The following is a 115,343-nucleotide window of genomic DNA, read 5'->3' as shown; positions in this document are numbered from 1 at the left end:
AGTGGGGAGATTAATTTTGTGTGCAGCGCGCATGACATCCAACCATTCCTGACCCCCACATTTACCTTTAGAAATCAATCGACGGACACGATCATTTAATATTTCAGCACCGGCACCAGGTAACGAGTCTAGTCCCGCTTCTTTGAGAACAGTAAGTACATCAAGATGGCTCATGCCTTCTAACTTGGCAACATGCGCAATTTCCGGTGGACCTAGCGAATGCAGTTTAAGAGCAGGATACAAATCTTTTAATTGTTTGAATAGCGAAGCATAGAATTCGATACCTAAATCCGGATGATGACCTCCCTGTAATAAAAGTTGATCACCTCCGTATTTAAATGTCTCTTCAATTTTTTGCTTGTATGTCTCTATATCTGTAATATAACTTTCTTCATGCCCCGGACGTCTGAAAAAATTACAGAATTTGCAGTTGGCAATACATACATTCGTTGTATTTACATTCCGGTCTATCTGCCAGGTTACTTTACCGTGCGGAACCTGAACTTTACGAAGCTCATTGGCCACATAAGTTAGATCTGCGGTAGCCGCATGATGATATAAATAAATACCTTCTTCTTTTGATAAAAAATCAAAATTCAAGGCGCGTTCCAATAAAGAATTTACATCCATTAGAACAAAGATACACAGTTTTTTTGTTAAATTTTAACTCTCGAATGCAAGAGTGTCGGGGAAGTAGCTAGATAAAAATCATTAAGAGGCAGGAAATGATGACCATACCCGTAATAATAATACGGAACTCTTTTTCAGGTAATAATTTTACGAGTTTTATCCCCAGTACTCCTCCTAATATAATAAATGGAAGTGCCATAAAATTCAATAATACACTTGCCCAGCTTACATTTTGCCACACAAAGACCTGTAAGGGAATTTTGATATAATTTAAGATCATAATAAACCATGCACCAGTGGCTACTAAAGCATATTTATTTAAGTTCTTCGTTAATAGATAAACGGATAGTGCGGGGCCTGCAGCATTACCGATCATAGTCGAAAACCCCAAGATAAAACCGAAAAGTGGTGAATACCAATTTCCATTGGTGATGGTAAGCTGTTTCGTCTTGCCAAGCTTCTCCATCCAAAACATAATCCCTATCCCCAAAATAATGCAGGCCCCCATTATTATTTTAAAAGATGTGTCGTCGATATACTTACCAATAATCAGAGCCGCAGTTAACCCGACCAACGCCATCGGCAGTAGTTTAAGGACTTCAGACCATACCAGTTGCTTGCGGTAGTAGATCACACCCATCAAGTCTGCAAAAGCAAGTAATATAAGTACAATACCGGTCGAGTATTTTGCACCGAAAAGTATGGCAAATAGAGGCAATGCTAATGAACCTATATTTTGAATCCCCGTTTTAGACATACCTATCAATAGCGCACATGTAAGATACAGTACCCAACTCGATGTATCTGGTAATAGAGCTAATGCTTCTTCAAACATTATTTCGTTAATAGGGCTAAGATTTTTGAAGCATTTATTTCAGTATAATCATGAATGTAAAGATCGCAGGGAGGAAGTTGTTCCTTTGTATGTGAGCTTAATACGCCAACAACTTTCATATTTGCATTAATTGCCGCGGATACTCCCGAAAACGAATCTTCAAAAATGACACAACGACTTGGGTCTATACCTAAATTTTGGGCGGATGTTAAATATACTTCAGGATCAGGTTTGTGCTTAGTGACATTTTCACTGGCTAATAATGATTCCATTTTCGGACGGATACCCAACCCATCGATAACAAGATCCATGTTGGCTCTCGGAGCGGAGGTGGCTACACCGGTTTTAAAACCACTATTTTTCAAATCATCTAAAAAGGCTACATAATTTGGAATAGATTTTATCTCTGATTTATATATTTCCCTAAATAGTCCCTCTTTTTCGTTTTCCAGTTGCAAAAGTTCTTCTCCGGCAATTGGTTTTTTGAAAAAATGGCTCATAATATATGAATTATGTTTTCCATACATATGATGCTCAAACTCTACATCACTATAAGGAATCTTGTACTTGTCAAAGAAGACTTCAAAGGCTTTAGCATGGTACGGATTCGTATGTGCGATTACGCCGTCCATATCAAAGATTACCGCATAGTTATTCATAACGCAAACTTAGAGATATTTGCTTTTATACGCAATTATAATCGCAAGGAATATAACCGCAAATTATTAGCAGATAAAATCTAGCCAAAACTATTTAGTATAGGGTTTGTTGTTTAAATAACTAGATTTTATATGTTATGAGCGAATTAAATTATATTGGAAGAGAAGGAATAGACAAATTGAAAGAGCTTGCCGAAGGTATAGATTTTTGTATGTTTTGTAGTGGTTTGTCTTTAAGACCTATTCATGCGACACCCATGAGTGTGCAGGAGGTAGAGGATAATGGGGATATTTGGTTTTTGGGCAGTAAATCAAGTGATAAATATACGGACATATTACAAGATGGGAATGTCCAACTGTTTTTTTCTAAAAACAGTGATTTCACATATTTAAGCGTATATGGTACAGGCTCTTTTTCAGAAGACCAAGCACGGATTGATAAATACTGGAATAAAATGGTAGAAGGCTGGTTTGAAAAGGGCCGGGAAGATCCGGATATCGTATTGATTAAAATTATGCCGCACGATATCCGCTATTGGGAAACAAAAGATAATAAAATAGTTTCGATGGCTAAAGTACTCTGGACTTCGGTAACCGGAGATAAAACAGATGCCGGAAGAGAAGGAAATATTGAAATCTAATGCATGGGGAGGTTACTTACTGTCGACGAGAATGGCCTCTATTGTAAGCAGGGCGATTTTTATATTGACCCTTGGAAACCCGTAAAAACTGCATTAATAAGCCATGGGCATAGTGATCATATGCGCTGGGGAATGCAACATTATATTTGTCATCATCATACTTTACCTATTTTAAAGCTGCGATTGGGGACTGAAAATTCTAGTCAGGGAGTGGCATATGGCGAGGTCTTCGAAATAAATGGTGTTAAAATATCGTTTCACCCGGCCGGCCATATTATTGGTTCAGCTCAGATACGTTTGGAATTTCAGGATGAAGTTTGGCTTTTTACCGGCGATTACAAGATAGCAAAAGACGGTGTAAGCACACCTTATGAGCTCGTGAAATGTGATCATTTTATAACAGAGAGTACATTTGGTCTTCCTATTTATCATTTCCCACCGCCCGAGTTGATTTATCAGGATATCAATTCATGGTGGCGACAGAATGCCGACGAAGGGTATAATACGGTGCTATTAGCTTATTCGCTAGGGAAGTCCCAAAATATTCTCGCACATATTGATCCCTCAATTGGTGAAGTATATCTGCACGGAGCGGTAGCAAATACCAATAATGCACTTGCCGAAATAGGTTATCACTTTCCAGGAAAGTATATTAGCCCCGATATCGATCGGTCAGCATTGCGATCTGCTTTAATAGTCGCCCCACCATCCGCCAGTGACACACCCTGGCTAAGGAAACTTAAGCCATACCGTATCGCGATGTGCAGCGGTTGGATGCAGCTTCGGGGAGCGCGTAGAAGAAAAGGTGTCGACAGAGGTTTTGCACTGTCCGACCACTGCGACTGGGATCAATTGAACCAAGCTATTCGGCAAACGGGCGCTAAACATGTATACGTAACACATGGCTATGAAAGCATTTTTTCAAAATGGGTAACGAATCATTTTGGAATTCCTGCCTCTATACTTAAGACGGTTTATAACGACGAGGAGGAGGAATCTGAGCTATGAGAAAATTTGTTGAGCTAATTGAGGCAATCGACAGCACGACCAAGACTAATCAGAAGGTTGATGCCATATTGCGCTATTTGCAGATAGCGGGTGAGGAGGACAAAGTTTTTGCAATAGCCATTTTAACCGGAAATAAACCTAGGAGACCGATTAAAACTACAGATCTTAGAGTCTGGGCTTCTGAAATGTCTGATACTCCTTTATGGCTGTTAGAAGAATGCTATTATGTAGTGGGTGATTTAGCGGAAACCATAACCCTCACCATCCCGCCATCCATGCCCCAAAAGGATTTCTCCTTAAAAGGTGTTTTCGAAGATATTATTATTTTACGGACAGATCAACCAGCTGTACAAAAATTAAAGGTTTTATCGTATTGGTCAGCATTAAGCGGTAGTTCCCTTTTTGTTTTTAATAAATTCTTGACTGGCAATTTTAGGGTTGGCGTCTCTAAAAAATTAGTTGTCAAAGCTATAGCTAAGTATCTGAATTATGACGAAGCTGTTATAGAACATCGGTTAATGGGAAAATGGAATCCATTTGAGGAGACCATGGGTACTTTATTTGCAGAGGAACATCTCGAAGGGAAGCATTTTTTGCCCTATCCGTTCTATTTGGCCTATGCGTTGGAGGGCAACCCCCGGGAGTTAGGGGATTTAACGGATTGGATATTGGAAGCAAAGCTGGATGGTATCCGCGGACAGCTGATCGTGCGTGAAGATGAAATATTTGTATGGAGTAGAGGAGAGGATCTTATGAACGAAAAGTTTGTCGAATTTCTCCCTCTAAAGGATATCTTGCCAAACGGTACCGTATTAGATGGAGAGATAATTCCTTGGAAAAATGATCGTCCGTTAGATTTTCAGCTGATGCAGACGCGTATTGGAAGGAAGAATCTTTCTAAGAAGATATTGGAAGACATACCGTTGGTAATGATCTGCTATGATGTATTGGAATGGCAGGGCAATGATATACGCGATTGGCCATTAGCAAAGAGACGACAGTTACTGATGGAAATATTAGCTACGTATCCGGTAAACGGTGTCCTTTTGCTATCCGAAGAAAAGATTTTTAATAATTGGGAAGAAGCAGAGTTATATCGAAATCAAGCGCGGCAATACTTTTCCGAAGGGCTCATGATTAAAAATAGAAATAGTCCTTACGAAGTCGGGAGAAAGCGTGGCAAATGGTGGAAATGGAAAACGGATGCAATGACAATAGATGGTGTGCTCATTTATGCACAGTCGGGACACGGCAGGCGGGCTAATTTGTTTACAGATTACACCTTCGCTGTATGGGACAATGGCGCGTTGGTACCCTTTACAAAAGCGTATTCCGGACTTACTGACAAAGAGCTTATTACAATAGATAATTGGATTAAACGGAATACAATAGACAAGTTCGGCCCTGTCAGATCCGTGAAACCTGAACTCGTTTTTGAACTGGCCTTTGAGGGTATTAACCTCAGCAGCAGGCATAAATCCGGGGTCGCTTTGCGGTTTCCCAGGATTGTACGGTGGCGTAGGGACAAGCCCGCATTAGAAGCAAATACAAAGGAAGATTTATTACATCTGATAAATGCTAAACATGAATCAACTCGCTGATGTTTGGTTTTTCAATCAAGGATGGAAACCACATGCCTTTCAAAAAGAAGCTTGGAAAGTTATATCTAAGGGAAATTCTGGTTTGCTAAATGCACCTACGGGGTTTGGTAAAACCTTTGGAATCTGGTTTGGTATATTAGACCATTATTACAATCATCCCCAGTTCCAGAAAAAAAAGACGAGAAAGAAACAATTGCATGCTCTTTGGATCACTCCCTTGCGTGCTCTGTCGAAAGAAATTTATAAGGCTACCACACAGGTAAGCACGGATTTAGAACTGGATTACAAAATTGAATTGCGCACAGGAGATACGTCTAGTACTGATCGTCAGAAACAGCGTAAAAATCCTCCTCAGGCCCTTATAACAACACCCGAAAGCGTTCATCTGTTGTTGGCTTCTAAAGGGGCAACGGATTATTTTAGGCAACTTGAGTTTATTGTTGTGGATGAGTGGCATGAATTGTTGGGTAGTAAACGGGGGGTATTAATAGAATTAGCACTTAGTCGATTGAAAGCGATTAATCCAATGCTGAAGATATGGGGGATTTCAGCGACAATTGGAAACCTTCCGGAAGCACGGGAGATACTACTGGGGCATCATCATCGTGGTGTGATGGTTAAAGCCAAATTGAAGAAGAAGATACAGATTGAAACTATCCTTCCGGATAGTTTAGAAAAATTTCCTTGGGCGGGTCATCTTGGTGTACGTCTTTTGGATAAAGTCGTAGATATTATCCGGAAATATCATTCCACGTTGATTTTCACCAATACGCGATCGCAAGCAGAAATCTGGTACCAGCAGATCATTACGTTCTATCCTGAATTTGCGGGATTGCTTGCTATACATCACGGCTCTTTATCCGATGAAATCCGTCTGTGGGTAGAAGATGCTTTGCATGAAGGAAAACTCAAGGCTGTCGTTTGTACGAGCAGTCTGGATTTAGGGGTTGATTTTAGACCGGTAGATTGTGTGATTCAAATCGGATCCCCAAAGGGTGTTGCGAGGTTTCTGCAACGCGCGGGGCGATCTGGTCACCGCCCGCACGAAACTTCCTATATTTATTACCTTCCGACGAATTCTTTAGAAATTATAGAAGGAGATTCCCTAAAATATGCAGTTAAAGAAAATATTATCGAGCAGCGAATTCCTTATATCCGATCTTTCGATGTGCTCGTACAATATTTGATGACGCTCGCTGTAGGTGATGGATTTGATGCTGTACAGTTATTTTCTGAAGTAAAAGGTACACACTGCTATTCATCTATTTCTCGAGAAGAGTTTGATAAATGTATGGCCTTATTGTTGTATGGAGGTGCCGCACTCACAGCCTATGATGATTTTCATCGCCTAGAGCTAGTTGATGGACTTTATAAAGTGACGTCCCGTAAATTAGCATTAAGGCATCGTCTTAGCATTGGTGCTATCGTATCTGACATCATGATGCGTGTTAAGTTTATGTCCGGAAAATACTTGGGTTCTATTGAAGAGTCCTTTATTTCCAAATTAAATAGCGGAGATGTATTCTGGTTTTCGGGGCGACAGCTGGAATTGATACAAGTACGTGCTAATGACGCTATAGTCAAACCCTCGGAAAAGAAAAAAGGTGTCATCCCTTCTTGGATGGGAGGGCGTTTTGCTATCTCTCCTGATTTAGGAACAGCTATTCGTCACAGTTTTTCAAATATACACAAAGATAAGGTCTCTAGTCCTGAGATCGAATTCCTCCGCCCTTTATTCGCTGAACAATCAAATCGTTCTATACTTCCGAAAGAAGGTGAACTGCTCGTGGAATACATACAGACTAAATACGGATTTCATCTTTTCTTGTATCCTTTTGATGGAAAATTAGTACATGAAGGCATGGCTCAGGTAATTGCCTATCGATTAGGGAAAATAAAACCGGCAACCTTTAGTATTGCGACCAATGAGTACGGGATAGAGTTGTTGACAGACACGGAATACGAAATAGACGTCCCGTTTTTAATGAACTTATTGACGCCGCATAATTTGCATGCCGATATTTCCTCGGGAATTAATGTGCAGGAGATGGCGCGTCGGCGATTTAGAGATATAGCAGGTATAGCCGGCTTGGTGTTTCAGGGCTATCCGGGCAAGCAGATGAAAAGTAAGCACCTCCAGGCTAATTCGGGATTATTCTTTTCCGTATTTGAAGATTATGATCCGAATAATTTACTTTTGCGGGAAGCCTATGACGAAGTTTTTGACTTCCAATTGGAAGAAGGACGAATGCAGCAGGCATTCGAGCGTATTGAAGATCATCACATCGTGCTTGCAAAACCGTTAAAACTGACGCCTTTTTCTTTTCCTATATTCTCGGAATCATTCCGTGAACGGTATAGCAACGAAGATTGGCAAAGTCGATTGGAAAAATTAAAAGGACAATTATTAGATGGCTAAAAAGCTGACATTAAATAACCTCGAAATATTCTTACTGCCCCAAAAGGCAGTTTATATACCGCATTACGCAATGCTCATTGTGTCAGACTGGCATCTCGGCAAATTAACGCACTTCCGGAAAGAAGGACTTTTTGTTCCTCCACCACAAATACGACATGAACTCGATATGCTGGGTGAATTGATGCAGGAGGTGCCCACTAAAAAGGTTGTGTTTCTGGGCGACCTTTTTCACTCCGATTGGAATGCAGACTGGACTGAATTAATTAGTTATCTGAGTAATTTTCCGCATATAGATTTTGTGCTGACGAAAGGTAATCACGATATATTACCAGATGACATATGGCAAAAATCAACTGTAATCCGACAAAAAGATAAGCTAATACTAGCCGAAGGTCTTGTTTTGTCGCATGAACCAGTAGCTGATCTACCCGAGCACATGTTTAACTTGGTCGGACACATCCATCCTGGATGTGTGATAGAAACAAAAGGACGACAAAGTTTTAGGTTACCCTGTTTTTACCTGAAAAATAAGCAACTCACACTTCCTGCCTTCGGAAAGTATACCGGCTTGCGCATTATTTCCAAAGAGGTCGATACACAGATTTTTGCCATTGTAAACGATGCGGTCATTGAAGCTTAACGGGATAAGGGATTTCAGTAAAGCAAATTTGAAAAATAGTGAAGTTATTGAAAAAAAGAAAAAGCTCATCAGACAGATGAGCTTTTGTACCTAGGGCGGGAATCGAACCCGCACTCCCTTAACGGGAACAGGATTTTAAGTCCTGCGTGTCTACCAGTTCCACCACCTAGGCAACTGAGCGAAAGACGAGATTCGAACTCGCGACCCCAACCTTGGCAAGGTTGTGCTCTACCAACTGAGCTACTTTCGCTTGACGTGGTGCAAATATAGAGCTTTCGGCTAAATCTCCAAAATAAAAAAGGTGTTTTTTCTAAATTATTTCTCCCTCGGTTTGTTACATCTAGAAATGTACAATGGAAGAGAGTGGGACTGAAAGGTTAGGAAAAAGCCAAAATTGCTCAGGAGACATGTTCCTTAAACAATCTTGGCTTTCAATTGCAACTTTATTTTGATTTTAAGGTGTTTACTTCCTGTTGTAGTGCCTCAATCTGCGCTTGTTGCTCTTTTAGGGCTGCAACCAATAAAGGGATAAGGTCGTTTGAATTTACCTCTTCATATCTAGCAACCTTTGAGGTGTTTTTTCCTGTACTGTAAAATTGCGAAGACTCCTGCACTAGATCTGGAAATACACCTTCCACATTGCTTGCCAAGAAACCATATTGATTGCCAGCAGGTAAGTTTAGTTTTTTATATTTATCTGTATTGTAAACGAATGTAATCGGTTCAAGGGCTTTTATGCGTTCCGTTGAATTGGAAATTTTATCAACATTAATTTTTAATTCCTGCTCATTTAATTGTTGTGCGTTTACTATTGAGCATGTTCCAAAGGCCAATGCCAATACCGAAGTTAAATTTGCTATAGAGATTCTCATTTTAAAAAAATTATTTGTTATATGTATATTATTAGATTAAACAATATGAAATAACCTACTTCCAAGCATTATGCTCGAAATCCGGTGTTATTTTTGGATATTATTATTTCGTGATGGAACATGATATTTGCGTAACTGCACATGTTCATAGATATTTCACGATGATAATAAAGAAATATTAGGAAATGTTCGGAGGCGGGCAATGAAGCCTGATAGGGATGTGCTTTACTTTCGTGTCGCCGGGATGATAATAAAGGGCGCCAAGGAAATTGTTTTCTACAGGAGTAAGGATGGTCGTGATAACATACTCATCATCTATCTGTCGCTCACTGTCCGTATCTTCAGCAGATGGAGTATTTGTATTTTCAGCATGTTCGGTATCGTAAAAGCTCTGATCGGACACAACATACACGCATGTTGACGCAGTTAGGAAAAATCCTAATGCCATTAGTATGTATGTTAGCTTTTTTATACTCATTTTCTATCTATAATACTGAGTTTGTCTGTCTCATTAACATAGTGTTTATCCCACTTTATTTAATAAGAACTAACTGTCTGCAAATATAAGAAATTAAGACATTAAAGTTGTAAATATAGTGAAATAAATCTTGTTGAAGTATCTTTGTTACAACAGGTTAACTGTTGATAGGTGATGTGATAAAGTAGTTGTAAAAATGATGTTTTTTCGAAAATTTATGCGCTATTTTCCATGAATTTTATCATTTGAATTATGGAATTCGTGAATAGGTAGCTTTTATTTAATTTGGCTCGGTGAATTTAGGTGTCTTTATGTATTTTCTGAAAAATAATGTCGTTTTCATAGCCTTTGGTGGCGAGATAATTGTATAGTTTGGTTTTCAGTTTTAGATTATATGGTTTTTTTTCGCCTTTTGTTTTTAAATCTATTAGGTGACTGATTTTTCGGTCGTATTCTTCGCTATCTATAGTGCTAATTGCACTTTTAATTAATTTTTCTGGTATCTTTTTTAGTTTAAGATATTGCCTGATTTTTACTTTTCCCCAGCTATTTATTCTAAATTTTCCAGATGCGTATGCCTTAGCAAACCGTTCTTCATTTAAAAAATTTTCGGAAATAAGTTCAGAAATGATGTTTTCTACGTCATCGAAGTGTAACCCCCATTCATACAATTTATCCCTTACTTCCTGTTGTGCCCGTTCTTGATACGCGCAATAATTTTCAGCTTTTAATTTAGCCTGATGAGGAGTGTAGATTTTTTTAGTATAACGAGAGTCATCCATAAGTACAAACTTAGATAAATTTGCCCAATGAAATTTTAATTAAGCTGAATAAAAATACAAATTATTCATCAATATCCGTTTTAAATGGCATGAATGAGCGCTACGCAGTTTATCGATCTCTCCTCTACCACTGAATGCTTAATTTAAAGAGGAAATGTTCAAAAAATAGCTAACTTATTAAAAATAATGATGAAATTCGTAGCAATATTTCACTATGTACACAATAGCTTCTGTATTACAAATTCTTTCATCTGGACACTATTTTCTTTCTGATAGCAGTCAGGCGATAAGTGAATTGGTCTATGACAGCCGAAAGATTCGTGATGTAAAGGAGAGCGTATTTTTTGCTATTAAAAGTAGCAGAGATGGTCATCAGTTTATTCCCGATGCGTATGAAAAAGGTATTAGAAGTTTCGTGATCTCCGATTCGGATTTTTCGATTTTACCTTATCCCGACGCTAATTTTATTTGGGTAGATGATACACTCAAAGCACTCCAGACTTTAGCCGCATTTCACCGGAAGCAATTTACCATTCCGGTCATAGGTATCACCGGAAGTAATGGTAAAACTATTGTCAAAGAATGGTTGCACCAGTTGTTGTCATCTGAGTACAATGTATATCAAAGTCCAAAGAGTTATAATTCGCAACTGGGAGTTGCACTTTCGGTTTGGAATCTTCAAACAGATCATACGTTAGCTATTATTGAAGCGGGTATCAGCCGACCAGGTGAAATGGAAGCCTTGCAGCAAATGATAGATCCCTCTATTGGTGTATTGACTAATCTCGGTACAGCACATATGGAAGGTTTTATTTCCAAGAACGATAAATTAATTGAGAAATGGCAGCTTTTTAAGAATGCTGCACAGATCTTGTTTTCTTCTAGCTATGTGCCGGATGCAAAAAGTATTCAGAATAGATTTACTTGGGGAACAAAAGAAGCTGATGATTTCCTGATTCTAAATATTTCAACCGAGCATGGCGAATCAAAGGTGACTGCGCGGTATCGGCAAGAGCATATTGATTTCGTAATCCCTTTTCAAGATAGGGCTTCCATTGAGAATGCGATTACCTGTATTATAGTCATGATACAGTTGGGATATGATTTCTCTGTAATTCAAGAACGCATAAGGGGATTAAGACCATTGGAAATGCGCCTGCAATTAAAGAAAGGGAAGAATAATTGCAGCATTATCGACGATAGCTATTCCAATGATTTGGCATCCTTACAGATCGCATTGGATTTTTTAAATCAGCAAAATCAGCACACACAAAAATCGTTGATATTAAGCGGTTTTGTAGACGCAAAGTCTACAGATAAAATAATGGATAAACTGATTCGTCTGTTGAATAATCAGTTATTAAAACGAGTTGTTCTGATTGGTAGTTCTTTATTTGACATTATGTCAGCGATAAATTCAGAGGTGCTATGCTACGAATCTACAGCGGAATTGATAGCTGATCTGCCCCGAATTAATTTTAGTAATGAGGCTATTCTGATTAAGGGTGCGCGTAAGTTTCATTTAGAAGAGGTAAGTCAACAATTAGTCGAAAAATCCCATGATACGGTCATGGAGATCAATCTGAAAGCCATTGAAAGCAACCTTATACAATATCGCTCCTTATTGCGGAAAGACGTAAAATTAATGGCCATGGTCAAAGCATTTTCTTACGGAAGCGGAAGTTTTGAGGTGGCGAATGTTTTACAATTTAATAAGCTGGATTACTTGACCGTAGCTTTTGTTGATGAGGGTGTGGAGTTAAGAAAGGCGGGGGTGACCCTACCTATAATGGTGTTAAGTCCGCATGAAGGTACGTTTGATGATGTCTTGTCTTATCGATTAGAGCCAGAGATATATTCTAAACGGATGTTAAATGCTTTTCTTCAGTTTATAACGGATCGTCAGATTAAAGGTTATCCAATACATATCAAGCTGGATACCGGTATGCACCGGTTAGGGTTCATGGCGAATGAATTAGATAATGCACTTATCACACTTCTAAAGAGACCACAAATTAAAGTGGCATCGGTTTTTTCGCATTTGGTTGCTTCAGCCGATACTGCTCAAAAGGAATTTACAGCACAGCAGATTCAGGAGTTTAAAATGTTAGCGGGTAAATTGGAGTTTAGTTTGGGCTATCCGTTTTTGAAACATATTTGTAATACAACAGGTATCGTAAATTGGCCGGATGCACAAATGGATATGGTACGATTGGGAATAGGACTTTATGGTATTGATCTATCGGATAATGGGCTGCATTTAGAACTAGTCAGTGTACTAAAAACCACTATTTCGCAGATAAAACAACTAAATGCAGCGGAAACCGTTGGTTATGACAGAAAAGGTGTCCTAAAACGTGATAGCCGTATTGCAACCGTCAAAATAGGATACGCTGATGGGTATGACCGTCGTTTAGGGAATGGGTTAGGTAAAATGATGATAGCCGGACAAATCGTGCCTACAATAGGCAACGTTTGTATGGATATGTGCATGCTGGATATAACTGATATCACAGCAAATGAAGGAGATGAGGTGATCGTTTTCCCCGATTTGATACAAGCATCCAAAGATATTGGGACCATACCTTATGAACTGTTAGTAGGGATTTCCTCACGGGTGAAAAGAGTTTATTTTTACGAATAATTATATGATAAAGAAAATTTTTCAGAAACTGCTGTATTATTTAATTAAAGGAACGTTGGTTGTGGTTCCCTTAGCTGGAGCTGTATTCCTCATCATTTGGATAGTAGCATCTATAGACAATACGTTGAATATTACGCAACATTTTTTAGAGGATGAGGAAGGTCACCCGTTAAATATTCCGGGGATTGGCATTTTGACTGTCATTATACTATTAATTATTGTCGGAATCATATTTACCAATCTAGTTACTGATCCCATTAGAAATTGGCTTAACCGTACCATAAAGCGTATACCGTTATTTAACACGCTATATTCTTCAATTAAGGATTTTACAGAAGCTTTTGTGGGCGATGCTAAGAAATTTAACGAACCGGTGTTGGTAGAAGTAAATGAAACGGGAATGAAGAAAATTGGTTTTCTTACACAGCGGGATCTCAGCAAATTAGGGTTAAAGGACGAAGTCGTTGTTTATTTTCCATATTCCTATTCGTTTGCTGGACAAGTTGTTGTGGTAAAAAACGAACGTGTACACAAATTGGATATGAATGCGACGGACGCCATGAAATTAGTGGTTTCTGGGGGGGTGAGTGGTATCTAAATCAATAGATATGTCAAGTTTTATTGATCGTATATTCGGAACTAAAATAGAAGTCGATTTGGCTAATGCCAGATTTCAAGGCGCGTTGTCATTTGAAAGAAGTCAATTGGAGAAGTGCCTATTGAACGAATATTTGAAAAAAGATCTGCTAGTTCATTCCAGTTCTTTTATTCAGTTTTTACAAACAAATTTGACTCGGGAAGAAGATCAGTTGATACCGTTGTCTGAAGAATTGGCTTGTCTTAACGAATATATTGAATTGTATAAAGCAATCAGGGAAGACAATTTTCATATTCACTATGAATTACCAATAGAAATCGCTCCATTGCAAATCTATCCTTTTATGCTGTTTCCAATAATTCAAAATGCTATTCAAAATGGATATAATAGTATGGAAAACTATCCAATTAAGATTCGTGTCCGCATCACTCATGCAAAAGTGCACATGGAAGTAAGTAATCGGGTTAATCATCATATTGTGAATCAAGGAGATAATTCTTTTGTGGAGTTTTATAAGCAACGTTTAATCCTTCACTACCCAGAAGGTCATGAATTGATGATAAATAGTAATAGCAATACGTTTAAAGCGACCGTCACTATTCATCTCAATAGTTGAGATTTTAACCCAATATAAAAATGAAATATAATTGTAATTATTTCGCTATTACTGTGATTTAAAAGCACCATTTTTTATATTTCCTCTGTAAATTAATTTTTAAAGGAAGAGGAGAGAATGAAAAACCGCTTATCGCTCATACACGCGATTAAAACGGATACTGATGAAAATTTTGCTTTTATTTTCAATGCAATTAGAATTGCAAATAAAGGCAAAATTTTTTAAGTTTATATTATTAAAGCAAATAAATATCCAGTAAAAATTAAGGGTGTTATGATAGGTACATTGATAGAAAAGGAAGAAATCGGTAAATATAAAATTATTCCTGCAGATGTAAATCGAGCCGTGGAATTGAATCAAAAACTTAGTAGTGCACAACGGTTAGGTAATGAGTTTAAATCAAAAGTCTCCATCATATTTCAAACAGAGGACGGCCCTAAACGTGTCGATACGACAGTGTGGTCATTGACAGACGACTATATTCAAATTAAAAGTGGTGTTTTGATACCTTTGAATGCCCTAATCTCAGTAGAATTCTAAAAAGGCCAAAATTTAAATTTTGGCCTTTTTAAATTAAAAATAGAACAGAATTTATTCACTATTTAGTAGATTCGCGGACTTTCTAATAAATCGGTGACACAACCTAATATTTCAAATTCACTGTTTCCGTCTTCCAACATCGAAAAGGTAAGATAGGCCGCATAGATTTCCCCGCTAAATACAACATGTTTGTCTGCCACTATGGTATCTATAATCTCGTCTCGCACATCGATACCAATATGCACTAATTCGTTGTGAAGATTTGTCGAGATGCTTTCATGGCATTCTCCGGAAGCAAATCCTACGATAATATGAAGAATAAGCTTGTCTAGTGTATCTGGATCCAATTTAGTAGCATAGAGCTCAAAGTCAAAACGTTGTTTGGCACTGTTAACGATTTTGTCCCAGATTAGGTATTCTGTTTTCGTCTGCATAACAAGAAGGTTTATAAAACTGACTTAGGTAAATATAATGAAATGTTTTCTGAAAAATAAGTTTTTGATCAAAAATTATATAAGCTTTTTAATTTAAATAACATGACCTCTTTGAAAAACTATTTAGTGAGCATGGCGTTATAACCATAGCTGTTCAGCAAAATTGTTAATACTTTAAAATGATGATAAAGATAGTACAGCTGAAATGACAAGACTATTATAATAGCGGATCCAAAAACAAAACAAACGTTCATAACTTAAAATCAGGAGGAAAGAATGATGACTAATAATATAGCAAAAGATCCAGAGGACGACTTTTTAGACGATGAAAACATCCCAAACGATGATGACGCGTTGGAAGCAGATGACCTGAGTTTTGACGAAGAAAAAGGAAGCTACGAGCTGGATGTGGACGACGATGATCCGGATTGGGATCACCCAGCGGATTATGCTACGATTTCAAAAGGTGCGGAAGAGGATTCCTCTGAATATGATAACTCTAATCCTTTAGTAGGAAATGAATATGCGGAATTGGATGAGCTAAAAGAACAGAATCTAAATCGTTCCAATATGCATATCACTTCTGAAGAAAGTCTGAAAGTTTCTAAACGTGATGAAGAGTTATCTCAAACGGAGGAAGACTCTCGGGATGATCTCGATGAAGAAGGTTATCGAAAATAATAAGGCGAGAAATTTCTCGTTTTTTTGTTGAAAGTGTTTATTTTATTGCCAATCTTTGTTTTTAAAGGCATCAATAAGTTATCAAGAACTTACACGGCACTTTCAAGCCTGTCGATGATATGCGAAGGTGTCATATTTGGTGTTGCAATAAGTCAGAAGACACAAATTAAGTGATTAAATTTATGCAAATATCATTAAAAGGGAAAAAAGCTTTAGTAGGTGGAAGTTCGTCTGGTTTGGGTAAGGCTATTGCATTGCAACTGGCGCAATGTGGGGCTGAAGTTACATTGATGTCGAGATCGGCTGAAAAGTTGAAAGCGACCTTGACCGAGTTAGACAGGACTCAGGGTCAAAATCACGGATACATCGTAACTAATTTTAATGATTATGCCGATCATAAAAATACGCTGACCGAATTTTTTAGAACACACAGTATTGATGTGCTAATAAATAACACAAATGGTCCGCAGGCCGGGACACTTTCGTCAAAACAAGAAGAGGACTATCAGCAGGCGTTTGAATTGCTGTTTCAAAATGCTGTTTTTACAACAAATCTAGCTTTGCCCCATATGAAAGCACAGGGTTTTGGCCGAATTATTACTATTTCATCCATGACAGTAAAAGAACCGCAGGATGGTTTGGTACTATCTAACACCATGCGGACGGCTTTGGTTAGTTGGAGTAAATCGTTGTCCAATGCGGTGGCGGCAGACGGTATTACCGTCAATTCTGTTCTTACCGGATATTTCGACACCGATAGATTGAATAGCCTTATGCAAGCGCAGGCAGATAAAGAAGGAATTGCACTGGATGAGATTAAACAAAAAAGAATGGAGTCCGTACCGATGAATAGGTTAGGGGATCCAAAAGAATACGGGTATCTCGTAGCTTTCCTCGCCTCAGCTTATGCCTCTTTTTTAACAGGAGCTTCCATTCCATTGGACGGCGGTATTGCTAAAACACTATTCTAACAGCATTACGGGACCTAAAAAACAGCTTTATCGACAGGTTACGACTCTGATTTATTCCTTTTCACCATCAGGTAACTCAACCACAGTATTAATAACCATATTGGAATAAGTTCGACGGATATCTTAAGTCCGGTGAACCACATCATCACCAAAACACCAACTAAAAACACCAAACAAACCACGTTACTGATCGGATAGAACAGCGAAGGGAATTTCGTTTTAACACCCTCTTTTATTTTCTGTTTTTTGAAATAGATATGCGTTAAAGATATCATTATCCAATTGATTACCAGAGAAGATACAACTAACGACATTAAAATCTCTAGCGCTTTTTCGGGAATGATCTTATTAATAACAATACATACCGCCACTAAGATTGCTGAAACAATTATGGCAGCTATAGGCGAATGATTTTTATTCAATTTTTTCAAAAACCGGGGTGCGTTTCCTTGTTCTGCTAAGCCATACAACATTCGCGAATTACTATATACACAGCTGTTATAGACGGATAGCGCTGCGGTAAGTACGATTACATTCAGTACATTGGCAATGATCGTGGTAAAGTAATACGTCTTATCGAAAAGCTTAAATTCAAAGCTATTTAGTGCATTAAATACTTCCACAAATGGACTGGTGTCAGCCGTAATAGCGCGCCATGGCATCAAAGAAAAGAGGATAAATAAAGCGCCTACATAAAATATCAAAATACGAACCAACACCTGATTCGTTGCCCTCGGGATATTCTTTTCCGGGTTTTCAGCTTCGGCGGCGGTGATCCCGACTAATTCTAGTCCCCCAAAAGAGAACATAATCATGACCAGTGCCGCGAGCAGCCCCTGATAGCTGCCATCTTGGGCGTTGGTAAGCCAACCTTTTGGGAAAAATCCGCCATCATTATACAGGTTTTCTACAGTTGCTCGTTCTCCTGCAGATCCACTGATCAATAAGTACGACCCAAATAGAATCATAGCAATTATCGCTGCGACCTTTATGATAGAAAACCAAAATTCAGTTTCGCCGTATACTTTTACGGAGGCTAGATTAATCGAATTGATGACAATAAAAAAGAAGGTACTGGATACCCACAATGGTATTTCTGGCCACCAAAATTGTACATATACGCCAATGGCAGTCAACTCGGCCATACTGACCAATATATACAGAACCCAATAATTCCAGCCCGATGAAAACCCGCCAAAAGCCCCCATGTATTTATTGGCGAAATAGCTAAAGCTACCCGAAACGGGTTCTTCTACGACCATTTCCCCCAACTGGCGCATGATAAAAAACGCGATAATTCCAGCAATAGTATAACCTAATATAACCGAAGGACCTGCCAATACGGCCGCCTTTCCTATTCCCAAAAAGAGGCCCGTTCCAATGGCGCCTCCTAATGCGATGAGCTGTATATGTCGGTTGCTTAATCCTCTTTTGAGTTGTTTATTCTCGTCCTTTTCTACCACCTTATCGTTAATTTTTGTTTGTTTTATTATGAATGGAGATCGTTCCTACGCCCAGTAATTCATCCCAGTATGTTCCTATACGTCTATTATATACCAATACTAGGTAATCATTTCCGGTGGCGTAGAAACTATTTGTAAACGCGTTGGTGATGATCTTACCTTCTGGAGTTTCGAGTACATATTCATAATCGTATAACCCTTGTTTTAGCTTCAGCGCAACCTCCCAATTTTTCGACGTCGGGTTATAGGTTAGTCTATTGTGTTCATTTCGTTGAAAGTTATTGAAACCACCTACAAGGTAAATATTTCCCGTTATCTTCTGATTCGTCTGTAGTGAAAAATGGACATCTGCATAGTCGGATTGGATCTCCGGATTTTCAAAATCCAGATTACGTATGTAAAACTTTCCATTTTCATCATAGGTGTCAGCGTAGCTGGCATCCCGTAAATCCTCGTCGGCTAATACATTGATCGAGATGAGACTGTCATTTTGAATCTGTTGGACTCGATTAGAACCCAATCGAAAACTGCGTAAATCAACGAATCGAAATTCATTATTCCCCGGAAAGTCTAAGGTTTCGCTGTTGTTATATTTGATCTCATTATTTCCAATAAACATAGGTTTGGTTAAAACCATTTTGTTGTCCTCACGTTGGTTTTGAAATACATGCACCTGTAGATCGCGCTCCGGATTGGGAATGGTTAATGACGGTGTTTTGAGGGATACATCGATCTTTTGATTAGTCATTCTTTTGGATACCTGTACTGAAGGAAGGATGTGAGTCCCTACTTGAATCAATGGACGCACGACGTAGAAGCGTCTCGTTACGACCAGTCGCGTTTTGTAAGCATCTTCATATACCTTTAATAAGTAATTTCCTGCAATTTTAGGTTTTATATATTCATTCGGAAAAGCTACTTTATAATGTGTATAGGCTTGGAATGTTCCCTGCGATTGGGAAAAATTATCAAGGCGATCCTCGTTATATCCCTCCGCGTAATCTAATGGTGACACGCGGCTTGGTTCCCAGTTAGCGTTACAATGTTCAATACCGTAATAATAACTTCTTACATCCGCCCGGAGATCATCGAAAGAGAGCAACAGCTGATCCTGACTACCCAACGTATATATCGGTAGTTGATTTTCTTTTCCTCTCGGAAAGAGCTGTACGGAATTTATAGCTTCTAAATAGCTCTTATTATCATAAACAATTTCTTGCTGTGGCGATCGTTCAAAGCCTTCGCGTATCTTTTTTTTTCGTTGTGCCTCGACTGTAGATAAGGCGAAGCAGAATAACGTTAGTAAGATAAAAGCCTGTTTGTTCATACATTTATTTCTGCCAAGCCTTTACTTCATGTTTACAATTCTGTCCACTACGTAAACGGTATTCCCTCTCCAAGGGAGTACGCCATGGTATTCTTTATAATGTAGATCGAAAAATTTACCACTATTTAATTCTAGTTGCTGAAAGATCGAATCGTCATCTACCGAAAATACAAATTCGTTGCTGGTAATTCCTCCCGTCTTTCCGCTTCCGAAACCTTCCTGGATCAATTTACCTTCATAGGTTTTAAATAAGTTTCCTTTTTTAACGGCATAATTTAAATATCCGGATTTTACGCCTTCACCGAATACAAAATAATATTTATAATAAACGAAAGCCCCTAAACCAAGGAAAATGATCAACAAAAGCCAACTTATCACTTTTTTTACACCTGAGGATTTTCTCTCTGTACTATTGATTTCAGCCATAACAAATCTATTTACAGGAATAAAGATAATAGAATGTTTGGTTATTAAGAATTTTAATTTATCCGTTGTAACTCGTCCTGAATATCTTTTTGTGTCGTTTCTCCGATAGGTACTAAAGGCAGACGTACATAATCGCCACCTATTCCTATTTGCTTCAAGATATATTTCACACCACAGGGATTACCTTCCGCAAAGCATAAATCCGTGATTTTAAGTAATTCACTGTGAATCGTGCGGGCCTGAGTAAAATTTCCTTCTGCGCACAGCCTTGCCAAAGTACTTACTTTTTTAGGAAGCGCATTTCCTACTACAGAGATAATTCCGACAGCACCCAGTGCCATCATCGGAAGAGTTGCAGGATCATCCCCTGAAATCAATAAGAAGTCTTCTGGTTTGTCACGCAGTATCTCCGAGAATTGCGCATAATTACCTGAAGCTTCTTTAGTCGCCACTATGTTTCTAAAATCGGTTGCCAGACGTACTGTCGTGGCTGCGCTCATATTACTGCCTGTACGCCCCGGCACGTTGTACAGTATCACTGGCAATGCTGAAGCTTCGGCAATGGCCTTATAATGCTGGTAAATCCCCTCTTGAGTTGGTTTATTATAGTAAGGCGATACCGATAGGATTGCACAGTATCCTTGAATACTAAATTCCTGAACTTGTTTCACTATTTCCACGGTATTATTGCCCCCAATTCCCGCCACTAACGGTATTCTTCCATTTACTGTTGTTGCTGTAAACGCCCAAACTTGCTTTCGTTCTTCAGCCGTCAATGTGGCAGTTTCGCCGGTTGTGCCTAATGATACTAAGTAGTTCATTCCTTCCGCAATTTGAAACTCTATTAGCTTTCCTAACGTTTCAAAATCAATCGTTCCATCTGCATTAAATGGTGTAACCAATGCCACCCCTGCGCCGTGAAGCTCGTTCATGTTGAATAAATTGTATTATATAATTGTTTAATTTTGATTAATCATTTTTAACAGATCCTGATCTGAAATAATAGGAACTTTAAGTTTCTCTGCTTTGACCAGTTTAGATGGTCCCATTTTATCTCCGGCGACCAGATAATTCAATTTGGCAGAAATACTGCTCAGCATCTTACCGCCGTGGGATTCGATCAATGCCCCTAATTCTTCTCTCGAAAAATCGGCAAACACACCAGATATCAAAAATGTTTTGCCAGACAGGCTCTCACCAGCTAGCAAGAGTTCTTTTTCCTCTATCGCGAAATTTAAGCCATATTGAGCCAATTTGTCGAGTTCGGCGAGATGAGCTTCTTGGTGTAAATACTCATAGACACTTTCTGCAATCCGGATTCCGGCATCCTGGACATTTGCAATATCTTCGATACTGGCATTCTTTAGGTGTTCAAGCGATTTAAAATGTAGCGCCAGTTTTTTGGCAACGGTTTCCCCCACATGCCGGATTCCTAACGCAAACAAGACTTTTTCAAAAGGTTTTTCCTTCGATTTTTCCAATCCGGCAATCATATTCTCGATGGATTTTTGACCGAACCTTTCGAGATTGACTAATTCATCCTGTCGGGTAGCTAGTGAATACAGATCAGATATGCGTCGAATTAGACCCAATCGATAAAAAGCGTCAATGGTTTCTTTGCCCAATCCCTGAATGTCCATCATTTTGCGTCCGATGAAATGTTGCATTTTACCGACGATCTGCGGACGGCAACCATCTTCATTCGGACAATAATGCACGGCTTCGCCATCGTGACGGATTAATGTTGTGCCACATTCGGGACATGTCGCAGGGTATAAGATCGTCTTCGCACTTGCTGGTCTTTTCTCGGGATTGGCGGCTATGATTTTTGGGATGATTTCTCCTCCTTTTTCTACGAAGACCGTATCTCCCGTATGTAAGTCCAGTCGCGTTATTTCATTTGCATTGTGAAGTGTAGCACGCTTTACTGTAGTACCCGCTAATAAAACAGGTTGCAAATTGGCTACCGGTGTCACCGCTCCGGTACGACCTATCTGGTAACTTATGCTGTTAAGAATCGTTTCTACACGTTCGGCTTTGAATTTAAAGGAAGTCGCCCAGCGCGGCGATTTTGCAGTGAATCCCAATTCCTCCTGATAGGCATATTCGTTTACTTTGATGACAATTCCATCAATATCATATGTCAACTGGTGTCTTTGGATATCCCAATAATGAACAAAATTGAGTACTTCATCAATCGAAGTGCAAAGTTTCGTTTCATCACATACCGGAAATCCCCATTCTTTTACTGCTTGAAGACTATCCCAATGCGTGGCGAAAAGTTTGTTTCTATTTTCGGTATACAAGAAATAAAGGAAACAATCCAGCGGTCTTTTTGCAACCTCGCCTGAATCTTGGAGTTTGATCGTTCCCGAAGCAAAATTTCTAGGATTTGCATACGTTTGCTCTCCGTTATCTTCCCGTTCTTTGTTGAGTCTCAGAAAAGCTGATTTATGCATAAATATCTCGCCTCTAATATCGAAAGAGGCAGGATAAGCTGTTCCCTCCTTCAATTGATGAGGGATGCTTCGGATAGTCTTTACATTGTTGGTAACCTCATCACCTTGGGTGCCATCTCCACGTGTGATGGCACGTGCCAGTTTGCCGTTTTCAAATGTGATGGATATCGAAAGCCCGTCGAATTTGAGTTCGCAGACATAGTCTACGGGATGCCCTATGGCTTTTTGTACCCGTTCATCAAAATCCCTAAGCTCCTGTTCATTATACGTGTTGCTCAGCGACAACATTGGCCAACGGTGTGCTACCGTGTTGAATTTAGAGGTGATATCTCCGCCCACTTTTAACGTTGGAGAGTTGGGGTCTCTAAATTCGGGGTATTCGTTTTCTAATGCCTCTAATTCCTTGAGTTTTTTATCGAAATCAAAATCAGAAACGACAGAATTTGCCAATACATAATATTGGTAATTATACTCATTTAATTCTGTTGTTAATTTTAAAATTCTATCTTGAATATCTTGCGACATAGGTTACGAAAATAAGAAATTTTAAGGGGGAAAATAATTTTATACCAATATTTTAACCCATTAAAATTAAGTGAGGAAAGTTTGAAGTTGTTAAAATTCGGTATTGCTACTTCTTGTGGAAATTATTTACAGATAGGTTGCTATATTTTTGTATTTTATTCGTGTAAAAATCCCAAATTATGCATTTTTTATAAAGTCCCGTTTTATTTTCTATTGCATTATATTTTTTTCTTTTTAACGCTGTTTTAAAAAAATATAGAAAGAAATATTGGTGAGCACGGCTTACAGCCCATGCGTCCCGTGGTTTCCCTTCCGCGAGAAAATGCAGTAAAGCGACGAGATCTAGCCACAAACGAGTCCAAATGACTGCTAATGCACGCCAAAAAGGAAGGTTTTTTTGGAGCATAAGTAGGTTATTACGGAAATTAAGATACGTCTTTTTAGGATTACTTGTATTTAGTGTTCCTCCGCCCACATGATATACAACGGATGCTGGGGTATAGCCAATTTTATAACCCATTTTTTTAAGTCGCCAACACAAATCAATCTCTTCCATGTGTGCGAAAAAATCTGCGTCAAATCCACCTGCTTCGTGCCACGCACTGGATTTAATAAATAATGCAGCACCAGTAGCCCAAAAAACCTCATTTTCCGTATCATATTGACCTTCATCTTTTTCGGTAATATTAAGGATACGACCCTTACAAAAGGGATAACCAAAATAATCGATATGCCCTCCGGCAGCCCCTGCATGTTCGAAGTAATCCCGTTGATGATATGCTCTGATTTTAGGTTGCGCAGCTACAAAGTCATTTTTTTGCATAAAATCAATGACCGGTTCTATCCAAGAAGGAGTTACTTCTACATCTGAATTAAGCAAGATAAAATAATCTGCTTCTACTTTTTTAAGTACCTTATTATATCCACCGGCAAATCCATAGTTATCATCATTGTGGATAATACGGATTGTGGGGTAGTATTCCCTGACAAAGGCTACAGAATCATCTGTAGAAGCATTGTCTCCGATAATAAATTCAATATTTGGGTAAGTACTATTGTACACGGATGGTAAAAATTTCTCTAAGAAAAATTTACCGTTCCAATTTAATATGACAACAGCAACTTTGGGATATTCTATCATTTTTCAGTTGTTCTTGTTCTTTTCCAACGACGGTGTGTCCACAACCAATATGCCGGCTCTTCACGAATCATTTTTTCTGTGAATTTATTGTGAATTTGCGTTATTTCATGTTTTTGGTGCGTGGATGGATTTTCTACTAATGTAGTAAATTTACAATAATAGTGGCCTCTTTTTTGTTTTCTACCGATGTGACAATATACTACCGGACTTTCCGTTAGTTGAGCAATCCGTTCCGCACCGGTATAGACTAAGGTGTCTTGATTTAAAAACTCCATAAAATAGTCTGAATCTTGATGCAGGGGAGTTTGATCAGCTACAAACATACTCATATTGCGTTGATTTTTTAACCTGACCAAGTGACGTAAAATTTGCTTCATCGGCACCATCGTTGCTCCAAAGCGTGTGCGTATACTATTGTATATCTGATCAAAATCTTTATTGTTCAACGGTTTGTAAATAATCAGACGAGGATATTCCGTCATAAGCGACATTCGGTAGATTCCCAACTCCCAGTTTCCGTAATGTGCTGTCACGCCGATTACAGATTTTCCTACTTCAAAATGCTTGTACACTTCTTCGGGATTTAATAATTCAATGCGATTGATTACTTGTTTTTCTGTAATGGTTCGCATTTTTAACGCTTCCACGATGATATCAGGGAAATAGCGAAAGAATTTCTTCGCAATCTGATGAATTTCGTCTACTGATTTCTCCGGAAAAGAGTTTTTTAAATTGCTAATAACGATCGATTTTCGATATTTGAAGACGTAATAAATAACAAAGTACAAAAAATCGGATAGGATATACAATGCCCAAAAAGGCAGCAAAGAAAAACAAAATAGTAAACCCGAAATAATCTTTTTATTCATCAATACGGTTTGCTGCATACGATCTGAGATACAAACTTAGATAAAGTTGCATATAAAAGCAATTTATTCAGTTGCGTATAATCCTTAAATAAAGTTATTTTTGCTTCATAATTTATAGTTAATTTTAGTTTATGTCCACTCAACTGTTATTATCGGCAACGTATCTTCCTCCGGTCTCTTATTTTCACGCGATCTATCAACACGATCTTCCTATTGTTTTAGATAAATATGAACATTATCCGAAACAAACTTATCGTACCCGTGCTAAGATCGCTACCGCTAATGGAATTTTAGAATTGTTTGTTCCGATAGTGCATGGCCGTAAGGAGCACGTCGCGATGAAAGATGTCCGAATCAACTATGACCACGATTGGCAGCGATTGCATTGGCAAAGCTTGCAGACTGCATACCGTAGTTCGGCATATTTTGAGTTTTATGAGGATGAGTTTGAACAATTCTATGAAAAAAAGTGCGAGTTTTTGTTTGATTACAATCTATCGCAATTGGAATTAATCCTTAAACTATTGAAGATTAATAGAAGTATTTCCTTTACGGATAGTTATGAAAAGGCTCCCTCCGGAGTGTTAGATTATAGAAATCTTATTCATCCCAAAAAGCCATCTGTTTTTGAAACACCGAAACCATATTATCAAGTGTTCAACGATAGGGTAGGTTTTATCCCCGAACTCAGTATTATAGATTTGATTTTTAATCAGGGCCCTCAAAGTAAAAACTATTTATAAAAACTTTTAGCAAAAAATAAATCTTCCTTTCAAACCTTTTTGCTTAATTTATTGTTACATAACAAACTGTGCAGAAGATTGATGAAAAGTCTATTTATTACCCTGGTTATTGTTTTTTCATGTAACCTGTCCTTTTCGCAAAGCGGAACGGATACGCTACATTATAAAAAAGTGTATTATTTCGCGGGCACGGGAATTGGTATTCCAATGGGCAAAACGAAAAATGTACTTTCTCCGAAGTTGTTCTCGGGGAGTATGGGGCTAGATATTACCTTAAAGAATCCAAGGTACTACCTTTATCCTGCACTGTACTTAATGTCGTTTAACTATGACCAACTGATAGATGATGCCGATTATAATCGAACGATTGAAAATGGCCGATCCAATTTTTATATGCTTAGCCTAGCTGGGGGCACACGGAAGCAATATGATCAGTTGAATACTTATGCATACCTAGGACCTACAATAGGGTTAGTTAATGAGCCACGCGCTAATGATGTAGGAAATAAAGTAGTTATGGAAAGTAAGTACTCCATGGCATTTGGTACCAAATTGGGCGTAGGTGCCGACTATAAATTTAAAGGTTTTTTCCTTGGCGCTGAAGTGGGGTATCTGTATAATGTGAATAAGATCCAAGGAAATCCAGTCCATGTGTTAACACTTATGGTTGGTCTAAAATCGGATATCACCCGGTTAGGTGAAAAGGTGGTTGATATATTGTCGTCATCTAATTAGGTAATTAAATGCTGAAGGCATGTACGGACTTGAAAAAATAAAACGAATAGGCAAGATCCTTAAGGTTTTATCAACATACGGCTTTGATGAAGTGATCTCCAGGTCCAACATCGACCGCATACTTCCTGATAGTTTTTTGCTTTGGAATAATCACACCCGCAAAATATTTGAAGAAGATTTTAATGTCCGTATCCGATTGGCGATAGAAGAATTGGGGCCTACTTTCATTAAATTGGGACAACTGCTAAGTAATCGGGCAGATATTATCCCAGAAGATCTTCGCCTTGAACTTATAAAACTGCAAGATGATGTTCCTACAGAAGATATTGATATTAGGCATCGCTTAAATCAGGAGCTTGAAATCGATCCTGATGAACACTTTGCTTTTATCGATCCCGTGCCTATTGCAGCAGCATCCATTGCACAGGTGTATAAAGCGCAACTCAAGGATGGAACTCCTGTCATTTTGAAGATAAAGCGATCAGGTGTGGATGCGATTATTCGCACGGATTTGGATTTTATTAAAGATCTCGTCAAACTATTGGAAAAAAAATATGAGATTTTTTATAAAATGAATCTTTATCAGATTGCAGTCTCCTTTGAGAATTCATTGTTAAAAGAACTTTCCCTTACGAACGAACTCAATAATATTGAACGTTTCAGAAGAAATTTTAAAGGCAATAAAGAAACTCATGTGCCCAAGGTATACCGCCAATATAGCTCTGATGAGATGCTATGCATGGAACTTATCAATGGTGTAAAAGTAAATGATATAGCGGGTTTAGCGACATTTGGCCTCCCTCCAAAATCAGTCCTTCAAAATGTATTGGACCTCTATCTTGAACAAGTACTTGTGCATGGATTCTTCCATGCCGATCCCCATCCCGGAAATGTATTTGTAAATCAAAAAGGACAGATCGTTTTTCTGGATTATGGAGCAATGGGATTTATGGTGCCGCAAGATCGAGGAATAATCGAATCCATGGTGATCAATTTTTTGATGAATGATGCAAAGGGATTACTGAAAAATATCAAAAAGCTTGCTATAGTGCATCACATCGAGGATGAACGAAGTCTCGAAAGAGATGCCTACGAAGTTTTCGAAATGATTAAGCAGAATGCATTAGACGATATTAAGATTGCCATTATGTTACAGAAATTAAATGTCATCTTGCAGACCAATCATATATTGATGCCTGATTTTGTATATGTATTGTTAAGAGGTGTGTCTATATTAGAAGGTACCGGCCGACAGTTGAACGCGGAGTTGAACATCCCTGAAAGTATTTCACCCTTTGCCAAAAGGATTGCTGATCAAAAGTTGTCTGCGGAATATTTGACAGAGCAGTTAAAAGAAAAGGCTCTATTTTTAAAAGATGTTATGATCGATGTACCCATGGATTTGTTATCTCTGCTCGAAAAGCTGAAGAATGATAAGATTACGTTGAATCATAAGATCAGGGATTTCGATCACCTTCAGCTTATTTTTCATCGAATAGGTAATAAGTTTTTGCTGTCCATTTTAGCGATGACGTTTGGTGTTGGTGCCAGTATATTAGCACATGGAAGGGTTGGATATTTATTATGGGGTATGCCAATTATCTCTTGGCTGGGTTTTACCATGAGTTTTGTTTTGAGTTTTATCCTGCTGATACAACTCGTAAGGAGCAAGTAGTTGAAATATAAATACTTGAAAAATTTTCTGATCTTCTTTGTGTTAAAAAATGTTAAAGGAATTCATAAAGATACTATTTGGAAAGATAGTTCGTTTTATTGGTGTAGATTAAAATATAAAAAATTCATAATTTCATAATTTAGGTTAATAATTGGTTTGAAAAATCCTGAGGTTCCCCGCCTTAGGATTTTTTTTGTTTATTTAATTCTTCGTTGTTTGTAATAATATTTTTTTTCTTCCTCGGTGATGGCCCGGAGAATTCGGCATGGATTGCCTGCTGCTATTACATTTGCAGGAATATCTTTGGTAACAACCGATCCAGAGCCGATAACTGTATTTTCACCGATAGTTACACCGGGATTGATCACTGTATTGCCTCCAATCCATACGTTGTCACCGATTGTAATCGGAACAGCATATTCCAACCCCGTATTGCGCAGTTCATGATGAATCGGATGTCCTGCAGTGAACAAAGAAACATTTGGCGCTATCATTACATTATCGCCGATGCGAACCGGGGCGCAATCCAGGACAGTGAGATTATAATTGGCGTAAAAATTTTCACCAATTTCAATATTATAACCGTAATCACAGCGGAAGGGAGGTTCTATATAAAACATCTTTTCTGTTTTGCCAAAGAGCTCTTTGACGATCTGTTTTTTCGCCTTTACTTGTCGAGGTTCCAATTGATTAAACCTATAACACAATGTCTGCGCAAGTAATCTGTCTTCGGAAAGTGTTTTATCATTCGGAAAATAGGCTTCTCCAGTGATCATTTTTTCCTTTTCAGTGGTCATATTAGATATTAGATACGAGATGTTAGACTTGAGATATTAGCAATTAATTCTAACAAAGATAATAAAAAGGGACTTTTTTATATCGGTGTCGCGTATTCGTTTTTGTACCGAAGTCGATATAAAGGGGAGTATAATCGATAGTCTTTCACGTAATATTAAGTATCTTTGCGCATGGTTTTGAATACGCAGAAAATATCTCAACATACAGTTAGTGTCATAGGAAGTGGCAGTTGGGCTACCGCGATGGTCAAAATGTTAGCGGACAATAAATTAGAAAAGGAAATTTTTTGGTGGGTACGTAAGGAAGAAGACATCGAATACATAAATAGATACCGACATAATCCAACTTATCTTAGCGCAGTGGAGGTAAAGCTCGAAGAGAACCATGTATTGTCTGATGCTCGACAGGCAATACGGTCTACTGATATCGTTATCTTAAATACTCCAGCAGCTTACTTAAAGCTCGCGTTGCAAGGAGTGGAGAAGCCAGATCTGGAAGGGAAAATTATTGTTTCGGCTATTAAAGGGATAATTCCGGACGAAAACTTAATCGTTGGTGAATACCTAAATCAGACCTATGATGTCCCGTTAGATCATATTGTCGTAATCGGTGGTCCCTGTCACGCCGAAGAAGTATCTCAAGAGAAGCTTTCCTATCTCACATTTGCTTCCAAGGATCTAGATAAAGCACAAATTGTTGCAGATCTACTATCTAACAGATATATCAATGCTAATATTTCGGATGATGTTTTGGGTGTTGAATATGGAGCAGTTTTAAAAAATATCTATGCGTTGGCTGGAGGAATATGCCACGGGTTGGGGTATGGAGATAATTTTCAAGCTGTATTGGTCTCAAATGCCATTCGGGAGATGGAATTTTTTGTACAGGAAATTGATCCTGCGGATCGCGAAATAAATGCTTCCGTCTATCTGGGCGATCTCTTGGTAACTGCCTATTCACAATTTAGCCGCAATCGAACCTTTGGTAATATGATAGGTAAGGGGTACACCGTACAATCTGCTCAGTTAGAAATGAATATGGTCGCCGAAGGATACTATGCTTCTGATTGTATCCAGAGCATCATCCATAAAAATGAGTTAGAAATGCCGATTTGTAATATGGTATACCAGGTATTATACAACCACCAGCCAGCTACATTTGAAGTGTCAAAATTAGCTAAAAAATTAACATAATAATGGTTTCAAAAGAACATATAGCAGATACCTACAAGACTATACAGGATGAGATTACGCAAGCGTTGGAAAAGTTGGATGGTGGCGCAAAATTTCAAGAAGAAATATGGGAACGTGATGGTGGAGGCGGTGGTCGCACGCGGATCATGCAAAATGGAAATATCATTGAAAAGGGAGGCGTCAATTTTTCAGCAGTACACGGTAAACTGCCTGCAGTGATTAAGAAAGCCTTCGGAGTAGATGAAGATGAATTCTTCGCCACAGGAGTTTCCATCGTTATTCATCCCAATAACCCGCATGTTCCGATAATCCATATGAACATCCGATATTTTGAACTAAATAAACAGACGAGGTGGTTTGGTGGAGGTATAGATTTGACACCACATTATGTAGTGAAGGAAGACGCCCGTTTTTTTCATCAACAGCTTAAAACAGTTTGCGATAAACATCATCCTGATTTTTATTCCGATTTTAAAACCTGGGCCGACAATTATTTTTTCATCAAACATCGGGATGAAACACGGGGAATAGGCGGTGTTTTTTATGATAAATTGACACCCGAAAAGACCGGTTTGACCTTTGAGCAGATTTTTGTTTTTTCGTGTGATTTAGGTCGTATATTTGCACCTACTTATATAGACCTGGTAAATAAACATCGTACACGTGCTTTCAGTCAACACGAAAAGGATTGGCAGTTGCTACGTCGCGGTCGTTATGTCGAATTCAATTTAGTATACGACTCCGGGACTAAATTTGGTTTAGAAACAAATGGCCGCATTGAATCTATATTGATGAGTTTACCAGCACAGGCGAATTGGGTTTATGATTTTAAAGCCGAACCAGGGTCGGCAGAACAAGACACTTTAGATTTATTAAAAAAAGATATCAATTGGGTGAACTAATTCACACATACATTAGATGGTAAATTTCAACAGATTTAAATTAGATAACGGCCTCAACGTATTGGTACATGAAGACCATACTACAGCCATGGCAGTTGTCAACATTTTATACAACGTAGGTGCTCGCGACGAGTCTCCAGAACAAACCGGATTTGCTCACCTTTTCGAACACTTGATGTTCGGTGGGTCGGCTCACATTCCGGATTACGATAGTCCTTTGCAACAAGTCGGAGGCGAGAATAATGCCTTCACCAGCAATGATATTACAAACTACTATTTGACGTTACCGGCTAATAATCTGGAAACTGCTTTTTGGTTGGAAAGCGACCGGATGTTAAGTTTAGCATTTAGTGAACAAAGTTTGGAAGTACAACGGCAGGTGGTTTCCGAGGAATTCAAACAGCGTTACCTTAACCAGCCGTACGGCGATATGTGGCTGCGATTAAGGCCGCTAGCCTACAAAGTGCACCCCTATCGTTGGGCCACTATTGGTAAAGAGTTAAAGCATATTGAGGATGCGAGAATCGAAGATGTTAAAGCATTTTTTAATAAATTTTATACACCAAGAAACGCCATTATGGTCGTGGCCGGAAATGTGCATTTCGATCAAGTTAGATTATTAACTGAAAAATGGTTTGGAAATATTCCCACAGGTACCCCGTACCATCGGAATCTTCCGCAAGAGCCCGAACAAGTGGAAGCTAGAAGGGAAGAAGTAGAAGCTGATGTGCCCGTAGATAGCCTATATATCGCATTTCATGGTCCAGGGAGATTGTCCGAGGACTATCAGACCGTGGATTTAATGTCCGATATTCTTTCTAGAGGAGCCTCTTCTCGTCTATATCGCTCGTTGATAAAAGAAAAGCAATTGTTTAGCGAGGTGAATGCGTATGTGATGGGAAGTATCGACGACAATCTTTTTATCGTAGAAGGTAAACCATCGGCCAACGTCTCCCTTTCTGAAGCGGAAGCTGCCTTATGGGAGGCATTGGAGAAACTGAAAACGGAAGAGGTAGAAGATAAGGAATTGGAAAAAGTAAAAAATAAGATTGAATCCACTATGCTTTTTGCTGAGTTGTCAATTTTAGATAAGGCGATGAATCTGGCATATTACGAATTATTGGGAGATGCGGAGGATTACAACAAAGAAGTCAGTAAATATTTGTCCGTGACCAAGGAGGATATCCGAAAAATAGCAAATCAACTTTTTAGAAAAGAAAACTCGTCAACATTGATATATCACGCGAAAGGAGGGCAACATGCTGAATAGATTTGCTGCTCCCGAATTCCAGACCATTAAGGACCTTACATTAGTGCATCCCGAGTCTATCAATTACACCAATGGATTAAAAGCTTTTGTTTTTCAGGCAGCAGAACTTGATTTAATAAAATTTGAGTTTGTATTTGACAACGTGTTTGATGATGCTGAAAACCCACTGTTAAACACGGTACTTTGTTCGATGCTCAAAGAAGGTACAAATACTTATACCAGTGCCGAGCTCGCAGAACATATTGATTTTTACGGCGCCTATTTAATGCCCGAATACAGCTTTGACCATACCGCTCTGACGTTATACACGATGCATAAGTATGTGGATAAAGTGTTGCCCTTGGTCAAAGATATTTTAACGAATAGCATCATTCCGCAGAAAGAGCTGGATACCTATATTCGTAATAACAAGCAGTCTTTACTGATTTCATTGCAGAAGAACGACTTTGTAGCTCGGCGCTTATTCTATCAGCATGTATTTGGTCCTACACGGTACGGAGTAGTTCCAACGCCAGAGGCTTACGATGCCATTGGTCGGGAAGTGCTTTTGGAACTCTATTATAAACAGTTCCGGCCGAGTAATTGCACACTCTTTATTGCCGGAAACGTAGGTGATGCGGTACTTGGATTGGTTGAAGATTTGTTTTCGGACAGCTGGGGCGCATCATCTGGATCTGTACATCCGCATCCCTTCCAGCTGGTACTACCAGAAGGTAAGCTTATTTTGGAATCAAAAGCAGAAGCCATACAATCTGCTATTCGCATGGGCGGATTAATGGTAAATAGAACGCACGCAGATTTTCCTGCAGTCCAATTCGTTAATACCTTATTGGGTGGTTTCTTTGGTTCCCGTTTGATGGCAAATATCCGTGAGGATAAAGGCTATACCTATAGCATTGGTTCAGCAGTGGGAAATTTGAAATATGGAGGTTTCTTTACCATCGCTTCTGAAGTGGGCACAGCAGTAACAAAAGCTACCTTGGCCGAGATTGAAAATGAATTCGAGAATCTTCAACAACGTCAACCTTCGGTAAAGGAAGTGGAGCTGGTGCGTAACTACTTGTTGGGTGTCATGTTGGGGTCACTGGAAAGTATATTTTCGCACGTCGATAAGTTTAAGGCAGTTTATTTTTCAGGATTGGATTTAAGTTATTACAGCTACTATAATAAGGTAATACAAGAAATAACCCCGGCTAACGTACAGGATATTGCTATACGCTATTTTGACTATTCCAAATTGGTGAAAATTGTCGTAGGTAAAATAGACTAGCTCATTTTAGAGATTACCTTACCCGGAAATCTTTCGGCATATTGCAGAACAAGGCTTGTCATGTAATAGTTACTTGTGCAGCGGTCTTGTTCTGCTATTAAATCTTCCAATTGTGCAGCCTGATTTGAAGCGTCAATAAAACCAAAAGCATGCAGGGTATTGTCTTTATAATAGACGTAAGACTTTTCATCCAGATGTCGCCCCTGATCCATTAATAGAAACGTGCTTTTTTTTCCATTAACGTAGTCAATTGCCTGCTGTACCCTGTCATTGTATTCTTCTACAAAAGGCAAATCATCATAGGCTACTTTGTGCTTTATTTCAGCGGCCGTCGAATAAAAAGAACATATTTTGGTGTCGAGGTTGAACCGTTCTATAAGCTGCAAAAGGAGTTGGTTTGCATCAGAAGCTCTTTCGAAATATTGAACAGCTGCTGCGTTTTTACTGAATTTGGATACCAATAGACGAAGATATCCTTTCTGGTCTTCATACTGCATCAAGCAAAATTTAGGTTCATACTTTTTCAGTGCGCTGTTATGTGGAGGCCAGTGCTTCTTTATCATCTGGCATTCCATGAGTAAGGCCATGAGTTCCGTTCCGCTTTCTTCGAAGTCTATCGAACAGATCTCATTGATAAAAGCCTGTCGTCTTAAGGTGCCGTTATTGCCTGTAAAATGGCTCAGCACACGCTTCTTAATATTGATAGCCTTGCCCACATAAACGATTTTTCCCTGTTTATCCCGAAAGATATATATACCTGCCGATTCGGGTAGTTTTAAAAAATCCTCCTCATTGATATGTGTCGGAAGACGATGTTCTTTTGTTTTTTTGAGAGTAGATAAAATGAGTCCTTCTTTATCCTCGCGTAATAATTTTTCGAACAAAATCACTGTTGCCTGTGCATCACCTAGGGCTCTGTGTCGGTCCTGTATATCGATTCCGAGATTTTGACACAATTTGCCCAAGCTATACGAGGCTAGATTAGGGATTATCTTGCGGGCAAGCCTAACCGTACACAATTTAGGCGCTTTCCAGTTGAATCCTGCTAATTTGAGTTCCTGAAAAATAAAAGAATAGTCGAAATTGACATTATGGGCCACAAAAATACGCTTCTCCAGTAATTCCAATATTCTAGGTGCGAGTTCATGAAAAGAAGGTGCATTTTTGACCATTTCATCACTTATTCCGGTCAATACCTGGATATGGTAGGGGATAGGTTGATGTGGATTTACTAAGGTCTGGAACTTTTCAATCACATGCTGTCCATTATGAACAAGGATCGCTATTTCCGTAATCCCATTCCCTCCCGCATACGACCCCGTAGTTTCTATATCGACAATAGCATATTCCATGGATACAAACTTACTAAATATTTTAGTGTTTTGTTAATTTCAAAATCTATTTAACTGAATTATTTCTTTTTTTATATCTTCAACTTATGAAGAATCTATTTATCTATCTGTTAGCATTTGTCAGTTGTCTCTCCGTCGTTTATGCGCAAAAGAAAAATGTAGTATATCAAGAATTGCCTGTTTATGGGAAGCTCTTTGATACACCTTCCAAATATCATCGTGTCGATACCGCAAAATATAAAGATTTACCTGCTCGTGTCAAGTATTTATATACGAATAGTGCTGGGTTATTTGTAACGTTTCGATCCAATTCTTCATCCATACATGCCAAATGGTGTGTAACAGATACTAAGGTGTCGTTCAATCTTACATCGATTGCCCAAAAAGGATTGGATGTATACATCAAAAATGTTGATGGTAAATGGCAATATGCTGGTTCAAAAGGAACCGTTATAACATGTGACGAAAGTATTTTGACAGATAACCTGGACCAAACAGAAAAAGAATTCCTGATATACTTACCCTTATACGATGAAACCAAATCGCTGGAAATAGGAATAGAGGAGGGAGCGACTTTCCAACCGCTATCCAATCCTTTTCAAAAGAATATTGCCGTATACGGTTCGAGTATTGTTCAAGGTGCATCTGCAGGAAGACCGGGTATGGCCTATACAGCAATATTGTCCCGGCGCACAGGCTTGAATTTTATTAATCTCGGGGTAAGTGGTAGCGCTAAGATGGAGCAAGAGGTCGCGCATATGTTAGCAGCCGGTACACCCGATGTATTCATCTTAGACTGCGTACCCAATTCCTCGCCAGAAATTGTTTCAGAACGCACCCAATATTTTGTGGCGTACCTTCGTGCAAATCATCCCAATACACCGATTATCATGATCCCTTCCGTAGTGAGGGAATTAAGTTACTTTAACCAAGTTTGGAACAAACGGAATACGGAGCAGAATGTACAGTTTAAGAAAGAATACGAAGCCCTAGTCGCGAAAGGCATTAAACATCTGTATTATCTGGATAGCAATACGCTACTGGGAACGGACCACGAAGGTACCACCGATGGAACACATCCCAACGATTTGGGATTTATGCGGATGGCCGATCAGATACAACCTTTCGTACTAGAGATCATGCATAAGCATAATTTGCTCTAGGATTACGCTACGCGATAAGATTATTCTATTTTTTTATCAATCAGCTCGCGGATGGCTACCGAAGCTATTGCACCTCCAAACGCTGCCGGAAGGTAGGACATGGTACCGTATGCCGATTTTTTGTAATTACTTCCATCCGTATAGAGTAAGGAAGATTTATCGGGTAATTCGGTTGAAAATGCCACTTTTACCCCTTCACGTATATCGTGTTTTTGCAATTTTTTACGAATATGGCGCGCCAGTTTACAGTTATAGGATTTACTGATATCTGCAATTTTAATTTTGGTTGGATCCACTTTACCTCCTGCTCCCATAGAACTCACGAAAGGAATTTTTTCCGCATAGGCAGATCGGATCAAAAATAATTTTGGGGTGATACTGTCTATCGCTTCAACGATATAATCCGGTTTTAATTCCAGCAGAGCGGGGATACGTTCTGGAATCACAAACTCCTCCAGTACATTCAGTTTTAATTCAGGATTGATATCCAGCAACCGTTCTTTCATAATTTGTGCTTTGGATACGCCGTGGTTGGTTGCCAAAGCCGGCAGTTGCCTATTGCGGTTGGAGGGATCTACCGTATCTCCATCGATAACGGTCATTTTACCCACTCCCGCACGACAGATGAATTCTGCTGCGAATGAACCTACACCGCCTAATCCCAATACCATTACATGCGAATTGGCTAATTTCTCTAATGCTTCGCGTCCTATCAACGCCTCTGTTCTTGATAACCAAGATAAATCTTCCATAGTTATAAATAGGAATACTTAAATACGTTTTGAAAATTCTGTGCCAGTTGATTTCTGAGTTGATCCATCGAAATTTTACGGACGGCGCAAAAATACGTATAAATATCTACTATACTAATAGATTTATCATCAGTTTCTAAGAAAATTTTCTCCAGCGGAAGGTCGCTAATTAAATTGTTTTTAGCTCCTTTCAGCATATCAGCTCCCAAACTGATTAGATAACCTTGCTTTAATACCGATTGTGCTAAGGCAATATTTTTATTAAAACCGTGGAAAATAACCGGAACGGCTACTTTTTGTTGCAGCAGTACCTGAAAGGTCTCTTGGTAGGCACGTACACAATGGAGGATCAGGGGCTTATCTACAATATTTGCCAACTGGATCTGTTGCTCAAAACACTTGATTTGCTTTTCCCACTTTGTTTTAGTGAGTTTATCCAACCCACATTCGCCAATAGCAAGCACGTTTTCTCTTGCTGCATAGGTTTCCAATGCGTTGTATTGTTTGTCAAAATCGATATCAATATGCCAGGGGTGTATGCCTACAGAGCATATAGCGGAAGGGAAATAATCTTTGCCGACTATACAGTTTTGCAGGGACAATACGTCATGTTGTTCATTCCTACAATGTGTATGGATATCTATATATGGGGTATGCATATTGTAACGATAAAAGCTACAGTTATGTGAGCATGGAAGGAGCGTTATCAGCCATTTGCCCCGTGCTGATTTTAGCAATATTTTCCAACGTTACTTCTGCAATTTCTTTCAGGGCTTCTTCCGTAAAGAATGCTTGATGCGCAGTAATAAGTACATTTGGAAAGCTCATTAATCGTTGAATATTATCGTCTAGGATGATATTGGTAGAGAGGTCTTTAAAAAACAGCATTTCCTCTTGTTCGTACACATCAATACAAAGTGCGCCTATCCGCTTCGTTTTCAATCCTTCGATAATATCCACTGTGTTAATTAAACCACCGCGGCTCGTATTTATGAGCACAACACCCGGTTTCATCAGGTTAATCGTCTGTTGATTGATTAGATAATGATTTTCTGGTGTTAATGGACAGTGTAATGAAAGAATGTCGGCCTCCTCCAATACATGTTCTAACGAGGTGTACTGTACGCCTTGTTCAATGAGGCTATTGTCGGGATAAATGTCATACGCCCATATTTTACAGCCAAAGCCCAGCATGATCTTCACAAAAGCCTTGCCTATTTTGCCAGTTCCGATTACACCTACCGTTTTTCCGTTCAAATTAAAACCCAACAAACCGTTGAGTGAAAAATTCTGTTCCCGCACACGGTTATAGGCTTTATGTGTTTTTCTGTTCACGGTAAGTAGCATCGCCACGGTATGTTCCGCAACTGCTTCCGGAGAATAGGCCGGAACCCGACATACCGCAATTCCATATCTTTTGGCAGCTTCAATATCTACATTGTTAAATCCTGCACATCGCAGTGCAATAATCTTTACGCCATTAGTTGATAATGTCTCTATTACTTCTACATTTAATTTATCATTCACAAATACACATACGGCATCGGTATTTTTTACCGCATTGGCAATATGTGGTCCCAGATGCGTATCATAATAGTCGATCGTGAAGTCGTGACTTTTGTTAAGACGATCGAAAAATATTTTGTCGTACGGTTGGGCAGAGAAGAAAGCAATTTTCATGGTGTATATCTATAACAGTATTATTTTTATCAGATCGACTTTTATCAGATTGATTTAAATATACAGAATTAATCCATAAGCTAACTGTGTTAAGATCGTTAATACAAAGTATTTTATCTAAATTTAACAAAAATACAATCAGAATATGCCCAGTAAATTTCATCAATTAAGTGCGAAATCGCCGCAAGGCGTACCTATATCAATGGAGGATTTTGACGGAAAGGTGCTGTTGATCGTAAATACAGCAACTAAATGTGGCCTAGCTCCTCAGTTTGATGGCTTGGAAGTGCTGCATCAAAAGTATAAAGATAAGGGATTGGTCATATTGGGCTTTCCTTCGGATCAGTTTGCCGGGCAGGAACCTGAAACAAATGAATCCATGGAGCAGACCTGCAAGGTGAACCATGGCGTAACATTTCAACTCATGGAAAAATGTCATGTAAACGGATCGACTACCCATCCTGTATTTGAGTTTCTAAAGAAAGAACTTGGTGGTTTTTTCGGAAGTCGGATTAAATGGAATTTTACTAAATTCTTAGTGGACAAAAATGGAATCCCTTTCAAACGTTACGCACCGATTACAAAACCCCAAGATATAGAAAAAGACATTATCTACCTTCTTCAATCATAAAAAAGTTATGGCGGTTTTTAACCGCCTTATTCTTCCATTTAACGTGTTATTGGTGGGCGTTCTTACCCGTACTAAGGTAATTTGAATGCCTGACGTGCCAATAATTGCCATTGATTGTTGGTTTTTACCCAAGTCAATACAATCCCCAATTTTATATTTGCCTGGCCTTTTCCCGGATCGTTTGTGGTAGCACTTAAGGTATGACGTACGATAGCCGTTTTGTCTACTATCTGAATGGTCTGTTCTGTAAGTTGGATATCTTCAAATACAGAAGCACCAGAAACAAAAGTCTGCACGAAATCAGCCTTTGTTTCCATTTTTCCGCTGGAATGACCATAGGAGAGGTGGTTCGACGCCAATCTGTTCAATGTAGTGCCGTCGGCTTTAAGCATGGCCTGTGTCAATTCGTCCACCGTCTTTTCGACTTCCTTCACGAGTTTATCCTGCGCCGACGCATTATAAACCACAGTTGTAAAAATTAAACTCATTACGACCAACGATATCTTTTTGTTTAGCATGATTTGATGATATATGTTCAATCTCAAACTTAGTGAATTTGCAGCCTTTTTACAAGTGGTAATTTAATAATTATCTGCTTGATTTCATCGCTTTTACCACTTTCAGATTCGCGTCCTCCGCTAGATTTCGATATGAATCGCTCCCGACGCTATATATCGCCATATTCCCGTCTTTATCACAGTGAATCCCCCAACCGTAACGTTTTGTTAACGGGGAGGCACGGAAGCACGCCTGGCCTTTTGAGAAAAATTTTTCTTTTGCCTCTGGGAGTTCACTTTCTATTAGGTTGTTCCGCTCGACAAATACCTGAAATAATACGTCGTCAGAAGTATAAGCATAGGGATTTTTACTGATCATCTCAAACTGTAGGTTTGCTACGGTCTTGGTATCCCCTTTTGTAGGAGGCACTATCCCGGCTGGTGCGGGGCAGTCGTCTGCGACCACTATAAATGTATTGGTGTAATTTGTAGTATGGGTTTTCATCTGAATAAATTGTTCTTTAAAGGTGATGAAGCTATCAGGTTTATTCATCCCCTTATGTGGTTTGAATAAAACCATGATGGTTTCATAAAGATGTCCTTTTTTGATAGACGTTATTCCATTGGCACTTTTCTGTTTTCAAAATATTTACGGGTATATGTCCCAGGGATAGCATGGTCACCCTCCTTAAAATCAAAATTAACGAATTTAATCCCGTTCAATTCGGTTAGCGTATATGTCGATATGGCCATAAAGCTATTCGCTCCTGTTGTACCCATCTCCTGTGTTAAATAGGTGGAACTATCCATTTTTACGTATATCGTATCAACAGATAGTTTTACAAAATCTAATTTTAAGTTACCCCCATTTTCAGCATTCAATAAGTTGATCAGATCCCGAGGGTTTAACGAATCATTCGGAATCGACCGGTTTTTTATCGCAACGTCTTGGTCATAGTCGTAGATCCAGATCGGAGAAGGTGTCATAGTGGAAAATTTGTCGCTCTCTTTTTCAAGTGTCTCTGTTGCGTTTTCCTCTGTTTTGGTGGTACGGTTACATGATGAGATCACGGTATACAAGAGTATGATAATCAAAAAACGGTTCATATGTTATTCTATTTATGGGTTTTTCTATACTAATATATAAATGAATTATAAGACAGGTTGTTTTAATTTTTTTTTAATACCGGATGTAATACGCTGTTGATGGTTTGTAATTTCGACTGATAATTGTGCCTTGCGTCATTATCTCCCATACGTGTTCTTATTTTTTTATTTTAATACACTGATAATTAGTGTTTTGGGTATAATGTTTGTCCCCGGCCAAAGGTCAGGAAGATTATATTTTGACCTGTCTTGCCGCACGAGGGAATCTGTTCATCCTACCTACTTTTGATTAAACGAAAGACATAACAATAATTTAATAATTATCAATAAGAAGCATATGAACACACCACGATTTAAAACAAAAAATTCCCTACTTGGCGCTTTACTTTTTGTAGGCCTATTGTCCATTACGACTTCATTCGGACAAACCAAATATACCGGAAATAGTGGTAACGTCACCATCGATGGTACCTCTACACTTCACGATTGGAACATGAAATCGGCCAGCGGACACACTAGTGTAACCATGACATTAAAAGATGGTCAGATCACAGATGTTTCTGCATTGAGCTTTACCGTAGAGGCAACAAGTCTAAAAAGTAATAAGTCAGGATTGGATAAAAATGCCTACAAAGCATTGAATACATCCGCAAATAAGAATATAACGTATAAAGCTACATCGGGTACGGTTAGCAAATCCGGGGGTAACTATATCATCAAAACCAATGGTACGTTGACGATAGGAACAACATCAAAACCGTTAGCCTTGTCATCTACAGCTACCGTAAATTCGGATAATTCCGTATCAGTGAAGGGAGGGGCTACCTTCAATATGTCAAATTATGGCGTTACCCCACCGACAGTGATGATGGGTACCATCAAAACGGGAGATGAAATTACCATTACATACGATACAAAATTGAAAAACTAAATCTTGTTAACAATAAAATATATTATTATGAAATTTACAAAATTACTATCCCTATGCGCCCTTTCCATGCTACTAAATCCGCTTGCGGGTCTAGCACAAGAAGAGAAAGAAGTTGATAAATTTATGACCTTTGGAGAACCTTCGTTTTTCAGGCCATATGACAAAAAAGGTATCCACGTATTTGAAACAACAAAGGATGACTACTATAAACCCTACACCGGTAGAAAACTTAATTTGGGTGCAGGTTTTACCATGCAGTTCCAATCCTTGAAAAATGAGAATCCAGGAGCCTTGAATAGCGGCCCTACAGAGGTAAATGCATTAGCTCCATTGAAACCGGGCTTTATGACCTCTCAGGCCAATTTATATATCGACGTACAACTGGCCGATGGTATCCGAATGAACCTCACAAACTATTTGTCGTCACGTCACCACAATGAGTTTTACGTAAAAGGAGGATATCTTCAAGTTGATAAGATTCCCTTTATAGAAAGTGATCTGCTGGATAATCTGATGCGGTATACCACCATTAAGGTAGGGCATATGGAAATCAACTATGGTGACGCGCACTTCCGTAGGCCTGATGGCGGACATACATCCTATTCCCCCTTTATGGAAGGCAATATCATGGATGCTTTCGCTACCGAGATGGCTGCTGAGGTCTACCTACAGCACAACGGTTTATTTGGTATGGTAGGTTTGTCCAATGGTATGATCAAAGGTAGCGTAGACTCCCTGGCTCCCAATGCAGATGAAACCGATAAACGCAATCCTTCCGTTTATTTTAAAGGAGGTTTCGACAAGCAAATAAATGATATTACACGTGTGCGCCTATCAGGAAGCTGGTACCATAATTCCGGAACAAACGGGACAGGTTTAACCCTTTATGCAGGCGATCGCACAGGGTCAAACTACCAAAATGTCATGGAGCAATATTATACAGCAGCAGGCGTAGCTAAAGCAGGTACGGCGATGTTTACTTCAGGACGATTTAATCCCAATTTAAACGGTAAACTCGATGCCATAATGATTAATGCATTTGCAAAGGTTGAAGGATTTGAACTTTTCGGAACATATGAAATTGCCAGAGGTTATGCGAAAAACGAAGGACTAACGGATAACGAGGTAGAAGCACGCTCCGCTAATCAGTTTGCTATAGAGGGCATCTATCGTTTTGGAAGTTATGAGAACTTTTTCGCCGGATTAAAATATAACAAGGTACAATCAGAGTTGTACAACTATGACGAAAAGGTGAATGTCGATCGCTTTGCCGTTGGGGCGGGTTGGTTTATGACAAAGAATATCATGGTGAAAGGCGAGTACGTCAATCAGAAATACGATGATTTCAAAAATACAGACTATCGTCATAATGGCAAATTCAATGGTGTCGTATTAGAAGCGGCTATATCATTCTAGAAATAATGTGCTTAAAAGAAGCCTCATTGCGAGGAGGAAGAATGCCGACGAACCAATCTTATTTTTGCAAAAGATGAAAGATCGCCGCGTCGTGCCTCCTCGAGATGACGAGCAAGGAAGTAGTAACGTCATTGCGAGGAGGAAGAATAACAACGAAGTAATCTTATACAGCGAGTTGCAAATTTAGATCGCTTCGTTGCTCATGCCTCGCGATGACGTGTTTTGAACTTTCTGAAATTACCTCATTGATGCCGTGAAAGACGAATAATGGATCAATAAAAAAATAAACGGATGAAAAATTTAATACTCTTGGTTGTTTTTATTCTCAGTAGCTCTTTTACAGAATTTTCTACCACTAAAAAAGAGTATACCTTTAAGGTAATGAGCAATAGTTATATCATTATCAATGGCAGTTCGAATGTTAATAAATTTGGATGTAAAGTCATGAAACCGACCGAAACCAAGCCCTTAACAGCTGTCATTACCTCCGATTATAACGTTAATCTTGATGGATCTATTCGTGTAAAGGTAGACGAGTTTGACTGTGAGCATAATATCCTGAATAAAGATTTGAGAAAAACGCTGAAAGCCGAAAGCTATCCTTACATGACGATTTCGTTCAAATCATTGGATCAGATTCCTTTTACAGAAGGAGAGGATACCGTGAATGGGACCATTGTTATTGAGTTAGCGGGTACCACTAGGGCGTTCAAAATTCCCCTTTCCTTCGTCAAAAAAGGAAATATTTATCAAATGAAAGGGAGTAAATCGTTCACTTTTGCCGATTTTAAACTTTCACCACCAAAGAAGATAGCTGGACTCATTAAAGTAAAAGACGAGTTTCAGGCAGTGTTTATGCTTTCGCTCCAGAATCAATAAAAAAATATATCTTTATGATCATAAATTAATGATCATAATAGTAAATGAAATCCATCTTAGTTTGTCTATTTATATTTTCTGCTCATGTCCTTTCTGCTCAGGATAAGTCTTTGCCCAAGAGTATAGAACGTGGTAGTATTATCTATCAAGCGTCGTGTATTGGATGCCACATGGGTAAAGGAGAGGGGATAGCAGGTATCTTTCCACCTTTAGCAAAAGCCGATTACCTCAATAATACGAAGAAAACCATCCAGGCGATTAAATTTGGACTGGAAGGAGAGATCACGGTGAACGATGAAGTATATGATAACATGATGCCTTCTGCAAACTTGAGCAACCAAGAGGTAGCTGATGTAGTCAATTACATTAAAAATTCATGGGGAAATAGTTCAAAAGGAAAAACAGTTACCGCTAAAATAGTAGAAGCTGTTAAAGAATAAATTATAGTAAAGACCTTAAACAGACATTATGATAGTCACCGTCAAAAAATCACTGTTAACCGCTTTATGCTCATTACTGTTCTTTATGGCATTCGCACAATCAAAACCGACGCGTATTGGTATTGATGGACTTACGCATGCCCATGTACACGGCGCCTTACAACATATCCGAAAGGCTAATGCAGCCATTGAAATAGTTGGCATAGCAGAGCCGAATAAAGATTTAGCTAGACGGCTTGCTACGCAATATGGGTTTGATATGCATATCGTATATGATTCTGTTGAAGAGATGATTGAAAAAACAAAACCTGAGGGCGTGATGGCCTTCAATTCCATTTATCAGCATTTGAGTACGGTTAAGGCCTGTGCACCCCGAGGAATTCATGTCATGGTCGAAAAACCACTTGCGGTGAATATGAACCACGCTATAGAGATGGCAACATTAGCGAGAGCGCACAATATTTTGTTATTGACGAATTATGAAACAACCTGGTATCCTAGCAATCAGAAATTATATAATATGGTTGAAAATGATAATGCCATTGGCGCGCTGCGCAAAGTTGTCATCTGCGACGGACATGAAGGGCCGAAGGAGATAGGCTGTAACCAGGAGTTTCTCGATTGGCTGACTGATCCGGTGCAGAATGGAGGCGGTGCTGTTATCGATTTCGGTTGTTATGGTGCCAATCTCATGACATGGCTTATGAAAAACGAACGACCACTCTCCGTTTCGGCCACATTAAATCAAATTAAGCCTCACATTTATCCACATGTTGACGACGAAGCCACTATCGTGGTCAAATACCCAAAGGCACAGGCCATCATTCAGGGTTCATGGAACTGGCCATTTTCGCGCAAGGATATGGAAGCCTATGGCGTACATGGATATATAAAAGCACTGGATGGGAATAATATATCCTACCGCCTGAAAAATCAGAAAAGTGAAACACCTACGCGTCTTTCTTCAGAGTCGATCCCGTTTGACAATCCCTTTAATTATTTTTCAGCTGCCATTCATAACGAGGTAGACGTATCAGCTGAAGATCTCTCTTCTCTGGAAAATAACCTGATTGTTATTGAGATTCTTGATGCCGCGCGCGAAAGCGCAAGAACGGGTAAGGTTATAGATTTGAGTTTGTAAAATGTTTTAAACTACAAAATGGGAATGTTTAAAAGCATGTTATGAAACTTGTTAAAATATTAGTTCTAATATTATCGGTGATTCTGGTTTTCGGTTTACTCATCAGGGGAGGGTTGTGGATTGAAAAATATTTGGATGAAAAAGTATCTTACTTAAAGTCAGAAATACCGAAAGAATATATCACTGTATTAGATCTTGATTCCAGTTATATAGGAGATTCGGAAACTATATTTATAAATAATGAATCTATAATTTCATCATTTGAATATCAGAGTAAGGTCAATATAACTGCGATCAAGCTAAATATGTCACCGTCAAAACCCTTATATAAGGCTGTCGATCGTTATAATGATTTGACAAATATAGGTATAGACGGAGGGATTGTCTATTCCGGTATAGATAACCAATTGATAAAATTTAAATATAGACCAAATTATTCATCACTAAAAGTCGAGTCAATAGGAATTCATCTTCCTAAATCAAGTCTTTCCGAAGATTTAATAATAAATGACAGCATTTGTGCATATTTTATAGAAAATAGTTACGGATTCAAAATAAAACTTAACGGAAATCAATATTCTGACATTTCCGCTGAAGTAAAACCTTCGACTATTTTTGAGAAACCAGCTGGTGATAAATTATCTACTAACATGTTAATTGTATTAAAAAGGCAACATGATGTTATGTATTTATTTCTGATTCATAAAATGAACAGTAATATTGAAGAAATACCTGAAAATGAATTTGCTTCGCTTGTTAAAAAAACGCTGAAATATGAATGAGATTGCTTATGCCCGTAGAAATAGGTTTTCGTTAATCCTATTCTTTGTTTTTTCTATCATTTTTGTCGTTTCTGGGATACCCGGTATTTATAAAGAATCCGTTTTATATGGTTCGGTATATTTTCAGTCTTGGACATTTTTTAAAACTGTGTTAACTTTTGTTCCGTTTGTCTTGTTCACCATCTATATATTTTTTCTTATTCGTAGAAGGTATGTGTTGGTGTTTAACGAAAGAGGAATACTAGATCAGCGATATGTTTGGGGAAGATTATTAGTGCCTTGGGATCATGTGTTTTCAGCGGAAGTGAAGAAAGAAAGAAAATGGTATTATTTATATATAAGAATAAAAAGTAACTCGAAAGAAGGTTACGTGGAAAATACAAATCCCGTAGAAAATACCATAAAAATTCCCTTAAAGAATATAGATTGTGATTTACGAGAAATCGAGAATTATATAGCAGCAATGACAAATAAATAGAGTAATTATTTAAATAATCAGTTTTTTTTCATTGTAATGAAGGTATTAGCTGTCCTCTTGAAGATCCATGTGAAGAAATAATCTATGATTTTTGCATCTTTACTTAACGAAGATCAATTTGAAAAAATGGTCTTTAATGCTGTATTCGAACATTCGTCTACAGAAATTAAAAAGAAGAAGATTGGATCCTTGAAATTTTAGTAAAGCGAAAGCAATAATTATGAAATCAAAACAACTGAATTTTTTTATAACACCAGAAGATTATAATGAGATAGATCATTTTATAAAAGAGAAGTCGGCACTGGTATTGGTTAAGCAGTATATAGATAAACGCAACAACGGCATCCAAAAGGAATTACCAAATCTGGACGAAGAGATTTTTCAAGTTTATTTAACCAAAGAGGTTTTTTTAAAAGACATAGAGATTCTTTCCGCCGACAACGGGATTAAATACTTTGAGAATTGGTTAAGTCCTATTCTCCAGTTTAGTTTAGGCGGTTTTTATCCGTATGACAAAAATTTATTGCAACGGGGTCGGTTTTATTATGTCACTGGAGCCTATAATAGTAAAGGAGACTTTGTCTACAAAACGACTGATTTTGTACAATGGAGCGATTCTATAATTAAAGATTTTAAAAGGCTGTTTCTGAAAAAATATTCCAAAGGCGACGGTTTTTGGTATTCTGAATCAGCGATTCAATGGATAGAGGAACATGATGCTGTGCTAATCAACGGAGGGCAAGAATGGCAGGCAAAGATCTAAAAACGAATTATGAAGCTAAATTTCAGTTTATAGAAACAATGTTAAAAAGTTACGACAAATCATGCAAAATGGATATAATGTAAAGATAATACCGATATGAGTTGGAATGTTGTACTTTTTAATTTAAAGCATCAAATAAAAAGTTTATCGGAACTTGATGAAGATCAATAATGACATTGTCCACCCGAGACATAATCACGTCTGGCTTATCTGCTTCTCTTACAGATGGTCTTTGGATAACTTCGATCAACGGTGTTTTTTTTGCCACCGCAAAACTAGACAATAGGTTCCCTACTTGTGTGAAAAATCGAAACTACGAATATTATTTCTAAGGCCTCGTCGTACCAATAGACAATAACGAATAGGGATTTTTTGAGCGGAGCGAGACGCAGGTTTTCATCACCTTGGATTGGGTATAGTTGGGGTGGGGTTGGCTAGACCCTTTTTTGTTCTTCATACCAATTGCAGGTCATTCTCGGCTCTTTTTAATAGTTTAAGAGTATACACGATCTAGTTTTTTTATATCATCCCAGCTTTTAGCTGTGGTTTTCCCTTCTAGAAACTCCTGTTGAGAACGTTCGAAAACTAATAGGTTTTTTATAAAACGTTTTAATTTCTACTTATTTGAACAGAAGAAAGGAAAATTTTATATTATGAATAAATAGAACGGGAATTTGGAAAAGTTGAAAAAATCTATATATTTAAATAGGTCGCTACTGCTTTTACAATAATTATTTAGCATGCACCTTCTTATTAAACATTTTTTTCTTTTTTTTATACAAAATTGCTAGGTGTATTTGCTTTTTCATTTCTAGATTTACACTTAATAGTAGACCAAATCATTATTTAAGCCAAATGTTCCTATAACCTTTTCCTATATGTATAAAACTTTTAACAGACCATCGAGTAGGCCATGTCTAATGCCTCATACCCATAAGGGGACCGAATATGTTGCGTATAAAAATCTTGAGAGACCACAGTTGAACGGTCGAGCATATGAGAATAGCCAACATAGAACAGCTGACGTGGTCGAGGATGAGTGGCTGTGCAGTAAAACCCAATTAACCATTCTGTCCTGATGATATTAAATAAAGAAGCTCGACCTGATCTGTTTTTTTTCTCATCGGATTATGCAGTTCTACCTGCAGTCGGAAAGTTATTTTTTTGCCTTTTTAAGGCCGGTATGTCTTTTGGAAGTGGCTTCTGGACCGTGTTTATCCTGACTTGGCTCTTTACTCCCCTCGGAGGGCGGGCACAGTCCCTGAATCTAGAAGTTCGTCCGAGCGTCAATGCCCAGCAATTTATGGCGACACTGGCTAAAGGTAGCAGCAATCTTCAGACCGGACAGCCGTCGGTTACAATACCGCTTTTGGATGTAAGATCGGGCGGGATATCCATTCCGATCACAATGTCCTTCAACGGTGCGGGTGTCATCGGCGAAACGGAGGCTTCCCATATAGGCCTTGGATGGTCCCTTATGGCGGGAGGGGCTTTACTACGTAGCATTCGGGGGACGGACGATACGCAGAGGCATCCTTCTTCTAGTTTAGCGTGGCATTATGACCAAAATTATATAGCCGACAAATGGTATGAGCAGGAGAGCAATACATTTTCCAGTAATAAGTTTGTTGATGCCATGGGGTTGGTCAGTTCCGATCCAGAGCCGGATGATTATACCTATTCGTTCATGGGCTACAGCGGTGATATATGCTTTTATGATCCTCCAAATGGTCCATCTAGTACGACACTGTATCCGGACAGATCCTTTAGGCTCGAAAAGACGTCGTCAGGTTATAAGATTTACGGGGCAGATGCCACAGTGTACTACTTTGAATCTGAGGAGCGTAAATCGGATTACACGATAGCCTGGTTTCTTACACGTATCAGCGGACAAAATGGTTCGAATGTATATTTCAGTTATGAATCTGAATCATGTTATGATCTTTCACAGACCGTTCTCTCAACCTATATGGTGCAGTATTCCAAACGTCTGACCCGAATAGACTACGAAGACGGATATATCTTGTTTACTGCGGGTGATAGGGCAGATATGCCGAGCACGCCCATTAGTGGAATAGATGCCACCAAAAGTATAACACATATTTCCCAATACGACAGCAGGGATTCTCTTGTGAGGGGGTTCGAAATGCTGTATCAGGATGGTTATTTTACCAACGAAGTGACGGATAGTTACGGAGGGGGAGAATCGTATGCTAATTATAGGCTCAGACTCTCTGGTGTTAGGGAATTCGGGCCTGGGGGCTCCTCTTTACCGCCATACCGTTTTGGATACGACTACAGTTTTTTCCTATCCAAGCGTTCCTATATAAGCGATCCGTTCAATACCATCCGTACCGGTGCTTGGGCGCATAATCCGACACTGGTGGCGATGAGCGATAGAGGTGTGCACGGTGAGCACAGCCCCTGGGTCGTTTATAACTACGTGGATTCATATCCCGAAGGCTATTATATTCCCAGTATCAGAGGATGGTCAGCCTCTTTCGATTTGTTTTCCAGTTCCGTCCGGGACTATCTGTGCCTAACTTCCATACAGTATCCTGCCGGTGGCCGTGAGGAAATGGTCTACGAACGCCACAGCTATGGTAATATAAACAATTCGCAGGATACGGTGGGTTCTTCCGCTTATGTAGATCAGCGTGACCGCCTGACGGGGAAGCGTCTCAAGAGCCGTACGGTACAGGATGGACTGGGGTTCACGTACTACGCGTACAGGTACCATCTCCATGGGCCGGATTATGAACAGCTGCTGTACCATCAGTCTCCTGTCTCCAGTGGGGTTCTAATTAACCCTACCATATATACGACGGCGCAGTACGAGTCTGCCTATGACCATAGCAGGCCACGCCTGCGTGCGGTTCCCCACAGCACAAAGAGACCGCAGAACAGCTTTATGGGATCTCCGGTTTTCTATCGGGAGGTTGAGGAGGAGCGTGTTGACGAATATGGTCATGGCAGCCAGGGCAAGCGGATCTACTACTTTGAGAGTATGTATGCCATTCCACCGGTAAACTATGTGTACCGCAATTATCTGCGGGACGGTTCATATTTCTTAAGTCGAAATTCACTGACCCCGATCCCCAATACCATATATGGCAAGCAGCAGTACCTTGTAGATCCGGAGATAGATATGAGTGACCATTACATGACCTATCTTGCCTATCCACTGGGGCGTTTCATGCAGGCGCGGTTGGGATCGGACAGGCTGCTCAAAGAAGTGGTACTGAGCGGTACGGGAGAGATTGTACGGAAGACTGAGCATCGGTATTCCGAAGGAATTTCTGCCATAAAATACGGGCTTGCGGTTGTAGGTTATGATGACAATGACTACCAGGTTAGCCCTTATCCGGATTTTGAGGTGAAGCGCTATCTGATAAGTCATTCGCAAAGGCTGTTCTCTGTGCGGCAGCTGGTAGGGACCACGGTGACGGATTATCATCCTACCGGTACTTATAAAGACAGCATCAGTTATCACTATACGTTCAATAATATAGCCAGGGGCATGGGGCGTGTGGACAGTGATGGGCAGGAGACCGTTACACGGCATACCTATGCTGACGAGATTGTGTTCCATGCATCCAGTGGACTGTCGGTCGGAGCACAGGCACTGGCTCGGATGAAGGAGGTGAATATGGTCAATGTACCTGTACAGACCACGGTGCGTCGTGGTACCGACTACATAGACGGGAGCTATACGGCGTTTCGACAGCTTTCCGGAGGTATAGTAGTACCTGATTCAACCTTTCGCCTGGAGACGGAAGTCGGCACGGCAGTGGCCACTCCGAATGTAGGTACAACAGGTAACATCCACCGTAGTGCTGCGTTTACGCTGGAGTCGAGCTACCCGTCATATGACGGATATGCCAATCCGCTGACGGCGGTTGGCAGGAGCGGTGTCCCCGAAACAATTATCCGGGGCTATAACGGACGGCATCCCGTCGCACATTTCAGCAATTATACCTATGCGCAGGTGCAGGGCAACAGTGCCCTACAGGTGCAGCTGTCCCAGTTGGAGGGCTACAGGACTGTTGACGGTTCCGACCGTGCGGCTCTGGAGGCGGTCAACCAGGCTATACGGAGCAGCCTGCCTGCGGGCGTACTAGTGACTACGTATACCTACGATCCGCATGTGGGTCAGACTACCGCTTGTGATGCCCGCGGGCTGACCAGTTACTACAGCTACGATGCATTGGGACGTCTCAGCACGGTGCGGGACCATAACGGCGATATCGTCAAGCAGTACTGCTACAACTATAAAGACCAGCCGCAACCCTGTGACGGTATGCCGTTGCCCGGGGGCGGAGGGACGGTGATCTATGTTAAGATGGATCTGCTGAATCCGCAGACTTTAACCGGTGCCGGCTACGTAGTAGAGCTGGCCGATGTTATTTTCGGACTGTACTCGGATGCAGCCTGTACCCAGCCCCACTTCCTTACGGCACCGCTTACGATAACTACGGCGCTTAGGACAACGATGTTCTACAACGGGGAAAGTAGTTTTCTTGGAGAGTCATCCTCACAGATAAATTTTGCAGTGGGGAGCAGTGAGTGGGTTGGTACACAGCTGGAGCAGGGTATATATATCGAAGTAGGTACCGATCCCGTGCTGGGATCGATATATGAGGTGTATCTCACCGAATTTATTGTCCTTCCGGGAGAGGGATACGAGGTCGCCCAGTGATAAAGTCATAAATTGAAGAAATGAAAAATATGAAAAGACTCATGATAACGGCACTTGTTCTATTTACCTTTTATATAGTTAAGGCACAGCAAATATCTACTTTAGATGGACCGCGGCTGCGTCAGCTATCAGTCACTTATTCTGTGGAAATCAACAAGGCAGCAGATATCGCCGCTGCACTGGATCATAACCTAGACAGTATCCGTGCAGTGGTCGGAAAAAGGAAACTGACACCCGCCGCCAGACTGGAACTCATAAATAGGCTTGAGAACGATAGGCAGGCTGCTATCAGGGCTGTGCTTACCCTCGATCAGTATGCTGAACTGAAGGCCAGGGAAGCTGAGCTTGCCACTGAACGTAGGGCGGCAGGGGACCAGTACTTGCGGAATCAGGTACGCAAGACAAAGGAAAGGATTGTTCTGCAAGGGGAAACAAAATGAAGCGATTCACCATAACCACCTAAACTTATCATGATGAAACAGCTTATATGGATACTGCTTTTACTGGGGCTTGGTGCTGCCAACGGTCTTCGTGGGCAGAGCAGCAATAAGAACCACATACAGATGTCGACCCCCCGGGTTGCCGGGATCAAGACATTGTCGGAGCTGAGCGATCGTACCGTGGATGAGGTGAACCGGAGCGTGACCTATTTCGACGGCCTGGGCCGTCCCATCCAGACAGTGGATAGACAGGCGAGCCCCTTAAAACGAGACAACGTTCAGCATATGGAGTATGATGCGTTCGGCAGGGAAAGCAGGAGATATCTACCTTACGCGGATCAGGCCAGCGGCCTATATAGGATTGGCGGCAACACACCTGTTGCCGCGTTCTATACCAAGACCAGCGGTAGTGATATCGCCGGCGTGGCGCGCACACCAAACCCCTATGCGGTCACGGTATTTGAGAACAGTCCGTTGGACCGTGTGCTAGAGCAGGGTGCCCCCGGCATCGCCTGGCAGCCCTCGGCATCACGCGGCACGGCGGGCCGTACAGTAGTTACGGACTACGGTACGAACGTAACTGCCCAGCCCGATGCGGTGAAGCTGTGGAAGATAGAAACCAATGGTGCAACCTGTACGACAGATTATGCAGCAGGTAAACTGTATAAGACGGTAGTCAAGGACGAAAACTGGACCTCAGGAAAGAGTGGTACGGTTGACGAATATAAAGATGGGAGCGGTCAGGTCGTACTGAAGCGTATGTGGAAAGGTGAGAGCGAGAAGTTGGACACCTATTATGTTTATGACGTTTTTGGACAGCTGCGTTATGTTATTCCGCCGGCTGTTACAGCGTCATCTTTTTTGGAAAGCGACGCAGCTTTTGATCGCTATATCTATGCCTACCGCTATGACGGGAGGCGCCGTTTAACAGAGAAGAAGGTTCCCGGCAAGGGCTGGGAATATCTAGTGTATAATAAGGCCGATCAGCTGGTGCTAATCCAGGATGCTGAGCAGCGCACACGAAAGGAATGGAGCTATGTGCGTTATGACAACTTGGGACGCGCCGTATCAACCGGTCTTTATATCAATACCGTACAGACCACTCCGGCCCAGATCCGTCCGTTGGTGACTAATTTTACAGGTCCGCTGTGGGAAGACCGTAAGGGGGCGGCCAGCTATGCCAATACCACATTCCCGATCGCGGGGACAGGTATCACGATCAAACCGCTATCGGTCAGTTATTACGATGACTATAACTTTACAGGAGCATCAAACCTACCGGTACAGGGCATAACGCGCAGTGTGCTGACCCAGACGCTTCCGACGGGAAATGTGGTTTATAAGGATGATGGTACAGCACCGCTACTTACGATAAGCTATTACGATGACAGGGGCAGGATGATACAGATGGCTTCGCAGAACCATCTTGGCGGTACGGATTATGTGACCAATACCTACAGTTTCATTGGGGAAGTACTGACAAGCAGGCATGATCATAAAGCTTCACCCAGTGGGGCGGTAACCAGTGTACTCACCAGCTACACCTATGACCATGTCGGACGGCTTGTGGATACCAGGAAAACGATCAACGGTCAGTCCGAGGTTATCCAGAGCCGCCTGGTCTATAACGAAATCGGCCAGCTAAAACAAAAGAAACTACATAGCAATGATAACGGAACAAACTTCATCACCCAGGTAGATTATAGCTACAATGAACGGGGCTGGACGAGCGGGATAGTGTCGCCGCAATTCACGGAAGTACTAAAGTACAACGATCCCACGGCGACCGCTACTCCTCAGTATAACGGTAATATCTCCGAGCAGCACTGGGGCCATGGCACGACAGCTACACCCAATGTGTTCAGGTACGGCTACGATACTCTTGATAGACTGACCAGTGGTACCAGCACAGGTACGGCCATGAGCGAAGTACTGAGTTATGATAATATGGGCAATATCCTTACCCTCAAGCGTGATAATGCGACGACAACCAGTTATGCCTACACGGGTAATCGGCTTACAGGTTTATCCGGAGGTATTACGGGAAGCTATACCTATGATGCGAACGGCAATGCCAAGACAGACCGTACAGGTATGGCGTTTACCTACAACCACCTTAACCTGCCGAAGACGGCAACGAAGACAGGGGCAAGTGTATCTTACCTGTACGATGCGGCGGGATCGAAACTGCGGAGGATAGCTACTATTGGTGGCAGTACGACACAGCGGGACTATGTAGCGGGCATCGAGTACAGTAAGCTCGGGAGCGCAGCGAGCAGCCTCGAGATGGTGCATACGGAAGAAGGGTACCTGCAGCGCAATCCAGCCAATAACATTTATTCCTACCGTTACAACCTGACGGATCATCTGGGCAATGTACGTGCGACCCTACAGCCAAATGGTGCTACAACAGCCACAGTAATCCAGAACGATGACTATTATCCGTTTGGAAAGCGGAAAGGTATTCTTACATCGGGAATTAATAATTATCTTTACAATGGAAAGGAGAGGCTGGACGAGCTCGCGGGCGGCAGTCACACCTTTGGAAGTTCTTACACGCTGGAGGGGCAGTACAACTACGGTGCTAGGCTATATGATGCTGAAATAGCTAGATGGAATGTGGTGGATCCGCTGGCGGAAGCTTATTCTTCATACTCTCCTTATACCTATGTGGGGAATGATCCAGTTCTTTTTCATGACCCCAACGGTATGTACCGTGTGGATGCAAACGGAAATATTACAATCGATAATCCAAATGAGATCTCGAACTATTTTGGTTATTTAAACAATAATAGTGGAGCATCTGTAAATGATATGTTTAATTATATAAAAGCTGATAATGGGTTTTCATGGGAATTAGATGAGGTTGTTGTCAGTGGAAGTATGAGCTTTTTCGAAGGCGGGGGCTGGTTGGGAGATGTATGGAGCCGATTAGCGGAGGCTGATGGATTTGCGAGAAGGGTAAACAATATTAGGGTTCAAGCAATGAATGGAGAATACGACCGGCATTTAAATGCAGTAGGAATGATAGCTGATGGAGGGCTAGTCCGTTTCGGAGAGGCTGTTGAAAAGCGTATGAAGTGGCAGTTGAAGAGTGCTCCGTATGAGGGCTGGAAGCCAAAACCTACTACTGTGGGCATTAAAACGCCAGTGGGATCATTCACGACGAACCCGATTACTGCAAAAGTTATAGGCGGTAGCGCTACAATTGGGGGTTACGGTTTAGGGGTTTTTAATGCCATCCGAATCCGGAATGACCTTGCTACTGGAAGAATCAATGGTACAGGCGCGGCTATAGAGCAGGCATCGAATGCTTATTCCGTATTGGGTACGCATGGATTTCTATGGGGGATTGGTTGGGAAGCTGGAAGATTAATTTCAGAGACTCCAGGATGGCAGCATTGGAGAGATAAGAATGCTATACCAGTAATCAATAAAGGGATCAATCTGTTTAGATAAATATTAAATTTTAGCTGTGATAGACGTTATTTATTATCATTATTTTCTTTATTACAAAAGGTTTACTAAGGTAACAGATCTACATTTAAAAGTTGCTTTGGTTTTGGCAGCGTCAGAAAGTTTTATCATTCTCGCTATTATTGATACAATTTCTATTAAATATTTTTGCCATTTGGTTGGGGTATGGCCTATGTTTAGTGTCGCTGTAATAATGGCTATTTTTAATAGCTGGTATTATTTGAGGGGGAGAGGAGAAGATATCGTTAAAAAAAGGCCGCTATTATTCGGGAGCAAAAAGCTCTCTGTGTATGTTACACTGTTGTTCTTTCTAGTGACTTTCTCTTGGTTGTTCTGGGGTGGAATATATAGTAGGCATCTTTTTGAAAACTGTTAAGATAGTCGATTTAATGCCTAAACCACTTGTTAGTGTTATTTCACGTCGGATAGCAGAAATATTCAGCAGCGAGCCTTTCATGGGGATCCTATCAATGGCAATCCACAGGAAAATGGACATATATTCTTCGATAAGATAATGGGACACTAAAAAAGTTGAAAATGAAAATTGAAGGTATGCAGCAATTGCTATTGTTGCTTTATAGTAGGGCGAAGCAGAAATTTGAGGAATGTATCAATGATGAAGGTAACAAGTTTTTAAAAGACGAAGTAAGCATATCTCTATATGAGATTGTAATAATTGAAAAAGATATAAAAATAGTGTTTTCGCAACGGGATTTCGGGCAATATTTGTTTGAAATAAGTTTAATGTTATTTGACGGACAGAAAGAAATTGGAAAATACTTGTATATTGAAAATGAAAAGGAAGAAGCGATTGATGATAGTTTAGTGTTTTATTAAGAATACTTCTAAGACAGGAGGTAGGCTTGGAAATGCTGCAACGAGAAGCCAAATAGACGAAATATTTGACAAAATAGCTACGGCTGCTGCTCATAGACTTGGTTTCTTTCCAAAAGAGGTAGTAATTCAAAATAGTGTTGCTGAAATTCCTATAACATATATGACTTCAGTCAAATTGAGTGATATAACATCAGTTTTCAATGCATTGAAAACTAATAGAGCTACATCTGTGACAATTAATACGGGCCCGATCGTTAACCCTGTAATTATACCGAGATTATTGAATGCTGTGAAGAAGGGGTAGAATTTATGGGGTTTAAGGTGATCCAAACGGCGAATCCAAACAATATTTTCATGTTAAGTAAAGAACTATGATATGAAAAGTGTTAATATTAAGGCTAGAATTAAACGTAATTTGTTGGCCAAGCTATCTGGCAAATATTATAGGGATGAAGGCAGTGATATAATTCAGTATTTAAATAAGAATAATGTAAAAGCGTTAGTTGGAATCCAACAAGATGATGGTATTTATACTATTATAGGCACCGAAAAAATCTATTATTTGACACCTTCTATGACTAAAGGTGAAATTGTTATTGGTGATTTTTTAACAATTCTAAATCAAGTTGCTTTTACTTTTGGCAAATCCGAAAAATATGAGTTCATTAAAATTAATGAACATGATTATGTTTGGGTAATGAACTTAGAGACAATGAATGCTTTATGGAATACAATGCTTTTGCTGTATAATGCTGGAGATTAAGGACAATTGAAAGTAAATCATTAAGAATTTATTTAAATAATGTTTCTATGGATCAAAGGTACAGAACTACCTCCCTAAGTCTTAAAGGAATTCAGAGACGATGGAACGATTACGAACGCTGAGTATAACAAATTAGATAAAGGGAAAATAATGAATAAGCTAAAACTTCTATATAATAGAAAAAAATACCCCTATGTGGGTGACGCTTATGACCCAGCTGTTTTATGGGGAGAGATAATCTTAAATGTTACATGTGATAATTCGTTGGTTAAGCAGATTTTTAAAATAGAATGGGATCTTCGAGTATTACTTGATTGGTTACTTATAAACAAGAATAATATTTTGTTGGCTAGTTGTGCTTTTTTTAAAATTGAAAGCCACATTTCAGTTGCAGAAAGTGTTTATCGTTTTTACGACATAGAAGATGATCTTGATGATCAGATGGTTGATGAGATGTTCGAATTTCGGCAAAGTCATTGTTTACGATTTGGTTTGAGGGGAGTTGATATTGATGAAATTTATTTAGGTAAAAATAATAATGCGTATGAAATATCATTTTATAGTGAAAAGTTATCTTGGAAGTTTGAAATAGATATAATGGATTTTTATAGAGAGATTGAATTAGAATTAAATCATTAGCTGTTTTTCAGAAGCGTTAATGACGGAACATACATTTAAATAATAATTTTCACTTTTAAAGCAAGTAAAACACTGACGTTTGATGTCCTGTTCGTTGTTATACCAAACTGTATTTATTATTAATACAATCACGATCTATTTTTTAGGCGGACCATAACTGACCATATCGAAGCTGGAACTGCAACTAAAAATGAAGGGACTTTTTTATGCTGCTAAAATTGTTTATCCAACAGCATTTTTCTTCCATTTGCCTAGGTTTTCGTAACCTAACGCCAATGTGTTCTGTAAAGGAGATGAATCGTTATAATGGACGGTAATATGAAGGACAAAATTGAAAACTACTTGAATATTATTCATTACTGCCTTTATAAGGCTGAATACAGATTGCATTTTTTATTTAATAAAATCAATCCTGCATGGCTTTTGATGAAGATTCCTTTTATTAAAAGGAGATATGAAAAAATGGGAGTAACTCGTCAGAGTATCAATAGAGATAACAACAACTTGTGGGGAGACAAGCGGTTTGGCCTTAGTACTGTAGCTGCTGGTGGTTTTCTTTGGGGCGGTTTGGGTCTTTTCTTTTTTTCTGTTCTGATGATGTTGAAGGTGGCAATATCAACCGTGCTTATCGTAGGTTGTGCACTTGGAGCTGGTCTGATATGTTATGCGTTTGTTTTCAGGCAAGATAAATACATAAAATACTTTGATAAATACGAGAAATGGTCAAAGCAAGAAAAGCGAAAATATGGCTGGTTGACCGTGGGGTCAATACTTTTTGTCTTGCTCTCCTTTTATTTTTGTCTGGTCATTTGATATTGGAGGATAGTAACGTATTTAAGCCTTTATTTACACCTTTCTCCAATATTTCAGCACCCCGTCAATGGATTCCTTTTCAAGCATTTCATGGCGGATGCTGCACAATATCTTGATGCATTTTCGAGTTCGCTGATCTGGAACATCGCGTCACGTTCCGCGTTTAGTTTTTTGTAAATCTCTAGAGCATCGCGTTTTTGGTCGAAATATCCTTCAATGATCCATCGTTTCAATAGATCGAGGAGCGCCTTATTGGTTTTTCGGGTGCTGCCTTTCGGCGCATTTTTCTTCTTCCAGATGATGCGTGTGCCTTCGCCGCTAGGGGAGTAGACAATATGGGAGAATCCTTTGTACCCTTCGTCAGGTATCCCACCGGTATGATAGAGCTGTATATTGCCCGGTTCGGTGCTATTAGGAATTATTTTAGAAAATGGACATCCTAAGATATAGGGTAGTAGGTCGATCTGATCCTCGTTAAACCGGTTCTTGTCGCTGGGTTTGATAATGAAGCCGAAGACATAATTATTGGCTTTTCCTAGTAGAAAGGAAAGCTCATCATCACTCATGCCGATTTCATTTAGCCGCTCGATAACCTGGCAGATAATGACATAATCCATCCGGGACATAATTACGTCTGGCTTATCTGCTTTTCTTACGGATGGTCTTTGGATAACTTCGATCACACTATTAAAGATGGGCTTTAAGGGTTAAAAGTCGATTGAAATTTTTACTTTTCCGCCCAATCCTTTTTCAACGATGTCAAATAGTGTTTTTAAAGTTATATTATTTCCGTTATTCTCAATTTTTGAGATATACTCACGTTTTTTATCTACTAGATTGGCAAGTTCTGACTGTGTTAAGTGCCTCTCTTCACGAGCTTTTTTAAGAAGTAGCCCAATTTTAAAAGATTCGAAGTCTCTTTCAAGTTCATCTCGTCTTTCAGTCCCTACTTTTCCGTAGACGTCGTTCTTTATATTTTTCCAACTTTTAGTTTCCATTTTCTTTATGTTTTTGTTCGTAATATTCAGCCATTATTTTAACGCTTTTTCGATCTGATTTTTAGGTGTTTTCTGGGTTTTCTTTTGAAATCCGTTCATTAACACAACAAGCTTTTCTCCATCGAAAAAGCAAAATACCCTCCAGATGTTTGAGCCCAGCTGAATCCTCGCTTCATATAATCCTTCAGTTCCTGTCAGATGTTTTAAATAATTTGACGGGACACGTTCAAGAGTTTCAATAGCTTCAATTATTTTAAAAATCTTGTCCTGGACTTTCTTTGGCTGATCCGACAGAAAGTCCTCAAAATAGTTTTTAAAAGCTATAACTTCTCTTATTGTCATAAGATAAAGGTAATTTAAAAGTTACTTTTTAACAAATTTTAGACGTGTTTAATTTTTTCTAAATCCCTCCCACACCTTTTTGATTACGGCTTTTTCGTTAGCGTCTTTTGTGCTGAGGTGCTTGTATAGTTTGTCGAGGTCCTCAAGAACTTCGGCTTTTGGCGATGCTTTTATTCCTTCTAGTACCTCTAACACAAATGCAGGATCAGATAGCGAAACCACTACCTTGTCTACTTTGTCATGCGAATCGCTGACCTGCCAGTCGTCCGGTGGAGTGATGTCGATAACTCATATCCTAGCCTAAAAGCTTGATGGATAGCGTGTGTCTTATTACATTAAAGAGTCTGGTGGAGAATTTGGTTTGGATATACGTGGCTGTGACTTTAGATCAAGGAAAAATAAATGCTAATATTTTTAGTTTTGAGATTATTTTGATATTTTTGCTTTTGATAATAACCATTAGCTAAACAATAATTATGGCACAACCAACAAGATACATCGACATCACGACAGATTATGGTTTCAAGCGGATTTTTGGTTCCGAAGCCAATAAAGACCTGCTCATTTCTTTTTTGAATGAACTTTTCTGTGGGCGCAAAGTGATCCAGGATCTGTATTATAACAAAAATGAACACGTCGGAGAAACAGATGATATTGGTGCTGTAATCTTCGATTTGACCTGCACATCGATTGACGGTAGTCAGTTTATCATTGAAGTCCAGCGAACTCCGCAACGTAACCTAAAGAGACGGATGCTGTACTATGGTAGCAAACTTATTGCCGATCAAGCTCCAAAGGGAGGCCGTAAAGGGTGGAATTATGCTATCAGCGAAGTTTATGTCATTGTGCTGATGGATGGTTTCCCTATGCCAGGTAGGGATGGAAGCGAAGATTTTTTGCACGATATTTGTTTGAGTAAGAGAGGGTCAGGTGAAGTTTTTTATGAAGACTTGGGATTTATATACATCGAACCCCGAAGGGCTCTATCATTCCATTAAAACAAAATCATATGATAAATTGATTAACTTTACCAAAAGTGAAAAAGATCTGATCAGTGATCTGGATCGTTGGCTGCATGTACTGAAAGATATGTCCAAAATGGACAAACTACCGGCTTACCTTCGTAAGCCAATATTTGAAAGGTTGTTTAGTATTGCAGAATATAGTAAGTTAAGCAAGGAGGAACGCAGTATGTACGATGTAAGTTTAAAACGCAAATGGGATGCGGAATCAATCCGCGAAACGGCTGTTTTTGAAAGGGAGAGAGCGAAAGAAGAAGGTCGGCAACAAGGTCGTGCCGAAGGCGAACGCAAGAAGGCTATTGAAACAGCACTGAAGCTTAAAAAAATGGGAATAGCTATAGCAGATATAGCTGAAGGTACGGGGCTTTCTATCGAAGAAATTGAAAAGCTGAAATAGGCTTTTCAGTAAGTATATTATTGAGAACAGGGATTCCCGAAATGGAATCCCTGTTCTTACTTTATCAGTTGATTTTAGAAATCTAATAGTTCATTTGGAGTCACTCCAAGGGCTTCTGCTATTGGAACAAGTATATATGCTGTATCCCGAGCAGCTGTTTATTTTGTGTTGTAATGAAGGCATTAGTTCTCCTTTAGAGGATCTCATGCTACTTCTGTTGATTGAGTTTTTCTTCCAATTCGGCAATATATTTGGATTGAAGTGCCATTATCTGGTCTTTTTCCTTGATAAGTTCTTCCTGTAACTGGATTGTTTTTTCTAAACTTTTATTTACACTTTCTTCCAATATTTCAGTACCCCGTCAATGGATTCCTTTTCAAGCAGTTCATGGCGGATGCTGCACAATATCTTGATACACTTCTCGAGTTCGCTGATTTGGAACACCGCGTCACGTTCCGCGTTTAGTTTTTTGTAAATCTCTAGAGCATCACGTTTTTGGTCGAAATATCCTTCAATTATCCATAGTTTCAGCAGATCGAGCAAATATCTGTTGGTTTTTCGGGTGCTGCCTTTCGGCGCATTTTTCTTTTTCCAGATAATGCGTGTGCCTTCGCCGCTGGGGGAGTAGACAATAAGGGAGAATCCTTTGTACCCTTCGTCAGGTATCCCACCGGTATGATAGAGCTGTATATTGCCCGGTGCGGTGCCATTAGGAATGATTTTAGAAAATGGACACTTTAAAATATAGGGTAGTAGGTCGATCTGATCCTCGTTAAAGCGGTTCTTGTCGCTGGGTTTGATAATGAATCCAAAGACATAGTTGTTGGCTTTTCCCAGTAGAAAGGAAAGCTCATCATCAGTCATGCCGATTTCATTTAGCCGCTTGATAACCTGACAGATAATGACATAGTCCATCCGGGACATAATGACGTCTGGCTTATCTGCTTTTCTTATGGATGGTCTTTGGATAACTTCGATCAATGGAGTAATATTGAATGAAGGTAAAGGAGGTTTGTTTATTAAAGATTAATTTGCTGTAAAAGTAAAAGAATCTGCTTTTCAGAGATACTCGCTTTTTCAGATTTGTCGTATATGGACAGTAAGATTACCGTGTCTTCTGATACATAAAAATGGGTAATAACTCTAGCACCGCCACTTTTTCCTTTTCCTTTACTAGCCATGGCAAGCCTAACTTTAAAGCAATTGTTTCCAAGATCTGTTCCGTAAGCCGGCTTCTCCTTAAGTACGGTAACCAGTTCGAGTAACTCCGACTTTAATGAAGGAAATTTTTTCAATAACCTTTTTGCCTGTCTGTCGAAGGCACGAATTGTGATTACACTATAGCTCATTCAAAAGTTCTTCTACAGGGCGACCTTTCAACTTGCCCTGTTTAATGAGATTGACATCTTGGACAGCTTCTCGGATTTCATCCAAGAAACGACCCTCTCCCTGTTCATTTACAGAGATGGCTTTCACATAGGGGAGGTCATTCAGTAGAGCCAAAAGAAAATCAACCTTATTTTCCTTAACATCTAATACAATTTTCATATCTAATATGTTTAAATACCCATAACAGGATATAATCAAAGATACATAATAATTTTCATCTTAATAAATTGTTCTTTAAAGATGATGAAGCTATCAGATTTTTCACCCCTCTGAGTGGTTTGAATAAATCATGACGGTTTCAATTATCTATTGGACATTAGGATACACAAAAAGATTAATTAAACTCCTCCCGCACCTTTTTGATGACGGCTTTTTCGGTAGGGTCCTTTGTGCTGAGGTGTTTGTAGAGTTTGTCGAGATCTTCAAGAACTTCGACTTTCGGCGAGGCTTTTATTCCTTCTAATACCTCTAGTAAAAATACAGGGCCAGATCGTGAAACCACTACTTTATCAACTTTCTCATGCGAGTCGCTGACCTTCCAGTCGTCCGGAGTTGTATAACATGGTTGAAAATGATAATGCCATTGGCGCGCTGCGCAAAGTTGTCATCTGCGACGGACATGAAGGGCCGAAGGAGATAGGCTGTAACCAGGAGTTTCTCGATTGGCTGACTGATCCGGTGCAGAATGGAGGAGTAGCTGTTATCGACTTCGGCTGTTACGGTGCCAATCTCATGACATGGCTTATGAAAAACGAACGACCACTCTCCGTTTCGGCCACATTAAATCAAATTAAGCCTCACATTTATCCACATGTTGACGACGAAGCCACTATCGTGGTCAAATATCCAAAGGCACAGGCCATCATTCAGGGTTCATGGAACTGGCCATTTTCGCGCAAAGATATGGAAGCCTATGGCGTACATGGATATATAAAAGCACTGGATGGGAATAATATATCCTACCGCCTGAAAAATGAAAAAAGTGCTACACATACGCGTCTTTCTTTAGAGTCGATCCCGTTTGACAATCCCTTTAATTATTTTTCAGCTGCCATTCATAAAACAATAGAAGTATCAGCTGAAGATCTCTCTTCCCTGGAAAACAACCTGATTGTTATCGAGATTCTTGATGCCGCGCGCGAAAGTGCGAGCACAGGGAAGGTTATTGATTTGAGTATGTAAAATGTTTTAAACTACAAAATGGGAGTGTTTAAAAGCATGTTATGAAACTTGTTAAAATATTAGTTCTAATATTATCGGTAATTGTGGTTTTTGTAGTACTCTTCAAAGGGGCGGGGTGGATTGAAAAATATTTGGACGAAAAAGTATCTTACTTAAAATCAGAAATACCAAAAGAATTCATCACTGTATTAGATCTTGATTCCAGTGATATAAGATATTCCGAAACAATATTTATAAATAATGAGTCTATCATTTCATCATTTGAATATCAGAGTAAGGTCACTATAACTGCGATCAAGCTAAATATGTCACCGTCAAAACCCTTATATAAGGCTGTCGATCGTTATAATGATTTGACAGATCTAGGTATAGACGGAGGGATTGTCTATTCCGGTATAGATAACCAATTGATAAAATTTAAATATAGACCAAATTATTCATCACTAAAAGTCGAGTCAATAGGAATTCATCTTCCTAAATCAAGTCTTTCCAAAGATTTAATAATAAATGACAGCATTTGTGCATATTTTATAGAAAATAGTTACGGATTCAAAATAAAACTTAACGGAAATAAATATTCTGACATGTCCGCTGAAGTAAAACCTTTCAGTATTTTTGAGAAACCAGCTGTTGATAAATTATCTACTAACATGTTAATTGTATTAAAACAGCAACATGATTTTATGTATTTATTTCTGATTCATAAAATAGACAGTAATATGGAAGAAATACCTGAAAATGAATTTGCTTCGCTTGTTAAAAAAACGCTGAAATATGAATGAGATTGCTTATGCCCGTAGAAATAGGTTTTCGTTAATCCTATTCTTTGTTTTTTCTATCATTTTTGTCGTTTCTGGGATACCCGGTATTTATAAAGAATCCGTTTTATATGGTTCGGGATATTTTCAGTCTTGGACATTTTTTAAAACTGTGTTAACTTTTGTTCCGTTTGTCTTGTTTACCGTCTATATATTTTTTCTTATTCGTAGACGGTATGTGTTGGTGTTTAACGAAAGAGGAATACTAGATCAGATGTTACACTATATGCCAATATATAATTATTAATATTTTTTCTTTTTTATTAAAAAAAACACTATATTAGTAATATATTATGCTATTAACCTAAGGGGATTGAGCACGAGCTGTCAGATGGTCGCCAATTTCCATTTTTATCCGAGTACATTTACAGAGTGGTATTGCTAGGCAGGAGTCGATAAAGTGTTGTTGGAGGCATCTCCATTTCTCATATTAAACCATTATCAATGCCCTAATATGAAAAGATACGCATTATTATTTTCTGTTTTCCTATCGTTTGCGCATACAGTACTGTGCCAGGATTTTGTTAAGGTTCCGGTAAGCCCCGAAGCCTCTGCGCTTATCAAGCAGACCGAATATCCGGTCGATCTCAGCCGGGGTCTGGTCAACATCAGTATCCCCCTTATGGAGATGGGGATCGGAGACCTGGTCGTACCAGTTGCGCTCAGCTACCATGCGGGCGGATTCCGGAAAGACGAACGGGCGACCCGTGTAGGGCTGGGCTGGAGCATGAGCTGTGATCTGCAAATTAGCCGTGTCATCAACGACAAGGATGATTTTGGCTCCCGAGGATATGTCAACAATCAATTGATCAAGGGAGGTGTAGGTTATACTTACGACTTTCCTAGAAATAGTAATTTCATTAACGGTAACCTATATGAGATGTATTTCGACAATATAGACGGGAGCCCGGATAAATTTAGCTATAGCCTGTTAGGTAAATCAGGGACTTTTGTTGCACAGAAAAATTTCGATGGGGCAGGATACGAATTTGTGACTATACCGTATGACAATATGAAGATCAGTTTCAGTGACGGTGAGTTTACGGTCGTGGACACGGATGGTACGGTTTATAAGTTTGGTAGGAAAAACAGTGAAGTGGGGCCGCTAAATGTGAGTGACGAAAGTGTGCTCCAACATCTGATTGAGCTGACCGGAGACAATATCACGACTTGGAAATGTCATAAGATAATATCGGCCACAGGATTCAACGAGATCACGTTCCAGTATGAGAACAAACAGGTCGAGTATGCCGGAAATTCGGATGATGAAGTGGTGGTGTACAAGAACGAATCGTACCATCCTTCAAACCAGGACTGGTTTGAAGGGAACAATATGAACATTTCTCCCTGGACAGACTGGTATCAGATACTGCCGGCAAAGGATTATAAAATAGGACATCTTTCCAAGCCACTGATCGAAGAAAGGTACGGCGGATATTCCGATCATGTTGTTTATAAGATACCGTATTATAATTATACGACGGGAAATCTTGATTTCAAGGCCGTCGATGATCAAACGGAAAACAACTATTCACATTCGCAGATCAGGGGACTCTCACTCCGGAAGATAATAACCAGAACAGAATTTATAGAATTTCTGGGAGCGGATGAAATGACCAAAATATTACGCAAAAGATCCAATGGCACATTAATCAAGACCGTGGATCTCTTTGCCTCATCGGCTTCTAGTTATAGCGAAGGCTACCCGATGCCCACCCGATACCTTGATTCGCTCCACACTTACGGGGCAGACACACTGGCCAAAGAACGTTATGGCCTCCAATATTACAGCAAGTTTGCGTTCGGAAGTTATATGAAGGGGACAGATATGTGGGGATTTGTAAATGATGTAACGTTTGATGCCGCAGGGTATTATCAATACAATCTCGGTACCATTCCCCGTCAACAGCTTCCTGTCGGCAGTTACCTGAATAATGCAAATCAGGTCATGGTTACCAATACCACTGTCCCCATAGGACATCATTCTTCACAGCATCTTTTGCACCCGGACCGCACAGGTCTACTAAAAGGAATGTTAAAGTTTATTGTATATCCCACAGGGCTTTTTACCGAATTCGATTATGAACCCCATCAGTACCGGGAAGATTATTCGAAAGAATATGTATCTCAATCCGTCGCCGTTGAAGCGGGAGGGCTCCGTATCCGTACCATCAATTATGGCGACCTCAACGGTAACAGGTTCATCAAGCAGGAGAATTATGTTTACGGTCTCCATGAAGATGGGACCGGCGTGGCGCTTGTTAAACCGCCCCGTTCCAAGGCCCATCGGGCGATGAACTTTGTGGGCATCATATCCGATCCGACCTATCAGGTGTATTATAGAAGGAATATGCATACGCCTCCAAATGCGTATAGTGAATTTATCACGATGGATACCGTGTATCGTTACCGGAGCGGAAACTACCATAACTACACAATGCCCAATGGTTCTCCAGTGCATTACAACCATGTAACAAGGTATGTGCAGGATTACGGACAGGGCAACGGTAAGACGGTATATGAATATTATTCCCCGGACCATTATATGGATACTTACGAACGTGCACTTTTTGCCAGGTATAAAGTACCGGGGTTCGACGTAGGATATCTGAAGATCCCTTACACGATGGGCCTGCTGAAGTCCGTGACGGTATTCGGCAGGCATGCCGATGCCGGTCAGCGATTTAGGAAATTAAACCAGAAACGGTATGCCTATACCAGGTACCAGAACAGCCTGGTCATAAGAACGGCGCTGGCGCGTCCCAAGTATATTTTCCGTGCGCTGGATAGCAATGCGCCCTATAGCGATGGGCTTTATAATTACGATCCGTACAATCCGGCAACGGGGCTGGGGCCGGGGTATCCGTATGACCTTTTTTATCACGAGCAGTACACTATCCGTTCGGGACGAATGCTGCTGGAATGGGAAGCAGAGACCAGCTATGATGAGCTGGGCGATTCGGTATCCACAGAAAAAAGTTATGGCTATGCCATGCTGCCCTATATGAAGCCATCTTCGGTGCAGACGACGGATAGCGAAGGGCGTACGGTGCTTACAAATAGCTGGTATAGCTATGATTTCAACGATCCGCTGAATCTCGCCTTAAAGAACAGAAATATACTGGATCCCGTCATCGAGACTTTAAAGCGTATAGATAATGAAGAAATCCTTAGGACCAAAGTGGAATACGGTGAACACAATATGCTGAATACGTTTTATGCACCCAAGCGGATATGGGAATCCAGTAACGGCGGGGCTTATCGTACGGTGGGGTCCTACGAACTGTATGACGCCTATGGAAATATACTGGAATATCGCGGAAGGGACAGCATTCCGGTAAGCGTCGTATGGGGGTACAACAATACCCGGCCGGTGATCATGGCCCGAAATGCACATTATTCAACAAATCCATACCGTACACATGCCACCATAAACAATCCGGCCTCCCATTCTGCACTCCATAATTTCCTGGTTTCAAACCACGGAGCGATGTACGGACAAAACAGTTATGTGAAATACTTCACCTACGACTTTAACGGCAACCTCATGACGCTCACAGATGAAAAACTAATGACCTCACACTATTCCTACGACGGTCTAGATAGGCTCAGGGAAGTGAGGGATCACGAAAACCGTATAATAAAGACCCATGAATACAGTTTCTTCAACTGGACCTCCACCGGGGGGATCCCATCCTTTAGCCGACCGGTAATGGAATCCATCGGATGGCAAGGGGCGGTATGGCACCTGTACAATTCGGTGTTCTACGGAGGAAAAACGTTTTCGAGCAATATTGAGTCGGCGACTGCACAAGCTAGGGAAGAATTATTGAACGCCTCTTATTATAACCTCGATTATTCCGACACTACGCTGTATATCAAGGAATCCCCGGGCGACCCATTTGTGGAGATAGAATTCGTCAATGTATTCCATTCCTATTACTACGACTATCCAAAATACGCCTATGTGGATCTTGTCCAAAATGGGCATGTGGTGGTGTCGCGGAAGCTGTTCTTCAATGATGTTTATGATTATCCGTTAAATACTGTGACCTTGCGCGTACCGGCCGGTACGTATACGCTGAGTTTCAGGGTCGATCCGTCCACCAAATATGAGGACGGCTTCTTCGCGAACTTTGAGATAGACAACAGGACAACGAGCAGTTCATCGGTCGTCCAGCACGGGAGCAGCTATACTTTCGCAACGGGGAATTCATACGAGCTCTGGCTTACCAATTTTTAGTACAGGGCGATGAAGAACAACATGCAAACCGATAAGACTATTCAGCTATGAAGATCGACAGAATCCTTTCCCTTCTGCTGGCCACCGTATCCGTATTTTTGTGGAATGGTACACAGGGACAGACCAGCAACCAAAATTATACCGTGGAGACCGTCACACGGCGTCCCTATAGCAGCGCGGCAGCCCTAACGGGCAAGCCCGTGGATTCGGTGAACCGGACGGTCCGCTACTATGACGGTATCGGCCGCCCCCTGCAGGAGATACAGTGGCAGGGCAGTACGGCAAAAAAGGATATTGTACAGCACATGGAATACGATGCCAACGGCCGTGAGAGTAAAAAATATTTACCCTATAGCGAGCAGACTGCCAACAATGCTTCCTTTGTGGCGGCGGCCGGGAATAGACAGGCAGCCTATTATGCCGGTAGCGGGAGCTGGGATACGCACGTGAAGAAGACCGTATATCCATATACCAGGACAGTCTTTGAAAATAGCCCGTTGGACCGGTCGGTACAGACCGGGTTCCCGGGGCAGATCTGGCAGCCGCTGTCGGATACCATCGCGGGTTCCGGCCATACGGTGGGCATGGAGTACAGCTTCAACGGTACCGGTGAGGTAGGGCTCTGGAGTATGTATGGCAGTTCAGGTGTGGCAACGTCCGGCGACTATCCGCCGGGAAGACTTATCAAGACGACAAGCTATGATGAGAACAATCCCCAGAGGATCAGAGCAGGATCCATTGAGGAATTCCGTAATCTTGAGGACCGGGTGGTGCTTCGGCGGATATGGCAGAGCGGTGCGGAATCTCTGGATACCTATTATCTGTACGATCGGTCGGGCAACCTGATCTATGTGATCCCTCCCGGCGTGACCGGTACGCTGGTTTCGGAAGATTTTAGCGGAGATCCCCATGATGTTGCTTTCCGGGAATATGTCTATGCGTACAGATATGACGGGCTGAACCGCCTTGTGGCAAAAAAGATACCGGGCAAGGGTTGGGAATGGATCGTGTACAATACAAATGATCAAGTCGTACTGACACAGGATGCCCTGCAGCGTAGCAGTGGGAGATGGACCTATCGGAAGTACGATGTACTCGGCCGCGAAGTATCCACGGGTATCTATACGAATCCGGCATTGAGTACACGGGAACTCGCCCAGTCTGCAGTTGAAGGTGTAACCCTGAAATGGGAATCCCGTCAGGATTCGGTCTACAGCAACACAGCCTTTCCCACTACGGGATACGTACCACATCTGGTCAGCTATTACGATAACTATGGCTTTGAGGGCGCCTATAAGCTTCCCGCATCGGGCGTCTCCGGGAGCGGTAAAGTCAAAACATTGCTCACAGGGACGAAGGTGTATAAGGACGATGGAACATCCCCGCTGCTGACAGTGAATTATTATGACGACCAGGGACGGTTGATCCAGTCGGCCGGGCAGAACCAGTTTACCGGAGGTACCGATTACATTACCAATACCTACAATTTTCCCGGAGAACTGCTGACCAGCACACGCGTACATAGACCCTCGGCATCTGGAACTGCGACGACCATCGTTACGACCAATAGCTACGACCACGTAGGCAGATTGAAGGAGACCAGAAAGAAGGTGAACACGCAGACGGAGATCGTGCAGAGCCAGCTGGTGTACAACGAGATCGGACAGCTGAAGCAGAAGAACCTGCATGTAAACGGAGCGACCAACCAGCAGGAAATATATTATACCTATAATGAGCGGGGCTGGACCACAGGGATCAACAATCCGGATGTGCTTACCGACAAACGCCGCTTTGCGATGCAGCTCAACTATGGCAACAATCCACAGGCTTACAACGGTAACATCGGTTCCATCGTGTGGAATACCAAGGTAACAACCACGCAGACGCAGACCCCGTTGCAGAGCTATATCTATACATATGACCCGCTCAACAGGCTGAAGAAAGCCGCCTACAGCGCCACGGGCAAGAATAATTTCTTCAACGAAGAGCTGGCCTATGACAGTATGGGCAATATCGATACACTACGGCGCAGCAGCGGCAGTGCCGGCTGGCACAACCACTTTAAGTACAGTTACACCGGTAATAGATTAAACGGCGTGGCCGATGCCGGGACAGCAGCAAGGAGTAATACATTTACCTATGATGCCAATGGCAATGCGATCACGAATAGCCGGCTGGGTATTACGAATATCGAATATAATTATCTAAATTTACCCAAGAAGTTCGTTAAGGGAGCCCAGCAGCTGCTATACACCTACGATGCCACGGGCAGGAAACTGACCAAGCAGCTGGGCACTGGCGTGACACAATATGTGGATGGGATCCAGTATAAGAACGGTGTTCTTGAGTTCATTCAGACGGAGGAAGGGCGTATCCTTCCCAATGGCAGTTCTTTTATTTATGAGTATTTCCTCAAGGACCATCTGGGCAACACACGTGCCATCATAGACCACACGGGGGCGGTTAAGCAGATCCAGGATTACTATGCCTTCGGTATGGAGATGAATACGGGCGCAGGCCTGAATTCAGCGATAAACCTTTACAAGTACAGTGGGAAAGAAAAGCAGACGGAGATAGGACTGGACCAGCTTGACTTCGGAGCGCGTTTTTACGATGCGGAGATAGGTAGGTGGAGCGTGCTGGATCCCCTGGCGGATCAGATGCGTAGGCACAGTCCCTATAACTATGCGTTTAACAATCCGATTCGGTTTATCGATCCGGATGGGATGAGTTCAATAGAATTCGAGGGTGGAGCGGCCCAATTTGCTTTTTCGTATTTAAAGCAATCGATTCTTGGAGGAAGGAGTAGTCGGGATCTGGAGGGAGCAGAGGAAGATCCGCCAAAGAAAAAGAAAAGAGGATATTGGAATTCATTTTTTCAAGCAACAAATGATTATGACCCATTCCATAGAATGGGACAGACATATACGAGATACCTGGGCGAAGGACCAGGTGCATTAATAGATGATTTTGGACAAATGATGGGAGGGTTTACTTATGCTGTAGGTAGCCTGTTTTTTTCAGAAACGTATGTAAATAGTTATTACAATATCGAAAATTACGCAAATGCTTCTCCTGAAGAGAGAGGAGCTGCGGATGGAGCTGCTGTTGCTTCTATGATTGAGGCGGGAGCTACTTATGCGCCGTTGGCCGCGTATAGTCCGATGGCATTGGCTACACTCAGAGGATTAAGCGAGTTTGAAATTGCAATTTACAGAGTTTATGGTGGGAATGCTTCCATGTATGGTAAATCATATTCAGTTATTAATCCGTTATATGTACCGAATTATAGGAATTTCGCAGGTCTTCCTGACGTCAATAGTGGAACCTATCTTCTAAAGGGGTACGTTCCGTTGAAAGATATCAAGGTTGGGAGGTGGTTTGCTGCACCTCTGGACGGTAGAAGAGGTGGCTTACCGTTTGAGCTGTATCAAAACTTTAATCAATTGCGAAGACCTTCGAATATAATACTTAAAAAAAGATTTTAATATGTTTAGCTTTTGGAAAAAAAATAAAGACAAATTGGAGGAAAATAGAAGGGAGTCATTTGCAATCATTCTAGCTAATACTGCTAAAATTCTAGAAGAGGCTGATTTGTTAAAACATGCGGAGATAGTTAGCAGTATTGCTAAGGCCCTATATATAAAAGACGATAAAGAATTTATTAAGCGTATAAATGGGGTTGAAATGTGGGGCGGGGCGGGAGCTGTGTGGGAAGTTTATATAGACAATAAGGGCGCCAAAAAAGAGTTTGAGAAGGAAATGATTCGATTAATTGACTTAATGGAGGATGTTGGTATTCTCGGAAGGGGAATAAAGCCAATTCGAAAGATATTCATAAATGAATCCATAAAGTAAGTTTACTGCTTAAATCTACTGCTAATATGTTTCGATTTTTAAAGAATAAAAGCAAGTTTGTACAAGATTGGGAAAAGCAAACATTTAAAAAAATATTTGAAGACCTGGGCGTTGAATTCGATACTTTTAGTAAACAGATGCAATATACCCAAAAGATTAAAATGGATGAGACTAGCAAGTCGTGTTTTTATAGCTTGATTTACCCAGTTTCGTTTTACAAAGATTTTGAAAACAGACTTGATACAAATTTTAAGATAGAAAATATTAAAGTACATAACTTGAAAAATAAGGAATCGATGTTTATTACTCTATATTTCGCAAGTAATATTTTTCTAGCATACTCCACCAGTTTGGCAAGGAGTAAATTTGAGTTCGATTATAAGAATATTGATCTGAGTGGGATAAAAATTGCCATGTGGGGGGATACAGAAGGCCTGCAAGTGCTAGAACTTTTAACCAAAGAAGAAGAGCATTACGTGAATTCCGGAGATATCTATATTTCAAAGATTGAGGGGAAAGAATATTTTCATTTAAAAGAGCTGGAAGATGGGGATTTTGTTGGGATAGATAAGGACAGTAACGTCTTTGTAATTACACATGACCCTTTGGAGGTAAAGCCTTTTGAAAGGGGGAAATTGTTGGACGTCTTGAAGTCCTCAAGTGATGGTCATGATGCCTAGGACAGGGGTAAGCACGTCTTACCTGTACGAGGCGACGGGATCGAAACTGTACGGGATAGCTACTATCGGTGGCAGTACGCATAGCGGGACTACGTAGCCGGCATCGAGTACCGTAAGCCCGGAAGTGCATCGAACAGCATCCAGATGGTTTATACGGAAAGAAGATTATCTGCAGCGCAATCCCAATGATAATCTCTCTTCGTACCGTTATAGCCTGACGGATCATCTCGGCAATGTCCGTGCCATGCTAAAACGTGCAAGTGGCGCGTAGGGGAGATGATCTAAAAACAGAACTACCATTAACGGGCAAGACGAAAAACCGTAAAACCATGCCTGGGTTTGATATTGTCATTTAGGCCATAAAAGGGGAAGCTGAACTTGCGGATTATATCAGCTTGAATTATAAAGATAATAATATGAAAGTTATTAGAAGGATCTTTGGAAATTTAGATACCAAGGACAATAAAGATTTTATTGAGAAAATTTTTAATACCTCTTTTGAATGGGGTTATTTTACAAAGGATGTTGATGAGAAGTCTCAAGAATATAAGCAAGTTAGAGAGGTTATAACTAAAAATGGTTGGCACGATTCTGTAATTGGTACTGAGTTCTCAAAGCAAGAGGTTTATAACGCGGAAATTTTATACTTTGTAGGAGCTAGGGCATTTTCATATCCAGAGCCGCAAAGTCCCTCGTTTTTAGAATCAACTTATTTCGATAGTTGTAAAGAGTGTGGTATATATGGTGAGCAGAAGGCTGACTTTGTAATAAAGAAACAACCCATTTTAGGTTCTGGCGGATTGGGCACATTACACTGGGTATATGATGAACTTTTTAGCACTTACGAAGTCTACAAAAATTATTTTGAAGGTTTAAATATGGATTTCAGACCTGTTAAACTCATGAACAAAAAGGTGTCAGCTGAAAATATAATTCAATTGATTATACCTTTACACAATACTAGTTTAGAGATGGCTAGGTTTGAAAGTTCATCATGTGAAGTTTGTGGGAGAATTAAGTGTTCTCCAAGTATACATGGCTTTTTTCCATTGCCAAAAGGAGATTTCTTTCATATTACTAAAACTAATGAGTTTTTTGGCAGTGGACATTCGGCTTCTCATAGGATTTTGGTTACTAACGCAATGATGCAACAAATGATTCAACATAAGATGGCTAAATATCATCAATTTGTACCATGCAGAGCCGAGTAAAGAAAATAGGAACAAACATAAAAGCGTTATCAATGTCGATTCGCTATTTTAGAATAAAAATTACACTTTCTTCCAATATTTCAGCACCATTTAGCCGCTTGATAACCTGGCAGATAATGACATAGTCCATCCGGGACATAATGACGTCTGGCTTATCTGATTTTCTTACGGATGGTCTTTGGACAACTTCGATCAATGGAGTAATATTGAATGAAGGTAAAGAATATTATCCTCTGATTTTGTATCCAGGGATATATAGTGGTTCGAATTGTACCAAATTTTCGGACATGCCCTTAAATCTGTTCTCCTTCTTCTCAGCTGGAACAGCATGCTGAGCCTTGGCAGCTTTATAAGCTTCCCTAGGGCTTTCACACTTAATTTGTTTCTGCAAAGATTTCTTCATATCGTTTTACTATACCCTCAGTACTCTTACTAAGTATGTTAGGTATTACAAAGATAACAGAATTTTTTGAGTTTCCGAAAACTTTGTAACCGTCCTGAAACGAACGTCTTAGGATTTCAGAATAGGTTTTGTATCGCTTATTATTATCATTGGAGTCTTCCTGTATCAGATTAACTGCCGGAAATCCCCATATCCTTAGCCCGTATCTGTTTTGAAAAATTACCATGATATCCATGAGAGTGCCCCCAATCCTGCCGAAAGAGTTTTGTTTGCTCAACATTCGATAACGTAAATCTTGTATCGAGTCCAATGAATATATCTCTCTACCTTTGTAATAGAAGGAGAGGTGGGCTTACTCTTGTTCTCGTTTAGGGGCTTCCTAGGGCCTTCGGTGGGGAATAGGGTAAGATCCACCTCTTTTTTGGATTTTCCTTTCATATAGATTCATTGCTCAATTGTCTTGGTTGTAAACTCATTGAGCATGGAAAAGAAAAAACAACGACTTAAAAATTTGATTGCGCCGCCGGAATAATTTGACGGACAAAAGCCATTATGGCCTATCCGAAAATGCGAGAAATCAAACCCTATAATCTGATTATGAACACTGTCCAAAACCGCATTCGGATTTTTTACAAACTATTTTTTTAACTATAGAGGAACTTCTAGAAGTTAGGCTATTACGCGCCTACCGCAGATTGCTTCCAAGGGCACGGCCCACTTTAAGGTATACAAGCAAGACTTAGACGACCGCACGAAGTCCAATATCCGACTGTTAGGTCCTGATGAACGTGTTTTGGAAGTCGCACAGATGCTAAGTGGTTCAAATCCTGGAGATGCCGCACTTCAACATGCGAATGAGTTGTTGGGGTAGTTTTTTTGTTTTTCTCGTAAACCTTTTATAATTTTATTGGAAATCAATTGTTAAGAAGTATATACTATAAAAAGACCAGTAGTTAACGAAAATAAAATATGCCTGTCGACCTTGATCTCCTTAGTATAAGTTTATAAATTGATTTAGCTCTTGTAGTTTATAATAGGAATTTTTGTACTTCCAAATTGTGAATTACCCGGGTTTAAATCGTTGCGATAACGAGTTTTAAAATCATGATGCGAATAGCTATTAAGCGTCTGGATTGAGGTTATAATTACTTCTTTCTAAACTCTTATATGAAGAGCGCCATGGATGCCGTATATAATTACGACGAATAGAATTTATCACGATCTACTTTATAACTACTATTTATGCGATTTAAATCTTTTCTAACCTCTGGAATAATATTGTTCCTCTTATTAACTTGTTCCTCGACACCGTTTGCGCAATCCGCTAACCTCACTGTTGAGGACAGTAGAGATGTTAGTACACTTCCTACTAGCTTTCCGAGGATGTTAAAAGCCTCGTTTAAGCGAAATACCAGCCTGGGCTTGCCTGCCGACGGTAATTATTCAACACTATTAAGTCTCAGAGGCTGGTCGGATGATTCCGGCGGTCCTGCTCATGAGCTAGCTTTTTCACAGAGTCGAGGTTTGTATTATCGTTCTGGCACCACGACTAATGGTTGGTCGGCCTGGAGACGTGTTTTGGTAGAAAATATTTCAGGAAATGTCGGTATCGGTATAGATGTTCCACAGGAAAAACTTTCCGTTAATGGTAATATCCGCGCCAAAGAGATCAAGGTTGAAGCAGCGAATTGGCCTGATTATGTTTTTACAAGCGATTATGAGTTACAGTCGCTAAAGGAGGTTGAGAATTACATCAAGAAATACGGTCATCTGCCACATGTTCCCAAAGCTGATGAAGTAGATGCAAATGGAATCTCCCTAGGAGAGATGAACAAGATATTACTTCAAAAAATCGAAGAGTTGACATTGCACTTGATTGAAAAGGATAAGAGGGTCACATACCTTGAGGAGAGAATGTTACGTCTAGAGAATCATGCAGATAAATAGGTAATTATTAATAAATAGTATAAAATGAAAATTGTAATCTTAAGCTTTTTAATTTGTGTTAATCTATGCGCTTTCAGGTCCCTTGGGCAGGAATATCATGTGTTGGATTATAACGTCAATTTAACTCCAGCTCATGGAGTTAAAATAAAAACGAATTTGCCGTATACCAGCTCGTCTCAAATGGTCACCTTGAACATTGAAGGGTATAGTTATGGCACTTCCTCTACGATAGGTTTGTTGTTGAACTACTATATCTATAACGGTAATTTTATAAACCATTCCGTATCCTCGTTTGGTGGGCACACCCCCGATGTCTATCTAACCAACGAGGCAGGTAAAGTAGTCGTTTTTCTTGCCAGTAAATCATACTTTCAACGTTTTCGCGTAAAAGCATTTGCAAGAGGCATGAGTGAACAGGCTGTTTGGTTTCAGGGATGGACTGCTGTGGATGAAGCTATGAGTGGGACAAATACGGTAAAGCTATCTTATCGTAATCGAATGGCAGGAGACCTGTTCGGCGAAAATATACTTTTAACCGGGAAACTTGGTATCGGAACGAATTCTCCATCCGAGAAGTTGTCGGTTAATGGTAATATACGAGCCAAAGAGATCAAAGTCGAAACTGCCAATTGGCCCGATTATGTTTTTGCTAGGGAGTATAACTTAATGCCACTTGCCGATGTTGAAAAGTTTATCCAGAGCAATAGGCATCTTCCAGAAATACCTCAGGCTTCAGTAGTCGAAGAAGAAGGAATTTCTTTAGGAGAGATGAATAAATTGCTGTTAAAGAAAATCGAAGAATTGACTCTTTATGTTATTGAAATAGACAAAGAAAACAAGAAAATGAAAGCGGAACTTGAAAAATCAAAAGCCTGCTGTATTGACTAGTATTTTCAATAAGCGTAACTAGATGTGAATATGAAAAAAGAATTTGTATTTGTAGTTTTAATGATTTCTTTTGTCTCCAGTTTCGCACAAACAGAGACGGTAATTGCTCCTTCAAATAGATCAGCTGTTTCCTTGGAAAAGAATATCCTTTTTTATGCAAACAATCGTTTTTCAGTAACTCAGTCCGGAAGCATCAGTTTGAGCACACCTATGTTATTTGATGCTAATTTTTATCCATCATACTCCGTGACAGGGATAGACGAACAAAATCCCTATGTGTTATTGATAGAAAATCTGCCGGTTGACCATGTGCAGGTTGGAGGCTGGATTGGGTGGACGACGAGACACTACGCACCGGTAAAATTTAAGATCGAAGTTTATAATATTTATCAAGGTGCCAACCAATGGATTACGATGACTGATATCGATAACTATACAGGAGGTCATTTCATCGCTAAGGCGCCTCATTCGTCAGTAGGAAAAATCCGGCTTACGGTATATAAAACGAATGATGCGCAAAATAGGTTGGGGCTTTCTGAATTCTTCTTTTTACATCCCGAAGCTGTGAAGTCCTATGACGGATTGATGGTCCAATACAATGCTCAAGGAAATGTTGGTATTGGTGCAAATGCAACTAGTGATAAACTCGCCGTTAACGGCAATATACGCGCTAAGGAAATCAAGGTTGAAACCGCTAATTGGCCAGATTATGTCTTTTCCGAAGAATATGAATTGATGCCACTCTCTGCAATAGAACAATATATTAGAGACAATGGCCATCTTCCAGAAATACCAAAAGCAACTCAAGTTGAGAAGGATGGTCTATCTCTCGGGGAGATGAATAAGTTGCTGTTGAAGAAAATTGAAGAGCTAACCTTGCATTTAATTGAAAAGGAAAAGCAAATCAACGAACAACAGAAGAAGATCGGCGATATATTTATCCTATTAAAAAATGATAGTATAAAATCAGAACTATGAAATGTACATTTTTGATCATCATTTATCTCGCACTTTTTTTTAATGGATATTCCCAAACTTCTTCCACGGTTTCAGTCTCTTCAAGTGGATGGAAAAGAGTGGGTTATGTAGATTTAATTGCGGGACGTGGATTTGGAAAGGTATCTATTTATACCACAGGAGGGAATCTTGCTCCCCAATTCTTAGATATTCATTGTTTAAAGATTGGACTACAAATGCAGGTATACGTCTTGAAACTAACAGTAAGGTTACCTATTGGACGGATGTACGTATTACATACGATCAGATCTCAATGTTTATAGAGGTCAATTTTAAACGTGATATAGCACAGCTAGCTATGCTGTCCGATTCTTACGGATGGAATGTAGCTAAATTATATACAGGTATCTTACCTGAAGGAGGGGGGACTACTAGAGCAATGGCAAAAGTCGGGAAATTCAATATTCAAGACCAGTTTATACTTGATAATACTGGGAATTTTGGTATCGGTACGAACAGCCCCACTGAAAAACTCTCCGTTAACGGAAATATCCGAGCGAAGGAAATCAAGGTTGAAACTGCCAACTGGCCCGATTATGTGTTTCACAAGAATTATGAACTAACACCACTTAAGGACCTGAAACAATTTATTAAAGAGAACGGACATCTCCCAGAAGTTCCCAAAGCGAAGGAAATTGAAGAGCGCGGGCTATCGCTTGGTGAAATGAATAAAACTCTTATGAAGAAAATAGAAGAATTGACCTTGTATCTGCTGCAGAAGGAGAACGAGATGGATGAAATGCGGGAACGTCTATTACGGTTGGAAAAGGGTAAATAAAAGGAATTAACCACAAGAAGTTTAACTTAAATTGAATGAAATATGAACCTATGCATACACACTGGATGTGCGGAATACTTAAAGCTATCTAGGCGGCTGTTTTTTAGTTTTTTGCTCATCTGTTTAACGCTTTGCTCGTATGGACAGCGGGCCTACCATAAGTACGCTAGGGGATATGTGGGAGACGTGCCTAAGGCCGCAACATTTAGCCCCGTTGGGGAGTTGGATAATGTAGACCACCAAACGGGTACGTTGCAGGTCACAGTGCCCATATATACCATCAAAACAGGGGACTTGGAACTTCCGATAAACCTTTATTATAGTGCTACAGGAATTAAGGTTGGACAGGAACGAAGCATTGCCGGTATGGGATGGCAGCTTAATGCGGGGGGCAAAATAGTTACATCTGTAATTGGTCTAAATGATGACCATCTCAATGGCATTAATAATGATTACTCGGCACCTTGGAAAAACCAGCCGTACAATAATGTTAATTTAAACGTAGATCACATACCCCACCGGCAGTATATCATCGACTTACTTTCGGGATGGCGCGACGGGGCACTGGATATTTACCATTATCAGCTACCCTCAATCAGCGGTAGTTTTGTGTTTTCCGGTGCCGATTACCTAACTTTTCCTTACAGACCTTCGGTCTACGCCAGTGGTCATATGATCAAGCACGACGGAAAAACATATGAATTTGTAGATGGTGATGTTAAACATACCCGAAAACGTACGTTCTATACAGAAGCCTTCCCGCCGGATACCTCTATGTTCACGAAGGCCTGGCGACCGGAGGATGAAGACCAGGTAAGCAACGATCGGAATCTCCGATATATCTTATCCGAATCATCTAATGACAGTATTTCGTTTGATTACCATGTGTTTAGCTCGCATGTTCAGGCTCATCTTCCGGTTTTGAACAATCTAGACAAAATTACCACCTCGGCGTCTATGCCCATGAGTAAGGATGTAACAAGGGATACGTATGGTAATTGGGTTGCTGGAACGGGATATTTCATCAAGGCGCCAACATTTACCCAAACAAAAATCATGTACAAGCAATTGACCCGGATCAAACAAATCAATTTCAGGGAGGGACGGGTTGTTTTTGAATATACCAATGGATTTTGTGATTTTCTATCTAGCATAAAGATAGAGCGAAAGCTCCCTGACAACACCTTCGAACTATTAAGAAAATTTGTCTTCGAAAAAACACCGGAGTCTATGAACTACCTTTTTCTTGGAAGAATTACGGAGGAAGATGGAAGCGGAAACTTTGTGGGGTCGTGGGCTTTTAAGTACAATAATGAGGCGGGGTTATCCAACAATCCCCTGACAACCGAGCATTCTGGGGAAGACCGTTGGGGATTCTACAACGGGGCCGGATCCAACAAAATTATGATTGAAAACCCTCATAATAACATTGCCATACAGAACAAACGTTATGAACCGATTTATATTCAGTATAATTCAACCTCTCCCTCAACTAGTTTACACATACCTAACAGACAGCGAGAAGGAATAGAGCTATATGGAAAAGGTGTTCCTTATGGTCAGTTTTCATTTGCCAATAGGGAGTTTAATTTTGAGCAGGCGATGACTGGTATGCTAGCATCTATTGTCACCCCCAGCCGGAGCATTGTCGAATACGAGTACGAACCGCATAAATTTGTTCATTATAGACCCTCATCCGGTAATAGTTATACAGAAACGATTAAACAAGGTGGGGGGATGCGCATCAAACAGATTACCACCTCTGACTATGATGTCGAAGGCGGTTATGCCAGCACATTGCGGTCAAAGAAGGTGTTCAAATATGGGTCGGGGGGAGCGTATCAAGGCAATGAAGACGGGGTGGGAAAAGTTTCCTATCCGGCAACGATTATATCCACCAATTCCGTGTATCCAGCTGCCTATGGTGTAAATATAGGTACAACCGTCGGAAATTTTCAGTTGTTGTCCCATAGCATAAAGGACATGACTTTGAAAGGAGGTTCCTATGCAGTTTATGGTAGCGTGAGTGAATATGTCTACAAAAGTCAAAATGACGTAGGGGCAAAAACAACTTACCTTTTTTATCTGCCCGCTATGGATCAGTGGACGGAGGGTCAGGGTTTTTCCTATCCAGTTGGTGATAACAGTGGGGGCATAAAGCCAGATTATATTTACAATCACCCCAAATCGGTAATCAGGTACAAATCCTGGGGGAGTAATGTTTACAGCGCGGTTCAAAGAACGGAATACGCCTATAAGCAGGTCAATGCTCCTTTGGTCGCAAATCCAGGGAGATTTCTTTCTATTTTGGCATATAATAGGGGAATACTAGCAGCACCATTTCTTCAGAGTTACACTGTGCATTACATGGATCACAATGGGGATCTGCAGACCTCAACGGGTACAAGCGTAATCAAATTCATCGATCCCATCGCCGCTTATATCAGATCAAAGGATCACCCTGACTTCTACTATCCCGGAAAATACGGTTACGACGCTGTATATTTAGGGTATAATTCCACGGCCTATGTGAAGACACAGGAACGTAATTATGTTTACGGGGATAACAACATCTTAATAAGTCAGGATACCGTTAACTATGTTTACGATAGTCCACGACACCTGAACCCAAACCAGATAAGTCGCCTGAACAGTCAGGGCGATTCGGTGCTCCACAGGTTTATTTACCCATTGGACGTAAGCAACCCAAGCAATGGGTCAAGTGCAAGTTATCTGATCAACAGGCATTTACTTGATAGGCCCTTGGAGGAATACAAATACCTGAAAAAAGGGAACGACAGATATTTGACTGCTGGTACTACCTACGACTACGGAGTTACAGTGCAGGGGAAGCTATACCTCAGTAATGAGCTAGAGTTGAAACTGACACAACCCATTACGGGAAGCCCAACCAACTGGTGGCATGCCTTTACTGTAAAGCGAGTGGATCCGTTCGGTAGGATACTTGAACTAGAAATCGATCAACTGAAGTCATATGCATTGATATGGGGTTACGGAAACAGCCAGATAACAGCTTCTGTGAACAATGCGATCTATACAGATGTTGCCTTTTCCGGGTTTGAATCAACGGATAAGGGCAATTGGTCTTACAGTGGTACGCCCAATTTTGCAATAGGTTCGGTTACAGGCTCAGGAGCGTATAACCTAACTACGGGAGCTATCAGCAAATCACAGCTGGACCCCTCAAAGAAATATGTGTTGATGTACTGGCTTAAGAACGGCGGTGTCGTCAATATCGCCGGTGGTACAGTCGGAGCTGCAGAATCTTTAGTAGAAAAAAATGGATGGCAATTGATACGTCGGAATATCAGTGCAAGCGAGGGTGTTACTTTATCGGGATCCGGAATTATCGATGATCTCAGACTCCACCCTTACGATGCAGGTATGACCACTTACACGTATTCGAATCTGCAGGGAATCAGCAGTATAACCGATAACAATGGAACGATCAAATATTTTGGTTACGATGGGGCGGGACGATTGCGCGATATACTGGATTTCAATAGAAATATCAGGGAAAGATATCGTTATCATTTACCCTATTAAAGGACACCATTAAAAACAACGTTATGAAAAGATTTTGCATTCTTGTTTGTATCTTCATCAAGATTATCCTGCTGCAGGGACTTTCTGCTATAGCTCAGCAGGACGATGTGGTTCGCGTTTATTATTTTAATCAAGAGGTAGATTCGGCACGTTTTTCCATTACCTACAAAAATGGTTTCCATGTCCCGGAAGGATCCACTTATAGAGGGTTTATCAGTACCGCGACGACGTTAAGTCTTAGCGATGAAAAACCGTATATTATCAAATACAGACCCCTAGCACCTTTGTCCAATCCTGAAATACCAACATTGGGTAGGGATAAAGTACAGCGGGATATCACCTATTTTGATGGGAATGGGCAGAAATTGCAAGAGGTAAAGATACAGGCCAGCCCTCGAGGCTTTGACATTGTCTATCCGTTTGACCACGATCTGATGGGGAGGGAAACCACTTCGTATATGCCTTACGAAGACATCTTTGAGCGACCAGAGGAACTCTACGGTAATTATGAATACTGGGCTCTCACTACCTACAATCTCTATTATATGGATGGCTACGCTCGTAACAATATAACGGTTAATAGTCATCCTTACAGCCAGACACGTTTCGAGGACTCACCTTTGAACCGTGTACGGGAGGTCGGTTCGGTCGGGAAGGCCTGGCAGATTACAGCCCTGCCAGATACATCTAACACGCAACGCTTATTTTACAAAGGCAATGAGGCAGACGAGGTCGTTCTTTATACAGTTTTGATCGGTGCAGCAGGAGAAAGAACACTAACAAGGACCAGTAACAATTCGATGTACTCGCCCAATTCGCTAGACAAAACTGCAGTTCACGATGAGAACTGGAAATCCGGAGATATGGATCCTGGTACGGTACATGAATTTAAAGATAGGGATGGTCGGGTAGTCTTGAAACGCTCTTTTGTCAAGGAGGGGAATAATACAATAACGCTGTCTACCTACTATGTATATGATGAGCTGGGGCACTTATGTTTTGTGCTTCCGCCTGGAGCCATTCCGGATAGTGACGGAGTTCCAAACCAGACGGCTTTGGATAACTTTTGCTACCAGTACCGTTACGATAATAGGGGCCGCTGTGTGGAAAAAAAGATCCCTGGAAAAGGGAAGGAATTTATTATCTATAACGAGCTTAATCAAGTCGTTCTAACACAGGACGCCGTGCAGCGAGGCAAAAGCCCTCAGGAATGGTACTGTTACAAATATGACGGACAGGGACGCACGGTTATGGAGGGCATCTATTCACACGGTGGTAGCACGGCCAATACAGATATGCGTAGCATTGTTCAGTCCTCAGTAACTAACGGTACTGTTCTATGGGAATCCCGTGTATCTGGAGGGGAGGGGTATAGCAATCAGTCCTTTCCCACAACAGGTCTTACGCATCAAGTACTGCGTTATTACGATGATTACGATCTGCCGCAGGGTAATCCTTATCCTTTCGCGGAAGGTTCGAAATTGACGATGGGCCTTGAGACAGCGAAAAAAGTCAGCGTGCTGGGTACCTCGGACTATCTCTGGACGGTAAGCTATTACGATGAAGAATCACGCTTGGCAAAGCAGTTCATTCAGCATTATAAAGATGGGCAAGTACATTTGGACAATGTAGACGAAATAACGAATAACTACAGTTTTGTGGGCGACCTGCTCAGTTCCGGCCGTATACATCGTACTGCAGGCGGTGCACCACTAACCATAGTTGACGAATATGAGTACGATCATAGGAGCCGGTTGAGCAAGAAGTGGAATAAGATAGGCAACCAACAGAAAATATTGGTTAAGGAACAGGAATATAATATCCTCGAACAACACACGGGTACAGACATGGGAGTGGCGGCCGTTTCATATTCCTATAATGAGAGAGGTTGGCTAAAAAAAATCAGTTCAAGCCATTTTACGGAAGAGTTAAAATACAATGATCCGTCGGCAGGTGCCACACCACAGTTCAACGGGAATATCTCAGAACAACACTGGAAGCATGGGTCATCAGCGAATAGCACCATGAAATATTCCTATGATGCGACAAACCGTCTGCTGAGCGGTATTTCGAGTACGCCGGGTTCTCTGAGCGAGGTACTTACCTATGATGTCATGGGCAATATAAAGACGCTTTTACGCGACGGTGGCACTATGACCAGTTACAGCTATACGGGCAACAAGCTGCAAGGACTTTCGGGAGGGATTATGGGCGCATATGACTACGATGCAAACGGGAATGCGACGCTGGACCGCACAGGCATGGCCTTCACGTACAATCATCTGAACCTGCCCAAAACAGCGACTAAAACAGGTGCTAGCGTATCGTATGTTTACGACGCGGAGGGAGCCAAGCTCCGCAAGTTTGCCACGGTAGGCAGTACTAGTACGCAGCGCGACTATATCGGTGGTATAGAATACAGCAAAGTAGGTAGCGGTACGAATGCTATTGAGATGATTCACACGGATGAGGGTTACCTGCAGAACAACGGTGGTAACTATGTCTACCATTACAATCTGACAGATCACCTAGGCAATGTGCGTGCTACATTACAACGTACGTCGGCAACTGCGGTTACAGTAATCCAAAAGCATGACTATTATCCATTTGGAAAAGCTAAAGCTATTGTTACTTCGGGGGTAAACAAGTATCTTTATAACGGTAAAGAAGTTCAGGAAGAGTTAGGAGGACAGCTTGATTATGGTGCAAGGTTCTATGACGCTGAAATCGGACGGTGGAACGTGGTGGATCCATTGGCGGAGCAGGGACGACGATGGTCGCCATATACCTATGCATTCAATAATCCAATACGGTTTATTGATCCCGATGGGATGTGGCCAAATGACGGGATAAAGAAATTTTTCAGAGGTTTTGGTACAACACTGATGGGTATAGCCAATGGGTCTCAGCTTCACAATCAGATTATTTCCAGTGTCAGTACAGCAGTAAGTACTGTTGAACATCTCAGTAAAGGAGATTATTCAGGTGCAGGAAATCAATTTTTGGAGTCTACTGGAGCTCCGGAAATAGTTCGAACAGTTGGTAAAGCTGCAGATGGAGATATGGAGGCGATTGGAAGTGTTGCCGCTGTAGTTACTGTTGGAATAGTTACCCACAAAGCTGGAGGAAAACAGAATGTTGGAAGCAAAGCAGTAACTGCTGATGCTGTTGAAGATCTTGTTAGAGTCCGTCATCATTCTACTAACAGTGGTGTTAAAGGGATAGAAAAGAGTAACTCTATAAATGCATCAAGAGGAGAACCATATGGAGTGGATGTAGAGGTTGCTCCATTCCTACCTCCGTCAAAGGTAAATATGGGGCAAGTTGGCGGCGGAGTAAAAGGAGGAGGTTTTGTTGAGTTTTCTGTGCCAAAGAGCGCCGTAGGGCCAATTCCAGGTTATATGGGAGGAACGGGGAATGCAGGAAGAATAGTAACCGGAGGCTCTCCTCTAAATCTTAATGGCACTAAGCCAACCTTTAATAGAAATTGGTGGAATTGGTAAACTCACAAGAATGAAAAAAGTTAGAATTGAATATCCTATTGTCGCATTTCTATTTGCCTATTTAAATCAAATCGATTTGTCGTTGGATAGGAGTAGATGGGAACCCCTTGAGAATTTAAGAGAATATTATAAAACCCAAATATCTCCAGGAAAGGTGGCTGAGTTTCTTGTTAATAAATTCGATTTGAAAGCCGATAAGCTTCGAAACTTAATTTTTATTAAAGAAGCCAAATTTTTAGCTAAAATTGAGAATGTATTGCTGCTATATTTTAGAAAGAAAGTTTTTTTGACGGAGGATGAAATGTATTTTCTTTGTCAGAAGCTATTTGAATTGAGCAAATATTTAAGAAATGATATTGAAGTCCACAGACTACAAATAGAGAAACTAAGAATAGAATTTTCACAGTTAAACTATGGTGTGATAAAATTTAAACTTACCAAGAAAGAGAGAGCAAAGGCAATGAATATCGAGCATTTCTTGCAAAATGAGATATTGCACACAATTAAAATAGAAAATTTTAGTAAAAATATAGATATATAGGGAGGAGAATCGATTCTGTGGAAGGAGCAGGTTCAGAAAGTATATGATGAAATTGAATTCTAGGTATAAGATAGAATAAAGTAGTGTAAACTGAACTGTGACAGCTTATAGTTTTCGTAAGGAAGTCAGAAAAGGAATGTTCGACTATCTTTTAATATCTATAGCTTTCTTTCATTTTTTGTATCTAATGATAAACATTGCGATGTAACTATTTAGATTAGATATTTCTAAGGAGCAATAAATTTGTAGCTAGTTCGAGAGACTATAAATTCACTAGTTCGACCCTCATGGCGACTTAAGTCGTAAGAAAAAATAACAATGATTATTTTGATTTTAATGCTTTGTTTTTTGCTGTTAAACTTTTCTATTCACACTTTTTTTGTAAGAAGGAAAACGAAATGCAATGGCTAGTTAAAAAAGTAGAGACTTTTTACCAGACGTTCCATACAAGCCTAGAGCCGTACAGAATCCTGTACGGCTCTAGGCTTGTATACTGTCCTTCCTAGCCTTATAAAAATAAAATTTCAAAATATATTGTGTTTTCTTGTTTTTCTCCTAAACCTTTTATAATTTTATTGGAAATCAATTGTTGAGAAGTATATAATATAAAAGACCAGTAATTAACAGAAATATTTTAACAGCATAATAATATTGCCGGAACATACATTTAAATAATAATTTTCACTTTTACAGGAAAGTAACACACTGGGATATGATGTCCTGTTGGTTGTTATACCAAACTGTTAACGAAATAATCACGATCTATTTTTTAGTCCGACCATAACTGACTATATCGAAGCGAATATCAATAGAAAAAAATGTAGTCAACCGTCGAGCAGATACCTGTCGAAAATAAAATAAGAACCTTAGAAGTTACCCTATGAAATTGAATAAACCTCTCCTGAGAGCAAGAATTGTCTTTACTATGCTGATCGGTTTTTGGTGTACCGTAAGTCATGCCCAGAACCTTTTAGATGTCAATGCATGGAATATCGGATCTGGAAGTGCCGGTATGTTTTCCCTCAGTGGGCTTCCCTCTGAAAATATCCGGGAATGGGGAGAAACTCCACATGGACATCGCGGTATCATTTGGAAATCGATTCCGGGGGGAGATGCACAGGCTGATGGCGGCTGGAATACAACGGATATCACGATCGATCCTTCCAAAATGTACCGTATGACCGTTTGGATAAAAAAGTCGAACTCGACCAGCGGTAGAACCTATTTTGGGTGCAGGTCTGTTTCAAATTTAGATGGTGTTGCAAACGGCAACCCCTACTTTTGGAACGGTGTACTTCCCAAGCTGGATCAATGGTACCTGCTTGTAGGATACATACATGCCCATACAGATGCCTCAACCGTTCATCTCGGGGGTATATACGATGGCTCAACAGGACAGAAGGTTTTATCGATGACAGATTTTAAATTTACTGCTTCAGCCACTTCCACTGTTCACAGAGCGTATCTATATTATGATCCCAATGTCAACGACAAGCAGTTTTTCTACGCTCCGAGGCTTGAAGTGGTCAATGGCAACGAACCCTCGGTGGAATCACTGTTAGGCGTCAGCAGTACACAAAGTAGCCTGGCATATTTCCCGGGTAAAGTAGGCATAAAGACCCAAACTCCGCGTGAGTACGATCTGGCGGTGAATGGTCCGATCAGGAGTAAGGAGATCAAAGTTGAAACGGCCAATTGGCCGGATTATGTATTCGAGGAAGCGTATGATCTAAAAACCCTTACTGAAATAGAACAGTTTATCAAAAGCAATGGACATCTACCAGAGCTACCGAAAGCTAAGGATGCCGAGCGTGACGGTATATCGTTGGGAGAAATGAATAAAATCCTGTTAAAGAAGATCGAAGAGCTGACTTTACATCTGATCGAAAATGAGAACAAACGTGTCTCACTTGAAGAGAAGCTTTCCGCCCTAGAGTCACTTATTCTCCAATCCCAAAATAATTTTTAACCTTTTCTATGAAAAACAAAATCTTTCAAATCATTTTCCATCTTCTATTTTTGATTGGAGCTTACGGACAGAACAATACATTTCCTGCAACAGGAAATGTAGGTATAGGAACATCCACTCCCACGAAAAAGTTAGATGTTCTTGGTGTAGTCAAAATGGACCAACTGAATTATCCTTATCTGCAATACGATTTTACGGCAGCTCCTCGTACCCAACTTGGAAATATGAGTATAAAACTGTTTGACGACCATATTACGTACAGAAATGGCGGTTCCGCTCCAGGGAATAACAGTTATGGTAACTTACTCGCTATATATGGTAGAAATAGTCATTGGCAGTCGGATATATATTTAGGCGCAGATAGAAAGATGTATTTCAGAATCAGTGCCTATGTGTCGAATGGCAGCGAAAACGGCATCGGTCAATTCAATAATTGGCGTACGGTATTGGATTCCCATAGTGATGTAATATCATCTGGAAGGTTGGTAATCAAGGGAGCGGGTAATCATACCATAGAGAACGGAAATGTAGGAATAGGTACTACTAATCCTACCGACAAACTTGCCGTCAACGGCAATATCCGTGCTAAGGAAATCAAAGTAGAAACAGCCAACTGGCCAGATTATGTGTTTCACAAAAATTATGAGCTAAAGCCACTGAAAGAGATAAAGCAGTTTATTGACGAGAACGGACATCTTCCAGAAGTCCCCAAAGCAAAGGAAATTGAAGAACGTGGACTGTCTCTTGGTGAAATGAATAAAATTCTTATGAAGAAGGTAGAAGAATTAACACTATACATCATTGAATTAGAAGAGAGAATGGGAGATTTAGAAGATAAAAAATCGTCTTATGAGAATAATTGAGTTGCTAATTTGCGTGGCGGTAATGTCTCTATTTATGCCGGCCTCATATGCTCAAGAGACGGCGATAGCCTTAAATTACAAGCATAAAAGAATTGACGCTACCGGAAATGTTGCTTATACCAAGGCCCTTATTTTGTTACATCCAATCTACAACGGTGCCGACTTACCCAACAATTATGCGGTTGGGCATTTGGTTGCTCGGCGAGGTTCTGTGAACGCTATGAATAGGTTAAATACAGTCTTTGTCAATTCTTCATCCGCCTACAGGACAACGTCGGCGACACTTTCATCCTTTGATGATGTACAAGTTGCAGCTCCTTGGAAATTTAAGACTTGCTTTTATAACGGAACAAAATATCTAGCCTTAGATATACCTTACACTGGAGCACAGCACTCGCTTGGATTTCAGTTTGCAGGGTGGAATAGTTCTTCAGGAGAATCGCTAAAATTTGTCATATACGATATAAATGGTGTGCCTCAAAATATAGGAAATCTTACGGATATAGCCGATTATGCTGCGAATATGGATAATACCCAGCAAGTTAAGAACTTCAATGTACTTGGGCGGGTAGGCATTGGTACCACTACCCCGACCGAAGAGCTATCTGTAAATGGTAATATCCGAGCCAAAGAGATCAAGGTTGAAACTGTTAATTGGCCAGATTATGTTTTCGAGAAAGACCACAAGTTGATGTCTCTGGATAGTTTGGGAAGTTTTATAAACAAAAATGGGCATCTACCAGACATACCGACGGCGAAGGAGGTCGAACTGAATGGCGTGCAGGTTGGGGAAATGGTTAATATGCTGCTTAAAAAGAATGAGGAATTAACACTTTATATCCTGCAACAAGACAGACGTATCAAGGAACTGGAAAAAAAATAATAGCGTTAATAATTTTTTGAATAGTTGAAAGCAGATCTCAATAAAAAATTATAAATAGTGCATACGAATAATAAAGATATATAATACGTTCATGAAAAATAAAATAATCATCTATTCCCTAATTGGTTTAATTTTTCTTTCATTTCTGATCTGGTTTTTCCTGTTTAGGATCTCGGGAACCGTTTACATTGATGCCACACGTGTCCTTCAGGAATACAGCGGCGCACAGGTTGCGAGAGAAGCGTTGGAACTGAAGACCAGCCATTGGAAAAGCAATGTAGACACATTGGAAGCTGAATTTCAGAATGCTTATGAAGAGTTCGAGCGAAAGGAAAAAGGAATGGATGCAAATATAAAAGAAGAGCGCCGTACTGAACTCCGTAAGAAACAGCAGCAGCTAGAAGAATATAAGGGTGTTATGCAGCAGAATGCTGTCGCGGAAGATCAAAAGCTATCTCAAGAAACCATTTCAGATATAAACAAGTTTCTGACTGAATACGGTAAAAAACATCGTTATAAATACATTCTTATCGCCAACCAAGTGGGTACGATCGCTTACGCTGCCGATGGGTTGGATATCACTGATGACGTCATCAAAGCTTTGAACGATGCACGCGAAAAATAGATTCATATTCAACTTACTAAACGTGAAGCGTATATTACTAATCCTTAGCATATTCCTTTTATTTACAGCATGTAGACGACCGAGTCATTTTGACGACCGTGCAAGTCTACTTAGTTATATTGAAAATCCTCAGAACGGTCTCCTTCAAGAGATCAAGTTAGCCAATGGAATGGTGCTTAATGCCTATTTTTTACCTGCGGCTCTATTGCTAGGATCTGATATTAAATCGAATACGAGTTTAAATGATAAAATCTATTTGGTATTAGGTTTTTCGCTGAACAATAAAGAGCTGTTAGCTCAATTGGACGCGCAAACATATGGTACAATCATACAGACGATGTCTTTTAACATGGAGCAATTTCTCCATATTACATTAGATACGGACGAAAGTATAGAATCTTTGGGCGTTTTTTTTCAACCGACCTATAATATGTCACAACGTAACAATTTATTTGTAGTGATGAATAAGGCCAAATTGTATAAGAGTAAGAAAATAACAATTAGGTTGGAAGAATTTGGCCTTGGTATTGGAGAGCAAGATTTTGAATTCAAGACCGGCGACGTGAAATATATAACCTCAGTACTAATAAAAAATATAGATTGATACTATTATGATAACTAAGCTACGTAAGTTTGGGCAAAAGAAGTTAGCTGCATTTTTGCTGTTTGTATTTATTTCGGAATTGATTTTTCCGAATATGGCATGGGCACTTACTTCAGGCCCTACTACACCGGAGACAACAAGTTTCGAGCCTGTAGATACTACCGATATGGTCAATTTGCAGACAGGAGACTTTACCTATAACATACCGCTTTTGGAAGTTCCGGGGCCAGAAGGAGGATACCCACTATCGCTTTCCTATCATGCTGGTATCCTCCCCGGTGAAGATGCTAGTTGGGTGGGACTGGGATGGTCGCTAAATCCGGGCGCATTGACGAGAAATGTGAACGGTTATCCGGATGATTGGTCCTCTCAAAAACAAGTAGTCCGAGATTATTGGGAAGGAGGAACAACAACTACCTATAATGTTGGTGTTAGTGTAGGTATGGCGGGGCCGGTTGCAAATGTGGGAGTGGGATTGGAGTTCTCCCAAGATACCTATCGGGGATTCGGAGTCGGAGGTTCTTTAAACGCAGATTTGTATAAGGTTGGTAGCGCCACTTTGGGTGCAAAAGTGGGAATTTCTCCTTACGGAGATTCATATGAGGGATTAAATATTGGGGTTGGTATAGGTACGGGTTCTTCGGGTTTAAACGCAGGTCTATCACTTGGTATAGCTTTAAATAGCAACGGTATTTCTGCGGGTATGAGTGGGGGAGTTGGATATGGCATTAATAATAGTTTAGGATCTGATAATTTGTCTCTAATTGGTGCTTCGATAGGTACGGGAGGAACAAAACCATCCCTTTCAGTAGGAGGACTGGCTGCATCTATCACTAACAGTAATGCAGGAAGAATACAAACAAAAAATAGTGGATTTGCTTTTGGAATACCAATTTGGGCGGGACTTAATTTGCAACTAGGTTATAATAAATCAAGATATTGGTCAGACGAAACTCTTTCTAAGTCTGCTTACGGAAGTTTAAATTCTTGGAAAATTAAAAATAGTGATGAAGAAAGCGTATTTGATTCATATAGTCTTTTGGATTATTTTTCTGATCAATCTATTGCTTACAAAGAACATCCGGCGAGGACTTTAGGAGGAGGGTATTTGGATTTCGATCAATATCATGTGAATGCACAGGGATTAGGAGGGAATATTAAACCTTACTATTTTCAAGGTCAAATACGATCTCAAACATTTAAAAATTATCTGTTAAATTCAGTAGTTTATCCAAATAATGTTGATAATAGGGGAGTACAACCGTATTTTAGATTTGTCCACGATTTTTCAAATAAATATAGACAGAATTATCATAACCTTTCATTTGATAATGCCCCTAGTTACGGAAATTCTGATAGTAATTTTGGCTACGGTGGAGGAAATAAGGTTGCAGGATCAAAGCATATTGTAACTTACGAATTAGATAATGTTGCCATCAAACCGAGGAATGCAAAAGGGTATACCACGAGCTGGGTAAAAAGTTTTGAAGGAGGGAATGTACCAAATCGAGCAAATCTGATTGGAGGTTTTTCGATTACAAATGAATCTGGAGTTACGTATCATTTTTCTTTACCCGCATATTCATTTAAGGAGGAAACTTACCAAGAAAGAATAGATAAGTCTTCAGGACTTTCTTTTAATCGTCAGGTAAAAACTGAACCTTATGCGTATACCTGGCATTTGACGGCGATAACAGGGTCCGACTTTGTAGATCGCAACGGTAATAATATTGTCGATGAGGGAGACTGGGGATATTGGGTAAGTTTTGAATATGGGCGTTTCACAGATAAATATGTTTGGAGAAATCCGGATACCGGATTTCACCGAGATGAAGACAACGAGTTTCATGGGATGTCTATTGGTACTAAGGAAGTTTATTACCTAAATGCAATTAGGACACGGTCTCATATAGCTGTATTTGAAAAGGAATTTCGAATTGATGGTAAAAGTGTTTCATCTTCCAGCTATACTAAATATTCTAATAATGGCTCAAATGAAGGTTCTTTTTCTCATCATTCTATCCATTCTATGCGTCTAAATAAAGTTTACCTGTTTAACGCTGTAGATTCGTTAGCAATCAGATCCGACGATGGAGGTCAAAATTCTCCTCGATTTGTTGCAAACACCTGTTTAGCTTGCGAATTTCCGCACCATGTGATAGACGGGAATGATGTGGAAGCAATCGGTAGAAATTCAGTAGAAGATAAGGCATTGAGAATAATTGAATTTGATTATAATTATCTATTATCACAGGGAACGCCGAATAGTTTTGATATTAATTCTGTTGAAGGGAAATATGGTAAGTTGACCTTGAATGGTTACAGGATTAGAGGAAAAAAAGGCGCGCATGTGCTACCTGCAACGCAGTTTGAGTATGATTATTCCAATGAAGAAGCCCCTATAGAAAATGTAAATTTTATTTCTTCCTCTAAATTCAGATATAAATATCCTGTTTTTCAGAAAGGCGATATGTTAGTAACTGAAGATGGCCGATATGCGGGTGTTGTAGACAGTGATCCGATTCCAAATGATCCAGGTTTTACACTATTCTATACTTACAATATTAGGAACTCCAGTGTTACGTTTTTGGGAGGGCAGGAGGTTGCACTTAGAAAAACGAAAAATCCCCCCTATTCTAAAGATAATAAAGATAACTGGGGTTTTTTTATGAGCGACCATGACAAAGAAACAACAATAAATAACTATAATATAGGAAAGCAAACTACTCCAATATCAGCTAAAGGTGTAGATGCATGGAGTTTAAGAAAAATTAAAACACATTTGGGTAATGAAATTGGAATAGAGTATGAATCTGATGATTATTCTAAATCTGTTTTTGCGGAAGATATGTCTTCGATTATGCTTAATCCCCAAAAGATAAATGATAATACTTTAGAGTTTAGGATAGATAGTAGAGGCTATCCCCTTGACGATTATATAAAAGTTGGACACTCTTATAAAGCGGTTATTAATACAGAAGATTTGGTTTATATTCCTACTGTTGGTAATAATGTATATGATGATTATGTAATTGACCTAGTACTAAACATTACCCAGATAAAGACTGGGGGAGTTATAGTAGCTAATACCAATAAACCTCTCAATGTGCAGGTATTCTTAAGTCCACATGAAATTTCACAGAATAAATTTAATATAAAGACAGGTAATATTGTTGGTAAAAGCACTAACGCAATTCAATTTGGAGGCGGGGTACGGGTTGAACGTCTTACTATGCGAGATCTAAATGGTAGGAGGTTAGTTACAAAATATGATTATAATTCTATTAGCAATGATAATGGTACAGTTAGATCGTCAGGTATTACCTCTTACAAGCCTTCAATCTTACCGAGTTTTGAGAAGTCTAAAGTGAAAAATACTGCTTCCAGATGGTTTTTTACCACAAACGGTATCAGAATAACACCATTAACAACTTATATGGAAATTCTGTACAAAGATTTTGAAAAGTTATACATGTTATCGAGAGAGCTTCCTCCTCCCTCTGTGATATATGAAGATGTAAAAGTATCAACTGAAATCCTTGACCACAATGGGAATGTAATTGACCGAAAAGGGAGGACAGAGTTTAAGTTTGATGTCTTAAGAGAGAATATGATTGGTAATCAATTGCTCAATAATAGCCAGAATGGAAATCAGTTAGATAGAAATCAAGTTATTAGAAAGTTTATTTCTGCTGTAGGGAATTTAAAACAGGTTCGTAAATACAATGAGAATAATAAACTCATTCATGAAACTATCAATCATTACTTACATGATGGCTTAGAAAACGAAACTTTAAGCAATTTTATGCTTAAGTACGATTATAGATTAGAGCAGTATCATTATCAAGGCGTTTTTCATGAACGTGTTTTAGAAAATAAGTATGTCTATGATAAGAGCACTAGCAATCCCTCATACAAAACATATAAAATCTTTAATGCAAAAGAAGAACTCCCCTGTATACAGACTGGCGTCACAGTGAAGGATTATATCAACAATTTAACAACTAAATCCAAAAATGTTGGGTTTGATTTTTACAGTGGAAGTTTGACTAAGCAGATATCGGAAGATGGTTATGGTAACCGTTTTCTGACCGAAAATTTTCCGGCATATAAGCAATACCCAGAAATGGGACTAAGGATCAATACTTCCGGAAATAAAAATATGCTGAGTCAAAAAGCGGGAACTGTGATTTATAAAGTCAATGCTACTGATGTAAAAACCGCTGTGGTATCAGCCTCTGCACAAACCTGGAGCAAAACTGTTCCGGTATTGCAACCAGAAGGTGGTACTATTGTCCAGAATACTGGGACGAATGGACATGTATGGCGTACGACTGATAGTTATAGTTGGCTTCCTACATCCTCAGGAACTGACGGTTTGACAACAATCAGTAATTTTTCGGCATTTAATTGGACGGTTCCGGGATCATCTCATACGAACTGGATAAAGACCAGTGGGATTAAGTTATACAATGTGTATTCTAAGGCACTGGAGGGGCAAGATATCAATGGAACTTATGCTTCTACGCGACTTGGATATAAGAATAGCAAAGTAACGGTGACAGGCAGCCCTGCTAAATATACGGAGTTGATATTCAGTGGTGCTGAAGATGAGACTATTTCCGGTTCCAATCCCTTGGAGGTACAACGTGGAAATGGTACTGTCTCAACAGTTCAGGCGCATACCGGTCTCAAGAGTTTACTTTTAAGTAGCGGTCAATCAGGATTTGAATATACAGTGCCTGTCAATAATATTACGCCGGGTCGCGATTATATGGCAGCAGTCTGGGTGAGGCCGATATCCGGAACAGCAAGTGATACTAAATTATATTATCAAGTAAACGGCACACCTAAAGGAACATCCGTTTCATCTAGTACCTCTACAAAAAAAGCCGGAGATTGGATATTAGTAACGTTGAATATTAAAGGTTCTGACATCATAAGCGGTGCAACACTTAAGGTTGGTGTGCGTAATGATCACAATACGCAGGTATATGCCGATGATTTCAGATTTCAGCCAGCAGATGCATTATCTATGGCTTATGTCTACGATAATTTTTCTGGCGAACTGACCTATATACTTGACAACAATAATTTGTTTATCCGTTACGAATACGATTCCATGGGAAGGTTGCTATCGACCTATGCAGAAAAGATGGGTGAAGCATCTCCATACAAGGTATTTGAAACCACTTATAACTATGGTAAACCTATTCAGCTTGTCGGAACGAATAACTTTACAGTATTCGCTCGTGTAGAATTGCAAAATCAAAATACAGTAAATGACTTCCCGAATAGTAGAGAATATCATAAAGTAGATGCTTATATACGAACCTACTGGGACGCGAGCTGTATGTCACAAGCTATTCTGCCCGAGGGTATTTCTTTTAAATATCAGATCGAAGACTACTACGAGGACAGGTATGGATCTACAAGTAGTTTATCTCATCATTTTGCTATTATACCTCAAGGGGCTAGTTCGATAAAGATCGGAGACCAGATAATAAATTTTGAGATACAGGGAATTTTTGACGCATATGGATATGACAACATCATGAAAGAGAAATTTTTTAGGTTGCTCAACAACCATTCATACGGTTCAGGCAATTATGTTCCCCAGCAAACAAGGCTATCATATTAAGATATATTATATGAAAACGATATTAACATCCACTTCAACTCTATTATTTCTAATGCTGCTGGGACAGATAGCCATTGGTCAGTCTGCAGTTTATACATCCCGTGAAAACGTAAGCATGAAGCTCACAGAGAGTCTTTCCATAAGTCGTGATAAAGCAAATCAATTTGTGCTTATTTTGGAAAATTATAGTAGGGGTATTGAAGATGTAAGGAGGGATATTCTTCTTTCTCCTTCTCAACGTCGGGAAAAAACTGTATCCCTATTGAAAGAACAACACGCATCGATTCGTCACCTGTTGAGCGAACGAGAATATATCCGCTGGCAAGAACTGGGTAGACGTAGACGTGAGGTGAGTTCAGCGAATATAGGAGCCACAAACACAGGAACCGATTTTCAATAGTAATCTGATAATTATATTAACATTCGAAAAAAACTGTTATGGATATATTTTCTTCCGTTTTTAGATTCCCTCGATTTTTCGTCATGTTGTTTGCTATTTCTATAGTACTTCCGCTCTCGGGACAAGAAATAAGAAGCCATGAGGCGATAATTTTTCCGGTAGCACCTGCTACTACATGGGTCGCTGGACCCAGCACAACGATAAATGTCACTAGTGGTCGTTCTATTACCCTGCTCCCGGGTACGCACCTTCAGGGGGGCAGTAATGTTTTACTACGTATTGACAATACCTTTATAATTCCAGAGGCGCCCAGTAACCCCATGACAAACAGTGATATGAATTGGATTCAAAGCCGCAGTTTCGATATCCGAGGTAATATTGTTGCAGAAGGGAAGAGTTTTTATGACAATAATGGCAGGCTGCTTCAATCCCAGCATAAAGAGATTGAAAAGAGGCACGTGCTGGCCAGTCAGATAGTCTACGATGCCTCAGGCAGAGCTTCGTTGCAGACCCTGTCGGCTCCTACGAATAATTCTGAGTTTGCATATAAAGAGGACTTTGTACAGAATACTTCGGGAACCGTCTACGATTTCAAAAATTTTGACCGCTACCAGAATGGGGGAGCATATATTGATAAAATCCATCAACCCGATCCTGTCGGAAGCAAGAATACTCTCGGAACGCTTGGCTGGTATTACGGACCTAACAATTCCTGGGAGCCTTTTAATGATGTCACAGATTACCCCTATAGCCGACAAGCTTATGCTTACGATGGATCAGGTATTCCTACCAAGTCAGGAAATCCTGGGGATGAATATCGCATCGGAAAAGGTCGTGAGGGGTATGCATTTTCAGCTCCGGCAAAAGAAGAATTAACCCATTACTGGTCAATACGAAATCAGCTATTTAGTTCCGCTGAAATAGGTGAACTTCGAGATGTCAATTTTGCAGACAACAGAGCGGTAATGTCTGTTGCTGTAGATGCAGATGGTACTTCAGCGTTTTCTATCAATTTAGACGGTTCGGTGTTGGCATCTGGCGGCTTTGGTGCTGAGTTAACAGTTGATAAAATGGTCGACTCTTACAATCATTCCTTTATAGCTATGCCTGTAGGAGGCTCCATACACTTTCAGGACTATGTACCCTTTACAATTGCAGACGGTAACGTGCTCAATTTAATTACAGGAGAAAGAACTAATGTGGTATCTGGTGGAGTTACCGTCCCAGCAGGTTGGTATTCTTACGAAAACTATACCGAACCGATGTTGATTCAAACTAGTTTTGGCTTCAAAGACCTCAGTTATAATTTCTACAATCAACTGGGACAATTGGTAGCTAGTATAGCACCTGAGGGAGTAAAATATCTCTTAAATAATGGCATTCAAGCATTCAATCCTTCAAACAGAGAAACAATTCCATTCATTACCCTGTACAGATATGATGGCCAGGGTCGTTTGGTCTGGCAGAAAAATCCGGACGAAGCAGGTCCCAGCGAGTATGTTTACCGAAGGGACGGAAATATACGCTTTTCACAGAATGCCAAACAGCGGACGGATGGCAGATTTAGTTACAGTAACTATGATATCCGAGGAAGGCTGATCGAAGTTGGTGAGTTTAAACCATCGGGTACAACGCTCGTCTTCAATGCCGATCTGAGTACAGCCAGTGCGATGCGCAATATTTTGGAGACCACAGATGTTTATGGCGGACTACCAAACGGTACCAAATACGATGTAGTCCGTTATAGGTATGACGTTCCTGATGCCACACACGGTAGCAGCTATTACGCGCAGGACAACTATTACCTTAGGGGAGCAGTAAGTGTCTCGGAGAAATATAACAATATAGTAAATAATACAGCGAGCGAACAAAATCTGATCAGCAGGAGCTGGTTCAATTACAACGCAGAAGGACAGCTGGACTGGCAGATCAAATATGCGAACGGCCTAGGATACAAGACCACCGATTTCAGCTACGACGAATTCGGCGCCATGGTCAAACAAGTTTACCAAAGGCATGTCCCTACCGAGTTCATGGCTTATTACTATGAATATGACAAAGACCGGAGACTGGCTAATGTATATACCAACACAGTAGATAATCCCAGTTCTAAGCTGGTGCACGCAAAATACCAGTACTATTTGCATGGTCCATTAAAACGTATTGAACTAGCGGGTAATTTACAGGGTATTGACTACGTGTATACCGCAGACGGTAAATTAAAAACCGTTAACCATGCAGACAAAAGTAAAGATCCCGGAAAGGATGGATCAGCTAATGATTTTGCTCCAGATGTTTTTGGTTTCAATCTGGAATATCATGCAGGCGATTACAAGCGGGCGAATACCAATATATCCAGTATACAAACAGGAGGTACACCACAGCGTTACTCGGGCTTAATGAACGGCATAAGCTGGCATTCCCTGAAACCTTCCTCGGTAACCGGGCTAAACAATCCTGTAATGAATACCTATGTGTACGATAATAACTACCAATTGGTGCAGAACAATTGGGGTACACCGAGTTTCACGGCAGGTTCCTTTACCGTTACAGCCAATGCCAATCAGGAGAAAAATCTAACTTATGATGCACACGGCAATATCAAGACCTTGACACGTACGAACTCGAGCGGGTCGGTGCTGGCGAACTATCAGTACAATTATACCGCTAATACAAACAAGCTTGCCAGTGTAAGCAATTATGCATCGTATACCTACGATGCCTTGGGACAACTGGCCAGCGAAACCAAAGGCAGCCTGAGCAAGTACCTCGATTATGATGCCTTTGGCAGGGTGACAAAAATATATAGCAATGCTGCAAAGACGAATGTTGTTTTGAGTTTTGCTTACGATGAGAACGGTAACCGTATTAAGAAGCAGGATCACCAGCAGAATGTAACGACGTGGTACGTAGACGGGAATGTGTACAACGGCAGCCAGTTGATCGAGCAGCCTATCCCTTCGGGGATCTTTTACCGTAATGGTAATGTATACCGTTATCAATTGACTGATCATGTAGGATCTGTGCGGGCTATCATTAACCGCAATAAATTAGGTAACGGAAATGCTGATATTGTATATTATGCCGACTATTATCCATTTGGAAGTGAGTTACAGACCGCAGGTATACCATCGCGCTATGGCTATCAGGGCGAATATGCTGAAAAAGATGGGGAAACTGGTTGGAATAATTTCTATCTTCGTAATTACGATCCTGCGATAGGACGTTGGTTAAGTATCGATCCGTATGGGCAATACCATTCACCGTATGTAGGGATGGGTAATGATCCGGTTAATAGGTTTGATCCTGATGGGGGGAAAAGTGAAACTATATTTGTCGATCCCAATGGGGAGGTGATATATAATAATTATGACGGTAGAAATGATGTCGTCGTCGTTCCGTGGAATAGTATAGCCGATTTTGTGGATCATTCCAGTGCTCAATTTAGATCTAGAGGCCTTGAAGGACTCCAAGAAACCAATTTTGTGAATTACTGGAAGGGTCAGTTTGGTGTAAGATATACTCATGAGGCCATGCAGGGTTTTGGATTTGGGGGAGTAATATCACCGGAGGGACAAGAGGGGTTTATCATGGAGAGGTTGGGCACTATTTCGAAGTTTGAAGCCAATTTAAGAGATGTAAAAGGTCAATGGAGTGATCCTACCATTGCTCTGCCAGCTATTGTATCTATTGTAGGAGGATCCATTAATGCATATCAAGGTATACTTGCTGCTAGGGCACCTCAATATACTAGATCAAGTCTGAAGCTTGGACAACAAAAACATGGAGCATATCACGCAGGTGAAATTGGAAAAGAGTTTAGATTGCCAAGTGGTAGACGAATAGATTATTTAGATATTGAAAATGGCATTATATACGAATTAAAACCATTTAATCCTAGGGCAATGAAAGCAGGTCAAAATCAACTTGATATGTATATGAAAGAATTGCAAAAAATGCCACGTTTTAAAGGTATTAATTGGAAAACTGTTTTAGATACTTATTGATTATGGAAAGTAAAGGATTTAAAAAAATATTTAGCGAAGTGGCTAAGTCCAACGGTTTTGAAAGTGCTTTTGGTGGTTGGTTCAAAGATAGTGCTGAAAGTATCGTTGTGCTCGATTTGCAAAAATCAAATTTTGGTGATTATTATGAAATGAACATCAAGATTTATATACAAGGAATGTTTGGCAATAGCTATTCCAGAACTAAAGATTTGGTGAAAAAAGATATAGGAGATGTTTTCACGAGACAGCCATCCGAGTATAAATCAGTTTTTGATTTTGATGAACCAATGAATAGTGAAAAGCGAAAGACGGAATTAGCAAAGCTGTTTAGTAAATTTATTGTACCGTTCGCAGGTAAAGCCTTATCAAAGTCAGGTATAAGAGAATTAGCGGAGAAAGGAGAAATATTTTTACTGCCGGCAGTCAAAGAAGAATTGGGATGAAATTTTGATAGTTCATCAGAATTCAAAAGTTGTTCCAGTACAGCACGCAAAATCGCCCTTTAGAGCGAGCATTATGCTGGCGTTAAGAGAGCGGTACTACATATAAAGAATTTACAGGCATTAAAGGGATACGTCCAGACTTTGTAGATTTTGGAACGAAGACGATTTAGGAGTTGAAGCCTTTTTAATCCAAGACAGATTCAATTAGGCACAAAGCAATTGAATAATTACAAATCTCTTTTTGAGCAGAAATATGACGGTACTTGGAATACGGTTTTAGATTTTTATTAAGAAATATTTGTAATGGAGAAGAAAAACTTAATCAAATTATTAGATGAAATGTTTATTCCGCTTGGTTTTAAAAGAAAGGGCAACAATTGGGTGTCTAATGGTGATGTCCTTTCCAAGGTGCTGAATTTACAGAAATCGAATTATAGCAATGCCTTTTATATCAATTATGGGTATATTATTAGAGAGCTTGAGCTTACAACAACAATGCATATATTTAAAGGTTTAGGCTCTATTGACAGCAAAGAAAATAGTAAAATTATTGATTTGCTTGATCTTGAGAATAGTATTCCTATGGAAGAGAGATTGTCTAATTTAAAAACGATTATATACAATAAAATAGTGACAGATTTTCAGACTACAAATACGGAAGAAGACATATTAAACGATTTGAAGAAGCGACCACACCTAAACAATATTCCTTTGGTTGTAAAAAGGTATTTTAATTTACCTGAATGAAGTTGTTTCTGAAAATACTGTTTTTTTTACTCGTCATATTTCCTACAAATATTAACGAAACAAAAACATTTTCAGCTGTAGAGGTTATTTCGGAAATAACATCTTCATTTACTTTTGGTGAAGGAAAAAATAATGATGAATTTCGAGATGTAATTTCAGAAAATGACTTTGGTATAATTTGTAAAAGTGTAAGTAAATTAGTATATTATAGAAACATAGCGCTTGCTCATCTGGTTGGCGGAGATACTTTTGGTCGTAGCGCTCATTTCAAAAACCATCCCGAAGGCTTTGCGGAGGCCAAACTTCACCTTGTGGAGAAGCGTACCTGCAGTAGGGCTTTCCAAATGATGGCATTTGTTGCAGTCACGTGCCAGATTCTTCTTGCGAACCGTATATTTTATATGTCCACACTTTACACATCACATATATGATAACTCGAAAGTCTGATCTTAAGTTAGGAAGTGAGTTGTGTAGGTCGTAGGTATACCATCTCGCTACGGCTATCAGGGTGAATATGCTGAAAAAAGATGGTGAATCCACGAAGTGGCTCATGAGGGCAATTAAAAATAGGCAAATTCCGAATAAACCGGTTGGAATAATTTCTATCTTCGTAATTACGATCCTGCGATAGGACGTTGGCTGAGTATCGATCCATATGGGCAGTACTATTCGCCGTATGTAGGCATGGGCAATAATCCGGGAGTGGATTTGACCCAGATGGAGGATGGAGCTCTGGTGGCGGAGATCCTGAGAAGCCGGGGAAAAACCTTCGAGATTGATGGAGAGCGGTGGCGAATGGGGATTTAATACCCTTTCGGAAGATGGTACTGTCAGAGGACATTATACCGGAGGTGTTTCTTTAGGCCGGCAGTTTGCTGCACAAAGTGGATTAGAGTTATACATGATCGCATATGATCAAACCTCTAAAATCGCTAATGCTGTTCTACAAACTTTCTCAAAAAATGTTGCCACTAAGGGGGGGAAAGAGTTTATTAAGCGCAGGAGAATTGGCAAGAATAGAAAATGCTGCAACTCGCATAGGTAAGCCTATAAATGTGGTCGGCAGTAGGGCGAGTGGCACAGCTAAAGCTACTTCGGATTGGGATTATGTGATAGAAGGCTTGACCAATAAGCAGTGGAAGCAGATTAAGAACTCATTGCCAGGAGCGTCGTCTAGAATTGATAATTTACCAAGGATGATAGATATCTTCAAGGGGCCTGTCGATCCAACTAAACCATTTATTACAATTTTTCCAAAATAAATATGGTGCTGCAAGATGAAATACTGGTAAATAAGTTTGGTCAGGGTTTGGCTAGCTATGAAGTTTTACTTAATAAATTTCAGTTGTTTGACTTGGCGGACAGGAATAAATTTTTAAATGACCTGCTCTTTTTGGTTTTACAATCAAAACCTACCGATGAAGACATCGGCGATGCGATACGTGAAAGTGGGCTAAAGCCAACATTTACGCCCTGCGTTCTTTTGCTCAAGGGGGTAGCTTATCATAATTTGAAAAAAATAGCAGAGCTACCAGCAGGAGAGCAGGAAAAGGTTCTGAAATTGTTTTTAAGCTTATTTAGAGTTTCTTATCAGCGGAAGTTTAAACTAGAAAGGAACGATCCTAATAAATGGTGGTATTGGGATCTGTCTAAAGATGAGAATATTAAAAAGGTTATAGATCAATTGTCTTAAATATTAAGCCCGGCAATTCCGGGCTTTTTTACATCAAAGAAATTTTGCTTGCTTTAATAAAGTGGTCAACGGTAGTGAGCAGGCATTCCTTTTCCTTTTCGGGGAGCGTTGCAATATCCTGAAACCGTTTGAGCATAGCGGGGTTGAGGCCATTGATCAGTATAGGCATATTGGATACGATTTTGTTAAATGGTTAGATAAATAGTAGAATATATGGCTAAAATAAAAGAAATAATAGATAATTATAAATTTAAGTTTTTTTTCGATGAAGATGATAATCGTCTGAATATTAAGGTAAATAAGGGTGCTACGACAGAGGAAATTCACAAGTTTGAATCAGAATATGGCATAAAGATACCTGCAGAATTAGAAGATCTATTTCTTTTATCTGATGGTATAATGTTATTTGGTATAGAGATTCTACCTTTAGCAGAAACCAAGGTATTCTATGATCGGGGGTTATTATGTTTTCATGAATGGGGAAATGGTGATTTTGATTGCGTGTCATTTGGAGATGAATATCCTTTAAACTCTGTGGTATTTCTAGATCATTCGGAAGATCGTACTGCGTTTGTGATAAGATCATTCAGAGAATGGATACTAGTAGTTATTAACGAAATCGGAAGGCTCGGAACTCTCTTGCATCCTATGGATTACTTGTATAGAGAAGAAAAAGGATTATATTTGAATGTTCTAAAATGATAGTAAATATATAATATTAGATATGAATCAGATAGGTCTATTGCTTAATAACGAATTTTTAATTAGCGTTGAAAAAAGAATAGTGGAGAATATCGGTTGCGAATTATATCGAGAAAATACTCAAATTCTAGAAGGTTTTATTGAAAAAGAAGTTCAACTATCTCTGATACCAGTAGACGAGATAAAAAATGTTATAGAAACCCAACAAAATCAACTTGTTGAATTTTCTAAATATTTTTTTATGAAAAAGAAGCCGAAAACATTGAGTACTGGCATAGCAATAACTTACTCAATTTATTTAATATACTTACAAAGTAAAACTTCGCAAGAATTATTGGAGTATTTACAAAGGCGAAAGATACCAAATCCTCAGATTTTAGTTAATAGTTTGATTAATATAAAAGAAAAATTAAACCTTTAGAAGTATTACTGATAAAGATCAGTAATAGTTATCGTGACTACCGTTATCAATTGACGGATCATATGGGATCTGTACGTGCTATAATTAACTGTAATAAGTTAGGTAACGGTACAGCAGATGTCGTGTATTCAGCCGATTATTATCTATTTAGAAGTGAGTTACAGACTGAAGGCATACCATCGCGCTACGGCTATCAGGGCGAATATGCTGAAAAAGATGGCGAACCCACAAAGTGGCCCCTGAGGGCATTGAAAAAGCATATGATATTCTCATAAACCGGTTGGAATAATTTTTATCTCCGTAATGGAGCCTGTCCTGAGCGAAGTCGAAGGGATCCTGCGGTAGGACGTTGGCTGAGTATCGATCCTTACGGGCAGTACGCATCACCTTATGTAGGCATGGGTAATAATCCGGTTAGTGGATTTGATCCGGATGGGGGTGGAGCAAGGTTGCGGCATGGATTCGTCGTATGGATTCCCGGATAGCCGGGGAAAAACCTTCGAGGTTGATGGAGAGCGGTGGCGAATGGGGATTTAATACCCTTTCGGAAGATGATACTATCAGGAGACATTATACCGGAGGAGTTTCTTTAGGCCTGCAGTTTGCAGATAATACTCCTTTTGTTGGTACTAGTTTAAGAAGTGGCGATAAACTTGTGTCGGGAGACTATGGTGGCGCAGCGATAGATTTTGTACAAGGTGGATTAGAGTTATATATGATCGCATATGATCAAAGCTCTAAAATCGCTAATGCTATTCTACAAACTTTCTCAAAAAATGTTGTCACTAAGAAGGGAATTGAGGTTACAGAGGCTAGTATAGTAAAAGCACTGGAAGGATCAACAATGCAAACTCTTCAAGGTAAAGTATCTTTACCGATGGTTCAGCGATATGTTAAAATGTTAGAAAGCGGTTCTGTCGCACCCCCAATTAAAGTTGCAAATGGAATAATTGTAGAAGGGAATTATAGATATGTTGCAGGAAGATTATTTGGAGTTGAACCTGTACAAGTTCCATATGTAGTTTCTCCAAGTCAAATGAATCGAGCTGTTCCTATTCAGAAAACTGTAGTTGATTTTCTTGATTGGGGAGGTTACTAATAAAATTAAATATAGATCATGGTAATTCATTGTGCTACAGGATTTAATGTGGAGGTCCCATTTGATAAGTTAGATGGAATTTTTCTCGAAAATATTAATCTTCATAGAGCAGAGTTAGAAGAAGCTAATTTGATAGGCTCTAGTTTTATGAATTCTAATCTTAGGGGAGCCTTTTTGTTCAATGCTAAAATGAGCGGCTGTAATCTTGAATCAACAAATCTAATTGTTGCCGATTTGAGAAACACGGATTTATCAGATGCAAATCTGAAAAAGAGTCTTGCAATTTCAACTTTATTTGAGAATGCAAACCTTCAAAATTCAAGTTTCGAAGGCGCAAATATTGAAGGCGCTGATTTTCGAAATGCTAATTTGAAAGGAGCAAATATGCGCCGTGTGATTGGAATTGAAAAAGCTATATTTGAAAAAGCTATATTTGACAGTAGTACTATTTGGCCAAAAGGTTTTAATGTGAAAGAATATGGGGCTGAAATGAAGTAGTTGCCGCTAAGACGGTAACGAATGCTGGCGAGATGTTAGGTAACTTCGGTATCCCTACATTACACTTAATACTAATGGTGGAAAAAGTGTTTTTGTATCACCACATGCAATGAAGCACCTCGAAGAGCTTGCGGTCAACGGAGCTAAATTAGAGCCGGAATATTTAAAGTTACTGGGGCAAACACACCAAAGGGCTTTGCATTCAGTAATTGACGATGTATTATCTCGTGGGGCTATTCAATACAGAAAAATGTATTACTCTAGAGGTAATGAGATTATGTTCGCACCACCAAGAGCTGCAGGAGAATTACCTGCTGTAATTCACTTTAGATAATAACGATGAGAGTATTTTTTAATAAAGCTATTTCTGTTCCTTTTAGTGAACTAGTGGTTTATAGCTCACTAAATCCCACAACATTTACTTTAAAATTGAGTAATAGTGATTTATTGCCAGAAACCATATATGCCAGAAATTTGTCAGGAGAAAATTTTATCGAATTTAGGTTTGATAAAAAAACAAATCTACTCTACGAAATTACATTAGTTGCGTTACAAAATAATACCGTTAATATTAGTTTCCGATAGCGAACTTGTAACTGATGATTTCTTTTATTGCTTGGTTGATGTAAATAGTGAATTGGATATTTCTCTGCCTATTCAAGTTTTACGTTCGGGACAATCTTTGTGTTTTATTTGGGGTAAACAGTCGTCAAGGAATTATGCTATTAGTAAGCAATCCCTTTTAGGGATAGATGATAACAATGAATTATGCTCACTTTCCTTAATAAATTTAAGTGAAGAATTGGTTTTTGAAATTTTGGGATTCTAGTAAAGGATATCTTGAAATAACGGCTACGGCTATCAGGGCGGATATGCTGAAAAGGATGGTGAAGCCACTAAGTGGCTCATGAGGGTGCTATATACTGTATTTTCCCAAGCTGTTGAGAGGATGTAACTCGTGAAATAGTAATATTAAACTGGAGACATCTTCATGCTTTGCAGGCATTGCATTAAAAACACCCCGTTCGACATATCGAACGGGGTGTTTGGCTTTGTAAGATTTCTTTCTAACCCATCGAGAATACAATTGTTTTCAAAAAGTATTGAGTTGCCTTGTTTTTTCCGAAAACCTTTTATATTTTTATTGGAAATCAATTGTTAAGAAAATATATAATTTTTAAAAAAGCCAGTAATTAACGGAAATCTTTTAACAACAAAATAATATTGATGAAACATATATTCAAATAATATTTTTGAGTTTTATGTGAAAAGTAAAGCATGGATATTTGATATTAATTAACCTATTTTTTAACTTATCATATCTAAACGAGTATCGATCAGAAAAATACATTGCAGATCATTGAACAGGTACGCACTGAATATAAAATAAGAACCTTAGAAGTTAACCTATGAAATTGAATAAACCTCTCCTGAGAGCAAGAATTGTCTTTACTATGCTGATAAGTTTTTGGTGCACCGTAAGTCATGCCCAGAACCTTTTAGATGTCAATGCATGGAATATCGGATCCGGAAGTGCCGGTATGTTTTCCCTTAATGGGCTTCCCTCCGAAAATACCCGGGAGTGGGGAGAAACCCCACATGGACATCGCGGTGTCATCTGGAAATCGATTCCGGCGGGAGATGCACAGGCTGATGGTGGCTGGAATACAACGGATATCACGATCGATCCTTCCAAAATGTACCGTATGACCGTTTGGATAAAAAAATCGAACTCTACCAGCGGCAGAACATATTTTGGGTGCAGGTATGTTTCAAATTTAGATGGTGTCGCAAACGGAAACCCCTACTTCTGGAACGGTGTACTTCCCAAGCTGGATCAATGGTACCTACTGGTAGGATACATACATGCCCATACAGATGCCTCGACCGTTCATCTCGGCGGTATATACGATGGCTCAACAGGACAGAAGGTTTTACCGATGACAGATTTTAAATTTACTGCTTCAGCCACTTCCACGGTTCACAGAGCGTATCTATATTATGATCCAAATATCAACGACAAGCAGTTTTTCTACGCTCCAAGGCTTGAAATGGTCAATGGCAACGAACCCTCGGTTGAATCACTGTTAGGCGTGAGCAGTACACAAAGTAGTTTGGCATATTTCCCGGGTAAAGTAGGTATAAAGACCCAGACCCCGCGTGAGTACGATCTGGCGGTGAATGGTCCGATCAGGAGTAAGGAGATCAAAGTTGAAACGGCCAACTGGCCGGATTATGTATTCGAGGAAGCGTATGATCTAAAAACCCTTACTGAAATAGAACAGTTTATCAAAAGCAATGGACATCTACCAGAGCTACCGAAAGCAAAGGATGCCGAGCGTGACGGTATTTCACTTGGCGAAATGAATAAAATCCTGTTGAAGAAGATCGAAGAGCTGATACTGTATATGATTGAAAATGAGAACAAACGTGTCTCACTTGAAGAGAAGCTTTCCGCCCTAGAGTCACTTATTCTCCAATCACAAAAAAAATAGTATATGAAAAGGTCTTTATTCTTTGCGTTACTCACGACGATATCATTTGCTAAAGCGCAGTCAAATGATCCCAATATTGGAATTGGCTTGGCTGCTCCTCATTATGGTATAAATATCAAAGCGAATTTTCCGACGGGCAGTGGGGGTTGGGCAAGAGGGTATCGAATATCAAATCAAGATAATACAAGCAGTTTTATTCAGCTCGGTGCTATGGGAGCGATCATCAATGGTGTGTCAACTTTAAACTATACATATATTGGACGTAGTCATGAGGACGTTTTTATGGTCTTTAGACCGGATGGAAATATTGGCGTTGGGACACTCCTCGTCGAAAATGGCGAGAATTGGGGTAGGGTGTTTCAAGTGAAAGGAAATCAGAGTGCTAAAAATATAGTGACCAGCTCTAGCGTTCAAACAGGTGTATGGGCGCATAATTTGGGATTCTATGGAGCCCCCGCCGGTGGGATAACAGGAACACAGACGAACCATTCTTTTTCCATTATAACCAACTCCTCATCAAAGATGACCGTGCTTCCCAATGGAAATGTAGGAATAGGTATTACTGGTCCCACGGAGAAACTCTCCGTAAACGGCAATATTCGTGCTAAGGAAATCAAAGTGGAAACCGCCAATTGGCCAGATTATGTTTTCGAGAAAGACCACAAGTTGATGTCTCTGGATAGTTTGGGAAGTTTTATAAACAAAAATGGGCATCTACCAGACATACCGACGGCGAAGGAGGTCGAACTGAATGGCGTGCAGGTTGGTGAAATGGTTAATATGCTGCTTAAAAAGAATGAGGAATTAACACTTTATATCCTGCAACAAGACAAACGTATCAAGGAACTGGAAAAAAAATAATAGCGTTAATAATTTTTTGAATAGTTGAAAGCAGTATATACTATAAAAAGACCAGTAGTTAACGAAAATAAAATATGCCTGTCGACCTTGATCTCCTTATTTGATAGCAAATTGATTGAATAGGAAAAGGTCAAATGATTATGTAATTAACCACAAATAGCACACACTTATAAAGAAATATAATACGTTGATGAAAAATAAAATAATCGCATGTTCCATAATCGGTTACTCCCTTACAGGTGGTTTTGTAATTCTAGACTAAGCTTGAAATAAACTATGAATAAGAGAATTTTATATATATTATTTATTAGCTTTATCTCTATTCATTGAATAGTCCGGTCAATTTTATAGACAGGGATGGTGAACTGCCGATTTTTATAAATGGTAATACAGAAGGAGATCATGAAAGAGGAAACAGTGTATATTGGGATACTCAAATCTTACGTACTATTGCTAATTCTGGCCTTCCTAATCCGGGAGGACAAGTTCATTATGTTGATGGAATTAGAGGTTTTCGATGGTTTCGTGGGCAGAAGCAAATGAGCAATGACAGAGCTCTCGTCGCATCCGACAGATATATCGGAGGAGGTATGGAGGCAAAAAGAGATTTTAATAAAATCCTATCGATGCTAGAAAGGGATCCGAAAACAAATAAAATCACCGAAAAGATTCAAATTTATACTCATAGTAGAGGGGCTGCTTTCGGAGCAGGTTACACCGATGCACTTTTAGAGTTGATAAAAAAGCATGCTGATCAATTTGCAAATCCTAACGATGTTATTGATTTTGTATTGAATTTAGCTCCTCATCAGTCAAATTCTATAGATGCTCCGAGTGGTTCAAATTCATTTTCTATTGATCATACTTGGGATGGATTGTCAGGAAATGATATGGGAAATAACATTAGTTTTCAAACGAGTACAAAATCAGGGCAACTTGGGGAATCACATAAAAACAAAACGTTTAAGACTGAGGTCGGTGCTTTTATAAAAGCCTATCAGGAAAGTAAAGGAGATAATAATAGATTAATAAATAGCTTCATTAGCAGGATGAGGTGTTATGGTATTAAGGTAACTGTCAACTAAGTATGAAAAGGATTTTTATTTATACACTTACGTCAATATTAAATGTTGTATTATACTTTTTTCTTCAGATTTTAGAAGTGTTCGTCCATTTTGGATTGTTTGGAAGCGGGAGTTCTGGTGAGGGAAAAACTTTTGGGGTTTCGTTTTGTTTTTTGCTTTTACAGATATTGATATTGTTTTTCTTCTTTAAAAAGAAAATACCTTTAAAGGATATGGTATTGTTAATATTGAATGTAATCATCGCGGTTTGTCTATTTTTATATTTTGTTGTCTATCTTCCTAATAGTTGATTTCAATTAGTGATTGTTGCCTCAGAGGATGGTACTGTTAGCACTGGTTATATGCATTTGAGTGGAGTTACTGAAGGGCTCGCGGTGGGAATGCCTGTAAACTTCTCACCTTCATTATGAACTTAGAGTGGATGGTAAGGTAATAAATCCTGTTAATACTGATGGTAGCTTAATCGATCCGCAAGACTTTTTGAGGATTTATCAAGGTCAAGAAATTGAAGAAGTTGTTGTACGTCCGCCTACAACAAATATAAAAGAAGAGGATAAAAAGGATAGAAATGAAAATAGATAATTTTTTACTTGTTGTGCATTTTGATATGCTCTTGTAATAATTCACACACAAACTATACTATGTCTAGTAATGATAGTGTTGAAAATAAGAATGAAGTAGAAAAATCTTCATCATCCAATATAGATTCTAATAAAGAAATAGCTGACACTTATACGCAAAATATAGTATCAAAACGTGATACTATGGTCGATAACTACAGTATTCGATTTAAGATACTACAGTTGAGAACAGAAATTGCCAGTAAAAATCAAATGTTAGATAGTAAGGCTTTCGATAATGAGATAATCTTAACTATACTTGCCGGTAACGATAAAATAATAGAACAGCATATAAACAAAGAAGATTTTAAAGAGTTTATACCAGCTGAAGAGATGATATATTATCAGCTTTCTGTTTTTGATTTTGAAAGTTATATGAATGAAGAATTTTGTTTTTTTGTGAATGTCTGTGTTCCAGATACAGACATTTGTTATACTTTTAATCTTTTTATTGATAAGAACGGTAAGAAGAGATCCGTAATTTTAGAAGATGAAGTAGAGGACGATTTTCTTTAAGAGATCAGTACGATTACGGCGCGAGGTTCTATGACGCAGAGATCGGCAGGTGGAACGTCGTGGATCCAATGGCGGAGCAGATGCGGATGCACTCACCTTACAATTATGCTTTCACAATCCGATACGATTTATTGATCCTGATGGCCGAAATCCGATAATTCCAATCATCTTGCTGATAGGTTATTTGACAGCATCTCACCTGCTGTGCCTGCAACACAAGATATACAAGGTGATGCTATTAAAGTAGAACAAGCATATTCTGATTACCATTCGTCGATATTTACTAATGGCATTCCAGGAGGCCCTGCTTCTCAGAAAGTTTCTAAGAGTCTTGCGCAGGCAGTTATCAAAGAAATTGGAAAGGAGGTTAGAGAAGTCGTAGTGAACGAGGTTAAAGAAAATGTGGTAAGTAAAACAAAGAGAACTGCAAACAAACTGGAACCTAATAAAAAGGACGCGAAGGCTGATCATTCGACATTTGAACGAGATAATAATGGGGACGTATAAATAAATATGAAACCTATGAAATGACGACGACAAAACACTTCAATCCAGTAAAAAGATTTGATGGAGGTAAAAAGAATGGAGAACCAGGGGCTCCTCACAATGGAAGAATAGATACACCTCATGTTCAAGGGAAGGAAATAGAGGCACGGAAGCCTACCGCCGATGAACTGCCAGAAAATAATAGATTTAAAAGATAATATGGATAATATAGATGTTTTACAAAACTGGTGTCTATTTCGGTGATTCTGGGCCAGTGATTTCGGCGTTAACGGGCCAATTATTTCGCTAGTCATTGGGCCACTTTCCGATTACAATAATATACAATTCATTTAAGATTCCAATTTTTTTTTTCTTC

The 115,343-nt window shown here is 39.8% G+C and carries 112 protein-coding genes, 2 tRNA genes and 2 pseudogenes (1 of these 116 running past the window's edge); 79 read left to right on the top strand and 37 right to left on the bottom strand.

What is annotated here, in order from left to right; all coding sequences use genetic code 11:
* From mqnC to FAZ15_RS16585, 3 genes are all read right to left on the bottom strand, one after another.
* On the bottom strand, window positions 1-630 hold the 5' portion of the coding sequence (gene mqnC, locus FAZ15_RS16595; RefSeq protein WP_136902442.1) for a cyclic dehypoxanthinyl futalosine synthase. The gene continues 495 nt to the left of window position 1, outside the view; only the first 630 of its 1,125 coding nucleotides appear in the window; it begins with the start codon at window positions 628-630; its stop codon lies off the left edge, out of view.
* A gap of 67 nt (window positions 631-697) precedes the next feature.
* Window positions 698-1,465, bottom strand: a complete 768-nt coding sequence (locus FAZ15_RS16590; RefSeq protein ID WP_136902441.1) for a sulfite exporter TauE/SafE family protein — start codon at window positions 1,463-1,465, stop codon at window positions 698-700.
* Complete coding sequence (locus FAZ15_RS16585; protein ID WP_136902440.1) at window positions 1,465-2,124, bottom strand: HAD family hydrolase; 660 nt, start codon at window positions 2,122-2,124, stop codon at window positions 1,465-1,467. The genes FAZ15_RS16590 and FAZ15_RS16585 overlap by 1 nt, the downstream gene beginning before the upstream one ends.
* Before the next feature lie 137 nt (window positions 2,125-2,261).
* On the opposite strand from FAZ15_RS16585, the gene FAZ15_RS16580 reads away from it, so the two are divergent.
* Genes FAZ15_RS16580 through pdeM form a run of 5 tightly spaced genes read left to right on the top strand, consistent with a single transcriptional unit; the run spans window position 2,262 to window position 8,433 of the window.
* Window positions 2,262-2,765 (top strand): pyridoxamine 5'-phosphate oxidase family protein, encoded by a 504-nt coding sequence (locus FAZ15_RS16580; RefSeq protein WP_136902439.1) that lies wholly within the window; start codon window positions 2,262-2,264, stop codon window positions 2,763-2,765.
* 3 nt (window positions 2,766-2,768) lie between these two features.
* Window positions 2,769-3,773, top strand: coding sequence for a ligase-associated DNA damage response exonuclease (locus FAZ15_RS16575; protein ID WP_136902438.1), 1,005 nt, complete (start codon window positions 2,769-2,771; stop codon window positions 3,771-3,773).
* Entirely contained in the window at window positions 3,770-5,374 is a 1,605-nt protein-coding gene (locus FAZ15_RS16570; protein ID WP_136902437.1) for an ATP-dependent DNA ligase, read from the top strand. Before FAZ15_RS16575 ends, FAZ15_RS16570 begins: the two co-directional genes overlap by 4 nt.
* On the top strand, window positions 5,358-7,793 hold the full coding sequence (locus FAZ15_RS16565; protein ID WP_136902436.1) for a ligase-associated DNA damage response DEXH box helicase: 2,436 nt from the start codon (window positions 5,358-5,360) through the stop codon (window positions 7,791-7,793). Before FAZ15_RS16570 ends, FAZ15_RS16565 begins: the two co-directional genes overlap by 17 nt.
* Entirely contained in the window at window positions 7,786-8,433 is a 648-nt protein-coding gene (gene pdeM / locus FAZ15_RS16560) for a ligase-associated DNA damage response endonuclease PdeM (protein WP_136902435.1), read from the top strand. Before FAZ15_RS16565 ends, pdeM begins: the two co-directional genes overlap by 8 nt.
* A gap of 87 nt (window positions 8,434-8,520) precedes the next feature.
* Here the strand turns inward: pdeM and FAZ15_RS16555 are convergent.
* The 5 genes from FAZ15_RS16555 to FAZ15_RS16535 form a co-directional block, all read right to left on the bottom strand.
* Window positions 8,521-8,605: transfer RNA gene (locus tag FAZ15_RS16555), tRNA-Leu, on the bottom strand.
* A 5-nt stretch (window positions 8,606-8,610) separates the two neighbouring features.
* Window positions 8,611-8,683, bottom strand: a tRNA-Gly gene (locus FAZ15_RS16550).
* A 193-nt stretch (window positions 8,684-8,876) separates the two neighbouring features.
* Window positions 8,877-9,305 (bottom strand): tail fiber domain-containing protein, encoded by a 429-nt coding sequence (locus FAZ15_RS16545; protein WP_136902434.1) that lies wholly within the window; start codon window positions 9,303-9,305, stop codon window positions 8,877-8,879.
* A 178-nt stretch (window positions 9,306-9,483) separates the two neighbouring features.
* Window positions 9,484-9,783, bottom strand: coding sequence for a hypothetical protein (locus tag FAZ15_RS16540; RefSeq protein ID WP_136902433.1), 300 nt, complete (start codon window positions 9,781-9,783; stop codon window positions 9,484-9,486).
* Window positions 9,784-10,082: 299 nt separating this feature from the next.
* The gene (locus FAZ15_RS16535; RefSeq protein WP_136902432.1) at window positions 10,083-10,565 is read right to left on the bottom strand and encodes a regulatory protein RecX; all 483 of its coding nucleotides are present in this window, start codon (window positions 10,563-10,565) and stop codon (window positions 10,083-10,085) included.
* 214 nt (window positions 10,566-10,779) lie between these two features.
* Between FAZ15_RS16535 and FAZ15_RS16530 the strand changes: the two genes are divergently transcribed.
* From FAZ15_RS16530 to FAZ15_RS16515, 4 genes are all read left to right on the top strand, one after another.
* Window positions 10,780-13,209 carry a bifunctional UDP-N-acetylmuramoyl-tripeptide:D-alanyl-D-alanine ligase/alanine racemase gene (locus tag FAZ15_RS16530; RefSeq protein WP_136902431.1) on the top strand — a complete coding sequence of 810 codons (2,430 nt, stop codon included), beginning with the start codon at window positions 10,780-10,782 and terminating at the stop codon, window positions 13,207-13,209.
* Between the two features lie 4 nt (window positions 13,210-13,213).
* Window positions 13,214-13,807, top strand: a complete 594-nt coding sequence (locus tag FAZ15_RS16525; protein ID WP_136902430.1) for a DUF502 domain-containing protein — start codon at window positions 13,214-13,216, stop codon at window positions 13,805-13,807.
* 10 nt (window positions 13,808-13,817) lie between these two features.
* Window positions 13,818-14,423, top strand: coding sequence for a LytS family sensor histidine kinase (locus tag FAZ15_RS16520; RefSeq protein ID WP_136902429.1), 606 nt, complete (start codon window positions 13,818-13,820; stop codon window positions 14,421-14,423).
* Window positions 14,424-14,696: 273 nt separating this feature from the next.
* Complete coding sequence (locus tag FAZ15_RS16515; protein ID WP_136902428.1) at window positions 14,697-14,963, top strand: hypothetical protein; 267 nt, start codon at window positions 14,697-14,699, stop codon at window positions 14,961-14,963.
* Between the two features lie 62 nt (window positions 14,964-15,025).
* Here FAZ15_RS16515 and FAZ15_RS16510 read toward each other — a convergent pair whose 3' ends face one another.
* Window positions 15,026-15,397: a hypothetical protein gene (locus tag FAZ15_RS16510; protein WP_136902427.1), complete on the bottom strand. Its 372-nt coding sequence runs from the start codon at window positions 15,395-15,397 to the stop codon at window positions 15,026-15,028.
* Between the two features lie 276 nt (window positions 15,398-15,673).
* Between FAZ15_RS16510 and FAZ15_RS16505 the strand changes: the two genes are divergently transcribed.
* Together FAZ15_RS16505 and FAZ15_RS16500 are read left to right on the top strand one after the other, a co-directional pair.
* Window positions 15,674-16,078, top strand: a complete 405-nt coding sequence (locus FAZ15_RS16505; RefSeq protein WP_238387285.1) for a hypothetical protein — start codon at window positions 15,674-15,676, stop codon at window positions 16,076-16,078.
* A 182-nt stretch (window positions 16,079-16,260) separates the two neighbouring features.
* Complete coding sequence (locus tag FAZ15_RS16500; RefSeq protein ID WP_136902426.1) at window positions 16,261-17,049, top strand: SDR family oxidoreductase; 789 nt, start codon at window positions 16,261-16,263, stop codon at window positions 17,047-17,049.
* Between the two features lie 38 nt (window positions 17,050-17,087).
* Here FAZ15_RS16500 and FAZ15_RS16495 read toward each other — a convergent pair whose 3' ends face one another.
* From FAZ15_RS16495 to FAZ15_RS16465, 7 genes are all read right to left on the bottom strand, one after another.
* Complete coding sequence (locus FAZ15_RS16495) at window positions 17,088-18,512, bottom strand: amino acid permease (protein ID WP_136902425.1); 1,425 nt, start codon at window positions 18,510-18,512, stop codon at window positions 17,088-17,090.
* A gap of 7 nt (window positions 18,513-18,519) precedes the next feature.
* Window positions 18,520-19,839 carry a type IX secretion system plug protein gene (locus FAZ15_RS16490; protein WP_136902424.1) on the bottom strand — a complete coding sequence of 440 codons (1,320 nt, stop codon included), beginning with the start codon at window positions 19,837-19,839 and terminating at the stop codon, window positions 18,520-18,522.
* A 21-nt stretch (window positions 19,840-19,860) separates the two neighbouring features.
* Entirely contained in the window at window positions 19,861-20,265 is a 405-nt protein-coding gene (locus tag FAZ15_RS16485) for a hypothetical protein (protein ID WP_136902423.1), read from the bottom strand.
* 53 nt (window positions 20,266-20,318) lie between these two features.
* Window positions 20,319-21,197, bottom strand: a complete 879-nt coding sequence (dapA, locus tag FAZ15_RS16480) for a 4-hydroxy-tetrahydrodipicolinate synthase (RefSeq protein WP_136902422.1) — start codon at window positions 21,195-21,197, stop codon at window positions 20,319-20,321.
* A 27-nt stretch (window positions 21,198-21,224) separates the two neighbouring features.
* Window positions 21,225-23,249: an NAD-dependent DNA ligase LigA gene (ligA, locus tag FAZ15_RS16475; RefSeq protein ID WP_136902421.1), complete on the bottom strand. Its 2,025-nt coding sequence runs from the start codon at window positions 23,247-23,249 to the stop codon at window positions 21,225-21,227.
* A 106-nt stretch (window positions 23,250-23,355) separates the two neighbouring features.
* A complete protein-coding gene (locus tag FAZ15_RS16470) occupies window positions 23,356-24,390 on the bottom strand; it encodes a glycosyltransferase family 2 protein (protein ID WP_136902420.1) in 1,035 nt (344 codons plus the stop codon).
* Window positions 24,387-25,259, bottom strand: a complete 873-nt coding sequence (locus FAZ15_RS16465) for a lysophospholipid acyltransferase family protein (protein WP_136902419.1) — start codon at window positions 25,257-25,259, stop codon at window positions 24,387-24,389. Before FAZ15_RS16465 ends, FAZ15_RS16470 begins: the two co-directional genes overlap by 4 nt.
* Window positions 25,260-25,390: 131 nt before the next feature.
* On the opposite strand from FAZ15_RS16465, the gene FAZ15_RS16460 reads away from it, so the two are divergent.
* The 3 genes from FAZ15_RS16460 to FAZ15_RS16450 all read left to right on the top strand — a co-directional run bounded on the left by FAZ15_RS16460 (window position 25,391) and on the right by FAZ15_RS16450 (window position 28,412).
* Window positions 25,391-26,002 (top strand): WbqC family protein, encoded by a 612-nt coding sequence (locus FAZ15_RS16460; RefSeq protein ID WP_136902418.1) that lies wholly within the window; start codon window positions 25,391-25,393, stop codon window positions 26,000-26,002.
* A gap of 81 nt (window positions 26,003-26,083) precedes the next feature.
* Complete coding sequence (locus FAZ15_RS16455; RefSeq protein ID WP_136902417.1) at window positions 26,084-26,737, top strand: hypothetical protein; 654 nt, start codon at window positions 26,084-26,086, stop codon at window positions 26,735-26,737.
* A 19-nt stretch (window positions 26,738-26,756) separates the two neighbouring features.
* The gene (locus FAZ15_RS16450) at window positions 26,757-28,412 is read left to right on the top strand and encodes an ABC1 kinase family protein (protein ID WP_136902416.1); all 1,656 of its coding nucleotides are present in this window, start codon (window positions 26,757-26,759) and stop codon (window positions 28,410-28,412) included.
* Window positions 28,413-28,609: 197 nt separating this feature from the next.
* On the opposite strand, the gene FAZ15_RS16445 is transcribed toward FAZ15_RS16450, so the two are convergent.
* Window positions 28,610-29,209, bottom strand: coding sequence for a sugar O-acetyltransferase (locus tag FAZ15_RS16445; protein ID WP_136902415.1), 600 nt, complete (start codon window positions 29,207-29,209; stop codon window positions 28,610-28,612).
* 171 nt (window positions 29,210-29,380) lie between these two features.
* Between FAZ15_RS16445 and FAZ15_RS16440 the strand changes: the two genes are divergently transcribed.
* From FAZ15_RS16440 to FAZ15_RS16425, 4 genes are read left to right on the top strand one after another with little or no spacing between them, the layout of a single operon-like run.
* Window positions 29,381-30,403: an NAD(P)H-dependent glycerol-3-phosphate dehydrogenase gene (locus FAZ15_RS16440; RefSeq protein ID WP_136902414.1), complete on the top strand. Its 1,023-nt coding sequence runs from the start codon at window positions 29,381-29,383 to the stop codon at window positions 30,401-30,403.
* Window positions 30,404-30,405: 2 nt separating this feature from the next.
* Window positions 30,406-31,305 carry an oxygen-dependent coproporphyrinogen oxidase gene (gene hemF, locus FAZ15_RS16435; RefSeq protein WP_136902413.1) on the top strand — a complete coding sequence of 300 codons (900 nt, stop codon included), beginning with the start codon at window positions 30,406-30,408 and terminating at the stop codon, window positions 31,303-31,305.
* A 16-nt stretch (window positions 31,306-31,321) separates the two neighbouring features.
* Complete coding sequence (locus FAZ15_RS16430) at window positions 31,322-32,575, top strand: M16 family metallopeptidase (protein ID WP_136902412.1); 1,254 nt, start codon at window positions 31,322-31,324, stop codon at window positions 32,573-32,575.
* The gene (locus FAZ15_RS16425) at window positions 32,565-33,845 is read left to right on the top strand and encodes a M16 family metallopeptidase (protein ID WP_136902411.1); all 1,281 of its coding nucleotides are present in this window, start codon (window positions 32,565-32,567) and stop codon (window positions 33,843-33,845) included. Before FAZ15_RS16430 ends, FAZ15_RS16425 begins: the two co-directional genes overlap by 11 nt.
* On the opposite strand, the gene FAZ15_RS16420 is transcribed toward FAZ15_RS16425, so the two are convergent.
* Complete coding sequence (locus FAZ15_RS16420) at window positions 33,842-35,197, bottom strand: exonuclease domain-containing protein (protein ID WP_136902410.1); 1,356 nt, start codon at window positions 35,195-35,197, stop codon at window positions 33,842-33,844. The two genes, FAZ15_RS16425 and FAZ15_RS16420, sit on opposite strands and share 4 nt — an antisense overlap.
* Before the next feature lie 86 nt (window positions 35,198-35,283).
* Between FAZ15_RS16420 and FAZ15_RS16415 the strand changes: the two genes are divergently transcribed.
* On the top strand, window positions 35,284-36,360 hold the full coding sequence (locus FAZ15_RS16415) for an SGNH/GDSL hydrolase family protein (protein WP_136902409.1): 1,077 nt from the start codon (window positions 35,284-35,286) through the stop codon (window positions 36,358-36,360).
* A 20-nt stretch (window positions 36,361-36,380) separates the two neighbouring features.
* Here the strand turns inward: FAZ15_RS16415 and FAZ15_RS16410 are convergent, their stop codons facing one another.
* From FAZ15_RS16410 to FAZ15_RS16400, 3 genes are read right to left on the bottom strand one after another with little or no spacing between them, the layout of a single operon-like run.
* A complete protein-coding gene (locus FAZ15_RS16410) occupies window positions 36,381-37,112 on the bottom strand; it encodes a tRNA threonylcarbamoyladenosine dehydratase (protein WP_136902408.1) in 732 nt (243 codons plus the stop codon).
* Between the two features lie 2 nt (window positions 37,113-37,114).
* Entirely contained in the window at window positions 37,115-37,771 is a 657-nt protein-coding gene (locus FAZ15_RS16405; RefSeq protein WP_136902407.1) for a TatD family hydrolase, read from the bottom strand.
* Between the two features lie 22 nt (window positions 37,772-37,793).
* Complete coding sequence (locus tag FAZ15_RS16400) at window positions 37,794-38,792, bottom strand: 2-hydroxyacid dehydrogenase (protein ID WP_136902406.1); 999 nt, start codon at window positions 38,790-38,792, stop codon at window positions 37,794-37,796.
* A gap of 145 nt (window positions 38,793-38,937) precedes the next feature.
* On the opposite strand from FAZ15_RS16400, the gene FAZ15_RS16395 reads away from it, so the two are divergent.
* A complete protein-coding gene (locus FAZ15_RS16395) occupies window positions 38,938-39,423 on the top strand; it encodes a glutathione peroxidase (RefSeq protein WP_136821859.1) in 486 nt (161 codons plus the stop codon).
* Between the two features lie 71 nt (window positions 39,424-39,494).
* Here FAZ15_RS16395 and FAZ15_RS16390 read toward each other — a convergent pair whose 3' ends face one another.
* The 3 genes from FAZ15_RS16390 to FAZ15_RS16380 all read right to left on the bottom strand — a co-directional run bounded on the left by FAZ15_RS16390 (window position 39,495) and on the right by FAZ15_RS16380 (window position 41,027).
* Window positions 39,495-39,911, bottom strand: a complete 417-nt coding sequence (locus FAZ15_RS16390) for a nuclear transport factor 2 family protein (RefSeq protein WP_202912432.1) — start codon at window positions 39,909-39,911, stop codon at window positions 39,495-39,497.
* Window positions 39,912-40,011: 100 nt separating this feature from the next.
* Complete coding sequence (locus FAZ15_RS16385; protein WP_238387284.1) at window positions 40,012-40,500, bottom strand: DUF6157 family protein; 489 nt, start codon at window positions 40,498-40,500, stop codon at window positions 40,012-40,014.
* 35 nt (window positions 40,501-40,535) lie between these two features.
* The gene (locus tag FAZ15_RS16380; RefSeq protein ID WP_136902404.1) at window positions 40,536-41,027 is read right to left on the bottom strand and encodes a hypothetical protein; all 492 of its coding nucleotides are present in this window, start codon (window positions 41,025-41,027) and stop codon (window positions 40,536-40,538) included.
* A gap of 337 nt (window positions 41,028-41,364) precedes the next feature.
* Between FAZ15_RS16380 and FAZ15_RS16375 the strand changes: the two genes are divergently transcribed.
* The 8 genes from FAZ15_RS16375 (at window position 41,365) to FAZ15_RS16340 (ending at window position 47,857) form a co-directional block, all read left to right on the top strand.
* A complete protein-coding gene (locus FAZ15_RS16375; protein WP_136902403.1) occupies window positions 41,365-41,958 on the top strand; it encodes a YceI family protein in 594 nt (197 codons plus the stop codon).
* Window positions 41,959-41,985: 27 nt separating this feature from the next.
* A complete protein-coding gene (locus FAZ15_RS16370; RefSeq protein ID WP_136902402.1) occupies window positions 41,986-43,374 on the top strand; it encodes a hypothetical protein in 1,389 nt (462 codons plus the stop codon).
* 291 nt (window positions 43,375-43,665) lie between these two features.
* A complete protein-coding gene (locus FAZ15_RS16365) occupies window positions 43,666-44,253 on the top strand; it encodes a YceI family protein (protein ID WP_136902401.1) in 588 nt (195 codons plus the stop codon).
* 44 nt (window positions 44,254-44,297) lie between these two features.
* Window positions 44,298-44,693: a c-type cytochrome gene (locus FAZ15_RS16360; protein ID WP_136902400.1), complete on the top strand. Its 396-nt coding sequence runs from the start codon at window positions 44,298-44,300 to the stop codon at window positions 44,691-44,693.
* Between the two features lie 85 nt (window positions 44,694-44,778).
* Window positions 44,779-45,834, top strand: coding sequence for a Gfo/Idh/MocA family protein (locus FAZ15_RS16355; RefSeq protein ID WP_202912431.1), 1,056 nt, complete (start codon window positions 44,779-44,781; stop codon window positions 45,832-45,834).
* Between the two features lie 41 nt (window positions 45,835-45,875).
* Window positions 45,876-46,616, top strand: a complete 741-nt coding sequence (locus FAZ15_RS16350; RefSeq protein ID WP_136902398.1) for a hypothetical protein — start codon at window positions 45,876-45,878, stop codon at window positions 46,614-46,616.
* Window positions 46,609-47,094, top strand: coding sequence for a hypothetical protein (locus FAZ15_RS16345; protein ID WP_136902397.1), 486 nt, complete (start codon window positions 46,609-46,611; stop codon window positions 47,092-47,094). The genes FAZ15_RS16350 and FAZ15_RS16345 overlap by 8 nt, the downstream gene beginning before the upstream one ends.
* 220 nt (window positions 47,095-47,314) lie before the next feature.
* The gene (locus FAZ15_RS16340) at window positions 47,315-47,857 is read left to right on the top strand and encodes a hypothetical protein (RefSeq protein WP_136902396.1); all 543 of its coding nucleotides are present in this window, start codon (window positions 47,315-47,317) and stop codon (window positions 47,855-47,857) included.
* Between the two features lie 328 nt (window positions 47,858-48,185).
* On the opposite strand, the gene FAZ15_RS23010 is transcribed toward FAZ15_RS16340, so the two are convergent.
* Window positions 48,186-48,314 carry a hypothetical protein gene (locus FAZ15_RS23010; RefSeq protein ID WP_262709313.1) on the bottom strand — a complete coding sequence of 43 codons (129 nt, stop codon included), beginning with the start codon at window positions 48,312-48,314 and terminating at the stop codon, window positions 48,186-48,188.
* A 621-nt stretch (window positions 48,315-48,935) separates the two neighbouring features.
* Here FAZ15_RS23010 and FAZ15_RS16335 point away from each other — a divergent pair.
* From FAZ15_RS16335 to FAZ15_RS16300, 7 genes are all read left to right on the top strand, one after another.
* Window positions 48,936-52,556 carry an RHS repeat domain-containing protein gene (locus FAZ15_RS16335; RefSeq protein ID WP_136902395.1) on the top strand — a complete coding sequence of 1,207 codons (3,621 nt, stop codon included), beginning with the start codon at window positions 48,936-48,938 and terminating at the stop codon, window positions 52,554-52,556.
* A gap of 29 nt (window positions 52,557-52,585) precedes the next feature.
* Entirely contained in the window at window positions 52,586-52,996 is a 411-nt protein-coding gene (locus FAZ15_RS16330; protein ID WP_136902394.1) for a hypothetical protein, read from the top strand.
* A gap of 30 nt (window positions 52,997-53,026) precedes the next feature.
* Window positions 53,027-56,455: a DUF6443 domain-containing protein gene (locus FAZ15_RS16325; RefSeq protein WP_136902393.1), complete on the top strand. Its 3,429-nt coding sequence runs from the start codon at window positions 53,027-53,029 to the stop codon at window positions 56,453-56,455.
* A 555-nt stretch (window positions 56,456-57,010) separates the two neighbouring features.
* Window positions 57,011-57,310, top strand: a complete 300-nt coding sequence (locus tag FAZ15_RS16315; RefSeq protein ID WP_136902392.1) for a hypothetical protein — start codon at window positions 57,011-57,013, stop codon at window positions 57,308-57,310.
* A 376-nt stretch (window positions 57,311-57,686) separates the two neighbouring features.
* Window positions 57,687-58,073: a hypothetical protein gene (locus tag FAZ15_RS16310; RefSeq protein WP_136902391.1), complete on the top strand. Its 387-nt coding sequence runs from the start codon at window positions 57,687-57,689 to the stop codon at window positions 58,071-58,073.
* 150 nt (window positions 58,074-58,223) lie between these two features.
* Entirely contained in the window at window positions 58,224-58,712 is a 489-nt protein-coding gene (locus FAZ15_RS16305) for a hypothetical protein (RefSeq protein ID WP_136902390.1), read from the top strand.
* Window positions 58,713-59,030: 318 nt separating this feature from the next.
* On the top strand, window positions 59,031-59,525 hold the full coding sequence (locus tag FAZ15_RS16300; protein ID WP_136902389.1) for a hypothetical protein: 495 nt from the start codon (window positions 59,031-59,033) through the stop codon (window positions 59,523-59,525).
* A 53-nt stretch (window positions 59,526-59,578) separates the two neighbouring features.
* On the opposite strand, the gene FAZ15_RS16295 is transcribed toward FAZ15_RS16300, so the two are convergent.
* Genes FAZ15_RS16295 through FAZ15_RS22565 form a run of 4 tightly spaced genes read right to left on the bottom strand, consistent with a single transcriptional unit; the run spans window position 59,579 to window position 61,087 of the window.
* On the bottom strand, window positions 59,579-60,208 hold the full coding sequence (locus tag FAZ15_RS16295; RefSeq protein WP_136902388.1) for a hypothetical protein: 630 nt from the start codon (window positions 60,206-60,208) through the stop codon (window positions 59,579-59,581).
* A 24-nt stretch (window positions 60,209-60,232) separates the two neighbouring features.
* Entirely contained in the window at window positions 60,233-60,523 is a 291-nt protein-coding gene (locus FAZ15_RS16290; RefSeq protein WP_136902387.1) for a helix-turn-helix domain-containing protein, read from the bottom strand.
* Window positions 60,524-60,556: 33 nt separating this feature from the next.
* A complete protein-coding gene (locus FAZ15_RS16285) occupies window positions 60,557-60,865 on the bottom strand; it encodes a type II toxin-antitoxin system RelE/ParE family toxin (protein WP_202912430.1) in 309 nt (102 codons plus the stop codon).
* Between the two features lie 48 nt (window positions 60,866-60,913).
* Window positions 60,914-61,087, bottom strand: a complete 174-nt coding sequence (locus tag FAZ15_RS22565) for a hypothetical protein (RefSeq protein WP_162304982.1) — start codon at window positions 61,085-61,087, stop codon at window positions 60,914-60,916.
* 254 nt (window positions 61,088-61,341) lie between these two features.
* Here FAZ15_RS22565 and FAZ15_RS22895 point away from each other — a divergent pair, with 254 nt between their 5' ends.
* Both FAZ15_RS22895 and FAZ15_RS22890 read left to right on the top strand, forming a co-directional pair.
* Window positions 61,342-61,863, top strand: coding sequence for an Rpn family recombination-promoting nuclease/putative transposase (locus FAZ15_RS22895; RefSeq protein ID WP_238387283.1), 522 nt, complete (start codon window positions 61,342-61,344; stop codon window positions 61,861-61,863).
* Entirely contained in the window at window positions 61,808-62,284 is a 477-nt protein-coding gene (locus tag FAZ15_RS22890) for a PD-(D/E)XK nuclease family transposase (RefSeq protein WP_238387282.1), read from the top strand. The genes FAZ15_RS22895 and FAZ15_RS22890 overlap by 56 nt, the downstream gene beginning before the upstream one ends.
* 330 nt (window positions 62,285-62,614) lie before the next feature.
* Here FAZ15_RS22890 and FAZ15_RS16275 read toward each other — a convergent pair whose 3' ends face one another.
* The 4 genes from FAZ15_RS16275 to FAZ15_RS22555 form a co-directional block, all read right to left on the bottom strand.
* Window positions 62,615-63,265, bottom strand: coding sequence for a hypothetical protein (locus FAZ15_RS16275; RefSeq protein ID WP_136902386.1), 651 nt, complete (start codon window positions 63,263-63,265; stop codon window positions 62,615-62,617).
* A gap of 38 nt (window positions 63,266-63,303) precedes the next feature.
* The gene (locus tag FAZ15_RS16270) at window positions 63,304-63,633 is read right to left on the bottom strand and encodes a type II toxin-antitoxin system RelE/ParE family toxin (protein ID WP_136902385.1); all 330 of its coding nucleotides are present in this window, start codon (window positions 63,631-63,633) and stop codon (window positions 63,304-63,306) included.
* Window positions 63,623-63,832 (bottom strand): hypothetical protein, encoded by a 210-nt coding sequence (locus FAZ15_RS16265; protein WP_136902384.1) that lies wholly within the window; start codon window positions 63,830-63,832, stop codon window positions 63,623-63,625. Before FAZ15_RS16265 ends, FAZ15_RS16270 begins: the two co-directional genes overlap by 11 nt.
* Before the next feature lie 175 nt (window positions 63,833-64,007).
* On the bottom strand, window positions 64,008-64,175 hold the full coding sequence (locus tag FAZ15_RS22555) for a hypothetical protein (protein WP_162304980.1): 168 nt from the start codon (window positions 64,173-64,175) through the stop codon (window positions 64,008-64,010).
* Window positions 64,176-64,234: 59 nt separating this feature from the next.
* Between FAZ15_RS22555 and FAZ15_RS16260 the strand changes: the two genes are divergently transcribed.
* From FAZ15_RS16260 to FAZ15_RS16230, 8 genes are all read left to right on the top strand, one after another.
* Window positions 64,235-64,855, top strand: coding sequence for a Gfo/Idh/MocA family protein (locus tag FAZ15_RS16260; RefSeq protein WP_238387300.1), 621 nt, complete (start codon window positions 64,235-64,237; stop codon window positions 64,853-64,855).
* A gap of 41 nt (window positions 64,856-64,896) precedes the next feature.
* Window positions 64,897-65,637 (top strand): hypothetical protein, encoded by a 741-nt coding sequence (locus FAZ15_RS16255; protein ID WP_136902382.1) that lies wholly within the window; start codon window positions 64,897-64,899, stop codon window positions 65,635-65,637.
* 490 nt (window positions 65,638-66,127) lie between these two features.
* Window positions 66,128-69,916: an RHS repeat domain-containing protein gene (locus tag FAZ15_RS16250; protein ID WP_136902381.1), complete on the top strand. Its 3,789-nt coding sequence runs from the start codon at window positions 66,128-66,130 to the stop codon at window positions 69,914-69,916.
* Window positions 69,917-69,963: 47 nt separating this feature from the next.
* A complete protein-coding gene (locus FAZ15_RS16245) occupies window positions 69,964-73,404 on the top strand; it encodes a DUF6443 domain-containing protein (protein WP_136902380.1) in 3,441 nt (1,146 codons plus the stop codon).
* Between the two features lies 1 nt (window position 73,405).
* On the top strand, window positions 73,406-73,774 hold the full coding sequence (locus FAZ15_RS16240) for a hypothetical protein (protein WP_136902379.1): 369 nt from the start codon (window positions 73,406-73,408) through the stop codon (window positions 73,772-73,774).
* 26 nt (window positions 73,775-73,800) lie between these two features.
* The gene (locus FAZ15_RS16235; RefSeq protein WP_136902378.1) at window positions 73,801-74,454 is read left to right on the top strand and encodes a hypothetical protein; all 654 of its coding nucleotides are present in this window, start codon (window positions 73,801-73,803) and stop codon (window positions 74,452-74,454) included.
* A 124-nt stretch (window positions 74,455-74,578) separates the two neighbouring features.
* Window positions 74,579-74,725 (top strand): hypothetical protein, encoded by a 147-nt coding sequence (locus FAZ15_RS22550; RefSeq protein ID WP_162304979.1) that lies wholly within the window; start codon window positions 74,579-74,581, stop codon window positions 74,723-74,725.
* A 145-nt stretch (window positions 74,726-74,870) separates the two neighbouring features.
* The gene (locus tag FAZ15_RS16230) at window positions 74,871-75,665 is read left to right on the top strand and encodes a hypothetical protein (RefSeq protein ID WP_136902377.1); all 795 of its coding nucleotides are present in this window, start codon (window positions 74,871-74,873) and stop codon (window positions 75,663-75,665) included.
* A 226-nt stretch (window positions 75,666-75,891) separates the two neighbouring features.
* On the opposite strand, the gene FAZ15_RS22545 is transcribed toward FAZ15_RS16230, so the two are convergent.
* Window positions 75,892-76,068: a hypothetical protein gene (locus tag FAZ15_RS22545; RefSeq protein ID WP_162304978.1), complete on the bottom strand. Its 177-nt coding sequence runs from the start codon at window positions 76,066-76,068 to the stop codon at window positions 75,892-75,894.
* A gap of 1,242 nt (window positions 76,069-77,310) precedes the next feature.
* On the opposite strand from FAZ15_RS22545, the gene FAZ15_RS16220 reads away from it, so the two are divergent.
* The 18 genes from FAZ15_RS16220 to FAZ15_RS16125 all read left to right on the top strand — a co-directional run bounded on the left by FAZ15_RS16220 (window position 77,311) and on the right by FAZ15_RS16125 (window position 104,491).
* Window positions 77,311-78,015 carry a hypothetical protein gene (locus tag FAZ15_RS16220; RefSeq protein ID WP_202912429.1) on the top strand — a complete coding sequence of 235 codons (705 nt, stop codon included), beginning with the start codon at window positions 77,311-77,313 and terminating at the stop codon, window positions 78,013-78,015.
* 24 nt (window positions 78,016-78,039) lie between these two features.
* Complete coding sequence (locus FAZ15_RS16215; RefSeq protein WP_136902376.1) at window positions 78,040-78,903, top strand: hypothetical protein; 864 nt, start codon at window positions 78,040-78,042, stop codon at window positions 78,901-78,903.
* 30 nt (window positions 78,904-78,933) lie between these two features.
* The gene (locus FAZ15_RS22740) at window positions 78,934-79,881 is read left to right on the top strand and encodes a hypothetical protein (RefSeq protein WP_202912428.1); all 948 of its coding nucleotides are present in this window, start codon (window positions 78,934-78,936) and stop codon (window positions 79,879-79,881) included.
* Window positions 79,878-80,183 (top strand): hypothetical protein, encoded by a 306-nt coding sequence (locus FAZ15_RS16205; RefSeq protein WP_136902375.1) that lies wholly within the window; start codon window positions 79,878-79,880, stop codon window positions 80,181-80,183. Before FAZ15_RS22740 ends, FAZ15_RS16205 begins: the two co-directional genes overlap by 4 nt.
* Entirely contained in the window at window positions 80,174-80,698 is a 525-nt protein-coding gene (locus FAZ15_RS16200) for a hypothetical protein (protein ID WP_136902374.1), read from the top strand. Before FAZ15_RS16205 ends, FAZ15_RS16200 begins: the two co-directional genes overlap by 10 nt.
* A 42-nt stretch (window positions 80,699-80,740) precedes the next feature.
* The gene (locus FAZ15_RS16195; RefSeq protein ID WP_136902373.1) at window positions 80,741-84,265 is read left to right on the top strand and encodes a hypothetical protein; all 3,525 of its coding nucleotides are present in this window, start codon (window positions 80,741-80,743) and stop codon (window positions 84,263-84,265) included.
* 23 nt (window positions 84,266-84,288) lie between these two features.
* The gene (locus FAZ15_RS16190; protein WP_136902372.1) at window positions 84,289-87,768 is read left to right on the top strand and encodes a DUF6443 domain-containing protein; all 3,480 of its coding nucleotides are present in this window, start codon (window positions 84,289-84,291) and stop codon (window positions 87,766-87,768) included.
* Window positions 87,725-88,309: a hypothetical protein gene (locus FAZ15_RS16185; RefSeq protein ID WP_136902371.1), complete on the top strand. Its 585-nt coding sequence runs from the start codon at window positions 87,725-87,727 to the stop codon at window positions 88,307-88,309. Before FAZ15_RS16190 ends, FAZ15_RS16185 begins: the two co-directional genes overlap by 44 nt.
* 880 nt (window positions 88,310-89,189) lie before the next feature.
* On the top strand, window positions 89,190-90,278 hold the full coding sequence (locus tag FAZ15_RS16180; protein WP_136902370.1) for a hypothetical protein: 1,089 nt from the start codon (window positions 89,190-89,192) through the stop codon (window positions 90,276-90,278).
* A gap of 8 nt (window positions 90,279-90,286) precedes the next feature.
* Window positions 90,287-91,141 carry a hypothetical protein gene (locus FAZ15_RS22885; protein WP_238387281.1) on the top strand — a complete coding sequence of 285 codons (855 nt, stop codon included), beginning with the start codon at window positions 90,287-90,289 and terminating at the stop codon, window positions 91,139-91,141.
* Window positions 91,128-92,024: a hypothetical protein gene (locus tag FAZ15_RS16170; RefSeq protein WP_136902369.1), complete on the top strand. Its 897-nt coding sequence runs from the start codon at window positions 91,128-91,130 to the stop codon at window positions 92,022-92,024. Before FAZ15_RS22885 ends, FAZ15_RS16170 begins: the two co-directional genes overlap by 14 nt.
* Window positions 92,025-92,115: 91 nt before the next feature.
* Window positions 92,116-92,649 (top strand): OmpH family outer membrane protein, encoded by a 534-nt coding sequence (locus FAZ15_RS16165; protein ID WP_136902368.1) that lies wholly within the window; start codon window positions 92,116-92,118, stop codon window positions 92,647-92,649.
* A 22-nt stretch (window positions 92,650-92,671) separates the two neighbouring features.
* Entirely contained in the window at window positions 92,672-93,253 is a 582-nt protein-coding gene (locus FAZ15_RS16160; protein ID WP_136902367.1) for a hypothetical protein, read from the top strand.
* 7 nt (window positions 93,254-93,260) lie between these two features.
* Window positions 93,261-98,894 carry a hypothetical protein gene (locus FAZ15_RS16155; protein WP_136902366.1) on the top strand — a complete coding sequence of 1,878 codons (5,634 nt, stop codon included), beginning with the start codon at window positions 93,261-93,263 and terminating at the stop codon, window positions 98,892-98,894.
* A gap of 10 nt (window positions 98,895-98,904) precedes the next feature.
* Window positions 98,905-99,294 carry a hypothetical protein gene (locus tag FAZ15_RS16150; RefSeq protein WP_136902365.1) on the top strand — a complete coding sequence of 130 codons (390 nt, stop codon included), beginning with the start codon at window positions 98,905-98,907 and terminating at the stop codon, window positions 99,292-99,294.
* 38 nt (window positions 99,295-99,332) lie between these two features.
* Window positions 99,333-103,301 carry an RHS repeat-associated core domain-containing protein gene (locus FAZ15_RS16145; protein ID WP_136902364.1) on the top strand — a complete coding sequence of 1,323 codons (3,969 nt, stop codon included), beginning with the start codon at window positions 99,333-99,335 and terminating at the stop codon, window positions 103,299-103,301.
* Window positions 103,302-103,303: 2 nt separating this feature from the next.
* Window positions 103,304-103,744, top strand: coding sequence for a DUF4304 domain-containing protein (locus FAZ15_RS16140; protein ID WP_136902363.1), 441 nt, complete (start codon window positions 103,304-103,306; stop codon window positions 103,742-103,744).
* A 303-nt stretch (window positions 103,745-104,047) separates the two neighbouring features.
* A complete protein-coding gene (locus tag FAZ15_RS16125) occupies window positions 104,048-104,491 on the top strand; it encodes a DUF4304 domain-containing protein (RefSeq protein WP_136902362.1) in 444 nt (147 codons plus the stop codon).
* A gap of 215 nt (window positions 104,492-104,706) precedes the next feature.
* Here FAZ15_RS16125 and FAZ15_RS16120 read toward each other — a convergent pair.
* Window positions 104,707-104,910: pseudogene (locus tag FAZ15_RS16120) on the bottom strand (IS1595-like element ISSwe1 family transposase); the annotation flags it as partial.
* Window positions 104,911-104,945: 35 nt separating this feature from the next.
* Window positions 104,946-105,146, bottom strand: coding sequence for a hypothetical protein (locus FAZ15_RS16115; protein WP_136902361.1), 201 nt, complete (start codon window positions 105,144-105,146; stop codon window positions 104,946-104,948).
* A 256-nt stretch (window positions 105,147-105,402) separates the two neighbouring features.
* Between FAZ15_RS16115 and FAZ15_RS16110 the strand changes: the two genes are divergently transcribed.
* Together FAZ15_RS16110 and FAZ15_RS16105 are read left to right on the top strand one after the other, a co-directional pair.
* Window positions 105,403-105,753, top strand: a complete 351-nt coding sequence (locus tag FAZ15_RS16110; protein WP_202912427.1) for a nucleotidyltransferase domain-containing protein — start codon at window positions 105,403-105,405, stop codon at window positions 105,751-105,753.
* A gap of 2 nt (window positions 105,754-105,755) precedes the next feature.
* The gene (locus FAZ15_RS16105) at window positions 105,756-106,184 is read left to right on the top strand and encodes a DUF5958 family protein (protein ID WP_136902360.1); all 429 of its coding nucleotides are present in this window, start codon (window positions 105,756-105,758) and stop codon (window positions 106,182-106,184) included.
* Between the two features lie 28 nt (window positions 106,185-106,212).
* Here FAZ15_RS16105 and FAZ15_RS16100 read toward each other — a convergent pair whose 3' ends face one another.
* On the bottom strand, window positions 106,213-106,353 hold the full coding sequence (locus FAZ15_RS16100; protein ID WP_202912426.1) for a hypothetical protein: 141 nt from the start codon (window positions 106,351-106,353) through the stop codon (window positions 106,213-106,215).
* Between the two features lie 44 nt (window positions 106,354-106,397).
* Here FAZ15_RS16100 and FAZ15_RS16095 point away from each other — a divergent pair, with 44 nt between their 5' ends.
* From FAZ15_RS16095 to FAZ15_RS22535, 14 genes and pseudogenes are all read left to right on the top strand, one after another.
* Window positions 106,398-106,886, top strand: coding sequence for an SMI1/KNR4 family protein (locus tag FAZ15_RS16095; RefSeq protein ID WP_136902359.1), 489 nt, complete (start codon window positions 106,398-106,400; stop codon window positions 106,884-106,886).
* A gap of 22 nt (window positions 106,887-106,908) precedes the next feature.
* Window positions 106,909-107,307 (top strand): hypothetical protein, encoded by a 399-nt coding sequence (locus FAZ15_RS16090; protein ID WP_136902358.1) that lies wholly within the window; start codon window positions 106,909-106,911, stop codon window positions 107,305-107,307.
* A 62-nt stretch (window positions 107,308-107,369) separates the two neighbouring features.
* Window positions 107,370-107,582, top strand: coding sequence for a hypothetical protein (locus FAZ15_RS16085; RefSeq protein WP_136902357.1), 213 nt, complete (start codon window positions 107,370-107,372; stop codon window positions 107,580-107,582).
* Window positions 107,583-107,776: 194 nt separating this feature from the next.
* On the top strand, window positions 107,777-108,406 hold the full coding sequence (locus tag FAZ15_RS16080; RefSeq protein WP_136902356.1) for a hypothetical protein: 630 nt from the start codon (window positions 107,777-107,779) through the stop codon (window positions 108,404-108,406).
* Window positions 108,407-108,424: 18 nt separating this feature from the next.
* Window positions 108,425-108,904, top strand: coding sequence for a pentapeptide repeat-containing protein (locus FAZ15_RS16075; protein ID WP_136902355.1), 480 nt, complete (start codon window positions 108,425-108,427; stop codon window positions 108,902-108,904).
* Between the two features lie 109 nt (window positions 108,905-109,013).
* Complete coding sequence (locus FAZ15_RS16070; protein WP_136902354.1) at window positions 109,014-109,238, top strand: hypothetical protein; 225 nt, start codon at window positions 109,014-109,016, stop codon at window positions 109,236-109,238.
* A gap of 1,075 nt (window positions 109,239-110,313) precedes the next feature.
* The gene (locus FAZ15_RS16065; protein ID WP_238387280.1) at window positions 110,314-111,399 is read left to right on the top strand and encodes a hypothetical protein; all 1,086 of its coding nucleotides are present in this window, start codon (window positions 110,314-110,316) and stop codon (window positions 111,397-111,399) included.
* A gap of 3 nt (window positions 111,400-111,402) precedes the next feature.
* On the top strand, window positions 111,403-112,260 hold the full coding sequence (locus FAZ15_RS16060; RefSeq protein ID WP_136902353.1) for a hypothetical protein: 858 nt from the start codon (window positions 111,403-111,405) through the stop codon (window positions 112,258-112,260).
* A gap of 326 nt (window positions 112,261-112,586) precedes the next feature.
* Window positions 112,587-113,345: a hypothetical protein gene (locus tag FAZ15_RS16055; protein ID WP_136902352.1), complete on the top strand. Its 759-nt coding sequence runs from the start codon at window positions 112,587-112,589 to the stop codon at window positions 113,343-113,345.
* Between the two features lie 417 nt (window positions 113,346-113,762).
* Window positions 113,763-113,927: a hypothetical protein gene (locus tag FAZ15_RS22540; RefSeq protein WP_162304977.1), complete on the top strand. Its 165-nt coding sequence runs from the start codon at window positions 113,763-113,765 to the stop codon at window positions 113,925-113,927.
* 59 nt (window positions 113,928-113,986) lie between these two features.
* A complete protein-coding gene (locus tag FAZ15_RS16050) occupies window positions 113,987-114,481 on the top strand; it encodes a DUF4738 domain-containing protein (protein WP_136902351.1) in 495 nt (164 codons plus the stop codon).
* Between the two features lie 5 nt (window positions 114,482-114,486).
* Window positions 114,487-114,635, top strand: a pseudogene (locus FAZ15_RS23135) (RHS repeat domain-containing protein); the annotation flags it as partial.
* Window positions 114,636-114,685: 50 nt separating this feature from the next.
* Complete coding sequence (locus FAZ15_RS16040; RefSeq protein WP_136902350.1) at window positions 114,686-114,988, top strand: hypothetical protein; 303 nt, start codon at window positions 114,686-114,688, stop codon at window positions 114,986-114,988.
* A gap of 20 nt (window positions 114,989-115,008) precedes the next feature.
* On the top strand, window positions 115,009-115,185 hold the full coding sequence (locus FAZ15_RS22535) for a hypothetical protein (RefSeq protein WP_162304976.1): 177 nt from the start codon (window positions 115,009-115,011) through the stop codon (window positions 115,183-115,185).
* Window positions 115,186-115,343: the final 158 nt, after the last annotated feature.

The sequence above is a fragment of the Sphingobacterium olei genome (genome assembly GCF_005048855.1).
Lineage (GTDB): Bacteria > Bacteroidota > Bacteroidia > Sphingobacteriales > Sphingobacteriaceae > Sphingobacterium > Sphingobacterium olei.
The sequence above is the reverse complement of the archived record's forward strand: the minus strand, read 5'-3'. Positions and strand labels throughout refer to the sequence as shown.

What these genes read in the sequence shown, in the direction of transcription:
- FAZ15_RS16590 (WP_136902441.1), bottom strand. Translation starts at nt 1,465, where the DNA reads ATGTTTGAAGAAGCATTAGCTCTATTACCAGATACATCGAGTTGGGTA.
- FAZ15_RS16585 (WP_136902440.1), bottom strand. Translation starts at nt 2,124, where the DNA reads ATGAATAACTATGCGGTAATCTTTGATATGGACGGCGTAATCGCACAT.
- FAZ15_RS16580 (WP_136902439.1), top strand. Translation starts at nt 2,262, where the DNA reads ATGAGCGAATTAAATTATATTGGAAGAGAAGGAATAGACAAATTGAAA.
- FAZ15_RS16575 (WP_136902438.1), top strand. Translation starts at nt 2,769, where the DNA reads ATGGGGAGGTTACTTACTGTCGACGAGAATGGCCTCTATTGTAAGCAG.
- FAZ15_RS16570 (WP_136902437.1), top strand. Translation starts at nt 3,770, where the DNA reads ATGAGAAAATTTGTTGAGCTAATTGAGGCAATCGACAGCACGACCAAG.
- FAZ15_RS16565 (WP_136902436.1), top strand. Translation starts at nt 5,358, where the DNA reads ATGAATCAACTCGCTGATGTTTGGTTTTTCAATCAAGGATGGAAACCA.
- pdeM (WP_136902435.1), top strand. Translation starts at nt 7,786, where the DNA reads ATGGCTAAAAAGCTGACATTAAATAACCTCGAAATATTCTTACTGCCC.
- FAZ15_RS16545 (WP_136902434.1), bottom strand. Translation starts at nt 9,305, where the DNA reads ATGAGAATCTCTATAGCAAATTTAACTTCGGTATTGGCATTGGCCTTT.
- FAZ15_RS16540 (WP_136902433.1), bottom strand. Translation starts at nt 9,783, where the DNA reads ATGAGTATAAAAAAGCTAACATACATACTAATGGCATTAGGATTTTTC.
- FAZ15_RS16535 (WP_136902432.1), bottom strand. Translation starts at nt 10,565, where the DNA reads ATGGATGACTCTCGTTATACTAAAAAAATCTACACTCCTCATCAGGCT.
- FAZ15_RS16530 (WP_136902431.1), top strand. Translation starts at nt 10,780, where the DNA reads ATGTACACAATAGCTTCTGTATTACAAATTCTTTCATCTGGACACTAT.
- FAZ15_RS16525 (WP_136902430.1), top strand. Translation starts at nt 13,214, where the DNA reads ATGATAAAGAAAATTTTTCAGAAACTGCTGTATTATTTAATTAAAGGA.
- FAZ15_RS16520 (WP_136902429.1), top strand. Translation starts at nt 13,818, where the DNA reads ATGTCAAGTTTTATTGATCGTATATTCGGAACTAAAATAGAAGTCGAT.
- FAZ15_RS16515 (WP_136902428.1), top strand. Translation starts at nt 14,697, where the DNA reads ATGATAGGTACATTGATAGAAAAGGAAGAAATCGGTAAATATAAAATT.
- FAZ15_RS16510 (WP_136902427.1), bottom strand. Translation starts at nt 15,397, where the DNA reads ATGCAGACGAAAACAGAATACCTAATCTGGGACAAAATCGTTAACAGT.
- FAZ15_RS16505 (WP_238387285.1), top strand. Translation starts at nt 15,674, where the DNA reads ATGATGACTAATAATATAGCAAAAGATCCAGAGGACGACTTTTTAGAC.
- FAZ15_RS16500 (WP_136902426.1), top strand. Translation starts at nt 16,261, where the DNA reads ATGCAAATATCATTAAAAGGGAAAAAAGCTTTAGTAGGTGGAAGTTCG.
- FAZ15_RS16490 (WP_136902424.1), bottom strand. Translation starts at nt 19,839, where the DNA reads ATGAACAAACAGGCTTTTATCTTACTAACGTTATTCTGCTTCGCCTTA.
- FAZ15_RS16485 (WP_136902423.1), bottom strand. Translation starts at nt 20,265, where the DNA reads ATGGCTGAAATCAATAGTACAGAGAGAAAATCCTCAGGTGTAAAAAAA.
- dapA (WP_136902422.1), bottom strand. Translation starts at nt 21,197, where the DNA reads ATGAACGAGCTTCACGGCGCAGGGGTGGCATTGGTTACACCATTTAAT.
- ligA (WP_136902421.1), bottom strand. Translation starts at nt 23,249, where the DNA reads ATGTCGCAAGATATTCAAGATAGAATTTTAAAATTAACAACAGAATTA.
- FAZ15_RS16470 (WP_136902420.1), bottom strand. Translation starts at nt 24,390, where the DNA reads ATGATAGAATATCCCAAAGTTGCTGTTGTCATATTAAATTGGAACGGT.
- FAZ15_RS16465 (WP_136902419.1), bottom strand. Translation starts at nt 25,259, where the DNA reads ATGAATAAAAAGATTATTTCGGGTTTACTATTTTGTTTTTCTTTGCTG.
- FAZ15_RS16460 (WP_136902418.1), top strand. Translation starts at nt 25,391, where the DNA reads ATGTCCACTCAACTGTTATTATCGGCAACGTATCTTCCTCCGGTCTCT.
- FAZ15_RS16455 (WP_136902417.1), top strand. Translation starts at nt 26,084, where the DNA reads ATGAAAAGTCTATTTATTACCCTGGTTATTGTTTTTTCATGTAACCTG.
- FAZ15_RS16450 (WP_136902416.1), top strand. Translation starts at nt 26,757, where the DNA reads ATGTACGGACTTGAAAAAATAAAACGAATAGGCAAGATCCTTAAGGTT.
- FAZ15_RS16445 (WP_136902415.1), bottom strand. Translation starts at nt 29,209, where the DNA reads ATGACCACTGAAAAGGAAAAAATGATCACTGGAGAAGCCTATTTTCCG.
- FAZ15_RS16440 (WP_136902414.1), top strand. Translation starts at nt 29,381, where the DNA reads ATGGTTTTGAATACGCAGAAAATATCTCAACATACAGTTAGTGTCATA.
- hemF (WP_136902413.1), top strand. Translation starts at nt 30,406, where the DNA reads ATGGTTTCAAAAGAACATATAGCAGATACCTACAAGACTATACAGGAT.
- FAZ15_RS16430 (WP_136902412.1), top strand. Translation starts at nt 31,322, where the DNA reads ATGGTAAATTTCAACAGATTTAAATTAGATAACGGCCTCAACGTATTG.
- FAZ15_RS16425 (WP_136902411.1), top strand. Translation starts at nt 32,565, where the DNA reads ATGCTGAATAGATTTGCTGCTCCCGAATTCCAGACCATTAAGGACCTT.
- FAZ15_RS16420 (WP_136902410.1), bottom strand. Translation starts at nt 35,197, where the DNA reads ATGGAATATGCTATTGTCGATATAGAAACTACGGGGTCGTATGCGGGA.
- FAZ15_RS16415 (WP_136902409.1), top strand. Translation starts at nt 35,284, where the DNA reads ATGAAGAATCTATTTATCTATCTGTTAGCATTTGTCAGTTGTCTCTCC.
- FAZ15_RS16410 (WP_136902408.1), bottom strand. Translation starts at nt 37,112, where the DNA reads ATGGAAGATTTATCTTGGTTATCAAGAACAGAGGCGTTGATAGGACGC.
- FAZ15_RS16405 (WP_136902407.1), bottom strand. Translation starts at nt 37,771, where the DNA reads ATGCATACCCCATATATAGATATCCATACACATTGTAGGAATGAACAA.
- FAZ15_RS16400 (WP_136902406.1), bottom strand. Translation starts at nt 38,792, where the DNA reads ATGAAAATTGCTTTCTTCTCTGCCCAACCGTACGACAAAATATTTTTC.
- FAZ15_RS16395 (WP_136821859.1), top strand. Translation starts at nt 38,938, where the DNA reads ATGCCCAGTAAATTTCATCAATTAAGTGCGAAATCGCCGCAAGGCGTA.
- FAZ15_RS16390 (WP_202912432.1), bottom strand. Translation starts at nt 39,911, where the DNA reads ATGAGTTTAATTTTTACAACTGTGGTTTATAATGCGTCGGCGCAGGAT.
- FAZ15_RS16385 (WP_238387284.1), bottom strand. Translation starts at nt 40,500, where the DNA reads ATGGTTTTATTCAAACCACATAAGGGGATGAATAAACCTGATAGCTTC.
- FAZ15_RS16380 (WP_136902404.1), bottom strand. Translation starts at nt 41,027, where the DNA reads ATGAACCGTTTTTTGATTATCATACTCTTGTATACCGTGATCTCATCA.
- FAZ15_RS16375 (WP_136902403.1), top strand. Translation starts at nt 41,365, where the DNA reads ATGAACACACCACGATTTAAAACAAAAAATTCCCTACTTGGCGCTTTA.
- FAZ15_RS16370 (WP_136902402.1), top strand. Translation starts at nt 41,986, where the DNA reads ATGAAATTTACAAAATTACTATCCCTATGCGCCCTTTCCATGCTACTA.
- FAZ15_RS16365 (WP_136902401.1), top strand. Translation starts at nt 43,666, where the DNA reads ATGAAAAATTTAATACTCTTGGTTGTTTTTATTCTCAGTAGCTCTTTT.
- FAZ15_RS16360 (WP_136902400.1), top strand. Translation starts at nt 44,298, where the DNA reads ATGAAATCCATCTTAGTTTGTCTATTTATATTTTCTGCTCATGTCCTT.
- FAZ15_RS16355 (WP_202912431.1), top strand. Translation starts at nt 44,779, where the DNA reads ATGGCATTCGCACAATCAAAACCGACGCGTATTGGTATTGATGGACTT.
- FAZ15_RS16350 (WP_136902398.1), top strand. Translation starts at nt 45,876, where the DNA reads ATGAAACTTGTTAAAATATTAGTTCTAATATTATCGGTGATTCTGGTT.
- FAZ15_RS16345 (WP_136902397.1), top strand. Translation starts at nt 46,609, where the DNA reads ATGAATGAGATTGCTTATGCCCGTAGAAATAGGTTTTCGTTAATCCTA.
- FAZ15_RS16340 (WP_136902396.1), top strand. Translation starts at nt 47,315, where the DNA reads ATGAAATCAAAACAACTGAATTTTTTTATAACACCAGAAGATTATAAT.
- FAZ15_RS23010 (WP_262709313.1), bottom strand. Translation starts at nt 48,314, where the DNA reads ATGAAGAACAAAAAAGGGTCTAGCCAACCCCACCCCAACTATACCCAA.
- FAZ15_RS16335 (WP_136902395.1), top strand. Translation starts at nt 48,936, where the DNA reads ATGATATTAAATAAAGAAGCTCGACCTGATCTGTTTTTTTTCTCATCG.
- FAZ15_RS16330 (WP_136902394.1), top strand. Translation starts at nt 52,586, where the DNA reads ATGAAAAGACTCATGATAACGGCACTTGTTCTATTTACCTTTTATATA.
- FAZ15_RS16325 (WP_136902393.1), top strand. Translation starts at nt 53,027, where the DNA reads ATGATGAAACAGCTTATATGGATACTGCTTTTACTGGGGCTTGGTGCT.
- FAZ15_RS16315 (WP_136902392.1), top strand. Translation starts at nt 57,011, where the DNA reads ATGAAAATTGAAGGTATGCAGCAATTGCTATTGTTGCTTTATAGTAGG.
- FAZ15_RS16310 (WP_136902391.1), top strand. Translation starts at nt 57,687, where the DNA reads ATGAAAAGTGTTAATATTAAGGCTAGAATTAAACGTAATTTGTTGGCC.
- FAZ15_RS16305 (WP_136902390.1), top strand. Translation starts at nt 58,224, where the DNA reads ATGAATAAGCTAAAACTTCTATATAATAGAAAAAAATACCCCTATGTG.
- FAZ15_RS16300 (WP_136902389.1), top strand. Translation starts at nt 59,031, where the DNA reads ATGAAGGACAAAATTGAAAACTACTTGAATATTATTCATTACTGCCTT.
- FAZ15_RS16290 (WP_136902387.1), bottom strand. Translation starts at nt 60,523, where the DNA reads ATGGAAACTAAAAGTTGGAAAAATATAAAGAACGACGTCTACGGAAAA.
- FAZ15_RS16285 (WP_202912430.1), bottom strand. Translation starts at nt 60,865, where the DNA reads ATGACAATAAGAGAAGTTATAGCTTTTAAAAACTATTTTGAGGACTTT.
- FAZ15_RS22895 (WP_238387283.1), top strand. Translation starts at nt 61,342, where the DNA reads ATGGCACAACCAACAAGATACATCGACATCACGACAGATTATGGTTTC.
- FAZ15_RS22890 (WP_238387282.1), top strand. Translation starts at nt 61,808, where the DNA reads ATGAAGACTTGGGATTTATATACATCGAACCCCGAAGGGCTCTATCAT.
- FAZ15_RS16270 (WP_136902385.1), bottom strand. Translation starts at nt 63,633, where the DNA reads ATGAGCTATAGTGTAATCACAATTCGTGCCTTCGACAGACAGGCAAAA.
- FAZ15_RS16265 (WP_136902384.1), bottom strand. Translation starts at nt 63,832, where the DNA reads ATGAAAATTGTATTAGATGTTAAGGAAAATAAGGTTGATTTTCTTTTG.
- FAZ15_RS16260 (WP_238387300.1), top strand. Translation starts at nt 64,235, where the DNA reads ATGGTTGAAAATGATAATGCCATTGGCGCGCTGCGCAAAGTTGTCATC.
- FAZ15_RS16255 (WP_136902382.1), top strand. Translation starts at nt 64,897, where the DNA reads ATGAAACTTGTTAAAATATTAGTTCTAATATTATCGGTAATTGTGGTT.
- FAZ15_RS16250 (WP_136902381.1), top strand. Translation starts at nt 66,128, where the DNA reads ATGAAAAGATACGCATTATTATTTTCTGTTTTCCTATCGTTTGCGCAT.
- FAZ15_RS16245 (WP_136902380.1), top strand. Translation starts at nt 69,964, where the DNA reads ATGAAGATCGACAGAATCCTTTCCCTTCTGCTGGCCACCGTATCCGTA.
- FAZ15_RS16240 (WP_136902379.1), top strand. Translation starts at nt 73,406, where the DNA reads ATGTTTAGCTTTTGGAAAAAAAATAAAGACAAATTGGAGGAAAATAGA.
- FAZ15_RS16235 (WP_136902378.1), top strand. Translation starts at nt 73,801, where the DNA reads ATGTTTCGATTTTTAAAGAATAAAAGCAAGTTTGTACAAGATTGGGAA.
- FAZ15_RS16230 (WP_136902377.1), top strand. Translation starts at nt 74,871, where the DNA reads ATGAAAGTTATTAGAAGGATCTTTGGAAATTTAGATACCAAGGACAAT.
- FAZ15_RS22545 (WP_162304978.1), bottom strand. Translation starts at nt 76,068, where the DNA reads ATGAAGAAATCTTTGCAGAAACAAATTAAGTGTGAAAGCCCTAGGGAA.
- FAZ15_RS16220 (WP_202912429.1), top strand. Translation starts at nt 77,311, where the DNA reads ATGCGATTTAAATCTTTTCTAACCTCTGGAATAATATTGTTCCTCTTA.
- FAZ15_RS16215 (WP_136902376.1), top strand. Translation starts at nt 78,040, where the DNA reads ATGAAAATTGTAATCTTAAGCTTTTTAATTTGTGTTAATCTATGCGCT.
- FAZ15_RS22740 (WP_202912428.1), top strand. Translation starts at nt 78,934, where the DNA reads ATGAAAAAAGAATTTGTATTTGTAGTTTTAATGATTTCTTTTGTCTCC.
- FAZ15_RS16205 (WP_136902375.1), top strand. Translation starts at nt 79,878, where the DNA reads ATGAAATGTACATTTTTGATCATCATTTATCTCGCACTTTTTTTTAAT.
- FAZ15_RS16200 (WP_136902374.1), top strand. Translation starts at nt 80,174, where the DNA reads ATGTTTATAGAGGTCAATTTTAAACGTGATATAGCACAGCTAGCTATG.
- FAZ15_RS16195 (WP_136902373.1), top strand. Translation starts at nt 80,741, where the DNA reads ATGAACCTATGCATACACACTGGATGTGCGGAATACTTAAAGCTATCT.
- FAZ15_RS16190 (WP_136902372.1), top strand. Translation starts at nt 84,289, where the DNA reads ATGAAAAGATTTTGCATTCTTGTTTGTATCTTCATCAAGATTATCCTG.
- FAZ15_RS16185 (WP_136902371.1), top strand. Translation starts at nt 87,725, where the DNA reads ATGGCACTAAGCCAACCTTTAATAGAAATTGGTGGAATTGGTAAACTC.
- FAZ15_RS16180 (WP_136902370.1), top strand. Translation starts at nt 89,190, where the DNA reads ATGAAATTGAATAAACCTCTCCTGAGAGCAAGAATTGTCTTTACTATG.
- FAZ15_RS22885 (WP_238387281.1), top strand. Translation starts at nt 90,287, where the DNA reads ATGAAAAACAAAATCTTTCAAATCATTTTCCATCTTCTATTTTTGATT.
- FAZ15_RS16170 (WP_136902369.1), top strand. Translation starts at nt 91,128, where the DNA reads ATGAGAATAATTGAGTTGCTAATTTGCGTGGCGGTAATGTCTCTATTT.
- FAZ15_RS16165 (WP_136902368.1), top strand. Translation starts at nt 92,116, where the DNA reads ATGAAAAATAAAATAATCATCTATTCCCTAATTGGTTTAATTTTTCTT.
- FAZ15_RS16155 (WP_136902366.1), top strand. Translation starts at nt 93,261, where the DNA reads ATGATAACTAAGCTACGTAAGTTTGGGCAAAAGAAGTTAGCTGCATTT.
- FAZ15_RS16150 (WP_136902365.1), top strand. Translation starts at nt 98,905, where the DNA reads ATGAAAACGATATTAACATCCACTTCAACTCTATTATTTCTAATGCTG.
- FAZ15_RS16145 (WP_136902364.1), top strand. Translation starts at nt 99,333, where the DNA reads ATGGATATATTTTCTTCCGTTTTTAGATTCCCTCGATTTTTCGTCATG.
- FAZ15_RS16140 (WP_136902363.1), top strand. Translation starts at nt 103,304, where the DNA reads ATGGAAAGTAAAGGATTTAAAAAAATATTTAGCGAAGTGGCTAAGTCC.
- FAZ15_RS16125 (WP_136902362.1), top strand. Translation starts at nt 104,048, where the DNA reads ATGGAGAAGAAAAACTTAATCAAATTATTAGATGAAATGTTTATTCCG.
- FAZ15_RS16115 (WP_136902361.1), bottom strand. Translation starts at nt 105,146, where the DNA reads ATGGATCGATACTCAGCCAACGTCCTATCGCAGGATCGTAATTACGAA.
- FAZ15_RS16110 (WP_202912427.1), top strand. Translation starts at nt 105,403, where the DNA reads ATGATCAAACCTCTAAAATCGCTAATGCTGTTCTACAAACTTTCTCAA.
- FAZ15_RS16105 (WP_136902360.1), top strand. Translation starts at nt 105,756, where the DNA reads ATGGTGCTGCAAGATGAAATACTGGTAAATAAGTTTGGTCAGGGTTTG.
- FAZ15_RS16100 (WP_202912426.1), bottom strand. Translation starts at nt 106,353, where the DNA reads ATGCCTATACTGATCAATGGCCTCAACCCCGCTATGCTCAAACGGTTT.
- FAZ15_RS16095 (WP_136902359.1), top strand. Translation starts at nt 106,398, where the DNA reads ATGGCTAAAATAAAAGAAATAATAGATAATTATAAATTTAAGTTTTTT.
- FAZ15_RS16090 (WP_136902358.1), top strand. Translation starts at nt 106,909, where the DNA reads ATGAATCAGATAGGTCTATTGCTTAATAACGAATTTTTAATTAGCGTT.
- FAZ15_RS16085 (WP_136902357.1), top strand. Translation starts at nt 107,370, where the DNA reads ATGGGATCTGTACGTGCTATAATTAACTGTAATAAGTTAGGTAACGGT.
- FAZ15_RS16080 (WP_136902356.1), top strand. Translation starts at nt 107,777, where the DNA reads ATGGATTCCCGGATAGCCGGGGAAAAACCTTCGAGGTTGATGGAGAGC.
- FAZ15_RS16075 (WP_136902355.1), top strand. Translation starts at nt 108,425, where the DNA reads ATGGTAATTCATTGTGCTACAGGATTTAATGTGGAGGTCCCATTTGAT.
- FAZ15_RS16070 (WP_136902354.1), top strand. Translation starts at nt 109,014, where the DNA reads ATGAAGCACCTCGAAGAGCTTGCGGTCAACGGAGCTAAATTAGAGCCG.
- FAZ15_RS16065 (WP_238387280.1), top strand. Translation starts at nt 110,314, where the DNA reads ATGAAATTGAATAAACCTCTCCTGAGAGCAAGAATTGTCTTTACTATG.
- FAZ15_RS16060 (WP_136902353.1), top strand. Translation starts at nt 111,403, where the DNA reads ATGAAAAGGTCTTTATTCTTTGCGTTACTCACGACGATATCATTTGCT.
- FAZ15_RS16050 (WP_136902351.1), top strand. Translation starts at nt 113,987, where the DNA reads ATGTCTAGTAATGATAGTGTTGAAAATAAGAATGAAGTAGAAAAATCT.
- FAZ15_RS22535 (WP_162304976.1), top strand. Translation starts at nt 115,009, where the DNA reads ATGACGACGACAAAACACTTCAATCCAGTAAAAAGATTTGATGGAGGT.